Below are 97,422 nucleotides of genomic sequence, written 5' to 3'. Positions count from 1 at the left end.
TCGGCTATGTCGAGATGGGCCCCAAGGACGGCCCGGCGGTGCTGCTGCTGCACGGCTGGCCCTACGACATCCACGCCTTCGTCGAGGTCGCCCCGCGGCTGGCCGCCGCCGGCCATCGGGTGATCGTCCCGCACCTGCGCGGCCACGGGACCACCCGCTTCCGTTCGACCGACACGCCGCGCAACGGCCAGCAGGCCGCCCTGGCCATGGACGGGATCGCCCTGCTCGACGCCCTGGAGATCAAGCAGGCCGTCGTCGCCGGCTTCGACTGGGGCGCGCGGACCGCCGACATCCTGGCCGCCCTCTGGCCCGAGCGGTGCAAGGCGCTGGTCTCGGTCAGCGGCTATCTGATCGGCAGCCAGAAGGCCAACGCCGCCCCGCTGCCGCCCGCGGCGGAACTCCAGTGGTGGTACCAGTTCTACTTCGCCACCGAGCGCGGCCGAGCCGGCTACGCGGCCAACACCGAGGCGTTCAACCGGCTGATCTGGACCCTGGCCTCGCCGAAGTGGACGTTCGACGACGCCGCCTTCGCCCGCACGGCCAAGTCGTTCGTCAATCCCGACCACGTCGACATCGTGATCCACAACTACCGCTGGCGGCTGGGCCTGGCCCAGGGCGAGGCCCAGTTCGACGACCTGGAGGCCAAGCTGGCCGCCGGCCCGCCGATCACCATCCCCGCCATCACGATGGAAGGCGACGCCAACGGCGCCCCGCATCCGCAGCCGGCCGCCTATGCGGGCAAGTTCAAGGGCCCCTACGCCCACCGCCTGATCACGGGCGGGATCGGCCACAACCTGCCGCAGGAGGCGCCCGCCGCCTTCGCCCAGGCCGTGCTCGACGTCGTAAAGCTGTAGGGAGCGGACCGATGAAGTCGCCCTTGCTGATCGTTCTCGCCGGCGGCGCCGCGGTCACCGTCGCCGGTCTCTGCTGGGCCGACGCCTCGGCCTGGGCGTGGACCAGGCCGGCCTCCGAGGCCTCGCCGATCTACGGGGTGCGGATCCCGTCCGGTTACCGCGACTGGACCCTGGTCGCTCCCGCCCAGGAAGCCGCGCCGCTGGACGAACTGCGCGCCACGGTCGGCAACGGCAAGGCGCTGAAGGCCTACCGGACCGGCAAGACGCGCCCGTTCCCCGACGGGACGGTGCTGGTCAAGCTGGCCTGGAAGCATACGGCCTCGCCCGACTTCCCTCCCGCCTCGGTCCCCGGCGCGGCGACCACGGTCCAGGTGATGGTCAAGGACGCCAGGCGCTACGCCTCGACGGGCGGCTGGGGTTTCGGCCGCTTCATCGACGGCAAGCCGGTGGACCAAGTCCAGCACGAGACCTGCTTCTCTTGCCACGCCGCCCGCGTGAAGGACCGCGACTACGTCTTCACCCGCTACGCGCCCTAGGGCGCTCGGGCCTCCCCTCCTCCCCAAGCTCCACGGAGTTTCCAGTGAACAACCCGTTCTTACCGGCCACCCGCCGCGCGGTGGTCGGCGGCCTCGCCGTGGCCGGCGCGGCGGCCCTCGCGCCTGCCTTGGCCAAGGCAACCTCGCCCGCCATCCGACCATTCAAGGTCGCCATCCCCCAGGCCGACATCGTCGCCATGAAGCGCCGCATCGCCGCCACCCGCTGGGCCGACGCAGAGCCGGTGTCCGACGACACCCAGGGCGTGCGCCGCCGGACCCTGGAACCGCTGATGGCCTACTGGGCCGGCGCCTATGACTGGCGCAAGGTCGAGGCCCGGCTGAACGCCCTGCCGATGTTCGTCACCGAGATTGACGGCCTGGACATCCAGTTCATCCACGTCCGCTCGCGCCACGACAACGCCATACCGATGATCCTGACGCACGGCTGGCCGGGCTCGATCCTGGAGTTCCTGAAGGTCATCGATCCGCTGACCAATCCCACCGCCCACGGCGGCGAGGCGAAGGATGCGTTCCACCTGGTGATCCCGTCCATCCCGGGCTTCGGGTTCTCGGCCAAGCCGACCGTCCCCGGCTGGGGCTCGGACCACATCGGTCGAGCCTGGTCGCAGTTGATGCTGCGCCTGGGCTACGAGCGCTACGTCTCGCAGGGCGGCGACTGCGGTTCGGTGATCTCCCAGCGGATGGCGCTGCAGAAGGTGCGGGGCCTGATCGGCATCCACCTGAACATGCCCGCCGTGGTCCCGGCCGAGATCGCCCACATCCTGGCCGCCGGCGACCCCGCGCCCGCCACGCTGTCGGCCAAGGAGCGCGGCGCCTTCGACCAGCTGGAGGCCTTCTATCGCGACAACTCGGCCTACGCCGCGATGATGAACACCCGTCCCCAGACCATCGGCTACTCGCTGGTCGACTCGCCCGTCGGCATGGCCGCCTGGATGTACGAGAAAATCTCGCAGTGGACCTACAGCGGCGGCGATCCGCTGAAGGTGCTGACCCGCGACGAGATCCTCGACGACTTCTCGCTGTACTGGCTGACGGCGACCGGCGCCTCGGCGGCGCGGATCTACTGGGAAGACCACTCCAACAACTTCAACGCCCGCGGCGTCATCGACCTGCCGGTCGCCGTCACCGTCTTCCCCGGCGAAATCTTCCGCGCGCCCAAGACCTGGGCCCAGCGCTGCTACACCGACCTCTTCTACTTCAGCGAGGCCTCCAACGGCGGCCACTTCGCCGCCTGGGAGCAGCCCCGGGTCTTCGCCGAAGAGGTCCGCGCCGCCTTCCGCCCCCTCCGCTGATCCATTTTCCAGAGAACGAGATTCCCATGACCCAGACCCTCTACACCGCCAAGGTCCACGTCGCCGGCGGCCGCGACGGCGCCGCGCGCAGCGACGACGGCCGGCTGGACATCAAGCTGTCGACACCCGGCGGTCCCGGCGCCGGGACCAATCCCGAGCAGCTGCTGGCGGCTGGCTGGTCGGCCTGCTTCCAGGGCGCGATGGCGATCGCCGCTCGCCAGCAGGGCGTGACCCTGGACGGCGTGGCCATCGACGCCGAGATCGACCTGAACACCGATGGGACCGGCTACTTCCTGGCCGCCCGCCTGAACATCTCGACACCGGGCTTGGACGCCGAGGTCGCGCAACGGCTGGTCGAGGCGGCCCACCGGACCTGCCCCTACTCCAAGGCCCTGGAAGGCAACATCGATGTCGCGTTCAACCTCGTCTGACCGGCCGTCCCGCCGGGTCTGGCTGAAGGGCGCGGCGGCGGGGCTGGTCCCGCTGTCGCTGGGCGGCGTGCTGGCCCTGCCGCCGGTGCGCGGCGCCCTGGCCCGCGCGCTCGACAGCGGCCCGGCCCTGAGCGCCCTGAACCTGTCGGGGCCCTGGCTGAACGGTCCGCCCCTCGACGCCGGCGGCCTGGACGGTCGGGTGGTGGTGGTCTGCTTCTGGACCTACTCCTGCATCAACAGCCTGCGGGTCCTGCCCTATCTGCGGGTCTGGCAGCAGCGGTACGGCGCCCGCGGCCTGACGGTGATCGGCGTCCACACGCCCGAGTTCGCCTTCGAGACCGAGCTGCCCAACATCCGCCAGGCGCTGAAGGACCTGGACGTGACCTTCCCCGTCGTCGTCGACAGCGGGCGGCGGATCTGGCGGGCGTTCGGCAACAACGCCTGGCCGGCCTTCTACGTGATCGGCGCCGACGGCCGCCTGCGCGGTCATGTCGACGGCGAGGGTCGCTACGACCAGATCGAGCGCCTGATCCAGAAGCTGCTCTCCCAGGGGCCCAGCCCGGGCGCGCCCGAGGCGCTGTCGGAGGTGGTCGGCGTCGGCCCGCAGGCGGCGCCCGACTTCCGCGACCTGGAATCGGGCGAGACCTATGTCGGCTACGCCCAGGCCGCCGACTTCGTCTATCCCGGCGGCCTGAGGCGCGACGTCGAGCAGCGCTATCACCCGCCGCGCGACCTGCCGCTGAACCGCTGGAGCCTGTCGGGCGTCTGGCAGGCCGGCGAGGAGTTCGCCACCAGCGCCGCGCCCGCCGCCGCGGTCGCCCACCGCTTCCACGCCCGCGACCTGCACATGGTGCTGGCCCCGGCCATGGCCAGCCGGCCCGTCCGCATCCAGGTGCGGCTGGACGGCCAGGCGCCGGGCCAGGACCACGGCTGGGACGTCGGCGCCGACGGCATGGGCCTGGTTGACCGGCCGCGCATGTACCAGCTGGTCCGCCAGGCCCGGCCGGTCGCCGACCGCACCTTCGAGCTCCAGGCCCTCGACCCGGGCCTTCGCGCCTACGTCTTCACCTTCGGCTAGCCGCTGTTTCTTTCAAGACCCGGCGCTCCCAGGGCCATCCTGGCCGCCCCACACATCACCGCATGGAGATCCTCCGATGACCAAGAAGACCCTCGCCCTGGCCCTGGCCTTCAGCCTGACCGGCCTGGCCGCCGCCCAGGCCCAGACCCCGGCCAAGCCGACCGTCGTGCTGGTGCACGGCGCTTTCGCCGACAGCAGCAGCTGGAACGGCGTGGTCGCCGACCTGACCCGCGACGGCTATCACGTGGTGGCCGCCGCCAACCCGCTGCGCGGCGTGGCCAGCGACGCCGCCGCCGTCCGCACGGTGATCAATTCCATCCCCGGCCCGGTCATCCTGGTCGGCCACTCGTACGGCGGCACGGTGATCTCGGCCGCCGCCGACGGCGCTTCCAACGTCAAGGCGCTGGTCTATGTCGCCGCCTTCGCGCCGGAGGTCGGCGAGAGCATCTTCGACCTGACCGGCAAGTTCCCGGGCAGCACCCTGCCCCCCACCCTGGACAAGCCCGTCGACCTGCCCGGCGGCGCGCACGACCTGTATATCCAGCAGGACAAGTTCCCCGCCCAGTTCGCCGCCGACGTGCCGCTGGCGCAGGCCCGGCTGATGGCCGTGGCCCAGCGCCCGCTGACCGACGCGGCCGGGGCCGAGAAGTCCGTCGCCACCGCCTGGAAGACCCTGCCGTCCTGGTGGGTCTATGGCGAAGCCGACCGCAACATCCCGCCCGCCGCCATGAAGTGGATGGCGGAGCGCGCCCACGCCAAGCAGGTGGTCGCCATCCCCGGCGCCTCGCACGTGGTGATGATCTCGCACCCCCACGAGGTCTCCAAGCTGATCGAGACCGCCGCCACGAACTGACCGATCCCGCGCGCCGGGTCGCGCCGGAACCACCGACGTCCTGAAGGAGAAGACATGTCTCAGAGATGGCTCATCACCGGTTCCTCGCGCGGCCTGGGCCGGGCCCTGGCCGAGGCCGCCCTGGCCGCTGGCCTCCGCGTCGTCGCCACCGCCCGCGATCCCCGCGCCCTGGCCGACCTGGTCGACCAGTATGGCGACGCGGTGCGCACGGCCGCGCTCGACGTCACCGACCCGCAAGCCGCGGCACGCGCCGTGGCCCTGGCGGTCGAGGCCTTCGGCGGCCTGGACGTGGTGGTCAACAACGCCGGCTACGGCGACATCGGCTCGGTGGAGGACACCGCGCTGGAGGACTTCCGCAAGCAGATCGACGCCACCTGTTCGGCGCGATCATCGTGACCAAGGCCGCCATCCCCGTGATGCGCGAGCAGCGTTCGGGACACTTCATCCAGCTCTCCTCGGTGGGCGGACGCCTGGGCGCGCCGGGCCGCGCGGCCTATTCGGCCGCCAAGTGGGCGGTCGAGGGCTTCTCCGAGGTGCTGGCCCAGGAGATGGCCCTGGTCGGGGTCAAGGTCACCATCGTCGAGCCGGGCGGCTTCCGCACCGACTTCGCGGGTGCCTCCACGACCTTGAACGCCGGACGTCCGGAGTACGACGCCGTGGTCGGCGCGGCCGCGCGGCGGCAGGCCCAGTACGACGGCCGGCAGCCGGGCGATCCCAAGCGCGCCGCCCAGGTCCTGCTGGTCGTCGCCGCCATGGACGAGCCGCCGCTGCGCCTGCCGCTGGGCAGCGACGCCGTCGCCGCGATCAGCGCCGCCGACCAGCGCCGTCTGGCCGAACTGGAGCGCTGGGGACCGCTCAGCGCCTCGACCGACTTCGACGATCCCGGCCCGGCGTCGTGAAGCGGGCTCCGCGATGGACGGCCTGGACCGAATTGCTCCATGATGCCGCCCGCATGCGCGCGGGATGGGACGACACCTCTGGCAAGGACGGCGAGACGGACCTGGCCGCCCGCTCGCGCGCGCTGAGGGGCGCGCTGACCCGCTATTTCCAGCGCCGCCTGCCGGACGCCAACGAAGTCGACGACCTGGTGCAGGAGGTGTTCCTGCGCATCGTCCGGCGCGGCGACAGCCAGGACCTGGACCGGTTCGAGGGCTATGTCTTCGCGACCGCCGCCAGCGTCCTGAAGGATCGGCTCCGACGCCGCCGCGTGCGCATGAGCTCCGCCCACGTGTCGTTCGAACCCGACCTCCATAGCCAGGCCGACGTCTCGCCCGAACAGACCGTCCTGGCCCGCGAGGCCCTGCGCTCGACCACCCGCGCGATCATGGCCCTGCCCGAGCGGACGCGGACGATCTTCGTCCTGCGCCGCCTGGAAGGCCTGAGCCATCCCGAGATCGCCCGCCGCCTGGGACTGTCGCTGAGCGCGGTCGAAAAGCACGTGCAGCGGGCCGCCAAGCATCTTCTCTCGCTCGGAGAGGAAAACCATGACGCCTAGCCGCCCGACACAGCCTTCAGGAATGACGCCGAAGGACGCCGCCGCCTTCTGGCTGGCGCGGCATGACGCCGATCCGGCCGCCGCCGCCGATCCGGCCTTCCTGGCCTGGCTGGCCGAGTCCGATGACCATGCGGCGGCCTGGGCCCGCGCCCAGGCCCTGTGGGCCCGCGCGACCGACGACCTGCGCGACGATCCCCTGGCCGAGGCCCTGCGCGCCAGCGCCCTGGCCGCCCGCCCCCCCGTATGGCCCAAGGCGCTGGCCGCCGCCTGCGTCGTCGCGGCGGTGCTGCTGGGCGCGGGCGTCGGCTGGCGCTACTGGCCGGGGCGCGGGCCTTCCGGCGCCCAGGTCGCGACCCCGACGCCGGCGACCCAGCTGGCCACCCTGGCGGGGGAACGGCGCGCCGTCGCCCTGGCGGACGGCACCCGGCTGGACATGGACAGCGCCACCCGCGTCGACGTCGCCTTCGACGACAAGGTCCGCCGCCTGCGGGTGGAGAGCGGCCAAGTCTATATCCAGGTGGCGCGCGACACGACGCGCCCCTTCGCGGTCGACGCGCGCGACCAGACCATCGTCGATCGCGGCACCGCGTTCGGCGTGCGGGTCATGCCCGGCATGATGTCTGTGACCCTGGCGCAGGGCAGCGTCGCGGTCGGCGCGCACGGCGGCCCGCCCGAGCACGAGCTGAAGCCGGGCGAGCGCCTGATGCTGCGCGACGGGCGCCCCGCCCAGCTGCAGACGGTGGACGTGAACGCGGTCCTGGCCTGGCGCGACGGCTTCGTCGAGTTCTCCGACACCCCGCTGTCCGACGCGGTCGCCGAGATGAACCGCCACGGCGGTCGCAAGATGGTGATCGCCGATCCCAGCGTCGGGGCGCTGAAGGTCAGCGGCCGGTTCAAGCTGGGCGAGCCCGAGCGGTTCCTGCGCACCGTGTCGATGCTGTTGCCGGTCCGCGCGGTCCGGGTGGGCGAGACGCTGGAGATCCGCCCGGCCCCGTAGTCGTCAGAACCGGCGCGTCAGGCTGATCTCGAAGGCCCGGCCGTCGGCGTCGCCATAAGGGCTGTAGCCCATGGCCGCGGTGAAGGCGAACGGCGGGGTCGCGTCGGCCAGGTTGCGGACGGTCAGCTGGACCTCGGTCTTCTCGCCGACCGACCAGGCCGCGAAGGCGTCCAGATAGACCTGGGACGGGATCCGCCCGCCCTTCAGCCGCGCCAGGTACTGGGTGATGTAGAGGGGCTGGAGGCCGGAATCGGCCACCGCGTAGCTGGCGTAGTACCGGGCGTTGAGGCCCACGGTCAGGGCCTCGCCCGTCCATTGCCCGCCGGCGAAGGCCCGGACACGCAGGGGGCCGTCGCTGTAGCCGGCGGTCTCGGTCCAGGGACCGTCGAGATGCACCTGGCGACGATAGCTGGGCTGCCAGACGCCGCGCAGATAGGCGCTGACCTCGCCGCCCGCGAGCCGGCGGCGGTACTCGCCGCTGACGTCCACCGTCTCGGCGATCGAGCGGCCGACGTTCATCATGGTGGCGTCCAGATAGGTGACGGCGCCGACCGTGTAGCCCTTGGCCCGATCGGCGTCGGTCAGGGGCGCCCGCACCACCCGGGACGGATACAGCGCCTCGTGCGCCAGGATGTAGCCGATGGAGTCGGCGTCGACCTCGGTGATCTCCCGCGTCTTCTCGGTGCGCTGGTAGTCGATCGACAGCCGCGCCCCGTCCAGCCATCGCGGCTTGATCACCACGCCCAGGCTGAAGGTGCGGGCCAGCTCCGGGTCGAGATCGGGCGAACCGGCCTGGACCAGCTGCATCGGCGCGGTCACGGCCAGCGGCTGGCCATCGCGCTTGGGGTCCAGCTTGGGATAGCCGGTCCCGTTCAACGACAGGACCGTCGGCTGGACCTGGTCCGAGCGCGGCGGCAGATGGCCTTCGCTGTAGCTGGCGCGCAGCATGACGCCGTCGGTCACGAAGGTCTTCACGCCCACCATCTTGGCCACGACTAGGTTCTCGATGGCCACCTGGCTCAAGGTGGCGATCCCGCCCGAGTCGAGAGTCAGGTCCGAGCGGGGCGCGGTCATCCGGTAGTCGTCCGCGCGCAGGGCGGCTTGCAGCTCCAGGTCCTTGAAGGGCCCCCAGGCGTCGCTCGTCGTCAGGGGCGCGCGCCATTCGGCGGCGGCCGACCGCGTCGTCAGGCCCAGCCGGTTGCCCTGGACGGTCTTTGGCAGGCCGGTGTTGCGATCGTAGCTGAAGCTTTGACCGCCCGGCGCCCGCTCGCGCGCGGCCTCGGCCGACAGCGTCATGGTCAAGGGACCGCCCGGCAGGCGCCACAGCGGCCCCGAGGCGCGCAGGTTGAGATCCTCCAGCGTGTCGCTGAGCTTCAGCAGCGAGCCGCCCGCCAGTCGATAGGCGCTATAGGTCTCCAGGAACAGGTCCTCGGGGTCGAACGGCGACAGGCTCGGCCCGACCAAGCCCGAACTGACCGCGGTGGACGTTCCGGCATAGACGGTGGCGCCCCGGGCGTCGTTGGCGACCCGCACCTGCGACCGGCTCCAGCCGGCGTCCGCCTCGGCCATCCAGCCGCGCGGCAGACGCGCGATGAGCCCCGCGTCGAGCTTCTGGGTGGCGCTGCGGTTGCGGACGATCCCCTCCCACGGGACGGATCGCGACACATAGACCGACTGCTCGAACGGATTGAGCGGCGAGCTGGCCGACATCGTCAGCACCGTGTCGCCGGCCGGGACCGTCGCGCGGCCACGATTGTCGAGGAACAGGTAGTCGAAGAAACCCTCGAAGATCCCGGCTTCCTGGCGCCCGCTGACCACCAGCGACCGCCGGTAGGTTTCGGTCATCAGGCTCTGCTTCTCGCCGAAGGCGTCGTCGGGAAGGTCCAGGTCGAGCCGGCCCGCGTTGGCGACGGCCTCGGCGGCGGTGAAGCCGGCGGTCGAGAAGGTGGTGAAGGTCGATCCCAGCGCCTGGCCGCCATAGGCCGGCTTCAGGGTGAGCTGGCCGCCGCTGCTGACCACGTTGACGCCCAGTCCCACCGGCACATAGGCCTTGGGCACGCCGCCCTTGATGAAGTCCGCGCCGTTCGAGGTCAGGGCCCGCTCGCCGAACAGCCGCTCGCCCACGTCCAGCCCCTGGTCCCGGCCCAGGGCGATCCGCACCGACAGCCCGCCCCGGCCGTCGCTGGAGGTCCGGCCGATCGCCGCGTCCAGACGGGAGGCCAGCCCCCCGCCGTGTTCGGTGCCTCCCTGGGCCAGCTTCACCTCGGCGCCCTGGTAATCGCGCTTGAGGACGATGTTGACCACGCCCCCGGTCGCCCCAGGGCCGTAGAGGGCGCCGGCCGCGGCGGTCAGCACCTCGATGCGCTCGACGGCGGCCAGCGGGATCCCGTTGACGTCGGCCTGGATGAAACCGGCGCTGGCGCCCACGGCTTCGGGCGCGCTGGGCAGGCGGCGGCCGTCGACCAGCACCAGGGTCTGGCCCCCGCCCAGGCCCAGCAGGTCGATCCGCGACCGGGCCGAGGCGGAATTGGCGGCCGGCGACTGGGTCAGCGCGCCGGCCTGGGCGTCGGCCGGCATGGTCCGGCGGATGAAGCCCTCGACGTCCAGGTCGCCCGCGCGGCGGATCGCCTCCTCCAACGCCACGTCGTAGGGCTGGATGTCGTCGCGGGTGCGGCGGATGCCCGTATTCAGGTTGCGCCGGCCCAGGACCAGGATCTCGGACACCGCCCCGTCGCCGGCGTCCACCGGCGGCCGGGCCGGCGGCGGACCCGCCATCGGCTTGATCACATAGGCGCCGTCGCTGGTCCGCTGGACGCCCAGGCCCGTCGAAGCCAGGGCGGCCGCCAGCGCCTGGTCGACCGTGTATCGGCCCTTCAGCCCGGGCGCGCGGAGCTTGTCGGTCACGGCGCGGTCGAAGGCCAGCTCCGCCGACCCGGCGCGCGCCACCCGCTTCAGCGTGAGGGAAAGCGACTGCGCCGGCATGTCCAGCGCGATGGCGTCGGCGGCATGGCTCGCGCCCGCCTGACCCACCGCCAGGACAAGAGCCAGGACGCCCGCCGTCTGTCGCCGGCGCGACCCAAGACCGGAGTGCTTCAAGAAAGTTTCCGCCCCGGCGTACGGGATTGGACGAAGGCTGCGTTCCTGGTGCCGATCGCGGAGAGCGAACGAATGCGCCAAGCCACCAACGTCACCATCCGCGCCTCGCGCCCGCCAACCGAAGCGCAGGCTTATGCCATGCCCACGCTCGACCGCAAGCTCGGCTCGCGCGCCGTGGCGGCCCGACGCTTCCGGCGCCGTCCGACAGCGGACGATCGCTCGTGAATGGGGCGGCCGGTGCCTTGCGGGCGGACGTCCGCCCCTTCCGTGCCCCGCCAGGGGACCAGGGTCGGGAGCTGGATCAGCTGTGCTTCGACCACTTCGCCGTCGATCCCGCAAAACGTCTGCTCACCCGGGACGGCGCGCCCGTCGAGATCGGCGGTCGCACGTTCGACCTGCTGCTGGCGCTGGTCGAACAACGCGGTCGCGTGGTGCCCAAACGGGAGCTGCTCCAGCGGGTCTGGCCCGACGCGATCGTCGAGGACTCCGCGCTTCGGTTCCACATGGCCAGGCTCCGCCGGATCCTCGACGACGGGCGCGAAGGCGTCCGCCTGATCGCCACCCAGGTGAGCGTCGGCTACGCCTTCGTCGGCGCCGTCGCGCGACGGCGCCCGGCGGCCATGCCCGCCGCCCTCACCGCCCAGCCGGACGCGAGTTTGCCGTCGCGGCTGGACCAGGTGATCGGCCGTGATGACGACCTGGAGGCGCTGATCGAACGGGCCGCCGCCGTCCGGCTCCTGAGCATCGTCGGCCCGGCCGGCGTCGGCAAGACCAGCCTGGCGATCGAGATCGCCCACGCCCTGCAGCCCGATTTCGACGACGGCGTCGGCTTCGTCGACCTGGCGCTGGTCGAGACGGCCGAGGACCTTCCCGCCGTGATCGCCCGGACCCTGGGTTTGGGAACCGACGCTCATCAGTCGACCGAGGCGCTCCTTCGCCGCCTGCGCGGTCGCCAGCAACTGCTGGTCCTCGACAACTGCGAGCACCTGGTCCACGCGGTCGCCGGCTTCGTGGAACAGGTCGCTTCGGCGGCGCCGGGAGTCCATATCCTGGCCACCGGCCGGCAGGCGCTTCGGGCGCGCAACGAGCAAGTCCACCGGCTGGCGCCGTACGACGTCCCGGCCGACCTCGCGACGATCGGGCGCGACGACCTGCTGGACCGTCCCGCCGTCGCGCTGTTCCTGCATCACCTCACGGCCGCCGGAGGCGTACGCGTCGAGGAGCTGGAGCCCCTCAGGACGATCGCCCGGATCTGCATCCGCCTGGACGGCGTCGCCCTGGCGATCGAATTGGCGGCCGTGCGCGCCGCCACGCACGGGGTCGAGGCCACCGCCAGACTGCTCGGCGGCGAGCTCAGCCTGCGGTGGCCCGGACGGCGGACGGCTTCGCCCCGGCAGCGCACGCTGAAGGCGACGCTCGACTGGAGCTACGCCCTGCTCTCGGAGACCGAACGCCGGGTCTTCGAACGGCTCTCCCGGCTGCCCACGCCGTTCTCCCTCGAGACGGCGCTTGGAACCGTCGCCGACGAGGCGCTCGACATCGACAGCGCCGTGGCCGCGCTGGATGGGCTCGCAGAGAAATCCCTGATCCGTCCCCGCGACGGCGAATACCACTGGGCCGAGTTCACTAGAGTCTATGCGCGCGAGCGGCTGAGCATGCGCATAACCATCCAAGAGCGGAGCGCTCAAGGTCCCGCGCTTCGTGTGGCATTGTGAATGGCGACGAGGCGCCACAGACCGCCTATCGACGCCACAGAGGCGGTGAAACCCCTCACCCTCCCACCGCCTGACGGCGGCGGGCCCCTCCCTCTCTCCATGAGAGAGGGTTTCCCAGGAACCCGCCGCCCTTCCCCTACTTCAACGGCAGGAACAGCTCGACCACCACCTCGTGCACGGTCGCGTTCGGGGGGAACGAGAAGTGCCGCTGGCAGTAGATCGGGAAGTCCCGCGCCTCCTCGCCGCTGGCGGGCAGCCAGTCGCGGTAGAGATAGAGCGCGGCCGGCTCCAGGTTGTGGGTGTCGTGGACGACGCGCAGCACCGCGCAGCGTCCGCCGGGGATTTCGCCGGCCTTCATCACCGGGTCGTCTTCGGCGATCGGCCGGTCGGTGCCGATGCACAGGTCCATGCTGTAGTCGGCGGGGTTCTCGGGAATCCTTTCGGACCGGAAGATGTTGTAGGTCGAGCTGGTCTCGGGCGACAGGCCGGCGGCTTTTCGCCAGGCGATGAACCGCTCGATGGTCGTACCGAGCGTCGCCCGGTCGCCGCGATGTTCCAGCACCGCCACCGGGGTCGGGGGCGTCTGGCGGATCATCACGTCGTCGGGGGTGTAGGTGATAGGCATGAGCTTGCTCCTGGCGTTGTCCAAGGGCCCGAAGGCCGCAAGCCACGGCGCCCAGTCGGGCGTTTTCCGGAACGACGAAGGCGATTGGCCGAACCTCTGGCGGAAGGCGCGGGCGAAGGCGTCGGGGGCGTCGTACCCGGCCTCCATCGCGATTTCCGTGACGCTCTGGGCGCCCTTCGAGGCCAGCCGGTGCGACGCGCGTTTCAGGCGCGCCAGCTGGACGTAGCGATGCACGGACAACCCGAAGGTCGCCATGAACTGCCGGTGGAAGTGGAACTTGGAGAAGGCCGCGACGCGGCTCATCGTGTCCAGGTCCAGATCACCGTCCAGATGCTGGTCCACATAGTCCAGCACCCGCTGCATCCGGGCTTTGTAGTTTCGAACCGCCGCCTTCATCGTCACCCTTTTCCGTGGTGGCGCCAGATAGCCGCGCGCCGCCGGATCGTGCTCGACCGATCTTGCGGTTTAACCGGAATGGGACGGACTTTCCCCCTGCCCGTGCGGGCGGGGGCCGATGGACGCGAAATGGCCGCGGAGGGCCGGCGCCGGTCCTAGGGCGCGCGCCCTAGATCCCCTCGCCCACGGTGGGCGCCGCGCCCGGGGCCCGGGCCACGTGGATGCCGCACTCGGTCTTGTCCTGGCCCGCCCAGCGGCCGGCGCGGACGTCGGCGTTGGGATCGTCCACCGGCTTGGTGCACGGCCAGCAGCCGACCGAGGGGAAGCCCTGGGAAACCAGCGGGTGGGTCGGCAGGTCGTGCTCGGCGACATAGGCGTCCAGCTCGGCCTTGCCCCAGTTGGCCAGGGGGTTGAACTTGATCTGGCCCTCGGCCTGCTCGACCACGGCCAGGCGCAGGCGGTCGCCGCCGTGGAAGCGCTTGCGGCCGGTGGTCCAGGCGGCGAACTCGCCCAGGGCGCGGTCCAGCGGCAGCACCTTGCGGATGTGGCAGCAGGCGTCGGTGTCGGTGCGCCAGAGGTCGGACTTGGGATCGGTGACGGCCAGGTCGGCGAAGGCCGGCCGCAGGTCGCGCACGTCGGTCAGGCCCAGGCGGGCGGCCAGCGACTTGCGGTAGTCCAGGGTCTGGCCGAACAGCATGCCGGTGTCGAGGAACAGCACCGGGATGTCCTTGGACACCTGGCTGGCCAAGTGCAGCAGCACCGCCGATTCCGCGCCGAACGAGCTGACCAGGGCCAGCTTGTCGCCGAAGGTCTCGTAGGCCTTGCGCAGGATGGTCAGCGGATGGGCGTCGCGCAGTTCGGCGTCCAGCCGCGCCGCCAGGGTCGGCTGCACGGCGACGGCCGGCTTCACCTCGATCGCGGACTGGTCGTAGGCCATCAGACAGCCCTTTCCTCGAACGCCACCCGCCGGTGATCGGCGGCGCGCTGATAGACGTGACGGAAGCGGTGCGCCGCCTTGGTCCAGGCCTCGGGCGTGGCGCCGTCGGCGGGTTCGAAGGCGTCGAAGCCGCAGCGGACCATGAAGCCGGCCTGCTCCTGCAGCACGTCGCCCACCGCCCTCACCTGGCCGGTGAAGCCCAGGCGCTCGCGCAGCAGGCGGGCCGAGGTGTAGGCGCGGCCGTCGCGGTATTTCGGGAAGGCCAGGGCCACCACCGACAGGCGCGGCAGGTCGTAGGCCAGGGCCTCGACCTCCTGGTCCGGCTCGACCCGCACGCCGACGCGGCGGCTGTTGGACAGCAGGATCTCGCCTTCCGCCTGGAAGCGGGCCAGCGACAGGATCACGTCGCCCTCGGGCAGGGCGTCGTCGTCGCCCACGTGGACGAAGCCGTCCTCGGCCCATTCGGCGCCGAAGTCCTTGCCGCTGGGATCGCCGGTCAGCTTAATCAGCTTGGGCATAGACAGCCTCCTTGAACGGCTCGAGGCCGACGCGGCGATAGGTGTCGAGGAAGCGCTCCTCGCCGGTGCGGATGTGGAGATAGGCTTCGACCAGGGCGTCGATGGCCGGGGCCACCTTGTCGGCCGACAGGCCCGGGCCCAGGATCTTGCCGATGCTGGCGTCCTCGGCGCCCGAACCGCCCAGCGACAGCTGGTAGAATTCCTCGCCCTTCTTGTCGACGCCCAGGATGCCGATGTGGGCCACGTGGTGGTGGCCGCAGGCGTTGATGCAGCCGCTGATCTTGATCTTCAGCTCGCCCACCTTCTCGGCCCGGTCGGGGTCGGCGAACTTACGGGCGATGTCCTGGGCGATCGGGATGGCGCGGGCGTTGGCCAGGGCGCAGTAGTCCAGGCCCGGGCAGGCGATGATGTCGCTGGCCAGGTCGATGTTGGCGGTGGCCAGGCCCGCGGCTTCCAGCGCCGCGTGCACGGCCGGCAGGTCGTCCAGCTTGACGTGCGGCAGCACCAGGTTCTGGGCGTGGGTGACGCGGATGTCGTCCAGGCTGTAGCGCTCGCCCAGGTCGGCGACGACGTCCAGCTGGTCGGCCGTGGCGTCGCCCGGGGTCTGGCCGATGGCCTTCAGCGACACCTCGACGATGGCGTAGCCGGGGACCTTGTGCGGCTTGACGTTGTTGCGCACGAAGCGCTGCAGGGCCGGGCTGGCGGCGCGGGCGGCCTCGAAAGCCTCGGACACGTCCGGCAGGGTCTCGAACCGGGGCTGGGCGAAGGCGGCGCGGATGCGGTCCAGCTCGGCGGCCGGCAGGTCGGCGCGCTCGGCGCTGATCTTGCCCCACTCCTCCTCGACCTGGCGGGTGAACTCCTCGATGCCCAGGGCGGCGACCAGGATCTTGATCCGGGCCTTGTAGATGTTGTCGCGGCGGCCGTGGCGGTTGTAGACGCGCAGGATCGCCTCGACGTAGCTGAGCAGGTGCTCGGCCGGCAGGTACGAGCGGACGGTCTGGGCGATGTAGGGCGTACGCCCCTGGCCGCCGCCGGCCACCACCTCGAAGCCGATCTGGTCGTCGCGGCCCTTGCGCAGGAACAGGCCGATGTCGTGGGTCTTGACCGCCGCGCGGTCGGTCAGGGCGCCGGTGACGGCGATCTTGAACTTGCGCGGCAGGAAGCTGAACTCGGGGTGCAGGGTCGACCACTGGCGCAGGACTTCCGACCACACGCGCGGGTCGTCGATCTCCTCGGCCGTGGCGCCGGCATAGGGGTCGGCGGTGACGTTGCGGATGCAGTTGCCGCTGGTCTGGATGGCGTGCAGGTCGACCTCGGCCATGGCGTCGAGGATGTCGGGCACGTCCTTCAGCTTGATCCAGTGGAACTGCAGGTTCTGGCGCGTGGTGAAGTGGCCGTAGCCCTTGTCGTAGGTGCGGCCGATCCAGGCCAGGCGGCGAACCTGGCGGCTGTTCAGCGAGCCGTACGGGATGGCGATCCGCAGCATGTAGGCGTGCAGCTGCAGGTACAGGCCGTTCATCAGCCGCAGCGGCTTGAACTGGTCCTCGGTCAGCTCGCCGGCCAGGCGGCGGGCCACCTGGTGGCGGAACTCGTTGGAGCGGTCCGTCAGGAACTCGCGGTCGATGGCGTCGTACAGGTACATGCGGCTTACTTCCTGCGGATCAGGTCGACGCGGCCGGTCGAGCGGGCCGCGCCGTCGGCGTGGCGCAGCGCCTCGACCACCTCGCCGCCGACGGCCTGCTTGCCGTGGGTGGGTTCGTTGGTGGGGCCCAGGGCCCGGATGCGTTCGCGGTAGCTGACCGGCGCCCAGCGCCCGTCGGAGGGGGTCAGGTCGATCGAATAGACGTCGATCACCACCGTCGGCTGGGCCTTGCCCGTCGCCACGGCGGTCTCGACCTCGGCGTCCTGGCCCTCGTCGAACAGCTGGGCGTCGCCGAAGCCGTCGACCCAGGCGCCGCCCTTCCAGAACACGACTTCGCCGTCGATCAGGCGATTGGCGGTGATGGCTTTCATGAACGCAGGCTCGCGGACTGGAGAACTTGGAGATCGGCCAGGTCGGGCGTTCCGACCCCAAGGCCTGTTGCGGCCATGGCCATGGCCTCGCCGACCATCAGCAGCGCCGGGCCCTTCAGGCCCTCGGCGGCGACGGCCAGGCCGGCCACGGTGGTCAGGATGCGGCGCTCGTCGGGACGGCTGGCGTTCTCGACGATCAGGGCCGGGGTCGAACCCGCGCGGCCGGCCGCCGTCAGGCGCTCGGCGATCAGGCCGGCGGTCGAGACGCCCATGTAGACGACGACGGTCTGGTTCGGGCGCGCCAGGGCGGTCCAGTCCAGGTCCGGTTCGCCGTGGGCGGCGTGGCCGGTGACGAAGGTCACGGCCTGGGCGGCGCCGCGATGGGTCAGGGGCGCGCCGGCGCCGGCCGAGGCGGCCAGGGCGGCGGTGACGCCGGGCACGACGGTGCAGTCGACGCCGGCGTCGCGGCAGGCCGCCAGCTCCTCGCCGCCGCGGCCGAACAGGAACGGGTCGCCGCCCTTCAGCCGCACGACGGTCAGGCCGTCCAGGGCGAGGGCGACCAGCAGCTGGTTGATGTCGTCCTGCGGCAGGGTGTGGCGGGATTTGCGCTTGGCGACGTTGATCCGCCGCGCCGCCGAGGGCGCCAGGTCGAGGATCTCGTCGGACACCAGGCCGTCGTGCACGACCACGTCGGCGGCCTGCAGGGCCTTCAGGGCCTTGATCGTCAGCAGCTCGGGATCGCCGGGCCCCGCGCCGACCAGGGTCACCCGGCCGGGATCGCGCGCGCGATCCCCGCCGCCGAGGGCGACCAGGCCGGCCTTTGGCCGCGAAGCGGATCGGACCGTGGGCCGAGCCATCAGATTCAGGTCCTCTATAAGCCAGACGCCACTGCCGCCGCCCCGGACCGGCGACTTCGCCAAACCGGTTGCGCCGAAAGCATTGCGGGGCGAACCCTAGGGTCCGCCCCGCCCGCGTTCACCGACGAAAAGGGCCATCTCCGTCAGCGAACGCTTGCAAATTGGTCGCGGGCGGGCCAATTCGCAAACAAGGTCTTCTGCCGGGGCGTTCAGTAAAACTCATGGAAAGACAGTCCGAACGGCGCCGCCTTCCGCCCTTGAACGCCCTGCGTGCGTTCGAGGCGGCTGCGCGTCACCTGAACTTCAGCCGCGCCGCCGACGAGCTGTCGGTGACGCCCGGCGCCGTGAGTCAGCAGATCCAGAACCTCGAGGACTATGTCGGCGCGGCCCTGTTCAAGCGCACGCCCAAGGGCCTGCTGCTGACCGACGCCGCCCAGACCGCCCTGCCCGCCCTGCGCGAGGCCTTCGACCGCCTGGCCGAGGCCGCCAGCCTGCTGACCGCCGCCGTAGACGGCCGCCGCCTGACCCTGACCGCCGCCCCCTCGTTCGCCGCCAAGTGGCTGGTGCCGCGCCTGGGCAAGTTCGAGCAGGCCCAGCCCCAGGTCGACGTCTGGCTGTCGGCCGGCATGGAGGTCGTCGACTTCGCCGCCGGCGAGGTCGACCTGGCCATCCGCTACGGCTCGGGCCGCTATCCGGGTCTGGAGGTCATCCGCCTGCTGAACGAGACCGTCGTCCCCGTGGCGTCGCCTGAACTCCTGGCCACCAACCCCTTGGAATCACCCGAGGATCTGGCCCACCACATCCTGCTGCACGACGGCTCGCCCGACGCCGACGACAGCTGCCCGGACTGGGCCATGTGGCTGGCCGCGCGGGGCATCAAGTCGGTGGACGGGGCCCGCGGCCCGCGCTTCAACCAGTCCAGCCTGGTGATCGAGGCCGCCGCCAACGGACGCGGGATCGCCCTGGCCAAGCAGACCCTGGCCCAGGCCGATCTCGACGCCGGCCGTCTGGTCATCCCGTTCGAGGCCGCCACCGCCGTCGACTTCGCCTATTACGTCGTCCACCCCAAGGCCAAGGGCCGCCTGCCGCAGGTGAAGGCGTTCGTCACGTGGCTGCAGGCCGAGGCGGCGGCCCACGAAGCCGCCCTTCTGACCATGGACAACGGCGCGGGCATCTAGCTTGAGGTTTCGGGTGGCCCCGGCCGCCGGAACCGGCTTAAAGGGGCGCATGATCAAGACGACTCTCACGGTCGACGAGCGCCTCGCTCCCGCCGACTGTTCGACCATGCTCGACGTTCGCAAGGGCGTGGACGCCCTGGACCGGGCCCTGGTCCAGCTCCTGACCGAGCGTCAGGGCTACATGGACGCCGCCGCCCGCATCAAGGCCGACCGCTCCAAGGTGTTCGACCGCGCGCGGATCGAGGACGTGGTGGAGAAGGTCAAGGCCGCCGCCCGCGAGTCCGGCCTGTCGGAAGCCATCGCCGAGCCCGTCTGGCGCACCCTGATCGACCGCTGCATCGCGTATGAGTACGACAGCTGGGACCGGACGAAGGGCTGAGGCCTAGTCGGCGCGCAGCGCGGCGATCGAACGCCGAAGGTTCGCGCGCGCCGGCGCCTCGAAACGCGCCCGTCCCCACGGACTGAAGTACAGCGCCTCGCGCTCGAGGAAGCGCTCGAGGATCGCCGCGCGCCCCTGCCGGAACAGCGCCTCGGGAACCTCGCGATACTCGTGCCGCACGCCGGCCTCGTAAGCGTCGAAGGCCTCGGGCGCGGCCCCCAGGATTGACAGGTCCATGTCCAGGAACACGCCCATGTCGCCGCGCTCGTCGGCCGGCAGGTCGTCGGGTATGGCGTGGCGCTGGGTGGCCTCGATCAGGCGTATCGCCCGGGCCAGGCTGACCTCGGGGACCACCCCGTCCAACATGCGGCGCGCCAGCTCGGCGCTGCGGGTCTCGTTGTCGGCCCGGCGCGGCTCGTAGATCGCGTCGTGCAGCAGGATCGCGCAGCGCACCGCCAGCGGGTCGTCGAGATCGCCCGCCACCTCATCCAGCAGGCCCAGCAGCGCCAGGGGATGGCTCCAGGCGTGATAGCCGCGATCCGGCCCCTCGTGCAGGGACCGGATCTCGGCCAGCAGGTCTTCGGGCAGGGCGAAGGGTTCGGCCATGCGGCGGCTCAGTTCCCGTCGATCAGGTTGCCGATCTGCCCCAGGATCGAGCCCTCGCCGCGGTTGCCGCCGCCGCCCTGGGCCGCTTGCAGCATCCGCCCGGCCAGGCGCGAGAACGGCAGGGACTGGATCCACACCTTCCCCGGACCGCGCAGGCGGGCGAAGAACAGGCCCTCGCCGCCGAACAGCACGCTGCGCACACCGCCGGCCATGACCAGGTCGAAGTCGACGCCCGGCGTGTAGGCGGCCAGGCAGCCCGTATCGACGTGCAGCTCCTCGCCGGCCTTCAGCTCGCGCTCGACAAGGGCCCCGCCCATCTGGACGAAAACCCAGCCGTCGCCGTCCAGCTTCTGCATGATGAAGCCCTCGCCGCCGAACAGGCCGGTCATCACCCGCTTCTGGAAGTGGATGCCGATCGACACGCCGCGCGCGGCGGCCAGGAAGCTGTCCTTCTGGCAGATCAGCGACCCGCCCAGCTGGCCCAGGTTCAGCGGCAGGATGTTGCCCGGGGTCGGCGCCGCGAAGGCGACCCGCGCCTTGCCCGAGCCGGTGTGGGTGAAGACGGTGGTGAACAGGCTCTCGCCGGTGACCAGGCGCTTGCCCGCCCCCAGCAGCTTGCCCATGAAGCCGCCGCCGTTGTCGCCCGAACCGTCGCCGAACACCGTGGTCATCTGGACGCTGGCGTCCTTCCAGACGAACGCCCCGGCCTCGGCCACGGCGCTCTCGCCCGGGTCCAGCTCGATCTCCAGGAACTGCAGCTCCTGACCCTTGATCTCGAAGTCGATGTCGTCGGCGACGGCGGCGCTGCGGTGATGCGACCAGGGACCGTTCGTCATGGCGTTGGGGGCTCCCGTTGAACTCGCCGCACCTTAGGCAAGCTCGCGGGACGACGCCAATTACGCATCGGTAAGCTGGGCCGTGACGCCTTGGAGCAGCTGATTGAGAGTCAGCGGCTCTTCCCCCTACCCCTTCAGCGACCGCAGCGCCCGCTCGTGGGCGTAGGCGGCGATGTCCATCAGGGCGGCGTCGAGGGCGTCGCGCACCTGGTCCAGGCTGGCGGTCCCCGCCTCGGCCTCGGCGCAGACGTCGCCCAGCTGGAAGGCGCCCACGCCGCGCGCCGCGCCCTTGACCGTGTGGACCGCGTCACGCCAGCCGGGATGGCCCGGATCGAGCATCGGCGTCCACAGCGCGGCCTGCTCGCGGAACAGCGCCAAGACCTCGTCGATCACCGTGGAATCGTCCATCGCGAACCCTTCCAGATAGGCGAAATCCACGGCTCCGCTGATATCTCGTCTGGCCAAAAAATAGTCCCTTGCGTTCCAAGATTCTTTGAGTATGTTCCGCGCCTCGCCGCCGAGGCACTTCACTGCTTCGGGCCGAGCGGGCGCATAGCTCAGTTGGTAGAGCAGCTGACTCTTAATCAGCGGGTCGTAGGTTCGAATCCTACTGCGCCCACCATTCTTTCTCCTAAAAATTAGAGAACGCGAAGAGTATCTCCCCTCCCGGGGGCAGGAAACTTTGTTGTTCGGATCGCTGAAGTGACGGCCTCGGGCTCGCCCGCGGGTCTGCTCGGCTAGGCCGCGGCGCGCTGGCGGAACTCGCGCGGCGAGACGCCGTACTGGTCGCGGAAGGCCCGGCTGAAATGGGCCGAGCCGTTGAACCCCCAGCGGAAGCAGATCTCCGAAATCGACAGCCGCGCGTGCTGCGGACTGGCCAGGTCGGTGCGGCAGCGCTCCAGCCGGCGCGTGCGCAAATAGTGGCTGAAGGTCTCGTCGGCGCTGGCGAACAGCTTCTGGACGTAGCGGGGCGAGACGCCCTCCTCGTCGGCCACCCGGCGCAGCGACAGGTCCGGATCGGGCAGCAGGGTCTCGATGGTCTGGCACAGGCGCTGGAGGTGGGCGGTGGGCGCGGCCGCCCCCACGCCCAGCACGTCGGCCGCCGCCCCGCCCTCGGCCAGGCAGATGGCCAGGAACTCGGTGAGGGCCAGCTCGACCGGCCGCAGCTGGTCGACCGTCAGGTCCTCCAGCCCGTCGGCCGTGGCCCGCAGCAGGCCCGACAGGATGTGGGCCACGCCGGTGGCCGCCTGCAGCCGCCCGACGCGGAGGCTGACGGGAGTGATCAGCCGGTGGTCCAGGGCCACCCTGGGGGCGCGGACGAACATCAGCCGGCACCGGGTCTCCAGCCGCAGGGCCGCGGCCTGGCCGGTGGGGCCGTAGGCGATGTCGCCGGGCTCCAGCGCCTCGGCCAGGTCGTCGGTGACGAGGGTCCCCTCGCCGTTCAGCAGCACCGCAAGCCAGACGGCCGCCGGCTGGCCCGACAGGCGTCCGGAGATCGCCTGGGCCCCGGCCTCGACCAGGGCGAACTCGATGCCCAGGGGCGAGGTCAGGCACACCACCGAGGCGCTGGCCGGCTCGGCGTCGGGCAACCCCTCGATCGGCAGGCCCAGCCGGCTCATCGCCTCGCGCCAGGCCTGCGCCCGTTCGGCGCGGGGGTGGCTGTCGGTGCTGAACGACCAGGCCTTCATCGGGGCGCTCCTAACCTTTCATTCGGGGGAAGATGTCGCGCGGGATGCGCACGTGGCAGCCCTGCTTGCCGTCGACCACCTGGGTGACCCCGAAGTCCGAGGCCACGCTCATCAGCGAATAGGCGTCGTTCTTCGACAGGCCGACGTGATCGCTGAGCAGGGTCAGCATGTTCAGCGACGCGTCCTTCATGGCCACGTCCAGGCTTTCGTCGAAGCCGTGGACGATCCACCACTTCGGCGTTTCCAGCAGGGGCCCGGGCGAGACGAAGTCCTTGCGCAGCACGATCTGCATCAGGACGTTCAGCGAGCTTTCGATGGCCGTGCCGGAGATCTCGCCGTCGCCCTGGCTGACGTGCGGATCGCCGATCGAGAACAGCCCGCCCTCGACCTGGACGGGGTAGTACATCGTCGCCCCCGCCCCGATCCGCCAGTTGTCGATGTTGCCGCCGTGGGCGCCGGGCGGGATGGTGCTGACGCGGCCGTCGATGGCCGGCGCCACGCCCGCCGTGCCCAGGTGCGGCCGGGCCGCCACGCGCACGCCGCCCAGGGCCGGCTGGCGGTCGCACTCGGGGCAGTTGGTGATCGTGCCGGGGATCAGGTACTTGCCTTCGAAGTCGTAGGCGTAGAGGGCGCTGGCGGTGTTGGTGTTCTGATCCAGCTCGTAGATCGTCACCCGCTCCTTCTCGCCGAACTCCTTGTAGAGGTAGCCCCAGTTGGCCGCGAGGTTGGAGCCGTAGTTGTTGCGCGGGACCATGCGCAGGTAGCGCACCTCCAGCACGTCGCCGGGCTTGGCGTCCTCGACGAAGATCGGGCCGGTCATGATGTGGACGCCGGGATTGCGGTCGTCCTCGGGGATCTCGGTGAAGATGCGGGTGACCGCCTCGTCCATCATCAGGTCGGGGGCGTCGCCGGCGTGGTGGGTGATGGCCTCGGCGCTGACCAGGTCGCCGGACTTGATGCGCAGGGCCGGCTTGATCGACGGATCGAAATAGCCCCAGTGCACGGTGGCCGGCGTGGCCTTCAGGGTGTGCAGGGCGCCGGGCAGGACGTCCGGGCGGGTCTGGCCGGGTTCGCAGATGAAGGGCATCTCAGGGTCTCTCGGGTTCAGGCCGCCGGCGCGAGCGTGACGGACGTCATGCTCAGCGAGCCGTGCTCGATGTGGTCGGGGGCGAAGACGGCGACGTCGCCGGGCAGGCGCGCGCCCAGCACGTACAGCAGCGGCCAGAAGTGGTCGGGCGTCGGGACCGAGCGGCTGGCGTCGTCGCCGCGCGAGGCGAAGTCCACCACCCGCTGGGGCGCGTCGTCGACGATGGCCTGCTTGATGTAGTCGTTGAACCGCAGCGACCAGTCGTAGGGCGCGCAGTGGCGCTCGCCCCAGTTCATGGCCGGCAGGTTGTGGACGATGTTGCCGGTGCCGACGATCAGCACGCCCTCGTCGCGCAGGGGCGCCAGGCGCCGGGCCAGCTCGAAGTGCCACGCCGGCGGCTTGGAGGCGTCCATGCTGAGCTGCACCACCGGCACGTCGGCCTCGGGATAGGCCTTGCACAGCACCGACCAGGTCCCGTGGTCCAGGCCCCAGGCCTGCTGGTCCAGGGTCACCGGCAGCGGCGCCAGCAGGTCGCGCACCCGCGCCGCCAGCTCGGGCGAGCCGGGCGCGGGGTACTGAACGTCGAACAGCGCCTGCGGGAACGAGGCCCCGAAGTCGTGGATGGTGCGCGGGGCGGCCATGGCGGTGACGCCGACGCCCTTGGTCAGCCAGTGGGCCGAGATGCAGAGGATGGCCTTGGGCTTGCCGAACGCCTCGCCCATCGCCTTCCACGTCTGGGTGGTGTCGTTGGTTTCCAGGGCGATCATCGGGCTGCCGTGACCGAAGAAGGCGACGGGCAGGCGGCTCATGCGGCGACCTCCGCCTTCGGGCCTTTCAGCGCCGCCCAGGCCTTCTGGTAGCGCGGCGTGAGCCAGCGGTTGAACTGCACCTGCGCCCCCTCCTGCCAGGAGTACCGGCCGCGCACCGCGAACCGCGAGCGCAGGCCCACCTGGACCAGTTCGTCGACGTGCATGTCCTGGGCGATGATCTTGCCCGCCGAGGTCATGATCATCTCCAGCCGCTCCTCGAAGCCGTTGACCTCGGTGGCGCCCGGCGCGACCAGCAGGCCGGTGTCCTGCTCCATGGTCTCGGGACCCGTGGGCCGCAGGATCAGGTAGATGACCATGTCGCTGGTCATCACCAGCGACAGGGTCGGCGGGATGTTGGCGAAGGTGGCGCGGTTGCGGTCCTGGTCGGTCAGCTTCGGGAAGACCGGCAGCACGGCCTTCTGGGTCGGGTTGAAGCTGACGTCCGGATGAGTGGTGCCGTTGAAGCGCAGGAAGCCGGCGTCGTCCGCGCCCGCCTCGGGGAAGCTGCAGAGCTCGCTGGGGATGAAGTCGTGCAGCGGGCCGCGATGCAGCTTGTTGGCGTGGTAGCCGTCGTTGTTGTTCTCGAACATCACCTTCCAGTTCCAGGCGAACTGGCCGGTCATCGGCGGGGTCAGGCCCTCGGCGTTGGCGAGGTCGTAGTTAGCCACCGCCGCCTCGACCGCCGTCAGGCGCGGGGCCAGGGGCGGCGCGTCGGCGTCGAAATTGATGAAGATGAAACCCAGCCAGACCTCGACCTTGAAGGTCGGCAGCTTGACGGCCTTCTTGTCGAAGTCGCAGGCCCGCTCCATGGCCGGGGCGTTCACCAGGTCGCCGTTCAGCGAATAGACCCAGTGGTGATAGGGGCAGACGAAGCCCCGGGTGTTGCCCCGGCCCTCGGCCACCAGCATGGCGCGGTGCTGGCACACCGCCGACATCGCCTTGATCTCGTTGGAGCGGTTGCGGGTGACGATGATCGGCTCGCCGATGATCGTGGTGGTGAAGTAGTCGCCGGCCTCCTTCACCCAGTCCACGCGGCCCACGCACAGCCATTCGTGATTGAACAGCGCCTCCTTCTCGAAGTCGTAGAAGGCCGCGTCGGTGTAGCAGGCGGGCGGCAGGGTCTCGGCCGCGTCGACGTCGCGCATCGAGCGCGACAGGCCGTCGAAGAAGGCGTCGTCGAGATTGGGTGCGGGCGAGAGGCCCATGGCGGCTGCGCTCCTTCGCAAGATCGATACGAAGGCTAGGCGGGGCGCGCCCACCGGTCTTGCACCAGCGCGCACGATAAGTTGGCCGTCGCCTGGCCAGCGGGCGGCGTCGCCGGGTTCTCGGGCGGAAATGAGCAAAAGGCGCGCAAGCTTGCGGCGCCGGATGACTTTGCCGGACGCGCACGCAAAGCCGTCGTGCGCGTACCGGCAAGACGTGGCCTTGGACGGGGCCTAGGTTGAGCTCACAAAGCTTCGATGAGGACCGCGCCCGTGGACATGACGCTCGCCGACGACCTGACGATCTCGGAACTGAAGCCCGGCTTCGGCGCCCGCATCCACGACCTGGACCTGTCGACCGCGCCCGACGCCGAGATCGACAAGGTGGTGGCCGCCTTCCATCGCCACGGCGCCGTGGTGATCCCTGGCCAGTCGATGACGCCGGACGACTTGATGCGCTTCATCGGCCGGTTCGGCGAGGCCGAGGACCACACCCAGACCCGCTTCACCCTGCCCGGCTATCCGAAGATCTTCATCCTCAGCAACCGGGTCGTGGACGGCAAGCCGATCGGCGCCCACAACGACGGCGTCGGCTGGCACACCGACTACAGCTACAAGCCCGAGCCGGTGATGCTGACCATGCTCTATGCGGTCGAGGTGCCCGACGAGGGCTCCGACACCCTGCTGGCCGACGGCTGCGCCGCCTGGAACGCCCTCTCGCCCGAGAAGCAGGCCGAGCTGCTGCCGCTGAGCCTGCACCACAGCTACAAGCACTTCATGGCCACCCGCCAGTTCGGCCAGCAGCAGAACCTGTCGCCCGAGCTGGAGGCGGCCAATCCCGACGTCGAGCACCCGCTGATCCGCACCCACCCGGCCGACGGCCGCAAGGCCCTGTGGCCCTCGACCGGCACGGTGACCGAGGTGATCGGCAAGCCCGGCCCCGAGGGCCTGGCCCTGATCGAGGAGCTGGTGGCGTTCATGACCGGCGACGACTTCGTCTACCGCCACAAGTGGTCCAAGGGCGACCTGCTGATGTGGGACAACCGCTGCACCCTGCACACCGGCACGCTGTACGACGACACCAAGTACTTCCGGACCATGCACCGGCTGTGGGTGAAGGGCGACAAGCCGTACTAGTTTCGCCGCACCTTCCGTTGTCATCCCGGAAGCCTCGCAGAGGCTGTCCGGGACCCAGGGGACTGGGCGGATGCGGTGCGGTTCACCTGGGTCCCGGACAGCGCTACGCGCTTCCGGGATGACACCCTTTGATGAGTTGAGAAGTCGATGACCAAGACCTGGCTGATCACCGGCGTGTCCGGCGGACTGGGCCGCGAGATCGCCCTGGCGGCCATCGCGCGCGGCGACACCGTCTTCGGCACGGTGCGCAAGGCCAAGGACGCCGACGCCTTCGAGCTGCTGGGCGGCCATGCCCTGGTGCTGGACGTCACCGACGAGGCGGCGGTCCGTAAGGGCGTCGCCGAGGTGGAGGCCGTCGGTAAGATCGACGTCCTGGTCAACAACGCCGGCTACGGCCTCGTGGGCGCGGTGGAGGAAGCCTCGCTGGACGAACTCCGCGCCCAGTTCGAGACCAACGTCGTCGGCCCGCTGGCGATGCTGAAGGCCGTTCTGCCGGCCATGCGCGCCCGCCGGACCGGGCGGATCATCAACGTCACCTCGGTCTCGGGCCTGGCCGTCTGGGCCGGCACCGGCGTCTACTGCGCCAGCAAGTGGGCGCTGGAGGGCCTGACCCAGACCCTGGCCGCCGAGGTGGCCGAGCTAGGCATCAAGGTCACCAACGTCGCCCCCGGCGGCCTGCGCACCAATTTCGCCGGCGGCTCCAAGACGATCGTGGCCAGCAAGATCGCCGACTACGACGGCCTGGCCCGCGACGCCGAACGGATCATGGCCGACCACGCCGGCCACGAGCCGGGCGACCCGGCCAAGGCCGCCCAGGCGGTCCTGCGCATCGCCGACGAGGAGGCCCCGCCCCTGCACCTGCTGCTGGGCGAGGACGCCCTGAAATACGCCGGCTACGCCGCCGCCGGCCTCCAGGCCGACATCGACGCCTGGAAGGACCTGACCCTTTCCATCGGTTTTGAGGACCGCCCGTGACCAACACCCTGATCTTCGTCGACCTGGCCTCGGAAGACCCGGACGCCGCCGGCAACTTCTATGCGGAGGTCTTCGGCTGGCAGAACGACGCCCGGCCGCAGGGCGAGTACCATCGCATGGTGCCCGGCGGCTTCTTCAAGAAGAGCGACGGGACCGACAGCGAGATCGGCAACCTGCACCTGGGGATCTTCAAGGCCGCCAACGCCCGTCCCCACCCCGAGCCCGCCGGCGTCGAGCCCCGCCACCTGTCGACCGACGGCCGCAAACCCCGCGTCTGGGTGCTGATCGGCGACGACGACAGCGCCGACCGCATCCTGGGCAAGGCCCAGGAGCTGGGCGCGACCCTGCTGTGGCGCGACCATTACTGGGCCGAGTTCAACGGCTACAACCACGCCTTCCGCGACCCGTGGGGCAACGAGATCGTCCTGTGGGGCAAGGCGGGCGCGAACCCGGAGATCCCGGCCGACTTCACCCGCGAGTAGCCGGGAAACGCGCCGCGTCCGCGAACGCGGCGCGCCGTCCGTCAGGCCTCCAGGGCCAGATCCGACGCCGTGCTCACCCGGCCGATGCGCGGGAAGATGCGCTCGACCGCGAAGGCGTGCATCTCGGGCGAGAAGGTGGTCATCGCGTCCTCGACCAGCACCATGGCGTAGCCGTGCTCGTAGCCGGCCCGCGCGGTCGACTCGACGCCCAGATTGGTCGCCACCCCGGCCAGGACCACCGTGGTGATCCCCCGCCGGCGCAGTTCCAGGTCCAGCCCTGTCTGGTGGAAGGCGTTCCACTGGCGCTTTGTCACGCGGATGTCGCCGGGCTGGGCCAGGCCGTCGGCCAGGTCGCCCCAGCCGGCCGGGAAGCCGCCGGGCGGCAGGGCCATCGGCTGGTCGACGGGCGTCTTGACCCGGTCGCCGTCGTCGGCGGCGAAGGCCACATTGACCAACACCACGGGGGCGCCGGCGGCGCGGAAGCGCTCGGCCAGGGCCTTGCCGGCCGCCAGGGCCTGGGGGCCCGTGCGGGGCGCGACGGGCATGGCCAGGATGCCGTTCTGCAGGTCGATCAGCACCAGGGCCGTGGTCTTGGGATCGAGCTTGATCATGGGAAGTCGCCTTTCGGGCAAGCGCCGGCGCGCACGCCGCTAGCCCGCGACGCGTCGGCTCGTTATATGAGGATGAGCTCACCTATGGATATATGAGGATGCCCTCATCTAAGTCAACCGCCGCCCGTGCGCCCCAGCGCAAACGGGGCGAACTGCGCGTGGCCGCCCTGCAGGACGCGGCCCTGGCGGTGTTCGCGGAGAAGGGCTTCGAGGCGGCGACCATGACCCAGATCGCCGCCCGGGCGGGCGCGCCCATCGGATCGCTGTACCAGTTCTTCCCGAACAAGGACGTGCTGGCCGACGCCCTGATCGACCGCTACGCGGGCCAGCTGGGCGAGGCGCTGGACGCGCTGGAGGCCGCCCTACCCGGCCTGTCGACCGCCGCCCTGGCCGACGCCCTGCTGGACCTGTTCCCCAGCCGCCGCCACGAGCGCGACGCGGCCCTGGCCCTGGTCGACAGCCGGCCGGACCGCAACACCCGCTCGGCCGCCCTGCGCGACATGATGCGCGACCGGATCGCCGCCCTCCTGGCCAGGCGCGCGCCGGACAAGCCCGCCCAGGCCGTCCGCGACGTGGCCATCGCCTTCCTGGGCAGCATGAAGATGGTCGCCATGCTCGAGGCCGAACCCGCCCCGGCCCAGGCGATCGCCGAGTTCCGGTCGATGGCGCGGCTCTATCTGGTCGACCGCCTGGGCGCCTAGTCGACCCGCGAGGGGTCGCCGACGAAATCCTTGGCGCAGTACCAGCCGCCCTGGAACGGCAAGGCGACCGGGTCCTCGGGCGCTCCGGCCAGCACCTCGGCCGCCCAGGCCTCGGCATTGTCGCGCGGCGCATAGCCGAGGAAGGCGACGGCCGAATTGTCCCAGAAGTTCCGCGTGTTGGCCGAGACTCCGCAGACCGTGGCATAGCCGAAATCCGGCGCCTCGATCCCGCAGCGCACCAGCTCGACCATGTCGCGCGGGCTGATCCAGACCGCCAGCTGGCGCGGGTCGGACGGCCGCTCGCGATAGGCGCCGATCCGTAAGGCGAGCACCTGCAGGCCGAACTTGTCGGCGTACATCCGGCCCATGGCCTCGCCGAACACCTTGCTGACGCCGTAGTAGCTGTCGGGCCGCGGGACCAGGGTCTGGGGCGTCGGCGCCTCCCGCCGATGGAAGCCGGCCGCGTGGTGCGACGAGGCGAACAGCACCCGCTTCACAGCCGCCCGCCGGGCCGCCTCGAACAGGTTGTGGACGCCGACGATGTTGGCCGGCAGCACCTGCTCCCAGGCGTTCGTCTCGGGCTCGACCGGCACGCCGGCCATGTGGACCACGCAGTCGATCCCGGCCATGGCGGCGGTCAGGGAGGGGATGTCGAGCAGGTCGGCGTGGGCGATTTCCTCGCCGCGCCCAGCCGGGGTCATCGGCGCGATGTCAGCCAGGCGCATCAGGCCGTAGCGGCCGGCCAGACCTTCGCGGATGGCGGAACCGATGCCGCCGGCCGCGCCGAGAAGGAGGATGCGGCGGTCGGCTAAGCTCATCTTGCAGCTCGACAAAGGTTGTCACACCGGAAGCCTCGCAGAGGCTGTCCGGGCCCCAGGGGACTGGGCGAGGCGGTGCGGTTCACCTGGGTCCCGGCTCCACGCTTCGCTTCGACCGGGATGACAACGGTGGTTGGGTTCAAACCGGCTTGTCGCCCGCCACCGTCACCCGGTAGCCCGTGCGCGTGTCGGGGAAATAGTCCCAGATCGCCTGGTGCCAGGTGCAGCGGTTGTCCCAGAAGGCCACCGAGTTCTTCTTCCAGCGGAAGCGCACCTGGAAGTCGGGGTTGCTGGCGTGCTGGTAGAGGAAGTTCAGGATCGCCGTGCTCTCGGCCTTGGACAGGCCCATGATCCGGGTCGTGTAGGACGGATTGACGAACAGGCTCTTCTTGCCGCTCACGGGATGGGTGCGGACGATCGGGTGGACCGAGCAATTGTACTTGCGGTCGATGTCCGGGAAGATCGCCTTGTAGACCGGATTGGCGTCGTGCTCGGCCGAAAGACCTTCCAGATAGGCCTTCATCCGGTCCGACAGCGTTTCGTAGGCCGCGTACATGCTGGCGAAGCAGGTATCGCCGCCGTCGTCGGGCAGGACCTTCATGTAGAGGATGCTGCCCAGGGGCGGTTCCGGATCGCAGGTCAGGTCCGAGTGCCAGTTCTCGCCCGCCACGAACTTGGAGTTGGCGTCGGCATGGATGGCCACGATCTCCGGATGGTCGGCCAGGCCCGGCACGCCCGAATGGATGGCCAGGTCGCCGAACTTGCGGCCCAGGGCCTTGTGGGCGTCGTGGTCCATCTCCTGGTCGCGGAAGAAGATCACCTGGTGCTGGGTCAGGGCCTGGTGGATCTCCTCGAACTGGCGGTTCGAGAGCGGTTTTCCCAGGTCGACGCCGAAGATCTCGGCGCCGATCCGGCGGGTCATCGGCTTCACGTCGAGGACGTCGTAGGTCATGGAACCGCTCCCCTAAGCGTTCAGAAAGCCGCCGCGCACATAGACGAGCGGGGCCTTGGCGTCGTCGACCGCCACGCGCAGGACGCGGCCGACCAGGATCTCGTGATCGCCGCCGTCGTGGGCGGCGTGCAGGTCGCATTCGACCGCCGCGACCGCGCCGGCCAGCAGCGGGTGGCCGCCCACTCCGGCCTCGACGACGGTCAGGGCGAAGCGGTCGTCGGCCCCGCTCTTGGCGAAGCGATAGGCCAGGTCGCCCTGGTCGCTGGCCAGGATGTTGACGCAGAAGCTCCCGGCCTGGCCCAGCGCCGCCAGGGTGCGGCTGTCGCGCTTGAGGCAGACCATGACCAGCGGCGGGTCCATCGACACCGAGCTGAAGGCGCTGACCGTGGTGCCGACCAGGCGCCCTTCGTGACAGACGGTGACCACGGTCACCCCCGCCGCGAAGCTGCCCATCGCCTTGCGGAAGTCGTGCGGCTCCGGGGCCATTTCCTTGAGAGCCGCCGACATCACTCGTTCCCGAACGGATTGTCGGGATAGACCGCCGAGGCCGGGCGCTTGGCGCTCTCGTCCGGGCTGGCCCGGCCGCAGACCGCCAGGGCGGTCAGGGCGTAGACCAGGGCGCTGTCGACCAGATCCTTCGGCGTCGGCCGCCAGCGGCGGAAGCCGGTGGTGATGGCCGGGATGCGCTGCATGTTGAACACGTTGTGGTCGCGCCACATGCTGGAATAGACCGGATTGGCCAGGGCCACGGGATGGCCGAGGCTGAGCTTGGTGGCCTCGTCCACGGCGGCGACCAGCGGGGCCACCTCGCGGGCGTCGGCCTCGAAGCCGTGGCGCACGACCACCGGCTCGATGTCGATCCGGCCCAGGCCGGCTTCGCGCACCATGGCCTCCAGCGAATGCTGGACGTCGGCCACGCGCTGCTTGGGCGTCAGACCTACCTCCAGATAGAGGTTCACCAGTTCGGTCCCCGCCCCGAAGGCGTAGGGGATGCCGCCGCGGATCGAGGCGATCTGCGACTTGGGCTGGGCCACGCCGCCGGGACTGTCGTAGCGGCTCTTCTTCTCGTACTCACCGCTCCAGGCGTGGATCGCCTCGGTCAGCTTGCCGATCTTGTAGATCGGGTTGGGATGCGCGGCCGCCGTCGCCGGATGCTCGAGCAGCGGGGTGAAGACCCCCTCGCCCCACACCTGGAAGCGGAACACCGCATAGCCGCAGCCGACCCAGGTCAGGCCGAAGTCGCAGCCCTCGGCGGCGATGGCGTAGTCAGGGGCGACGCCGCCGTGGTGGAACAGGTAGTGGGCCCCGATGTCCTTGCCCATGTAGGCCACGCCCCGGTGCTCCTCGATCGGCTCGGGGCCGATCTCGCCGGGACAGGCGGTCAGGTACATCTTGCCCGCCAGCTCGTAGCCGGCCTTCTTCAGCGCCTTGGCGGCGATCAGGAAGCAGCTCATCGGGCCGCGATCGTTGGCGATCGGATAGCCATACAGCTTGCCGTCCTCCAGCCAGCACTTCTCCCATTCGGGATTGGCCAGGGTGTCGGGGCTGTACTTGTAGGCGTCCAGGTCCGGGTTCCAGGTCGGCGCCTCGGTGTCGAGGTGGGCGGTGAACAGCAGGTTCTTGCCGACACCCTTGCCGCCGTGCGTGCCGATGATGTTGGGCCGCTCGGGCGTGGCCCCGACCTTGCGCGGCGAGAAGCCCTCGCGCGCCATCCAGTCGTGGACGTAGGTGGCGACCTCCAGCTCCTTGCCCGACGGCGCGGGGATGTTGCCCAGGGTCAGGGCCAGTTCGACGATCTCGGCCTCGTCGATCGCGGCGGCGATCGCGGCGCGGTCCTCGTCGGTGACCTGGTACGGCGCCGAGGCGCCCAGTGGCGGAAATCCGTCGGCCATACTCAGGCAGCCCCTTTCCAAGCGTTCGCGATCGCCGCCGTGTCGGTCAGGATCGCGCTGTTCAACTCCATCACCTTCAGCGACGCCTCGTGGATGTCCGCCTCGTAGGCGGCGCAGGCGTCGGCGGCGACGAACACGTGGTAGTCCAGGTCGAAGGCGTCGCGGACGGTGCTGTCGACGCAGCACTCGGTGGTGACGCCGGCCACCACCAGGGTATCGACGCCCATCCCCGTGAGCCGCATGTCCAGATCCGTGCCCACGAAGCCGCTGTAGCGGGTCTTGTGCACCACCAGCTCGCCCGGCGCCGGCTGGGGCCCGTAGAACTCGGAGCCCACCTGCCCGGCCCGGCACAGGGCCGCGTCGACGTCGGGGTCGCCCCCGCGCCGGCGCATGCGCTCGTTCCAGGCCGCGCTGTCGGTCTCGGGTGTCGTCCACAGGCCCACGAACACCACCGGCACGCCGGCCGCGCGGGCCTCGGCCACCAGGGTCTCGGCGGCCGCCAGGGCGGGCTTCACCACGCTCATATCGACGAAGCCGCCCAGCACCCCGTCCGGCGAGGCGAAGTCGACCTGCATGTCGATCACCAGCACCGCCGTGCGCTTCGGCGCGATCCAGGCCGCCAGGCCGTCAGCGGCCTCGCTCACGAATAGACCGCCCGCAGGCCCGGCAGGATGTCGGCGCCGAACATGGTCAGGCCTTCGACATAGTCCGGGAAGATCAGCATCAGCCCGTCCAGCTGGCAGTAGTCGATATACTCCTGGATCTGCTCGCCGCAGGTCTTGGGCGAGCCGACCACGGTGTGGGTCATGAAGGCGCCCTGCTGCTTGGCCACGGAGTCCAGCTTGTCGGCCGGCACGCCCCAGCTGGCCAGCATGGCCAGGATCGCGCCGATGTCGGCCCCGTCCTTGTAGTGCTCGACCATCGCGGCGGCCTCGGCGTCGGTGTCGCCGTGGACGACCGTGCACATGGCGTAGGTCTTGATGGTCTTGCCCATGGTCTCGGCCACCGCCTTGGCGCGCAGCGAGGCGTCGCGGCGCTCGTCGGGGGTGCGGCCGCCGATGAAGCAGACGTCGGCCTCGCGCACCGAGAACTGGAAGCCGCGGTCGGACATGCCGGCGCAAACGATCTCGGGACGCGGCTTGGCCAGCGGCTTGGGCTTGGACTGGCAGTCCTTCATCGTGAAGAACTTGCCGGCGAAGTCGACGCTGTCCTCGGACCACAGGCGCTTGACGATCGTCGTCCATTCCTCGGTCAGGGCGTAGCGGTCGTCGTGGGACAGGCTGTCGTCCCAGGCCCCCATCTGGTCGAACTCGCCCTTGTAGGCGCCGGCCACGATGTTCAGGCCCGCCCGGCCGCCGCTGATGTGGTCCAGGGTGGCGATCATCTTGGCCGCCACGGCCGGGTTCTGCAGCAGCGGGTGGATGGTGGCCCAGATGCGGACGTTCTTGGTGGCCTCGGCGATGCCGGCCATCATGGTCACCGACTCCAGGGCCGTGCCCCAGTGGTCGGTCTCGCCGCCGAAGCCGCGGAACTTGCCCATGGACATCACGAAGTCCATGCCGACCTCGTCGGCCTTCACCGCCGCGGCCTTGTTCTGCTGGTAGAGGCCGTCGAGGACCGGGGTGGTCTTGGAGATGATCCAGCCGCCGTTGGCGACCGGGAGGAAGACCCCGAAGTCCTTGTGCTTGGATGGGCTGTGGAACATGGCGGCTCCTCCTTACGCGGCGTCTTGAAGCATATCAGGGACCGGTTCGGCGACCGGCTCTATTTGGGTGGCCTTGCGCGGCGGTCGCATGAAGCAGGCGGCCACGAAGATCAGGCCGATTATGACCGCGCACGCCTGGAAGGTCGGGACGAAACTGCCCAGGCGGTCGCGCATCTCGCCGCCGACCACCGGCCCCAGGGCCGAGACCGCGCCCACCAGGCAGACCAGGGAGAAGATCTCCAGGTTGTTCTTCCGGCCATAGTAGTTGAGCAGAAGGATGCTGACCGCCAGCACCGTCAGGCCGAACCCGACGCCGACGCCCACGGCGAACAGCACCAGCAGCGGCCAGGTGGTGGCGTAGGCCAGGGCCAGCAGGCCGACGGCCATCATCCCCTGCGCCCCGGCCAGCAGCCAGCGCGGGTCGATGCGGTCGCCCAGCAGGCCGCCCCCCATCCGGGCCGCCACCTGCATCAGCGACTCGAAGCTGATGGCGGCGATCGCCACGGCCGAGACCACGCCCAGCTCGCTCAGATGGCTCGGCGCCAGGCTGACGGCCGTGACCCCGCCCAGCAGGTGGGCGAAATAGGCGGCCAGGATCACCCAGAACTGCGGGGTGGCGACCGCTTCCTTGACCGTCCAGTCGACGGCGGTGCGATAGACCTTGCTGTCGGCGGGCGCGGCCTGGATGTCCTCGGCAACGGCCTTGTCGGTCTCGACGGCGGCGGCTTCCAGCCACGCGCGGCCGCCGACCAGGGTCGCGCACAGGACGCCGACCACGACCGACGCGACCGCCTGGGCCCACCAGTAGGGCCGCCAGCCGCCATGGGCCGCGGCCATGCCCGTCACCGCCATCCACGGCCCGGCCACGCCGCCCAGCGAACCGATGGTGAAATAGATACCGAACGGCAGGGCGCGCTTTTTGAACAGCATCGACAGCACGTGGGTGCCGGGGATCAGGGCCATCATCTGATAGCCCGCGCCCAGCAGCGCCGTGCCCAGCCAGTAGACCAACAGGCCCGGCGAGGCCGCCAGGCACGCGAAGCCCGCCACCATCACCGCCGAGCCGGCCAGGATGGCGCCGCGCACCCCGATCTTGCGGATCAGGATGGCGGGGAACTTGGAGGATGCGCCGCAAAACGCGCCCAGCAGGGTGAAGCCCAGGAAGCCGTTGAAGAAGCTCCAGCCGTTCTCCTTGATCATCGCCGGCAGCACCACGCCCAGCGACGAGAAGGTCGAGGCGGTGATCAGGAACAGCAGCAGGCTCAGCGCGCCGAGCAGCAGCCAGGATCTCCACGGGATCGTCGACGACATGGGCATGCCTCCGTCAAAGCGATGTCCCGCGCCCCTGTCCGGAGCGCGGGACAGGGGGAACTAGAACTTGCGCGACAGGGTCACGCGCCACTCGCGGCCCTTGCTGGGCAGCGCGCCGAGGTTGGCGTAGCTGTCGGCGTCGGGCGTGAAGTAGAGCTTGTCGAACAGGTTATCGATGTTGGCCGTCACCGTGTACGGCCCGTACTCGTAGTAGGCCGAGGCGTTGGCCACGTAGTAGGCCGGATAGGTCACGGCGTTCTGCACGGTCCCCGAGGTCTTGGTCACGTGGGTGACGCCCAGCGTGCCGCCGACCTTGCCCCAGCTGTAGTCGTCGCTGGTGTAGGCGCCGTACAGGCTGACCACCGACTTGGGGATCAGGGTGTAGTCGTAGTCGCCCGCGCGGCCGGGCAGGCTGTTGAACGCCCAGACCACATAGGTGCCGCCGAAGGCCTGCGAACCGGGCACGCCGGCGGTGTAGGCCGGGATGTACTGGAACGAGGTGTCGGGGCCCTTGACCGTGGTGTGCTGGCTGTTGCCCGAGAAGGTGAAGCTGAAGTTCTCGCTGGCCAGCCAGCGCACTTCCAGCTCCACGCCCTTGGCGCGGGTGCCGGTGGGCGTGCCGGTGATGCCGGTCAGCTGGGTGCGGTTCTGGCGGTAGCCGGCCAGCGAGCCGACCAGGGTGCCCTTCAGCCACTGGAACTTGACCCCGGCCTCGGCCAGGTCGCTGTCGGACAGCCAGGCGCCGCTGGGATCGGCCACCAGGCTGGCGGCCACGTCGCCGGCCTGGCTCATCTCCAGGGCCGAGGCCTTGGCGTAGGTGATGTAGGGCATCACGCCGCCCGGGGCCTTGTAGGTGGCGCTGGCGCTGTAGGTGAACTTGTCCTTGCCCGCCTTCTGCTCGCCCGAGACCTGGTAGCTGAGCACGCCGGTGTCGTGCGAGGTGACGTCGTAGTCGTCCCAGCGGCCGCCCAGCATCAGGTTCAGCTTCTCGGCGATCATGACGTCGGTCATGAAGAACACGCCCTTCTGGCTCCAGTCGGACTTGTTGTCGTTTTCCCAAGCGAGCCCGAGCACGCCGGCGCCGGTCTCGGTGGTGAAGGGGCTGTCGATGATGTCGGTGGCCGTGGCGCCGAAGCTGATGTCGCGGCGGTCCAGGGCGATCACGCCGCTGTTGTAGCTTTCGCGCCGGCGGCCCGAGAAGTCGCGGTACGAGGCGCCGACGAACGACTTGGCCGTGACCGCGCCGTCCGCGAACGTGTTCTCGAAGTTGTAGGTCAGGCGGCCTTCCCAGACCGAGCTGTCGAACCAGGCCGGATAGCCGTAGCTGACGAAGCGCTTGTTCTCCTGGTCGTCGTAGAAGAACTGCGCCTTGATCGTGCTGGTCGGCGACAGGGCCTTGGCCAGGTCGAAGTACAGGGTGTTGGTGTCGGTCTTCGAGAAGTCGGCCGGGCTGATATAGACCGTGCGCGGCGACAGCTTGGTCGTGCCCACGCCGGTGTCAAGGATGTGGGCGGCGTTGGTGTTGTAGAACCCGTAGTACGGGATGTAGAGCGGGTTGAACGCCGGGTCGTAATAGTACGGGTTGGCGCTGTTGCCGCTGATCTCGTTCAGGGTCATGCGGCCGTTGTGGTCGCTGTCGACCAGGGTGGTGTCGCGGCCGGTGGTGTAGGTCCCGTTGTCGATCAGGCTCTGGGTCAGGCGGTTCCAGCCGGGCGTCTGCACGTCGCCGTCCGAGTGGTACTTCATGCCGCCGAAGGCCGTCGACCAGCCGTTGCCCAGGTCGAAGTCGGCCGAGATCTCGCCGGTCTGGCGACGCGGATAGATGCCCTTGTAGAAGCTGTGGCTGTCCTCGACCTCGCCATAGGCGTAGACGCCGCCGGTCACGGGGCCGAGGTTCACGGGCAGGCCCAGCTGGGCCGTGGCGTTCTTCCTGTTGTATGAGCCGAAGGTGGCCGTGACCTCGCCGGTCGGTTCGCTGAGGTAGCCGCCCTCGTTCTTCCCGGACTTCGGGATGAAGTTGAGCATGCCGCCCACCTTGCCCGAGCCGTAGATCGGGGTCGGCGGACCGCGCACGATCTGGATCTGGTCGGCCGCGCCGATGGGCGTGGAGTAGGTGCCGCGGTTCTCGATGCGCTTGAAGCCGCGGAAGTAGTTCTCGGCCAGGGTGCCCCGGATGTTCAGCGCGCCGGGCACGCCGTAGAAGCTGGCGGTGTAGGTGCCGGGCGAGACGGCGGTCAGGCCGTCGATGGTCTCGATCCCGTAGCGCTGCAGGGTGGTGTCGCTGACGAAGCTGGCCGAGCGCGGCGTCTCCAGCAGCGGCTTGTCGATGCCGAACACCGTGTTGTTGGGTCGGGTCTCGATCAGACCCGCCTTGTCCCGCGCCTTGACCACGATCTCGTCCACCGCGGTCGAGGCGTCGGCCGGATCGGCGGCCGGCGTATCGGCGGCGAAGGCGTGACCGGGCGACGCGGCGACGGACAGAGCGAGCAGAACAGCGGCGGAAGAACCCGCCATCAAAAGCCGTTGGTTCGACATGACGTCCTCGTTCGAGGTCGTCGCGCCCATCACCCGCGGTGATTATCCCCAGGACGACGCCTCTTGAGAACCAGCATCACCCAGCCGCCGCCGCCCGGCCGGAACCACCTCTGACATTTTGAACGAAATGTCCCCGGCGCTCGCTTCTTGCTCAGTCCCCGCCCCTTTCCGCACGGCGAAGGTCAAGAAACTTGATCCACCGCGCACAAGGAGCCGCCAAAAGCGTTGCGGCTTGACCGCTCGTCCCGGCCCTTCCGGACCCGGCGGACGTAAGGGCACGATGGCCTGGCGCCGGAATCCGTCGGATGCTCGGGTCAACGGAAGGCGGGAGGCGGCCAGGATGATCACCCTCTATCACTGCGTCGGCGCGCGCTCGTTCCGGGCCCTGTGGGCCCTGGAGGAGCTGGGCCTGCCCTATGACCTGAAGCTGACGCCCTTCCCGCCCCGGTTCCGCGAGCCGGGCTATCTGGAGATCAATCCGCTGGGCACCACGCCCACCCTGATCGACGGCGACGTCCTGATGAGCGAGTCGGCGGCCATCGGCGAATACCTGGCCCGCCGCCATGGCCCCAGCGACCTGACCGTGGCGCCGGACGAGCCCGGCTTCGGCGCCTATCTGAACTTCCTGCACATGGGCGAGGCCACCCTCACCTTCCCGCAGACCATCCACCTGCGCTACGCGGTGTTCGAACCCGAGGAGCGCCGCCTGCCCCAGGCCGCCGCCGACTATGTGCAGTGGTTCCTGTCGCGGCTGAAGGCGGCGGCCAGGCTGCTGGACGACAGCGGCTATGTCGCCGCCCGCCGCTTCACCATGGCCGACATCTCGGTGGCCTACGCCCTGAAGCTGGGCGAGCAGCTGGGCTTCGCCGACGCCTTCCCCGAGACCTTCAAGGCGCATCTGGCGCGGATGAAGGCCCGTCCCGCCTACCAGCGCGCCCTGGCCGCCGAGAGCGCCGGAGAACCCGTGCTGTGAACGCTGAGCGCATTCCCGTCATCGTCGGCGTCGGCGAGGCCCTCGACCGCCCCGGCGACCTCTCCAAGGCCCTGGAGCCCCTGGCCCTGATGGAGGCGGCCCTGCGCGAGGCCGACGCCGACGCGGGCGGCGGCTTCCTGGCCAGGATCGGCTCGCTGGACGTCATCAACCAGCTGAGCTGGCGCTACGCCGACGCGGCGGGCCAACTGTGCGCCCGGCTCGGCATCGCCCCGGCCCGCGCGGTCTACGGCCCGGTCGGCGGCGAAAGCCCGGTGCGCTACCTGCACGAGGCCGCCGTCCGCATCGCCCGGGGCGAGGCCGAGGTCTGCGCCGTGGTCGGGGCCGAGGCGCAGTGGAGCGTCAACAAGGCCCGCTCGGCCGGGGTGGACCTGCCCTGGACGCCCAAGCCGCCGGCCGACGGGCGCGGGCCGCGCATCGAGGTCCATCCGCTGGCCCTGAAGCTGGGCGTGTTCCTGCCGGTCAGCGTCTATCCGTTCTACGAGAACGCCGCCGCCCGCCACTGGGGCCAGACGCCGCGCCAGGCCCTGGCCGAGTCCGGCGCCCTGTGGTCGGCCTATGCGGCGGTGGCGGCGCGCCAGCCCAACGCCTGGATCAAGACGGCCTTCACGCCCGAGCAGATCACTACCCCGCGCCCCGACAACCGCCCGATCGCCTGGCCCTACACCAAGCTGATGGTGGCCAACATGCAGGTGAACCAGGGCGCGGCGGTGATCGTGACCAGCCTGGCCGCCGCCCGGGCGGCCGGGATCGCCGACGAGCGGCTGGTCTTCGTCTGGGGCGGGGCGGCGGCGCGCGAGCCCGGCGACTACCTGCAGCGCGACCACTATCACGGCTCGGTGGCGCAGGACGCCGTGCTGGAGACGGTGAGCGGCATGGCGGGCGGCTTCGACGCCCTGGAGCTCTACAGCTGCTTCCCCTGCGTGCCGAAGATGGCCCGGCGGACCCTGGGCCTCCCGGCGCCATTCGAGGGTGGCGTCACGCCCACCGTGACCGGCGGCCTGACCTTCTTCGGGGCCCCGATGAACGACTACATGACCCACGCGGCGGTCGCCATGACCCGCCGGCTGCGGGAGGGCGGGACCGGCCTGCTGTACGGCCAGGGCGAGTTCGTGACCAAGCATCACGGCCTGGTCCTGGCCGACCGCCCCGCGCCCGAGGGCGGCAGGCCGCTGGAGGAGATCAGCGTCCAGGCCGCCGCCGACGCCCGGCGCGGCGCGGTTCCGGCCTTCGTGGAGGCCGCGACAGGGTCGGCCGTGCTGGAGACCGCCACCGTGCTCTACGACCGCGACGGCGCGCCGACCCACGGCGTGGCCATCGTGCGGACGGGCGACGGGGCGCGGGCCCTGGCGCGGGTTCCGGCCGCCGATACCGACACCCTGGCGGCCCTGACCGATCCCGACGCCTTCGCGATCGGCCGGACGGGAACCCTCACCGCGGGCGACGACGGGGTGGTGGACTGGCGGCTCTGAACCTCTGGAGCCCTCGCGGCGTTCCTCCGGCGAAGGAACCCGTCCATGCCCCGCCGCATCCTGTCCAGCCGCCTGCTTCCCAACGCCCTGCTCCTGGTGCTGACCCTGGGCGGGCTGACGCTGGGCGCCTGCGCCTACGAGCACCCGTCGCCGCCCGGCTACGCCTGGCGCTACATGGAGCCGGGCGACGAGGGGCCCAAGCTGGCCTATGGCCGGCCCGACAGCGACGAGGTGCTGATGATGATGGCCTGCGCGCCCGGCGCCGCCGCCGTGACCCTGACGGCGACCGACCTGAGCGGGAACGAGATCGCCCTGGCCTCCAACGACACGATCACCCGCCTGAAGGCCCGGGTCGTCGCGTCGGAGGTGGTCGGCGGCGTCCTGGAGGCGCGGACCTCGGTCGACGCCGCGGCGCTGAGCGCCTTCCGCCGCACGGGCGACCTGGACCTGCTGATCGCCGACGAACGCCACAGCCTGGACGCCGCCCCGGCCGACCGCCACGACGTGAAGGCGTTCTTCAAGGCGTGCACGGCCTAGGCGCCGGCCGACCCGGTCAGGCGGTCGTGCAGGCCAGGGCCTTCTGTTCGGCCAAGGCCTCGTCGATCTGGCCCTGCCGCAGGTCCAGCTCACGCTTCCGCGCCGCGCCGGGATCGGTCAGCATGACCAGGGCCAGAGGCGGGAACAGCACGGCGGACAGATAGCCGGCGACCTGGTCGGAGGTCCGGCGTCCAGCGATCACGTCCTCGATGACCTTCATCTCGCCGCGCAGGGTGGTGACCCGTGACTGCAGGGCCGCGCAACGCGCCGGCCGCTCTGCCTGGGGCGTGGCGGTCAGGGCAAGGCCGCCGGCGGACGGCAGCGGCGGCGCGGGGCGGGCGCAACCCGCCAGCAGCGCCGCCGTCGCCAGGACCAGGACGGACCTAGTCAAACTTGACCGCGCGGCCTTGTCCGTCGAGGACGCCCCAGCTGGTCAGGCCGATGCCCACGGTGCCGTAGCGCACCAGGACCACGGCGTCGGCGCCCATCTTCTTGGCCTGCTTGCGCAGCTTTTCGTCGACCTGGGCGCGGGTGGGATCGGCATTGAAGATCGTCGTCTTGCGGACGGTGACCTTGATGTCGCCCAGGACCTTGTAGGGCTTGTCGGTGATGTCGTTTTCGCTGACCAGCACGCCGTCGACGATCGTCGATGCGGCGGGCGCGGCGGCGGGGGCGGGTTCGGTCGCCGGGACCGGCGCCGGGGCCGGCGCGGCCGCGGGATCCGGCGTCGCCTGCGGGGCGGCGGCGGGCGCCTCCTGCACCAGTTCCGCGGATTTGGCCGGCTTGACGGTCGTGGTCGACCAGGTGGCGCAGGCCGAAACGGCGAGCGGCAGGAGAACGGTCCAGAATTTGCGAGACAGACGCACGTGGGCTTCCCTTCGATGAAAGAGCACGGCGTGAGCGAGGGATGGCAGGCAGGCGGCCCCCCAGCCACGCCTTGAGCTCAAGCTAGGGTATGGCGAGGAAGGGTGTCAACTGAAGGTTGCCCACATCCCGACGCGCGTAAAATCAGCTGTCCGGGCCGGCGATGGCGCGGAACGATCGGGCGCTAGGCCCGCCGTCCCGCCGCGCTGATGTTGTCCACGCCCAGCGCCGCCAGGCAGCCGCGCAGGATGCCTTCGGCGTCGAGGCCGGCCTGGGCGTACATGGCGTCGGGCTTGTCCTGGTCCTGGAAGACGTCGGGCAGCACCAGGGTGCGGATCTTCAGGCCGCGGTCCAGGGCGCCGTGCTCGGCCAGGGCCTGCAGCACGAAGGCTCCGAAGCCGCCGACAGCCCCCTCCTCCACCGTGATGATCGCCTCGTGCTCGCGCGCCAGGCGCAGCAGCATGTCGACGTCCAGCGGCTTGGCGAAGCGGGCGTCGGCGACCGTGGCGGAGAGACCGCGCGCGGCCAGCAGGTCGGCGGCCTTCAGGCACTCGGCCAGGCGCGTGCCCAGCGACACGATGGCGACGCTGGTCCCCTCGCGGACGATGCGGCCCTTGCCGATCTCCAGGGGGGCGGCCAGGTCGGGGATGGTCAGGCCCAGGCCCTCGCCGCGCGGATAGCGGAAGGCGCTGGGGCGGTCGTCGATGGCCACGGCGGTCGAGACCATGTGGGCCAGTTCGACCTCGTCGGCGGCGGCCATCAGCACCATGCCGGGCAGCGCCCCCATGAAGCCGAGGTCGAAGGTCCCCGCGTGGGTGGGGCCGTCGGCGCCGACCAGGCCGGCGCGGTCCATGGCGAAGCGCACCGGCAGGCGCTGGATGGCCACGTCGTGGACCACCTGGTCGTAGCCGCGCTGCAGGAAGGTCGAATAGATCGCCGCGAACGGCTTCATGCCGTCGGCGGCCAGGCCGGCGGCGAAGGTCACCGCGTGCTGCTCGGCGATGCCGACGTCGAAGGTACGGTCGGGGAAGGCCTTGCCGAACAGGTCCAGCCCCGTGCCCGAGGGCATGGCGGCGGTGATGGCCACGATCTTCGGATCGATCTCGGCGTGCTTGATCAGTTCCTGGGCGAAGACCTTGGTGTAGCTGGGCGGGCCGGCGGCGGCCTTCTGCTGCTGACCGGTGACCACGTCGAACTTGACCACCGCGTGCAGCTTGTCGGCGGCGCCCTCGGCCGGGGCGTAGCCCTTGCCCTTCTGGGTGACGACGTGGACCAGGACCGGCTTCTCGTCGAATTCCTTGGCGTTCTTCAGCACCGAGACCAAGGCGTCCATGTCGTGGCCGTCGATCGGGCCGATGTAGTGGAAGCCCAGTTCCTCGAAGAAGGTGCCGCCGGTGACCATGCCGCGGGCGTATTCCTCGGCCTTGCGGGCCGCGTCGCGGATCGGGGTGGGCAGCTTCTCGACCACCGTCTTGCCCAGCTTGCGCGCCTTGCGATAGGCGCCGCCCGAGACGAGGTTGGCCAGATAGGCGCTCATGCCGCCCACCGGCGGGGCGATCGACATGTCGTTGTCGTTGAGGATGACGATCAGGCGCTTGGTGGTGTCGACCGCCGCGTTCATCGCCTCGTAGGCCATGCCCGCGCTCATCGAGCCGTCGCCGATCACGGCGATGACGTTGTTGTTCTCGCCCTTCGCGTCGCGCGCGGCGCAGAAGCCCAGGGCCGCCGAGATCGAGGTGGCCGCGTGGGCCGCGCCGAACGGGTCGTATTCGCTCTCGGCGCGCTTGGTGAAGCCCGACAGGCCGCCGCCCTGGCGCAGGGTGCGGATGCGGTCGCGGCGGCCGGTCAGGATCTTGTGCGGATAGGCCTGGTGGCCGACGTCCCAGATGACGATGTCCTTGGGCGTCTCGAACACGTGGTGCAGGGCGACGGTCAGCTCGACCACGCCCAGGCCCGCGCCCAGGTGGCCGCCGGTCACCGAGACGGCGTCGATGGTTTCGGCCCGCACCTCGCTCGCCAGCTGCTTCAGTTCGGGCACGCTGAGGCCGCGGGTGTCGGCCGGGGACGAGATGGTGTCGAGGAGAGGGGTCAAAGCAGGCATGTCCGAAGAAAGCGCGGTCAGTTGCGGCGGTCCAGCACGAAATCCACGCTACAGCGCAGATGTTCAGCCCGTTCGCCGAAAATATCGAGATGTGACTTGGTTTGAGCGGCCAAAAGATTGACTCGTTCCTTGGCGGCCTCGAGGCCCAGCAGGGTGACGTAGTTGGCCTTGCCCTTGGCCGCGTCCTTGCCGCCGGCGGCCTTGCCCAGCACCGCTTCGTCGCCCTCGGCGTCCAGGATGTCGTCGACGATCTGGTAGGCCAGGCCCAGGTCCTGGGCGAAACCCATCAGGGCGGCGCGCTCCTCGGCCTTCGCGCGGGCGATGATCAGCGGTATCTCGAAGGCGAAGGCGATCAGGGCCCCGGTCTTCAGGCGCTGCATGCGGGCCACGGCCCCCAGGTCGTCGCGGACGCCCAGCAGGTCGATCATCTGGCCGCCGCACATGCCCTTGGCGCCCGAGGCGATGGCCAGCTTGCGCACCAGTTCCGAGCGGACGTTGCCGTCGTCGTGGGTGTCGGGGTGGGCCATGATCTCGAAGGCGGCGGTCTGCAGGGCGTCGCCGGCCAGGATGGCGGTGGCTTCGTCGTACTGCACGTGCACGGTGGGACGGCCGCGGCGCATGTCGTCGTCGTCCATGGCCGGCAGGTCGTCGTGCACCAGGCTGTAGGCGTGGATGCACTCCAGGGCGCAGGCGGCGCGCAGGACCGGCCGCTCGGGCAGGTCGAACATCTTGCCCGTCTCCAGGGCGAAGAACGGCCGCAGCCGCTTGCCTGGGCCCAGGGCCGCGTAGCGCATGGCCTCGGTCAGGCGGCTCTCCGGACCGTCGGCGCGCGGCAGCAGCTCGTCGAGCGCCACGGTGACGATGTCGGCCGCCTGGACGATGCGCTTTTCGAGGTCGATCAAAACAGCTTACCCCCGTTGGGAACGTCACGGTCCACGTCGACCAGTACGACGCCGCCCTCGGCGTCCGGGAAGCCCAGGCACAGGACCTCGGACTGGATAGGACCGATCTGGCGCGGCGGAAAATTGACCACGGCGGCCACGCGGCGCCCGACCAGCTCGTCCAGGGCGTAGTGCTTGGTCACCTGGGCCGACGATTTCTTGACGCCGATCTTGGGGCCAAAATCGATGGTCAGCTTGTAGGCCGGGGTGCGCGCCTCCGGGAACGGCGTGGCCTCGATGATCGTGCCGATACGGATATCGACCCGTTCGAAGTCCTCGTAGCCGATCTGCGGCGACGCCTGACCCATCAGTTGAACTCGGCCGGCTCGGCGGTCACGGAGCCGTCTTGGCCCAGCACGATCTTCTCGACCTTCAGCCGGGCCGCCTCGAGCTTCTTCTCGCAGTGGGCCTTGAGGGCCGCGCCGTCCTCGTAGATCTCGATCGAGCGCTCGAGCTCGGCCTTGCCGGACTCGAGCTCGCCGACGATCTGCTCGAGGCGCTGCAGGGCCTGCTCGAAGCTCATGCCTTCAAGATCTTGCGGACTGATCATTTCTACTCCGGGGCGAACAGGGGCACCCTAGTGGCGGGTCGCCGCGCGGGCAACGCCGTTGGCGGGGCTTTTGGTGAACGAGGTTCAGGGCCTGGGCGTCCCTGCGGTCCGAAGAGGCGCCTAGGGCCGCTCGAAGCGCTTCACGCACCAGTATTTGAAACCCTGGTCCTGCGTCTTCTTCAGGCCGCGCTTCTGCAGCGCCAGGCCGATCATGGTGTTGAAGAAGCCGTGGGCGACCAGCAGCACCTCCTGGCCGTTCTTGGACAGGTCGATCAGCAGGTCAGCGGCCTGGTCGGCGCGGACCTCGGCCTGGGCCCGGCTTTCCTGGCCGGCGTGGTGATCGAAGAACCACCACCAGAAGCGGGCGAAGAACCCCCAGTTCTTTGGCGACATCTTGATCCAGCGCGGCCAGGGCGGCGGCGGCAGCGGCGCCTCGATGAACAGCGGGTCGGTGGCGAAGGCCTTGCCGTCGGCGACCGCCTGGGCGGTCTCGATCGAGCGGCGGCGCGTCGAGGCGATCATCACCCCGGCCCGCCTGGCCGTGGCCTTCAGCGAATCCGGCGGGGTCTGGCCGGGCAGCAGCCCGCCCTCCTCGTAGCGCGCCCACCAGTCGCCGTAGGCGGGGGCGTTGAAGCGGACCTTGCGCGACAGGGCCGGCTCGCCGTGGCGGGCCAGGGTGATCGCGCCGGGGCGGACGGGCGGAGCGGAAAGGTGGTCGGCGGATTCGTCGGCCATAGATCTTGGAGGTCCCTTCATCGCCACCGGCGACCTGATTTCGGACCTCTCACCCCTCCTGCAACGCTTTGACATGCGCCGCCGCCGAACGGCCGAGCGCTTCTAGGTCGTAACCGCCCTCGAGCGAGGAAACAATACGCCCGCCGCAACGTCGGTTGGCGACCGAGGCGATCGCCCGCGTCGCCCAGGCGAAATCCTCGGCTTCCAGGCTCTGGGCGGCCAGGGGATCGCGGACATGGGCGTCGAAGCCGGCCGAGACCAGGATCAGCTGCGGCGCGAATCCGTCGACCTTGTCCATCAGCCCCTCGAAGCGCTTGCGCCAGAGCTCGCGCGGGGCGTGGGGCGCCACCGTGGCGTTGGCGACGTTGCCGACCCCGGTCTCGGACGGATCGCCGGTGCCCGGATACAGCGGCGACTGGTGGATCGAGGCGAAGAACACCGTCGGATCGTTCTCGAACGCCGCCTGGGTGCCGTTGCCGTGGTGGACGTCGAAATCGACGATCGCCACCCGGCCCAGCCCCGAAGCCTGGGCCACGCGGGCGGCCACCGCGATGTTGGAGAACACGCAGAAGCCCATCGCCGTGTCGGGCTCGGCGTGGTGGCCGGGCGGGCGGACGGCGCAGAAGGCCCGGGTCCCCTGCCCCGTCGCCACGGCGCGGGTCGCGGCGACCACCGCCCCGGCGGCCCGGCGGGCGGCGGCCAGGCTGCCGGTCGACAGCACGGTGTCGGGGTCCAGCGCCCGGCGGCCGCTGCGGGGCGCGGCGGCGACCACGTCGTCGATGAAGCCTTGCGGATGCACGCGGGCCAGGTCGGCGAAGTCGACCAGCGGCGCTTCCAGGCTCTCCAGGTCCAGGCGGCCGTCGTCGTCCAGCGCGTCGATCACCGCCCGCAGGCGCTCGGGCCGCTCGACGTGGTTGTCGCCGGGGCGGTGGTCGAGCATATCCAGGTGCGTATAGAGCGCGACATCCATGCGAGGACCCTACCTCTTGACCACCGCCGCGACCATCCGCCCCCATTCCATAAGAAGGGCCACCATCGACGACGCCGACGTCGTTTCCAGCCTCGGCGCCCGGACTTTCAGCGACACCTTCGCCCACCTGTATCCGACCGAGGACCTGGAGACCTTCCTGGCCTACGCCTACGGCCTGGAGCGGACGAAGCGCGACCTGGCCGATCCCGAGAAGGCCACCTGGCTGCTGGAGCTGGACGACGAGGCGATCGGCTACGCCACGGCCGGCCCGTGCGGCCTGCCCCACGACGACGTGAAGCCCGGCGACGGCGAACTGCACCGCATCTACGTGCTCAAGGCCTTCCAGGGCGGCGGGCGCGGCTCGCTGCTGCTGAAGACCGCGCTGGACTGGCTGGAGAAGGACGGCCCCCGCCCCCTGTGGATCGGCGTCTGGTCCGAGAACTTCGGCGCCCAGAAGCTCTATGAATCCAAGGGCTTCGAGAAGGTCGGGGAATACCACTTCCCGGTCGGCGAGACGCGCGACCTGGAGTTCATCCTGCGGCGGGGCTAGCCAAGCTCGACCTGCGGCTGCAATCTCCCGCAAAGCTCTTGGGGGAGGATACGATGCGACGGTTCCTGACGGGTTGCGGCGCCGCGCTGGCGGCCTTGGCGTTGACGGGCGCGGCCTCCGCCCAGACTCCGGCGCCCGGGACGAGCCCGGACGCGCCGGCCAAGCGCGCCGCGGCCAAGGCCGAGGGCGACGCGATCCTGGCCAAGGCCGGCGCCGCGGCCCTGTTCAACAACCTCAGCGACCAGCCCGACCAGGACGGCGCGGTGATCCTGCAGCACAAGGGCTCGGGCCTCTACTGCCTGTTCAATCCGGGCCGGACCGAAAGCGAGGTCGTGCTGTTCAATCCCAACGGCGACGACGTCGGCTGCCACAGCGTGACCAGCTTCGACAGCCGGACGGTCTACGCCACCCGCACGACCCTGACCCTGGACCAGGAGATCGCGGCGGCGGTCATGGCCCTGAAGGCCAAGTATCCGAAGGCCAAGCCCTACAAGGCGACCGTCAATCCGATGATCGCCAAGATCCTGGCCTCGGACAAGATTCCGGCCAGCCGCACGGAGCGTTTCCTGGTCGGGGGGAACTACGAAAGCGTGTCGGTCACGGTGATCGACGGCTGGGCGATCAAGTACCGCCTCAGCGGCGACGCTGGCATGGCCAAGTTCCTGGCCGACGCCGGCGACGGCATCGGCTGGCTGTTCTACGTCCTCAAGGCCGACACCTATCACCACCCGCCGGCGCCTGCGGCTGGACAGCCCGCCTCCTGACCGCCATCCTGGGCTCGAACAACCGTTCGAAAGTCCGCCCCAAGGTCCGTGGCATGTTCCTGCGCTTCTTCTCCGAGCTCCGCGCCGCCAAGATCCCGGTGTCCCTGCGCGAGTACCTCCAGCTGATGGAGGCGCTGGACAAGGACGTCATCGACCGGCGGATCGAGGACTTCTACTTCCTGTCGCGCGCCAGCCTGGTGAAGGACGAGAAGAACCTCGACAAGTTCGACCGGGTGTTCGGCCACGTGTTCAAGGGGCTGGAGACCGTCGAGGACGGCATCACGGCCGACATCCCGGCCGAGTGGCTCAAGGCCCTGACCGAGAAGTTCCTGACCGACGAGGAGAAGGCGCAGATCGAGGCCATGGGCGGCTTCGAGAAGCTGATGGAGACCCTGCAGGAGCGCCTGAAGGAGCAGAAGGAGCGCCACGAGGGCGGCAACAAGTGGATCGGCTCGGGCGGCACCTCGCCGTTCGGCAACAACGGCTACAATCCCGAAGGCGTGCGCATCGGCCAGGACAAGAGCCGCCACGGCCGCGCCGTGAAGGTCTGGGACAAGCGCGAGTACAAGAACCTCGACGACTCGGTCGAGCTGGGCACACGCAACATCAAGGTCGCCCTGCGGCGCCTGCGCAAGTTCGCCCGCCAGGGGGCGCTGGACGAGCTGGACCTGAACGGCACGATCCGCGGCACGGCCGAGAAGGGCTATCTGGACATCCAGATGCGTCCCGAGCGGCGCAACACCATCAAGGTGCTGCTGTTCTTCGACATCGGCGGCTCGATGGACGGCCACATCAAGCTCTGCGAGGAGCTGTTCAGCGCCGCCAAGACCGAGTTCAAGCACCTGGAGTTCTTCTACTTCCACAACTGCCTGTACGAGGCCGTGTGGAAGGACAACCGCCGCCGCCAGGTCGAGAAGATCCCGACCTGGGACGTGCTCCACAAGTTCCCGCACGACTACAAGGTGATCTTCGTGGGCGACGCGACCATGAGCCCCTACGAGATCACCTATCCGGGCGGCAGCGTCGAGCACTGGAACGAGGAGCCGGGCGCCATCTGGATGAGCCGGGTCACCGACATCTACCAGAGCGCCGTCTGGCTGAACCCCACGCCCGAGCGGCACTGGGACTACACCCAGTCGATCGGCGTGATGAAGCAGCTGATGAACGACCGGATGTTCCCCCTGACCCTGGAAGGCCTGGACAAGGCCATGCGGGAACTGGTGCGGGGCTGACCGGCCGGTGACATGCGCTCGCGCGTGTCCCCATCGGCACCCACGGAGCCAGGACTTGTGGGGACACGCCCGAGGGTATGTCCCCGGCCCCTAAGGCGCCTCGCTGGTCATCACGGTCATCGACTTGCCGGTCTCCTCGGGCAGCACGGGGTCCTGGGTGACCAGGATCGTCGCGCCCTGCACCAGGATCGCGCGGACGTCGGCCTCGAAGGCGGCGGGCATCACCGCCTGGGCCATGACCTTGGCGTCCAGCAGCTTGCCGTCCTCGCCCGCATGGCCGGGCACGCCGACATAGATCCAGCGGTCCTCGCCGTCCGGGGCCTTGCCGGCATAGGTCAGGACGTGGGTCTGGAAGTCGGTCACCGGCAGGGTCACGCGGGCGCGGCCGATCTCCTTGCCGTTGCGCAGCACGATGGCCCGACCGTCGGTGCGCGAGGCGATGATGGTCAGCGGCCCGGTCGGCGAGACCTCGGGCGTCCAGCGGAAGTCCTCGTCCGGCGCCAGGGGCCTATGGTCGGGCGCGTCCGGCTTGGGGCCCAGCACCCCCGCGGCCTCGGTCATGGTCGCCCCCTGCCCCGCCGTCCCGGCCACGATCACCGTGCCGCCCATCGGGGTGACGGCGAACAGCGCCTTGGCGAAGCCCATCGGCAGGTGCACGCAGCCGTGGCTCTCGGGATAGCCCGGCAGGCCGCCGGCGTGCAGCGCCACCCCGTCCCACGTCAGCCGCTGCTGATAGGGCATGGGCGCGCTGTTGTACTTGTTGGACCGGTGGTCGGCGTCCTTCTGCAGGATCGTGAACACCCCCGTCGGGGTCTCGTAGCCGTCCTTGCCGCTCGACACGGTGGAGACGCCGATGCGCACGCCGTTGCGGTAGACCGTGGCCAGCTGGCGCGACAGGTCGACATAGACGGTCACCGGCCCCTTGGGCGCGATCTGCGGGGCCCAGACCCACTGTCCGGGCTGGAGGGCATCGGCCCGGTGGGCCAGATCGACGGCCGAGGTGGCCTTGGCGCCCTGGGCGAGTGCGGCGGCGGGAAGGAAGAGGGCCAGGGCGGCGACGAGGGCCATGCCTCGAACCGAACGGGCGGGACGCGACGGGATCATCAAGCCTCTCGGAGCGACGTCGAACATGAGCCTCGGGGAAGATCGCCGAGACCGCAATTCCAAACGTCGCGAGCGGCGCGATCCGCTCAACCGGCGCTCAGCGCCGCGCCTTGGCTAGTGGGCCGGGCGCGGCTCGAACGACCGCTTCTCCGGGACCTTCAGGCACTCGGCGTCCGGCTTCTGGCCGTGCTGGGGCTTGGGCTCGGGATGCGGCAGGTGGCCGCCGCCGAGGGGAGCTTGCTGCTGGAAGGGCTTCATCATGGCCTTATCCTCCCGATTTTTCGTGTCGTTTTCATCACGCCGCCGCTTCGAGCGCGTCCAGCAGCCGCACCTCGACCTTGACGCCGAGGTGCGCCTCGCCCGGATCATCCAGGATGGTGCCCGAGATCGGCTTGGCCTCGTTCGGCGTGCGGGTATGGGCGACCAGGATCAGGTCCGGCGATTCCGCCAGGCCGTTGGTCGGATCGAACTCGGTCCAGCCCAGGCCCGGCAGGAAGACCTCGCACCAGGCGTGGGTGGCGCCGGCGCCGCGCAGGGCCGAGGCCGGGCCGCTGTAGATGTAGCCCGTGGCAAACACCGCCGCGTAACCCAGCCGCCGCAGGGCCTCGACCATCAGCCAGGCGAAGTCGCGGCAGGTGCCCTCCCCCGAGGCGATGGTCTGGGCCGGGGTCTGGGTGCCGGCCTCGGGCCGGGCCTTGTAGACGAAGCTGTCGTGGATGGTGGCGTTCATCCGCAGCAGGAAGTCGATCGCCGGTTCGTCGGGACGCTCCATCTGCTGGCGCAGCCAGCGCAGCAGCACCCGGTCGTCGTCGTCGGTGGCGGGGGTGATGAACGGGTTCAGCACCGCTCGGTCCTCGCGCGAATAGACGATCGGCGAGATGGTGTGCGGGTCGTCGATCTGCAGGCTGATCAGGGGCGCGGGATAGCGATCGATGACCAGGCGGCTGGTGATGGTGAAGCTGTCGGCCTCGCCCTGCGGCGTGAACCAGCAGACGCAATTGCCCGCCGCGTCATAGGTCCAGCGGGTCTGGCCGGGAAGAGACGTCTGGAGCGAGGCTTCGACGATCCGGATGGCGTGGCTGTCGCGCGGTCGGATCAGCAGCCGATGCGCCCCGAAGCCGACCGGCCGGGCGTAGCTGTACCGGGTCTCATGAAGGATGCTGAGCCGCGCCATAGGCTCTGCATAACCCCGCCGGCCCTGCTTCGTTCCGTCACAGGCGGGTGATCGGCATGGACGGAACAAAATAAGAACAATAGGTTGGATGGATGGCCATCCTCGATCTGAAACACAAGCTCGCCATCCTCTCCGACGCCGCCAAGTACGACGCCTCGTGCGCCTCCTCGGGCGCGGAGAAGCGCGACTCCCTGGGCGGCAAGGGGGTCGGCTCGACCGAGGGCATGGGCATCTGCCATGCCTACGCGCCGGACGGCCGTTGCATCAGCCTGCTGAAGATCCTGCTGACCAACTTCTGCATCTACGACTGCGCCTATTGCGTGAACCGCGTGTCGTCCAACGTCCAGCGGGCCCGGTTCAGCGTGAGGGAGGTCGTCGACCTGACGCTGAACTTCTACAAGCGCAACTATATCGAAGGCCTGTTCCTGTCGTCGGGCGTGATCCGCACCGGCGACTACACGATGGAGGAGATGGTCCGGGTGGCCCGGAGCCTGCGGCTGGACCACGACTTCCGCGGCTACATCCATCTGAAGCTGATCCCCGAGGCCTCGCCTGAACTGGCCGCCGAGGCCGGGCTCTACGCCGACCGGGTGTCGATCAATGTCGAACTGCCGGCCGACGAGAGCCTGGCGGTGCTGGCGCCGGAGAAGGACGCGGCAGGGATCAAGAGGGCCATGGGCCGGATGCGCCTGCGGATCGAGGACCACGCCGAGCCGGCGCGGAAGACCGGCCGCCGCAAGTTCGCCACCGGCCAGTCGACCCAGTTGATCGTGGGCGCCGACGCGGCCAAGGACGGCGACATCCTGGCCCGCAGCGCGGCGCTGTACGGCTCCTACCAGCTCAAGCGGGTCTACTACTCGGCCTTCAGCCCCATTCCCGACGGCAGCGCCCGCCTGCCCTTGAGCCGCCCGCCCCTGGTGCGCGAACATCGCCTCTACCAGGCCGACTGGCTGATGCGGTTCTACGGCTTCGGCCAGGGCGAGATCGTCGCGCCGGGCCAGGACCTGGACCTGGCCGTCGATCCCAAGACCGCCTGGGCCCTGCGCCATCGGGGCGATTTCCCCGTCGACGTCAACACCGCCGACCGCGAGACCTTGCTGCGCACGCCGGGACTGGGCGCGCGGGGCGTCGACCGCATCCTGCAGGCCCGGACCCAGACCCGCCTGACCCTGGACGACGTCAAGCGCGTCTGCGGTTCGGTCAAGCGCGCCAAGCCGTTCATCGTCACCGCCGACTGGACGCCGGGCGCGGCCGTCGACAGCGACGACCTGCGCGCCTCGCTGGTCGCGCCGCAGCAGCTGAGCCTGTTCTGATGCGGGTGGCGCGACTGGAGTCCGAGATCGACTTCAACGGCTGGCGCCTCGCCGCCCGGGCGCTGCGGGCGGAGGGCGTGGCGCCGGAGGCGGTGGTCTGGACGGTGCAGCGGGAGCTGTTCGGAGAGGACCTCTTCCCTCCCCCTTGTGGGGGGGGGGGATCAGCGAAGCTGGTGGGTGGGGTCTCGCCGTCGCAAGACTCATCAAACCCCACCCGACCCCTTCGGGGCCACCCTCCCCACGAGGGGGAGGGAAAGAGTTTTAGTGTCCCCAAGGCCTTCGTCGACCTGGCCGAGACCGTGATCCTGCATCGCTCGCCCGAGCGTCTCGCCCTGCTGTACCGCATCCTCCACCGCCTCGAACGCCAGCCCCGCCTGCTCGACAACCCCGCCGACGCCGACGTCGCCAAGGCGCGCGACATGGCCAAGGGCGTGGGCCGGGCGATCCACAAGATGCACGCCTTCGTCCGCTTCCGCCTGGTGGAGGACGTGACACCGGAAACTTACGTGGCCTGGTTCGAGCCGGCCCACCGCGTCACCGAAGCCGCCGCCCCGTTCTTCGCGCGGCGGTTCGCCAACATGAACTGGTCGATCCTGACGCCCGACGCCTGCGTCCACTGGGACGGAAGCCTCCTGACGATGTCGCCCGGCGCCGATCCCGCCGACGCGCCCTCGCAGGACGCCCAGGAGGAGATGTGGCGCACCTACTACGCCTCGATCTTCAATCCGGCCCGGCTAAACCCGGCGATGATGAAACAGGAGATGCCCAAGCGCTATTGGCGGAACCTGCCCGAGGCGGCGCTCATTCCGGAGTTGATCGAGAAAGCCCAGAGCCGGACCGAAACCATGGTCGCCGCCCAGCCCACCAAGCCGTCGGACCGCGTCCTCAAGGCCGCGCTGAAGCACGCCCGTGACGGGTCGTTCGGCGAGAGCAACCTGGTCAATCTCGAGGAGGTGGCGGCCGGGATCCAGGTCTGCCGCCGCTGCGACCTCTGGCGCGACGCCACCCAGGGGGTGCCGGGGCTAGGTCCGGCCAAAGCGGCGCTCATGATTGTCGGCGAGCAGCCCGGCGACCAGGAGGACCTGCGGGGCGTGCCCTTCGTCGGCCCGGCCGGTCAGCTCCTGGACCGCGCGATGGCCGAGGCCGGCGTGGATCGCGGCCGGGTGTTCGTCACCAACGCGGTCAAGCACTTCAAGCACGAGCCGCGCGGCAAGCGCCGCCTGCACAAGACCCCGGACCGGGGCGAGGTCCAGGCCTGCCGCTGGTGGCTGGACGCCGAGCGGCGGCTGGTGCGGCCCAAGGTGATCCTGGCCCTGGGCGCGACGGCGGTGCAGGCGGTGTTCGGCAAGGCCCTGCCCATCGGCAAGACACGGGGCCAGCGCCAGGTCCTGGACGGCGACGCCCAGGGTCTCGTCAGCTGGCACCCGTCCTTCATGCTGCGGATACCGGACCCGGAGGCGAAGGACCGCGCCTATGCGGAGCTGGTCGCGGACCTGCGCCTGGCATGGAAGCTGGCGGGCTAAGCCGGGGGACATGCACTTGTGCGTGTCCCCGGCCGTTAGCCGCCCCTCGCCAGCTTCGCCCGACGCCCTGCCCGCGCCTTGCGCTTCTTCAGCCAGATCACCACCCCGGTCACGCTGAGCGCCGCCACCACGACGCCGGTCAGCGAGATCAGGATGCGCCCGGGAATCCCCAGGATCCGGCCCGAGTGCAGCGGGAACTGGGCCTGGACGAAGATGTCGGCCGCCGTCCCCTTCCAGGGTTGGGAGTCGCCCAGCAAGGCTCCGGTCCTGCCGTCGTAATAGAGGTAGGGCGGTCCCACCCCGGCCGCGCCGTGGTCGCCGCCCGGCTCGTGGAAGGCCACCCCGTAGATGCCGTATTCGGGCGAATAGAAGGCCCCGCCGGCCGGGGCTTCCCAGCCCCGCTTGGTCGCCTCGGCCCGCGCGCCGGCCAGCACCTGGGCGTAGGTGCGGGTGGCGACGATCGGCGAGTGGTGGTCGGCCGGCGTGCGCAGGTCGAAGGGGCTGGGCGTCACCTTCGAGACCTTCGACATCACCGGATAGAACACCTCGGTGTAGAGGTTCAGCGAGAAGGCCGTGAAGGCCACGGTGAACAGCACGCCCCACAGCCACAGGCCGAAGGCCCGGTGGATGTCGAAATTGATCCGGTAGGCGCTGGCCGAGGTCTTGATCACCCAGGCCGGCTTCCAGCGCGCCCAGAAGCCGCGCCCTGGCCTGGCCGCGCTCTTCTGGCGCGGCGGCAGGGTCAGGTAGAAGCCGACGAAGCAGTCCAGCGTCCACAGGATCGCCACCCCGCCCAGCAGCCAGATCCCCCAGCGGTCGATCCCCCACATCTCGGGAATGTGCAGGCTGTAGTGCAGCACGTAGAGGAACGAGACGAAGGTCTCGCTGGTGATCGGCCAGACCGCGCCCCACTCGCGCCGCCCCTGTTCGGCGCCGGTCGCCGGGTCGATGAACACCTGGTTGTAGTGCGGCTCGAACAGCTTGCCGGTGGCGGGATCGCGTTTGGGCTCGACCCCGAAGGCCAGCGTGCCGCCGGGCTCGGGCGCCAGGGGCAGGTAGGTCACCTGCACGCGCGGGTCGCGGGCCTCGATCTGGCGCGCCAGGTCCAGCGGCGCCAGGGGCGGGCCGTCCTTGCCCCCTCCCTTGCTGGATTGGGCGAACATCAGGTGCGGATTGAGCACGTCGTCCAGCTCGTGGTCCCACGAGATGACCGCGCCGGTCACGCCCGAGACGAACAGGAACCCGGCGATGAACAGCCCGACCCAGCGATGGAGGAACGTCAGGGCCGGCCGCAGCCCCGGCGGCGCGAACCGCATCGCGCCCGACCGCGCGGGCGCGGCCCCGGCGTCGGGCGCGGCGGAGGCCAGGTCCTGGGTTCGCGCGTCCATGCCCGCCCCTAGAACCTGTAGGCCAGGCGCACATAGGCCGCGCGCGGCGCGGCGTAGAACGACTGGTTCCACAGCAGGCTGGTCAGGTAGGTCTTGTCGAACACGTTGTTGACGTTGACCGAGGCGCGGACCTTGTCGGTCAGGTCGACCGCGGCGCTCAGGTCGACGACCGTGTAGGCCTTCTGGACGATCTCCACACTGGTGTCGCTGGCCGCCACGTAGTCGACCATCGAGACGTCGTCCTGCCAGCGCAGCTGGGCGCCCAGGGTCAGGTTGCGGACCTCCGGGAAGCTGTAGGTGGTGGCCAGCTTCAAGGTCTTGCGCGGCAGGAAGGTGCGGGTCGCCGCGCCGGCGTCGTCCTTGATCGACAGCTGGGTCCAGCCGCCGCTGATCGTCCATTGTTCGGTGAGCGCGCCGGCGATCTCCAGCTCGTAGCCCTTCGCGGTCGTGTCGACGCCGCTGTAGTAGTCGCCGTGGCCGTCCGCCTCGTTGTCGTCGTTCTCGCCGTCGTTGAACGTACCGGCGTACGAGGCCAGCCCGGCCTGCTTGGAGCGGAACACCGCGGCGGCGGCGTAGAGCTTGCCGCCGAACCATTCGCTCTTGAGCCCGCCCTCGTAGCTCGACCCCTTGGCCGGATCGAGCTTGTGGTTGGTGATGTCGACTTCCGACTGCGGATTGAAGATGTCGGTGTAGCTGCCGTACAGCGAGACGTTGGCCGTGAGGTCGAAGACCAGGCCCGCATAGGGGCTGACCTTCGAGGCCGAGCGCGCCTGGTCGGTTCCGTAGGAATCGCCGGACGACTTCAGGTCGATGGCGTTGAAGCCGACCACGCCCTTCAGGCGATCGCTGAAGTTCAGGTGCGCCGCGCCATAGAAGCGGTTCAGGCGGTCCCGGGTGTCGGCGGCCAGATAGGCGCCGGGATAGGTCGGTTCGGTCGGCTGCTGGCCGCCCCAGTCCTGCAGTGCGGGATAGTCGACATAGGTGTCGGAGAAGTCCTCCCACTCCACGCCGTGCTGCTTGGCGGTGCTGGCGCCGAACACCAGGTCGTGTTGGCGGCCGAACAGCTCGACGGGGCCGGTGACCTCGATTTGCCAGAGGTCCTGCTTGTAGGTGGAGGGATAGCGGCCGGCCATGCCCTGCACGCCCAGGCCGGTGACCGGATCGGGGTTGCCGAAGGCGTAGAGCAGCTTGGCGTTCTCCTCGAAGGTCTTATGGCTGTAGGTCCCCTTGGCGGTCCAGCCCGCGCCGATCTGGTAGGTCAACTCGGCGAAGGCGTTCTCGTCCTTGGTGTCCCAATAGGTCCAGTCCGCCGAGGTGCTGGCCGAGCGCGGATAGTCGATCCGCGTGCCGTCCGAATATTCCAGCGGCAGGGCGCCCCAGAGCACGCCGCTGGACAGGTTGTCCTGACGCGAATAGCCGACCGTGGCGTTGAGCTTCGGCGTCACGTCCCACGACAGCACGCCGTAATAGACGTTCCGGTTGACCTTGTTGTAGTCGAGGTAGCTGTCCTTATCCTCGTTGGCGTAGACGAGGCGGCCGGTGACCGTGCCCGAGGCGTTGAGCGGACCCGAGGCGTCGGCCTCCAGCCGCATGTCGTTCCACGAACCGTACGAGGCCGAGGCCTGGGCCTGAAAATCCTGGGTGGGCCGCTTGCGCACGTAGTTGACCGTCGCCGACGGATTGCCCGTCCCGGTCAGCATGCCGTTGGCGCCGCGCACCACCTCGACCCGGTCGAAGATGGCGGTGTCCAGGTCGCCGAACTGGATGCCCCAGATCATCGGCAGGCCCACGCCGTCGACCTGGAAGTTGGTGATGTCGAAGCCGCGCGAGTTGTAATAGGTGCGGTCGGTCTCGACCCGCTCGACGTTCACGCCCACCACGTTGGCCAGCAGGCGGTTGACGTCGTTGAGGGCGAAGGTCTCGATCTGCTGGCGGCCGATCACGGTCACCGACTGCGGCGTCTCGCGCAGGCTCAAGTCCAGGCCCGCCACCGCCGAGGTGCGGGCGCGCGCCCCGGTCACCACCACCCCGTCCACCTGGTTCTCGGCCGCATTGGCGTCGACGGCGGCGGGCGCGTCCTCGGCATGGGCGACGGTCGCCGTCGATACGGTCGCGACGGCGGCGCCGGCCAGCAGGAAGGCGCGCAGGGAGGAGATCATGGGTGGGGCTCGTTTGCGATCAAGAATGAGTCGCAAATGCAATAAGGGGTAGCGCCCTCCCCTGTCAAACCGAGCGCGGCCTGGCCCCTCAATTGTCGGATAAACGGCAGCGGTGTGGCGCGACCACCACGGGCAAACGCCCAAGAAAAAGGCCGCGCCCTTTGCGGAACGCGGCCGATCTCGATGGCGTGGACCTGTTGCTAGGCCGAGAAGCCCGCCTCGGCGAAGTTCAGCATCCGCCCCAGCAGCGCCTCGACGTCGGCCTCGCTGGTCGTGCCTTCCGACAGGACGTTCAGGCGGTCGAACTCGGCGAAGCGGTTGTTGTGCAGCATGCCCAGGGTGAAGTGCAGCCGCCAGTAGATCTCCTCGGCCGGCAGGTCCGGACGGGCCTTGAGCAGGGCGTCGGAGAAGCGGCGCAGGTGGGTGACGTCGGTCTGCAGCACCTTGCGGATCTCGTCGGTGCCCTCGCTGCGGGCCCGGATCAGGAACTGCAGCGAGATGCGGCGCTCGTGGTCGGGGGCCAGCCACTTCAGCGGCGGGGTCAGCAGGGCGGCCAGGATCTCGCGCACGGGCGGATTGCCCGCGTGGCGATCGATCGCCTCGTGCAGCTTCTTGGCCCGCTCGCGGTTCAGCTCCACCGTGCGCCGGCGGAAGATTTCGTACAGCAGGGCGTCCTTGGAGCCGAAGTGATAGTTCACCGAGGCCAGGTTGACGCCCGCCGCGGCGGTGATGTCGCGCACCGAGACGTTCTGGAAGCCGTGCAGCGCGAACAGACGTTCGGCGGCGACGAACACCAGGTTCTTGGTGACGGCTTCGTTGTCGACGCCCTCGACGTCGGTTTCAGGCGCGGTGGTGACGGTCGCGCCGTCGCTCTTCGGACTCACTACGGTATCCCCTTTACCTGCGGGGAAGTCTTACGGCCGTTCGAAATTGGCGCAAGCGTCAAGATGGAACGCGGACGGAGGAATTCTGAAAGCGGCGCCAGCGAGGCGCCCCCATGGCGCTGGGCGCCGCCGTTTCGGCGGCCACGGCGCATCGCCCCGTTTGTCGCCCTCCTCGATTCCACGTATCAAACCTGGGTTCGAAGGGGACGGGACACCCATCGGGGAGTAGTCGAGTTTGGCGCGTGATCTGTCGAGCGACGCCCAGCCCCACGGACGGGGCGTGCGTCTGAGCCTCGTCGTGGGCTTCCTGCTGCTGGTCTGCGCCGCGGTCGCGGCCATGGTCGTCGCCATCAGCGGGGCGGCGGCCGAGCGCTGGGCGTCGCACTCCGTGGAGGTGCGCCGGGTCCAGACGGTGACCTTCAGCGCCTTGCAGGACGCCGAGACCGCCCAGCGCGGCTACCTGCTGACCCACGATCCCGCCTACCTGCAGCCCTACAACCAGACCCACGACCGGCTTCCGGCCCTGAAGGCCCAACTGCGCGCCCTGGTGGCCGACAATCCGGCGCAGCGCCGGCGCGTCGCCGACCTGATCCAGGCCATCGACACCAAGATGGCCGAGCTAGACCTCACCGTGGCCATGGCCCGCGACGGCCGCGCCGACGCCGCCATCGCCCGTCTCAAGACCAATCTGGGCAAGGCCCAGATGGACCGCGTCCGCGCGCTCAGCCAGGACTTCGAGACCTACGAGGCGAACCTGCTGGTCCAGCGCCAGGCGGCCGTCGCCGACCAGCGGTCGCTGCTGATCGGGGTGATCGTCCTGGCCCTGGTCGCCGCCGCGGTGCTGGCCTATGCGGTCACCCGCGAGACCCGCGACCACGCCCGCGAACTGAGCGGCCACAACCTAGCCCTCAAGACCGAGATCGCCCAGCGCGAACGAGCCGAGGCCCAGCTGCGCCAGGCCCAGAAGATGGAGGCGCTGGGTCAGCTGACCGGCGGCGTCGCCCACGACTTCAACAACATGCTGGCGATCATCGTCGGCAATCTGGACATGCTGATCCGCCGGTTGTCGGGGCAGGAGAAGCTGCTGAGCCTGGCCGAGAACGCCCTGTCGGGCGCCAACCGCGCGGCCGCCCTGACCAAGGGCCTGCTGGCCTTCTCGCGCCAGCAGCCGCTGGATCCCAAGCCCACCGACGTCAACAAGTGCGTGGCCGACATGTCGGAACTGCTGCGCCGGGCCCTGGGCGAGCACATCGCCGTCGAGACCGTGCTGGCCGGCGGCCTGTGGCGCGCCTTCGTCGATCCGCCGCAGCTGGAAAGCGCCATCCTGAACCTGGCGGTCAACGCCCGCGACGCCATGAGCGAGGCCAACCTCGGCGGCGGCCGCCTGACGATCGAGACCTCGAACGCCTTCCTCGACAAGGCCTATGCCGACGCCCACGACGAAGTCGAGGCCGGCCAGTTCGTGCTGGTGGCGATCACCGACACCGGCGGCGGCATGACGCCTGAGGTGATGGAGCGCGCCTTCGACCCGTTCTTCACCACCAAGCGCCTGGGCGAAGGCACCGGCCTGGGCCTGTCCCAGGTGCACGGCTTCCTCAAGCAGTCGCGCGGCCACATCAAGCTCTACAGCGAGCTAGGCGTGGGCACGACGGTCAAGCTGTACCTGCCGCGCGACACCCAGGGCCTGCCGCTTGACGAGCCGGTGGTCCCCGCCCCGGTCGTGGCCCGCGGCGAGGCCTTCACCGTGCTGGTCGCCGAGGACGATCCGGGCGTGCGCAGCTTCACCGTCAGCGCCGCCCGCGAGCTGGGCTACAAGGTCATCGAGGCCGACGGTGCGGCGGTGGCGCTGGAGCGCCTGGCCCAGCGTCCGGAGATCAACCTGCTGCTGACCGACGTGGTCATGCCCGGCTCCAACGGCCGCCAGCTGGTGGAGGCCACCCTGGCCCTGCGGCCGGACCTGAAGGTGGTCTACATGACCGGCTACACCCGCAACGCCATCGTCCACAACGGCACGCTGGACGCGGGCACCCGCCTGCTGACCAAGCCGTTCACGCTGGAGCAACTGGACCGGGAACTGCGCGACGCCCTCTCCGGGCAGTAGGCCTATTGCAGGCGGAAGCCGGCCTTGCCCGTCTCGCGGTTCTTGAAATAGGCGGCCTGGGGGCCGTTCGCGCCGGGCTGTTCCAGGACCCGCTGGTCGCGGCGAATCTGGTCGATCTGGCCGCGCAGCAGGGCGGCCGTTTCGAAGTCCTCGGCGGCGACGGCCTGGGCCATCTCCTCCTCCAGTTCCGACAGATGGGTTTCCTGGGTCATCGCGGGCTCCCGGCGTGTGCACGGAAGATAACGCGCGAAATGTCGGATCGGTCGGCCATCCCACTTTGGATCGGGCGACTTGAGATCGCGCCCCGGCAGGCGTAAGCCGCCCGTCGTGTCGACCGATCCGCTTTCCCCTTCCCCGGACAACTCGGTTCTCGGAACCCGGCTGATCTCGCTGGCCGTGGCCAGCGCCCTGCTGATGGAGTTCATCGACTCCACCGCCCTGTCGACCGCCCTGCCCACCCTGGCCCGGGCCTTCAGCGTCGATCCCATCCACCTGAAGCTGGCCCTGACCTCCTACATCCTGGCCCTGGCGGTGTTCACCCCGGCCAGCGGCTGGGCGGCGGAACGGTTCGGCGCCCGGCGGGTGTTCATGACGGCCATGGTCGTGTTCCTGGCCGGCTCGGCCCTGTGCGGCCTGTCGCGGAACCTGGAGGCGCTGGTGGCCTCGCGCATCCTGCAGGGGATCGGCGGGGCGATGATGACGCCGGTGGCGCGGCTGATCGTCGTGGGCTCCACGCCCAAGGACAAGCTGATCCGGGCCATGGGCTGGTTCACCATGCCCGCCCTGATCGGTCCGCTGATCGGCCCGCCCCTGGCCGGCCTGGTCCTGGCCGTCGCCGACTGGCCGTGGATCTTCTACCTGAACCTGCCGATCGGCCTGCTGGGCATGACGGCGGTGATGCGCTTCGTCCCCAAGAGCCAGCCCCAGGAGATGGGCCGGTTCGACACCCTGGGCTTCCTGCTGTCGGCCGTGGCGATCAGCGGCCTGGTCGTGGTGGCCGAGACGGCGGGCCTGTCGCTGCTGCCGCCGTGGGGCCAGGCGACCGTGCTGTCGATCGCCCTGGCGTCCGGCTGGCTCTATCTGCGCAAGTCCAAGATCACGCCCCGGCCGATCCTGGACCTGGGCCTGCTCAAGTACCGCACCTATCGCGCCAGCCTGCTGGGCGGGTCGTTCGTGCGGCTGGGCATCGGGGCCAGCCCCTTCCTGCTGCCGCTGCTGCTGCAGGTGGCCCTGGGCTGGAGCCCGCTGAAGGCCAGCGCCGTGACCCTGGGCACCGGGGTCGGCACCCTGATCGCCCGGCCCTTCGCGGCGGCGGGGCTGAAGCGCTTCGGCTTCCGCACCTCGCTGGCGGTGTTCGTGGTGGCCACGGCGATCCTGACGGCCATGCCGGGCTTCTTCACGCCGGCCACGCCCATGGTCGTGATGACCGCCACCCTGTTCCTGGCCGGCTTCGCGCGGTCCAACCAGTTCATCGCCGCCAACACCATCGCCTACGCCGACGTGCCCCAGCCCCGGGTGGCCGCCGCCTCGACCCTGGCGGCTGTGACCCAGCAGGTCGGCCTGGCCCTGGGGGTCAGCTTCGGCGGCCTGATGCTGCACCTGGCGCGCGGCCACGGCGCCCACCTGACGCCGGACCGCTTCACCTGGCCGTTCGTGGCCATCGGCCTGGTGACCCTGGCGGCCCTGCCGGTCTACCTGCGGCTGGACCGCGACGCGGGGGCGGAGATTTCGGGAAGGGTGCGCGTAGACGCCCTCTCCCAGAGGGAGAGGGAGGGACCCGCCGCCTAGCGGTGGGAGGGTGAGGGGTTAGGAACGGCTGACGGCGTGCCGGCAGGGCGCTCGTGAGAAATCGGTGAGGGTGTAACCCCTCACCCTCCCACGCTCTTCGAGCGCGGGCCCTGCCCTCTCCCTCTGGGAGAGGGTTTCTTATTTCGCCGCCGCGATGCGCGCGCGAGCGATCTCGTCGGCGACCAGGTTGGCCGGGCGCTTGTCGACCAGCGAGTGGTCCAGCACCTCGCCCAGGGTCTGGGCCAGGCGGTCCAGCTTGGCGGCCACCCACGCGGGATCGAAGGCCGTCCCAGCCTCCAGGGCGCGGATCTCGCCGGCCACGTTGATGATGCCGCCGCCGTTGATCACGTAGTCGGGGGCGTAGAGGATGCCGCGGTCATAGACCGCCTGGCCGATCGTCTTGTCGGCCAGCTGGTTGTTGGCCCCGCCGGCGATCACCTTGACCTTCAGGCGCGGCAGGGTGGTGGCCGAGATCGCGCCGCCCAGGGCGCACGGGGCGAAGACGTCGGCGTCGACGTCGAAGATGGCGTCGGTCGAGACGATCCTGGCGCCGGTCTTGGCCGCCACCTCGTCCAGGGCCTTCTGGTTGACGTCGGCGATGATCAGCCGGGCGCCGGCGGCGTGCAGCTTCTCGGCCAGATAGGCGCCGACATGGCCGACGCCCTGGATGGCGACGGTGACGCCGTTCAGGTCGCGGTTCAGGGCCCGCTGGACGCACAGGCGCACGCCCCGGAACACGCCTTCGGCGGTGACCGGCGACGGGTCGCCCGAAGCGGCCGCATGGCCTTCCAGACCGGCGACGTATTGGGTGGTGCGGCGGGTGGCGACCAGGTCGGCGGGCGAGACGCCGACGTCCTCGGCGGTCCAGTACTTGCCGGCCAGGCTGTCGACGGCGCGGCCGAAGGCCTCGAACAGCTCCGGCGTCTTCTGGCTGCGGGCGTCGCCGATGATCACGGCCTTGCCGCCGCCGAACTCGAGGTCGGCCATGGCGTTCTTGTACGACATGCCTTTCGACAGCCGCAGGGCGTCGGTCACGGCGGCGTCGGCGCTGGAATAGTCCCACATGCGGCAACCACCGGCGGCCGGGCCGCGCGCGGTGGAATGGAGGGCGATGATCGACTTCAGGCCGGTTTTTTCGTCAAAGAACGCGTGTACGCCTTCGTGTCCCTCGAAATCCGGGGAATCGAACAAAGTCATGCCGTGAGTCCTGCCCTAGGTCAGAAAGTTTGCGCGCGGGTGTACGCTGGCCAGGTGGTGTGAACAAGCCCTTGGCCACATGGCTTATCGCCACATCCTCCAACATCCGCTCATCCCGGCGAACGCCGGGACCCAGATGGAATGGCGGTGTGGCTGACGCCAAGAGCGCCGAGCCCTTCCAATCCGCCACCCGGCTTTAGGATCTGGGTCCCGGCATTCGCCGGGATGAGCGGAGCTTTATTGCTTGGAAAGCTGACTGCGCACCACGTTCGGCGCGGTCGGCGCGCCCGGGATCGGCGGGGCGCCGGACGGCAGGTCGGCCAGCGGGTCCTTCAGGAACGCCGCCGCGTCGGTCCACACCACCTGGGCCTGCTTGTCGACCAGCAGCAGGTGCCAGCCGTCGGCGTAGAAGGCCGAGCGGTCGTCGGGCTTGAGCCGCCGGGCCGCCTCCATGGTCGGCTCCTTGGGGATGATGTGGTCGTTGGCCCCGTAGAAATAGGCCACCGGCACCTGGACCTTGCCCAGCGAGGCCCAGGCCTTCTCCATCAGCCCGACCAGGCCGTAGAGCGTGTCGGACCGCGCGCCCCAGATCATCAACGGATCGCGGCCCATGCGCCGCAGCTCCTCGATGTTGTCGGTCGGCTGGACGTTCCTGACCAGCCACTCGGGCGGCTTGACCACCCAGCTGCGCGTGGTGTGGGCGGTGATCCAAAGGCTGGTCTTGTAGGGCAGAGGCTGGTTCGACCAGCCCCAGACGGCCGGGGCGAACAGCAGGAGGCGGTCGACGGCCGGCGGCCGCTCGGACGCCATGGCGACGATGGCCAGGGCCCCGCCCATGCTCTCGCCGGCCAGGGCCACCTTGGCCTCGGGATGGGCCTCGCGGACCAGGGCGACGGCGGTGCGGATGTCCTCGACCACCAGCTCCGGCGGCGCCCAGACCCCCCGGTCGGGCGAGCGGCCGAAGCCCCGGATGTCGAGGGCGTAGGTGGCGATCCCCTGCCGGGCCCAGAACGGCCCCGCCAGGTGGAAGGCGTTGGAATAGTCGTTCATGCCGTGCAGGGCGACGATCACCTGGGTGATGGGCGTCCCTTCGGGCGGCAGCCACTTCGTCAGGCCCAGTTTCTTGCCGTCGAAGCTGAACAGGCCGTCGTCGTCCAGGCGCGGACCGCGATAGCCCAGCTGCCCCGGTCCCGGACGCTGGGTCACCGGGGTGCAGGCGGCCAGGCCGGCCGTGCAGGCGGCCCCGAGGAGGAGAATCCGACGGTTCATGACGCCAGGATGCCCGCCACTCGGCGGCGAAGATAGGGCGCGACCTCGGCGTCGAACCACGGGTTGCGCTTGAGCCAGGCGGTGTTGCGCCAGGACGGGTGCGGCAGCGGCAGGACCCCTTGGTCGATGTAGTCGCGCCAGGCGGCGACGGTGTCGGTCATGCTTCCCTTCATCCTGGAGTCCAACGCCCAGGCTTGGGCATGGCTCCCGACCAGCAGGGTCAGCTCGACGTTCGGCAGGGCCGCCAGCAGCGGCTTGCGCCACAGGGCGGCGCAGCGGGCCGGCGGCGGATAGTCGCCGCCCTTGGGATTGCTGCCCGGGAAGCAGAAAGCCATGGCCGCCACCCCGATCTCCTCGCGGCCGTAGAAGGTCTCGCGATCGACGCCCATCCAATCGCGCAGGCGCTTTCCCGACGGATCGTTGAACGGCAGGCCGGTCTCGTGCACCAGCCGCCCCGGCGCCTGGCCGCAGATCAGCAGGCGCGTGCCCTCCCCCACCCGCACCACCGGTCGGGGCGTGTGCGGCAGGTACGGCGCGCAGGCGCGGCAGGCGGCGATGTCGGCGAGGATGGCGTCCAGCGGCATGCCGCTGACTTAGGCCCTGCGCCCCGGATGGCAAGCGGGGCGCGGCGTCGCGGATCGGGAAATCGCAGGAGGCCGGCTAGAGGCGATCCCCGATTGTCCGGTCTCGGGCGGACACCCCATCAATGGCCTTCCACACGGAGGAAACCGTCATGCCGCAGACGCTCGCCGCCTGGATCGTCGTCGCCCTGGCCATCGCCGTCACCCTGGCCGCGCCCATCGCCCAGGCCTGCACCCGCGTGGTCTATCTGGGCCCGAACGACAACATCATCACCGCCCGGTCGATGGACTGGAAGGTGGACGTCCAGACCAACCTCTGGATCTTCCCGCGCGGCATGGCCCGCGACGGCCAGGCCGGCTCCAACTCGATCAAGTGGACCTCGAAATACGGCAGCGTGATCGCCACCGGCTACGAGATCTCGACCACCGACGGCGTCAACGAGAAGGGCCTGATGGCCAACGTGCTGTGGCTGGTGGAGTCGCAGTACCCGCCGTTCGGCAAGGACAGCAAGCCGGGCCTGACCATCGCCGCCTGGGCCCAGTACGTGCTGGACAACTACGCCACCGTCGCCGAGGCCGTGGCGGCGCTGGAGAAGGAGCCCTTCACCATCGTCACCGACGCCGTGCCCGGCGAGCAGCGCCTGGCCACCCTGCACCTGTCGATGTCGGACGCCACCGGCGACAGCGCCATCGTCGAATATGTCGGCGGCAAGCAGGTGATCCACCACGGCCGGCAGTACCAGGTGATGACCAACTCGCCGACCTTCGACCAGCAGCTGGCCCTGGTCGCCTACTGGAAGCAGATCGGCGGCACGGTGATGCTGCCCGGCACGAACCGGGCCTCTGACCGCTTCGCCCGCGCCGCGTTCTACGTCGACGCCATTCCCAAGGACGAGGACCCCAACCGCGCCCTGGCCAGCGTGTTCAGCGTGATCCGAAACGCCTCGGTGCCCTACGGGATCACCACCCCCGACGAGCCGAACATCTCATCGACCCGCTGGCGCACTGTGTTCGACCACAAGCGCAAGCTCTACTTCTTCGAGTCCGCCCTGACGCCCAACACCTTCTGGGTGGACCTCAAGAAGATCGACTTCTCGGAGAAGGCGCCGGTGAAGCGGCTCGACCTGGGCAAGGACCAGGACCACACCTATTCGGGCGACGCGACCGCCGACTTCAAGCCGGCGACGCCGTTCAAGTTCCTGGGCCTGTCCGGCTCCTAGGCCACCGCGCCCAGCAGGCGCTTTTCCTTGGCGACCCGCTCGGCGAACGAGGGCCGGGCCAGGATCGCCTCGACATAGGCCTTGGTCCGGGGCCAGGCCGACAGGTCGAAGCTGAGATGATCGAGATTGGCGAACGGGCTGGCCACGGCGAGGTCCGCCAGGGTGATCCGATCCTCCAGCAGGAAGCCGCCGGCGTCGGGCACGATGCGTTCCAGATAGTCGAGCAGCGGCGGGATCGTCTCGCGCTCGGCCTTGACGCAGGCGCCCTCGTCGCCGGTCACGCCCATGAACTTGGGGCCCACGATGCGGTTGAAGAACAGCGGCCCGGCGGCGGCGACCACGATGGTGTCGGCGAATTCCTCGAACCAGATCGCCCGGGCGCGGTTGCGCGGGTCGGTCGGGATCAGGTTCGGCTCGGGATGCAGGGCTTCCAGATAGGTGATGATCGCCGAGGAGTCGGAGATCTGGAAATCGCCGTCCTTGAAGCCCGGGATCTTCTTGAACGGGCTGCAGGCCAGGAACTCGGCGTCGGGTTCGCCGGGCCGCGGGACCTTGTTCTCCAGCGTCAGCCCCTTCTCGGCCCCGAAGGCCAGGGTCTTGCGCACATAGGGCGACAGAGACGAGCCGTAGACGATCATGGTGGACCCTCCCTTATGAGTTCAACTCATAGGTCCACCGATCGCGTTTTGAATCAAGACTTAGGTGCGATCAGTCCTCGCCGCCCTCGTCCGCGACCTTCTCGAAGCTGGTCGGGTCGCCGTCCTGGCGCAGGCGCAGGCGGTAAACGCCGCGGAAGGTCTCGGGGTCGGCGGGCTTGTTGTGGCGCAGGATGACGATCTGGCCCTGGCGCGCCAGCTCGATGGCGTCGGTGCGGATATGGCCCAGCAGGCGCTGCCAGCGCTCGGGCTGGATCGCCTTGGCCACCGACATCGGATCGATGGACTTGCCCGGCGCCACGGCGGCCAGCTGCGAAAGGATGGTGTCTTGGATCGGGGTGGTCATGGTTTTCGCTCGAGCACGGACCAGACGCCGTTGTGACGCGTGAACATGGTCGTGGAGATGATTTCGGGGTCGCCGGCGATTTGATCGACGAACATCGCGACGCGTTCCAGCCGCTCCTTATCCCCCCCGTCGACCAGCAGCAAGAGATTGCGCTGCGAGAAGACCGCGACGGGGTCGCCGGTCATGGTCACGCCGTGGACCGCCCAGGTGTCGGGCTGGTCGACGAAGTTCAGGGCCAGGCTGCTCTGGTTGGTGATGGTCCAGACCCCGGGCTCCAGGGTGTCGATCTCCATGCGCCCCATCTTGGCGCGGGTGTTGGCGTCGGCCCGCGCCCAGGCCGCCGCCACGTCGGGGAACAGCGGCGTGACCTTGTCGGCGGGGGGCATGGTGAAGGTCTCCTCCCCGTCGACGGCGATGATCTCGATGAAGTCCCCCGCGAACGGCCGCGTCAGCATCTTGACCGTCTCGGCGCCGGGCGCGGTCACGTAGTCCTTGGGCCGGATCAGCACGACCAGGCTTTCCGGGGTGACCGCGGCCTGATCGCTGTCGCCCAGCGCCGACCGCGCCATCTGGCCGACGATGGTCTCCAGCAGCTCGGGCTTGTTCAGATAGCGCTGATAGGCGTTGCCGATGAACAGCGAGACCCCGTCGTCGGGCTTGGATCCCGGCGGCACGACGCGCAGGGCGTCGTCGCCCACCATTTCGATCTTGGCCTTCGGCGACAACCGGTGGATGGCGTCGCGCAGCTCCAGCCGGAACTCGAACGGCGACATCACGCCGGCCCAGGCCGGGCCCGCCAGCATCACCGCGGCGATCCCCGCCGCGATCCACGCCATCCGCTTTCCGACCGTCATGAGCCCCTCCCCGCCGAGTCGCCCGGACTGTGCACGGCGCGACCGGGGGCCGTCACGCCGATTGTTGCTGACACCCTATGGCATGGGCCGACTTGCGCGCCTGGCCGCCGGGCCTTAGGTCCTCAAAGACAACCCAAGGAAAAACGGGGCAAGGGACGGATGGACGGCGGCAACGAGATCTGGGACGGACCCAAGCTGGTGACGGACGGCGAGTGGGCCGGCTGGCGCACCTGGGCCGGCATGGACGCCTTCGAGGACCAGACCGGGCCGTTCTACTTCAAGGAGGAGAACGGCGTCGTCCGCAGCGCCTTCCGCGCCGAGGCCCGCCACATGAACGGCGGCGGCTTCATGCACGGCGGCTGCATGATGACCTTCGCCGACTATTCGCTGTTCTCGATCTCGTGGGCGCACCTGAAGGACGTCCGCGCCGTGACCGTCAGCCTGAACGGCGAGTTCCTGGGCCCGGCCAAGGCCGGCGACCTGGTGGAATCGACCGGCGAGGTCACCAAGGCCGGCGGCTCGCTGCTGTTCGTGCGCGGCCTGATCTCGACCGGCGGCGCGCCAATGCTGAACTTCTCGGGCGTGATCAAGAAGATCCGGCCGCGCTGACCCCCTCCGGCCCTTCGGGCCACCTCCCCCGGAGGGGGAGGATCAGACCCCCGCCTTCGCGGCCGGCCGGGCCATCATGCCGTCCAGCCAACGCTTGACGTTGGCCAGCTCCGGGTCGGGTCGGAACCGGGCCATGCGGGCGAAGTCGAGGCCGGTGGCGGCCAGGATGTCGGCCATGGTCACGCGCTCGCAGGCGATGAATTCGCTTTCGGCCAGGTGGCGGTCCAGCATCTTCAGCCCCCGCTCCGCGATGGTGCGATTGCCGGCCGCGATCTCGGGGACCTGGGTCTCGATGGCCGCCAGGGCCGGATGGGTGTGCCGGACCAGCATCATCAACGGCGTGGCCACCATCATCTCGGCCCGGCGCGACCACATCTCGATCACCGCCGCCTCGCAGGCGTCCTCGCCGAACAGGTTGGGCTGCGGATAGCGGCTTTCCAGGAAGCGGCAGATGGCCACCGACTCGGTGATCGTCTGGCCGTTGTCCATCTCCAGCGCCGGAACGTTGGGCAGGCCGGCCTTGGCCAGGTATTCGGGGGTGCGGTGCTGGCCGCCGAAGATGTCGACGTCGACGATCTCGATGTCGTCGATGCCCTTCTCGGCCATGAACCACCGCACGCGGCGGGGATTGGGAGCACGGCGGCTGTCGTAGAGCTTCAACGAAAAATCCTCCCGGCTTTTGACCGGGAGGATGCTTCGGTTCCGTGAGGGAAGGAAACCCCCTCAGTCCCTTCGGGACACCTCCCCGGGGGGGGGGGGGGGGGAGGATCTAGAGGCCGAACCAGCCGCGCGGCATCAGGCCGATCAGCGAGCCCGTCAGGCAGGTGGCCAGGAAGCCGGCCATCATCGCCTTCCAGACCAGGCCCAGCACCTCCTGCCGGCGCGTGGGCACCAGCACCGAGAAGCCGGCGACGTTCATGCCCACCGAGCCGATGTTGGCGAAGCCGCACAGGGCGTAGGTCATGATCATCCGGGTGCGCGGGTCCAGCATCTCCGGGCCCACCTTGGCCAGCTGGATGAAGGCGGTGAACTCGGTCAGGATCAGCTTGACGCCCAGCAGGCCGCCGGCCGCGCCGGCCTCCTTCCACGGGATGCCCATGGCCCAGGCCAGGGGCGCGAAGATCACGCCCAGGATGCGGGCGATGCTCAGGTGCTCGCCGCCCACCATCGGCAGGGCCAGCAGGATCTTGTCGACCATGGTGGCCAGGGCGATGAAGACGATCAGGGTGGCGCCGACGTTCAGGGCGATCTGCAGACCGTCGGTGGTGCCCTTCATGACCGCGTCGATCGAGCTGCCGTAGGTCTTGTCCTCCTCGGCCAGGTCCAGGTCGTCGGACTTCTCGCTGGGGTCGCCGGGCACCATGATCCGGGCCAGCAGGACCCCGGCCGGGGCCGAGATCAGCGAGGCGGCCAGCACGTGGGCGGCGGCGTTGGGCAGGACGTCGTGCAGGATGGTGGCGTAGGCGACCATGGTCGAGCCGCTGACGCAGGCCATGCCGACCGCGATCAGCATGAACAGCTCCGAACGGGTCAGGCGCTCCAGATAGGCGCGGATGAAGATCGGCCCCTCGATCTGGCCCATGAAGATGGTGGCGGCGGTGGCCAGGGCCGGCGGGCCGCGCAGGCCCAGGGTCTTCTGGAACAGGAAGCCCAGCCCCTTGGCCAGCCACTTCAGGATGCCCCAGTGCCACAGCAGGGCCGACAGGGCGCAGACCACCAGGATCACCGGCATGACGCGGAAGGCGAACAGGAAGCCGGCCCCCGGATTGGTCTCGGTATAGGGCGGCGTGGTGCCCGACAGGTAGCCGAACACGAAGTTGGTCCCGGCTTGAGTCGACGAGGCCAGGCCCTCGACCGCGCCGTTCACGCCCTGCAGGGCGTCGCGCGTGGCCGGCAGGCGGAACAGCACGAAGACCAGGACCAGCTGGATGGCGATCGCGCAGACGGCCAGAACCAGCGGAAAGCGCTTGCGGTTCTCGGAGACGAGCCAGCAAAGGCCGAGGATCAGCGCCACGCCCGCCAGGGCCTGGACGTTCTCGGGAAGGAAGATCAAGACGAAGGATCCTAGATGAGCGACGCGCCCCCGCGACGCGGCCAAGGGCCCAAATGACTATGAATGGGGTGCGGCGCGCAAGCGGTATGCGCGCGAAACCGCGAGGGCCGGGCGAACTGCCCGACCCTCGCGCGCCCCGGGAACAGGCCGCCGTCAGGCCGCGACGTCGACCGAGGACGAGGTCGAGCTGGTGGACGTCGTCGTGCTGGTGAGGTTGGCGGTCAGCTGGGCCAGGAGCTTCTGCATCAGGTCCGAGGCGTCGCTGGAGACGTCCGAACCCAGCTGATCGACCGACGCGCTCAGGGTCTGGGCCAGTTCGGCCGCCGAGACCACGCCGTCGCCGTTCAGGTCGGCCGGGTCGGTCGAGTCGGACGTCGACGAGCCGCTCTCGTCGGTCCCGCCGGAGGGCGGCGGTCCAGGCGGCGGTCCGCCGGCCCCGTGCGGTCCGCCGTGCTGCGGCTTCATCGCCTGGAACTCGCTGGCCGACAGCTTGCCGTCGCCGTCGCTGTCGCCGCTGGAGATCATGTTCGACGCCATGTCCGTGGCGCTGGGCGCGTCGGACGGCAGGTCCTCGGGGGCGTGGGCCGCCATGGCCGTGGCCAGCTCGTCGCTGGTCACCGAGCCGTCGCCGTCCGCGTCGGCGTCGGCGAACATCGCGGCGGCGCGGTCGCTCTGGTCGGTCTGCTGGGTCGACAGCAGCGAGGCCAATGTATCGGCCCCGAAACCTTGGCCCGACGAGGACCAGCCCTGCATCGGCGGCGGCGGACCGTTCTTGCCGCCGGTCTGCAGGTTTTGCCCGATCGACGACAGCGCCTCGCTGGACGTGGAGTCGGTCTGGGTCGCGGTCGTCGCCCTGGCCTGCATCAACTGCTGCAGAAGCGATGAGGACCCGACACTGGATATGGTCATCTGTCTCTCCTTTGACGAAGGAGCGCCGGTCCCTGCGCCGGGCGCCCGCGCCGAAGGCTCGACGCGGTCGGCGAGGTGCGAAAAACGTGCCCCATTTCAAGTTGTTACGGGAACGCTACAATGGCCCGGCCATCGATACGGCGGGAGGGGATCGGCGCGCTTCGCCAGGCGGCGCGCGCCGGCGTCCGCGCCGCCGAAACGCGCAAGGCGCCGCTTCCATGGCCCGCCCGACACGCCTTAACCCGATTTAACTTGGCCGCTTGAAGTTCACCGGTCATTGCTGCAACCCTAGATGTGGGGAGCGTTTCAAGCATGTCGTTGGCCTTGGCCACACTGTTGTACGAGTGGCGTAGATACATGGCGGCGGTCGTCGCCCTGGCCTTCTCGGGCCTGCTCGTGCTGGCGCAGGTCGGCATCTTCGTCGGCATCGGCAAAGGCTTCACCGCCCAGATCGATCGGGCCCGCGCGGACATCATGGTCCTGGGCCCGGGCGCCAAGGCGCTGTTCAACGGCGGCCCGTCCGGCCTGCCGCGCCGGATGATTCCGCTGGTCTACACCCACCCCGAAGTGGTTCAGGTGGCCCCGCTGGACGGGTCCGGCGGACGCTTCCAGAACATCCTGTCGCCCGAGCAGCAGGCCAAGGCCGAGGCCCGCGCCAAGAAGGGCGGAAAGGGCGGCGGCGGGGGCGGACGCAAGAGCGAGTTCGTCAACGTCACCGTCATCGACGCCATCCCCGGCTACGTCACCGTGCCCACCGACTACACGCCGGGCATGGTCGAGGCCCTGCGCCAGCCCTACGCGGTGGCGGTGGACCGCACCGCCCTGCCCCGCCTGGGCGTCAAGAAGGGCGACAAGGCGCTGTACAACGGCAAGACCATCACCATCGGCGTGGTCACCGACGGCTATCCCAACATCATCCAGCCCACCCTGGTGATGTCGCGCGACACCCTGAGGATGCTGGGCGAGGCCGACACCGGCCAGCGCGTCGGCCCGTTGATGGTGCAGATCCGCGACCCGGCCCGCGCCGAGATCGTCGCGGCACAGCTGAACAAGAAGGGCGACGGCAAATTTCGCGCCTGGACCCGTCAGGAACTAGCCGACGCCAATTCCGGCGCGATGTTCGAGGACCAGATCATCGGCATCATCCTGGGCTTCTCGGCGTTCCTGGGCCTGTTCATCGGGGTGGTGATCACCTGGCAGACCCTGCGCCAGGCGATCATGGCCAACATCAAGGAGTTCGCCAGCCTGCGCGCCCTGGGCGTGTCGATGGGCGACCTGCGCAACATCGTCATGGAGCTGAGCTTCTGGGTCGGGGTGGTCGGGGTCCTGGCCTCGGGCCTGCTGACCTGGCTGGTCTGGCTGATCGCCACGGCCAACGGCGTGCCGATGGCCTTCCCGCCCGCCCTGGTGGCGCTGGTCTCGGTCTTCCTGATCGTCATCGCCATGCTGTCCGGCTTCCTGTCGCTGGGCATCCTCAAGAACAGCCAGCCCGCGGACCTTTTGCGATGAACGGCGATCACAGCCACAAGCGCGGCGAAAGCGCCCTGATGGCCAAGGGTCTGGTCAAGCGCTTCAAGACCGGCCGCACCTTCATCGAGGTGCTCAAGGGCGTGGACTTCGACGCCAAGCACGGCGACGTGACCATGGTCATGGGCCCGTCGGGCTCGGGCAAGTCGACCCTGGTGGCGGCCCTGTCGGGCCTGCTGCGTCCCGAGGAGGGCAAGGTCCAGGCGATGGACACGCCCGACCTGTGGAAGCTGTCGGCCGGCAAGATCGACAAGTTCCGTCTCGACCACTGCGGCTTCATCTTCCAGGGCTTCAACCTGTTCCCGGCCCTGACCGCCAAGCAGCAGGTGATGACGGCCCTGAAGTACCAGGGCGTCGGCCCGGGCGAGGCCGGCCGGCGCGCCCAGGCGGTGCTGGAGTCGGTGGGCCTGGGCCCGCGCGTCAACCAGCGCCCGTCCGAGCTGTCGGGCGGCGAGAAGCAGCGCGTGGCCATCGCCCGCGCCCTGGCCAAGAACCCGAACCTGATCTTCGCCGACGAACCGACCTCGGCCCTGGACGGCAAGAGCGGCGAGGTGGTCATCCGCCTGCTGCGCCAAGCCGCCACCGAGCGCGGCGCGGCGGTGATCTGCGTGACCCACGACCCGCGGCTGGAAGCCTATGCCGACCGCGTCATCCACATCGAAGACGGCCGCATCCTGGACGACGTGCGTAGAACGCCCGACGCCAATCCGCCGCCGCTCAGCCACTGATCTCTGGGGAATCTCTCAATGCCCGCGTTCCTGCGCCGTCCCGCCTTCTGGATCGTCATCGCCCTCATCGTGCTGGGCGGCGGCGGGTTCTTCTTCATGAAGGGCCAGGCGGCCGAGAAGAAGAAGAAGCTCGAGGCCGCCGCCGTGGCGGAGGAGCCCTCCCCCTACGCGGCCATCGCCAACGGCAAGGCCGACGTCGAGGGCGGCATCATCCAGGTGGCCGCGCGCCGCCAGGGCATCGTGCGCGAGGTCTATGTGCAGGAAGGCCAGGACGTGGTCGCCGGCCAGCCCCTGGCCAAGCAGGAGGACGACGACGCCCGCCTGGCCGCCGACACCGCCTCGGCCAGCCTCGCCTCGGCCCGCGCCCAGATCGCGGTCTACCAGGTGCAGCTGCGCACCGGCCAGCGCGAGTACAAGCGCCTGCAGAACCTGTCGGCCTCCAACTTCGTGGCCGGCCAGCGCCTGGACGCCGCCCAGGACCAGATCTCGTCGGCCAACGCCAACATCCAGGCCCAGCAGGCCGCGATCCAGGTCGCGACCGCCCAGCTGGCCCAGGCCCGCTACAACCAGGAACTGACGGTGATCCGCGCCCCGGCCAACGGCCGCATCGCCCGTCGCTACGCCAATCCGGGCTCGGGCGCCTCGACCCTGAACGTCACCCCGATGTTCGACCTCGAGCCCCAGACCGCCCGCATCGTCCGCGCCGAGATCGTCGAGGCCGACATCCCCAACGTCACGATCGGCCAGGAGGTCGAGATCCAGCCGGAAGCCGACCCGACCAAGACCTATGTCGGCAAGGTGCTGCGCCGCGCCGCCGTGTTCGGGGCCCGCAAGCTGGCCTCGGACGACCCCAGCCAGCGCAGCGACGAGCGCGTCGTCGAGGTGGTGGTCAGCGCCGACGGCGCCCCGGTCCTGGTGGGCCAGCGCGTGCTGGTCAAGTTCATGAAGCCCGGCCAGAAGGCCGGCGTGAAGCGCGACCAGCCCAAGCCGCCGGTGGCCGGGGGCGAGAAGAAGAAGAAGGCTTAGTCGGGGTCCTCTTCCCCCTCCGGGGGAGGAGCGCCGCAGGCGCGGAGGGGGCAAGTGTTCGCCCGCTCTGCACCTAGCCCTTGCCCCCTCCGGTCGCTGCGCGACCTCCTCCCCCGGAGGGGGAAGAGGCTCCATCTTGACGCCCCCTCTCCCGCGCCGCACAAACGCGCCAAACCAAACACGCGTTTGAGGGAGATACGAGCATGGCGGACGATATCCGGTTCGACGGTCAGGTGGCGATCGTCACGGGGGCCGGCGGCGGCCTGGGCCGGCAGCATGCGCTGGAGCTGGCGCGGCGCGGGGCCAAGGTGGTGGTCAACGACCTGGGCGGCAGCGTCGACGGCTCGGGCGGTTCGTCCGAAGCGGCCAAGGCGGTCGTGGCCGAGATCGAGGCCCTGGGCGGCCAGGCCATCGCCCACGGCGCCTCGGTGACCGACGACGCCGGCGTCGCCGACCTGGTCAAGACCACGATGGACAAGTGGGGCCGGATCGACATCCTGATCGCCAACGCCGGCATCCTGCGCGACAAGACCCTGACCAAGATGGAGCTGGCCGACTTCGAGCTGGTCCTGCAGGTCCACGTCTTCGGCACGTTCAAGCCGATCAAGGCGGTCTGGGACATCATGAAGGCCCAGAACTACGGCCGCATCGTCGTCACCACCTCGTCCTCGGGCATGTACGGCAACTTCGGCCAGTCCAACTACGGCGCGGCCAAGATGGCGGTGCTGGGCCTGATGAACACGCTGAAGCTCGAAGGCGCCAAGAACAACGTCAAGATCAACGCCATCAGCCCGGTGGCCGCCACCCGCATGACCGAGGGCCTGATGCCGCCGGAAGTGCTGGAGAAGCTGAAGCCGGAATACGTGACCCCCGGCGTGGTCTACCTGGTCTCGGAAGACGCCCCGACCGGCGCGATCCTGACCGCCGGCGCCGGGGCCTTCGCCCTGTCGCGCATCTACGAGACCGAGGGCGTCTATCTGGGCGAAGGCGGCCTGTCGGCCGAGGAAGTCCGCGACAACTGGGACAAGATCACCGCCGAGCCCGGCCAGAAGGCCTATTTCAACGGCGGCGAACAGGGCGCGAAGTTCTTCCGCAAGCTGGCCGGCGGCTAAGTCGTTCACCCCGACGATTCTGAATTGCAGCGCGGATTGGGCCGACGTAGACTTCCCTTACGTCAGCTCAACCGCGCTGTTTTTAGGCAACGAGAAGCACTTCTGACGTAACGGCGAAATATAGACATCGAATACCGATCTTGGTTATTTGACATCAGGTACAAAATTCACCGCTTTGCGAATAAAAAGCAACGTTTTTTGACTTAATGCGTTAGAGCGACGGCAACCGGCGCCATCAAGGGCGCCGGAGCTTCCTCCCCAGAAGGTCGTCTCTCATGTCTATTTCGCGTACCTCCCTCGCCGCCGGCGTGGCGCTGGCCGTCCTGGCGGCCGCTTCGCAGGCCTCGGCCGCGGCGTTCTATCTGCAAGAGCAATCCGTCCGCGGCGCCGGCCGCGCCTATTCGGGCGAAGTGGCCGACCGCGGCGCCGCCAGCCTGTGGTGGAACCCCGCCTCGATCGCCGGCCTCGACAAGAACGAGATCTACGGCGGCCTGCACCTCGTCCAGGTCGACTCCCAGGTCAACGACCGCGGCTCGACCCTGACCCGTCCGATCCCCCCGGCCGGCCTGACCACCCCGGTCGGCGGCGACCGCATCGCCGGCGGTCCGATCAACAACGGCATCGTGCCGAACTTCGCGGGCGCCTTCCGCGTCAACGACAAGCTGGCCCTGGGCCTGTCGGTCGCCGCGCCCTACAACTTCACCACCGACTACAACAGCAACAGCTGGACCCGGTACGACGCCCTGAAGTCGAACCTGACGACCATCGACGTCAACGGCGTGGTGGCCTACCGCGTCAACGACATGCTCGACCTGGGCGTGGGCGTTTCGGCCCAGTACACCGACGCCGAGCTCAGCTCGGCCCTGCCGAACCTGTCGCCCCTGCTGCCCGACGGCTCGTCCTCGCTGAAGGGCGAAGGCAACTGGGACTACGGCTGGAACGTGGGCGCCCAGTTCCACGCCACGCCGACCCTGACGATCGGCGCGTCGTACCGCTCGAAGATCAAGCACGACCTGGACGGCAAGGTCGTCGTCTCGGGCCTGCTCGGCCCGCTGGCCCCCAACAACGTCAGCACCGACGGCGTCGCCAACATCACCACCCCGTGGATGGCCAACCTGGGCGCCCGCTGGCAGGTCAACGACAAGACCACGCTGAACGCCTCGGTCTCGCGCATCGGCTGGGGCGAGTTCGACCAGATCGTCATCCAGTACGCCGGCCGCACCCAGATCAGCGAGCAGAACTACAAGGACACCACGACCTACGCCGTCGGCGTGGACTACGTGGTCAACGACAAGCTGACCCTGCGCGGCGGCGTGCAGTTCGACCCGACCCCGACGCCGGACATTGGCCGCACCGCCCGCGTGCCGGACGGCGACCGCATGCTGTACGCGATCGGCTCGACCTGGAAGGCCACCGACAGCATCTCGTGGGACGCGGCCGTGTCGTACATCAACTTCGACGACACGACGATCAACCGCACCGAGACGATCTACGCCGGCACCGCGGCGGCGACGGCCCTGAACCTCAAGGGCGACGTCGGCGGCTCGGCGGTGGTCCTGTCGACGGGCGTCCGCTGGAGCTTCTAGGCTTCGACGTGAGCTGAACGGAACGAGGCCGTCCGGGGAAACCCGGGCGGCCTTTTTCTTTCAAACCAACTTCCGCTCATCCCGGCGAATGCCGGGACCCAGATGGGATGGCTTTGGGGCTGACGCCAGGAACACTGAGCCCCTCCAACCCTCCGACCCCGTTATGGGATCTGGGTCCCGGCATTCGCCGGGATGAGCGGATTATTGGATGCTGGTCCAGAGAGCCGTCGCCGCCCCCGCGAACGCCTTGGCCGCCGCGCTGTCCGGCGTGCGCAGCACCACGGGCGTCCCCGCGTCGCTCGCCTCGCGGACGGCGATCTCGATCGGCACCTGGGCCAGGACCGGCACGCCCAGGGTCTTGGCTTCCGCCACGCCGCCGCCGGCTCCGAAGATCGGGATCGGGGCGCCGGTGGCCGGGTCGGCGAAGAAGGCCATGTTCTCGATCAGGCCTAGGATCGGGGTGGCGGTCTTGCCGAACATCGCCGCGGCGCGCCGGGCGTCGATCAGGGCGATCTCCTGCGGGGTGGTGACCAGCACCGCCCCGTCGATCCGCAGCTTCTGGACCAGGGTCAGCTGGATGTCGCCGGTGCCGGGCGGCAGGTCGACCACGAGCACGTCCAGCGGCGCGGCCTCGCTGCCCCAGGCCACGTCGTGGATCATCTGGCGCACGGCCGACGAGGCCATCGGGCCGCGCCAGATCATCGCCTTGCCCTCGTCGACCAGGAAGCCGATCGACATCAGCCTGATCCCGTGGGCCTCCAGCGGCTGCAGCTTGCCGTCCTCGAAGCTGGGCTCGCCGTCGACGCCCATCATGCGCGGGGCTGAGGGGCCGTAGACGTCGGCGTCCAGCAGGCCCACCCGCAGGCCCTGGGCGGCGAAGGCGCAGGCCAGGTTGGTGGCGACGGTGGACTTGCCCACCCCGCCCTTGCCCGAGGCCACGGCGATCACGTGCTTCACATGGGCCGGCTTCTCGGCTTCCGGCGGCGGGACCAGCTTGGCCTGGCCGTCTTCCGAGACCTTGGCGCCCTTGCGCACGCGGGTCGCGCCCTCGGCCGCCTGGGCGGTCAGGACCACCTGGGCGACGTCGATCCCCGGCAGGGCCGCCAGGGCCTTCTCGGCCGCCTCGCGGACCGGGGCGTAGGTCGCCGCCTGCGACGCCGGGACCTCCAGCATGAAGCCCGCGCGTCCGCTCCGCACGACCAGCCCCTGCACGAGACCGGCCGCGACCAGGCCTTCGCCGGAGACCGGATCGACGACCCGGTCCAGCGCCGCGCGGGCGTCATCGAGGGTGGCGGGGGAAACTGGGGTCACGGGATTGTCTTGCCTTGTTCTGCAGGGGCTTTCATATCCGCGTGCGGGGGTCGTTTTACAACCCCGCCATTTGGCCCACCATTGGCCCGCCATTCGCCGCGACGGGAAGACCAGACCGCCCATGCCCTGGAACGACAACGCCGGCCCCGGACCCTGGGGCGCCCCGCCGCCGAACGACGGCAAGAAGGACGCTGATCGCAACAGAGGCGAGGAGCCGCGCGGCGGGGGCCCCAGGGCTCCCGGCGAGCCGCCGCCGCCCGTCGACTTCAACGCCCTGATCGAGCGCCTGTCCGACCGGATGCGCCAGACGTTCGGCGGTCCCAGCCGCGGCCGGGCCATCCTCGCCTCGGCCGCCGGCCTGGCGGTGCTGTGGGGGATCTCGGGCTGCTACGTGGTCCAGCCCAAGGAGCAGGCGGTGGTCACCACCTTCGGCGCCTACAGCCGCACCGCCCAGCCGGGCCTGCGCTACCACCTGCCCTGGCCGGTCGAGCACGCCGAGCTGGTGCCCTTCACCTCGATCCAGACCCTGGACATCGGCGGCACGGTCAGCCAGCCGGTATCGGACGAGCGCCTGATGCTAACCGGCGACGAGAACATCGTCGACCTGAGCTTCACCGTGCAATGGAAGGTCTCGGACGCGCCCAAATACGCGTTCAACGTCCGCGAGCCCGACACCGTGATCAAGGACGTCGCCGAGAGCGCCATGCGCGAGGTGATCGGCCGCACCGCCCTCACCCCGATCCTGACCACCGGCCGCGGCCAGGTGCAGGACCAGACCGAGGCGCTGATGCAGCGCATCCTCGACCGCTACGACGTCGGGGTCTCGATCCAGAGCGTCAACATCCAGGCCGCCACCACGCCGGGCCCGGTGCTGGAAGCCTATCGCGACGTGCAGCGCGCCGCCCAGAACGCCGAATCCGCCGCCAACAACGCCCGGGGCGAAGCCGCCCAGATCAAGCAGGCGGCGCTGGGTTATCGCGAACAGGTCGTGCGCGAGGCCGCCGGCGACGCCGACCGTTTCAACCAGGTCTACGCCCAGTACAAGCTGGCCCCCGCCGTCACCCGCGAGCGCCTCTATATCGAGACCATGCAGCGGGTGCTGGAGCGGTCCAACAAGGTCATCATCGACAACAAGGGCGCGACCGCCCCGGTGATCCTGCCGCCCGACGCGTTCCGCCCCAGGAACTCCGTCGCCGCCAGCACCGCCGCCGCCGAGGGGACCGTCCGATGAACCGCCTCAACCCGCCCGTCCTGGCCACCGGCGTCGGCGCCCTGTTCCTGCTGATCCTGGCCAACTTCACCCTGTTCAAGGTGGACCAGCGCCAGCAGGCCCTGATCGTCCGCCTGGGCGATCCGGTCCGCACCGTGCGCGAGCCCGGCCTCCACGTGAAAAGCCCGTTCGACACCGTCATCCGGTTCGACAAGCGCAACATCGAGATGAAGAACGCCCAGCCGGAGGAAGTCACCGCCGCCGACCAGGAGCGCCTGGTGGTCGACGCCTTCGTCCGCTACCGCATCACCGACCCGCGCCAGTTCTACCGCGCCCTGGGCCAGGAAACGGTCGCCGCCGACCGCCTGGACCGCATCGTCAACGCCGCCCTGCGCGAGGAAATCGGCCGTTCGACCTCGGAAGAGGTGATCGCCGGCAAGCGCGCCCAGGTGATGGCCGCCATCCGCGCCCGCGTCGCCCGCCAGGTGGCCGCCTCGAACCTGGGCGTCCAGATCATCGACGTGCGGATCAAGCGCGCAGACCTGCCGCCCACCAACGAACAGGCGGTGTTCGAGCGCATGCAGACGGCCCGCAAGCAGGAGGCCGCCGAGCTTCGGGCCATCGGCGAGCAGAAGCGCCGCGAGATCGTCGCCACCGCCTACGAGGAAGCCGAGAAGATCCGCGGCGACGCGGACGCCCAGCGCGCCCAGCTGTTCGCCGAGAGCTTCGGCCGCGATCCGGGCTTCGCCGCCTTCTACCGGTCGATGCAGGCGTACGAGAAGTCGCTGGGCCAGGGCGACACCACCCTGGTGCTCTCGCCCGACAGCGCGTTCTTCAAGTACTTCGAGAAGGGCCCGGCGGGCTGATCAGCGCCGCTCGATCACCTGGCGGCTCATCGGCGCCAGCTTGGCCAGCAGCTTGTTCTGGGCGGCGAAGGGCACGCCTTCCTTGTCCATCGCCTTCTGCAGGTTCTCGACCAGGATGTTGAAGTCGCGCGGCGTGATCCCCTGGTACTGGTGGGTGGCGCTCATGTCCTTGCCGGTATAGTCGCAGCCGCCGTCCGAGGCCGGGCCGGCCAGGATGTAGCAGAACTGCTCCGATAGGGTCCGCTTCAGCCGCACGACGTCAGCCGTGGCGAAGATGTCCTTGATGCGCGGGTCGGCGATGTTGCGGTCGACGAGATCGCTGGTGATCCGCGCGATCCCTTCCTTGCCGTGGAAGGCCTCCAGCACGGCCTTGTCCCTCATCGGCGTGGCGCCGGCGTTGGCGTTGGACTGGACGTAGGGCTCGACCGGCTGCTCGCCGGGCGGAACGGGCTGCTGGGCGAAGGCGACGCCCGCGAAGGTCAGGGAAAGGGCCGTGGCGGCCAGGATGAGGCGCATGCTCGTGTCTTTCCCTAGAAGCCGGCCTGCAGCGAGACGTAGAGCCCCCGCTGGTTCCTGAAGGTGGCGATGTCGCCCAGGTCTGCATAGGCCGCCGTCACCGACAGGGTCTTGCTGAAGGCGTAGGCCACGAAGACGTCGGCCCAGTCGTCCTCCTTGGCGAAGCCCAGGTTGTCGGGCTTGGTCCGATACTCGGCCCCGACCAGCAGGCGCTTGGAGACCAGCCAGCCGGCCGAGCCCTCGAACTGCGCGCCGTAGCGGTCGTGCTTGTCGCCGCCGAAACCCAGCAGGCCGGTCTGGTTGGCCTTGGTCAGGCGCACTGCGCCGCTGACGACCAGGCTCCGGTCCAGCAGCACCTTGGTCGCCGCCGCGTAGTAGTCGATCCCGGTGTCGTCCTGGGCGCCGACGGCGCGGACGATGGCCGGCTGGTCGTTCTGCTTGAACTGGGCGCCCACCGCCACCTGGGGCAGCCAGGTGTCCTGGTCGTAGACCGCGTCGCCGATCAGCCGGACCTTCACGCCCGCGACGGTCTGCTTGAAGGTGAAGCCCTGCCCCAGCCCCAGCTTGGCGCCGGTGGCCCCGGTGTCGAAGTCCTGGCGGGCCAGCGACAGCTCCACCCGGTCGAACAGGCCCAGGGTCACCCCCGCCGAACGCAGCTCGTAGTCGGGCACGTTCACATAGGTGGCGTGGACCGAGCCGCCGACGCCGCGCGAGGTCTCGTTGCCGCCGATCAGGGCCCAGGTCGCCACGCCGCCGCCCCCGCCGCCCTCGAGGGCGCTGACGCCGCCGGTCAGCAGCAGCTTGCCGCCCGGCTCGGCCTCGGCCGCCTGAACAGCGCCGCTCCCGAACGCCAGCGTCGCCGCGACCGCCGCCATAACCCAAAGTCTCGACCGCATGACGTCCCCAACCGATTACGTCCAACACCATGCCGGGTAAGACCTTACCGATCCTTGAGCCCTGCCAATTTGTCGCAGGTCTTGGTCGAAGAACACCGCTCGACGCCCGTTAACTGGGACTTCACGGCGCCAAGGCTAAGCAGGCGTCATGAAGATCGCCTCGATACTCTTCGCGGTAGCAATGTTGGCGGGTTCGGCGCAGGCCGCGGACCTGACGGTCGCCGTGCGCGGACCCGACGGCAAGCCCATCCCGGACGCGGTGATCACCGTCTATCCCAACGGCCAGCCGACCAAGGGCCCGATCAAGTTCGACTGGCCCTATCGCGTCGCCCAGCAGAACATCCAGTTCACCCCGTTCGTGCTGATCGTGCCGGCGGGGGCCGAGGTGTCGTTCCCCAATCTCGATAAGGTCCGCCACCACGTCTATTCGTTCTCGGCCGGCAACAAGTTCGAACTGAAGCTGTACGGCCACGAGGAGAGCCGCACGGTCCGGCTGCCCGCGGTCGGGATCGCGGCGATCGGCTGCAACATCCACGACCAGATGGTCGGCTTCATCAAGGTGGTCGACACCGCCTATGCGGCCAAGAGCGACGCCAACGGCGTGGCCGTGATCCACGGCCTGCCGGACGGTCCGGTCGTCGCCAAGGTCTGGCACCCCTATCTGCGCGCGCCCAAGAACGAGAAGACCCTGGCCGTCACCGCCGTTCGCGGCGCGGCGCGCGAGACCGCGACGATCGAACTCCGCCCCGGCGGTCGCTGACCCCGATGTTCAGGCGCCTCCAGACCAAGCTGACCGTCCTCTACGCGGGACTGTTCGCCCTGGCCCTGAGCCTGGTCGCCGTGAGCGTCTACCTGACCATCGCCAACAACGCCCAGCAGCAGGTCCGCCGGGAGCTGACCGCGACCGGCACGGTGTTCGACAGCGTCTGGGCCCTGCGCACCCAGCGGCTGCGCGACGGCGCCGACCTGCTGGCGCGCGACTTCGGCTTCCGGGCCGCCGTGGCCACCCGCGACGCGCCGACCGTGGAGTCGGCGGTGACCAACCTGCGCCAGCGCATGGGCCTGGACCTGGCCTTCCTGGTGGGCGTCGACGGCGACGTGGTCGGCGTCGATCCGGCCAAGGTCGACATCGACAAGCTGTGGAGCGCGCTGGACCACGAGGAGCGGGCCCAGGGCGTGTTCATCGTCGACGGCGCGCCCTACCAGCTGATCTCCGCACCCGTGATGTCGCCGAACCTGACCGGCTGGATCGTGTTCGGCGCGCGCCTCGACGACCGCGAGATGACCGCCCTGGAACGGCTGTCGGCCATCCGCCTGGACGCCCAGGTGTTCGACCGCCGCGGCGAGACCTGGGTGACCACCGACAAGACCGCCGACACCGGCGCCCTGGGCGCGGTCGTGGCCACGGCCATGCGCCAAGCGACCGCCGAACCCGCCCGCCTGCGCACCGCCACGGGCGACAGCCTGGTGCTGGTCAAGCGGCTGATGACGCTGGACGGCCAGACCCCGGCCGCCCTGGTCCTGCGCTATCCGATGGCCCTGGCCTTGGCGCCCTATCAGCCGCTGATGGCCGCCGTGATCATCGCCGGCCTGATCGGCGCGGCCCTGGTCGTGGCCGCCAGCTGGGCGCTGTCGCGCGACATCGCCCGGCCGATCACCGCCCTCGAGGCCGCCGCCCGCCGCCTGCGGCACGGCGAGGCCGCCCACGTGGACGTCCGCTCCAGCGACGAGATCGGCCGCCTGTCCGACAGCTTCAACCTGATGGCCGCCGAGATCCGCGAGCGCGAGGTCCGGATCACCGAACTGGCCCTGCGCGACGCCGAGACCGGCCTGCCCAACCACCTGGCCATGGAGCGCGAGATCGAGGCGCGCATGGCCCGCCTGGCGCCCGGCCAGCAGGTGGTGGTCGCCGCCCTGGGGCTGGACCGCTTCACCGTGCTGCGCAGCGCCATCGGCTACGCCCTGTTCACCCAGCTGGTCCGCGAGATCGGGGCGCGGATCCAGGTGCTGGACCCCGAGGCCGTGGTCGGCCGCCTGACGACTTCGACCCTCTGCGTGATCTCCCGCCTGACAGCGCTGACCGACGAGGTCGTGCCTGTGGTCGAGCGGGCGCTGGTCGACCTGGCCGCGCCCGTGCGGCTGGGCAACGAACTGGTCGACGTCCACATGTCCAACGGCCTGGCGGCGGCCGAGGCCGGCGGCCTGGACGCGCCGCGCCTGATCGAGCAGGCGATGATCGCCCTGGACCAAGCTCGCGCCTGCGGCCGCAAGGTCGCGATCTTCGACCCGGTGGCCTATGGCGACCCGGCCGGCAACCTGTCGCTGATGAGCGAGATGCTGCAGGGCGTGGCGACCGGCGCCCTGTTCCTGCATCACCAGCCCAAGCTGGACCTGCGCACCGGCGCGATCACGGGCGTGGAGGCCCTGGTGCGCTGGAACCACCCCGCCCGCGGCCTCCTGCGGCCCGACCTGTTCGTCGGCATGGCCGAGGAGACCGGCCACATCCGCGCCCTGACCGACTGCGTGATCGACCGGGCCATCCTGGACCAGCGCGCCCTGCGCGACCTGGGCCACGACCTGACGATCTCGATCAACATCTCTGGCCGCCTGATCGACGACGCCGAGTTCGCCGACCGCGCCATCGAGAAGATCGCGGCGTCGGGGGCGCGGTTCTGTTTCGAGATCACCGAGACCGCCGTGATCGGCAATCCGGACGTCGCCCTGGGCGTGCTGGCCAAGCTGAACGCCGCCGGTATCCCGGTGTCGATCGACGACTATGGCTCGGGCCTGTCGTCCCTGGCCTATCTGAAGCAGATCAACGCCGACGAGCTGAAGATCGACAAGGCCTTCGTGCTGTCGCTGGAGAACGACGCCAAGGACGCCCTGCTGGTCAAGTCCACGATCGACCTGGCCCACAGCCTGGGCCTGAAGGTCACCGCCGAGGGCGTGGAGAGCCGCGAGGCCCTGGCCATGCTGCAGATGATGGGCTGCGACCTGGCCCAGGGCTACCACATCGCCAAGCCGATGGCGTTGGAGGCCCTGGTGGCGTTCCTGGGCGAACAACGGCTCGCCGAGACCTCCGCCCCGGCGAAAGCCCGCCGCAGGGCGCGCTAGGCCGCCGCCTTCAGCAGGTCCATCACCACGTGCAGGCTGTCGGCGACGTGGACGCACTTCTCGTGCATCTCGTCGTTGGGATCGAGGATGTCGGGCACCATCACCGTCATCATGCCCGCCGCGTGGGCCGCGCGGACGCCGGGGTGGGAGTCCTCCAGCGCCAGGCAAAGGGTCGGATGGACGTTCAGCCGGCGGGCCGCTTCCAGATAGGGATCGGGATGCGGCTTGTGGCGGGTGACGTCGGCATGGGCGACCACCGCGTGGAAGCGCTTGAACAGGTCGAAGCGGCCCAGATAGCGCTCGGCCGCCTGGCGGCTGTTGGAGGTGGCGATGGCGCGCGGCAGGCCCAGGGCGTCCAGGTAGTCGAGGATCTCCATCACCCCGGTCTTCAGCCGCACCTCGGCCTCGAGGATCATCTCGACGTCGGCCCAGGTGCGCTTGAAATAGTCCTCGACCGGAAAGGCCTGGCCATAGAGGTCGCGCAGCATCCCCGCGCATTCTGGATTGGTCTTGCCCACCATCGAGCGGTAGGTCGCGGCCGTGAAGTCGACGCCGAACGCCCGTCCCGCCTCGATCATCGCCGCCTGGTAGACGGTCTCGGTGTCCAGCAGCAGGCCGTCCATGTCGAAGACGACCGCCTGGACGCCGCGGGGGAAGCTCACGATACGAACTCCGCCTGGGTGTAGCCCTGGAAGTAGAGCAAGGCGGTGAGGTCGGCGTGGTCGACCTTCGCATGCGCCTGGGCCGCGACGATCGGCTTGGCGCGGTAGGCCACGCCCAGGCCCGCCACCTCGATCATCGCCAGGTCGTTGGCGCCGTCACCGACGGCCAGTGCGTCGGCCGGGGTCAGGCCCAGGGCGGCCGTCTCTTCCCGCAGGGCGGCCAGCTTGGCCTCCTTGCCCAGGATCGGGTCGCCCACCGTTCCGGTCAGCTTGCCGTCGGCCTCGATCAGGGTGTTGGCGCGGTTCAGATGGAAGCCGGCGGCCTGGGCCACCCGCGAGGTGAAGAAGGTGAAACCGCCCGAGACCAGGGCGCAGCGGGCGCCGTTCTCGGCCATGGTCCGCACCAGGGTGCGGGCGCCGGGGTTCAGCTTCACGCGATCGTCGTAGCAGGCCTGCAGGGCGTCGACCGACAGGCCCGTCAGCATGCCGACGCGCTCGCGCAGGGCGCCCTCGAAGGCCAGCTCGCCGCGCATGGCGCGCTCGGTGATCTCCGAGACCTTGTCCTTCACGCCGGCGAAGTCGGCCAGCTCGTCCAGGCACTCGACGTTGATGATGGTGGAGTCCATGTCGGCGATCAGCAGGCGCTTCCGGCGGTTCGCGACCGGCTGGACGGCGAAGTCGACCGGACGGTCGCCGACGGCGGCCCTCACCGCCTGGTGCGTCTCGACCGGCGGGCCATCGGCCAGCAGGTCCAGCGCGCCGTCGCCCAGCAGGGCTTCCGACGAGACCGTCAGGACGGCGCGCACGGCGGCGGCGGCCTCCGCCAGGGCGGCAGGGTCGGGCGAGACGAGGGTGATCGCGAGCATGAGGGGCGGCTATTGGAGGAAGCCGCCCGCGTCAACCCGGCAGTGCGCGATTGGGACCCGGCGGGGCCCTATTCGTTCATCAGCGACAGGCAGTTTGTGAAGAGCAGCATGCCGCGCTCCTCGTTGGCGTCGTCGCCCTTCTTGGTCACCGGCGCGTCGATCATCATGCTGGCCATGCTGGCCACGCCGCGGCGATAGACGTCCGCCGGCTTCTCGCCCCGGGCCGCGCCATCGGCGATCGCGGCGTTGAGGATGGTCTCGCCGCTGACGCCCATCATCTTGAGCAGCGGCCCGACGGCCTTGCCGCCCTCGCCTTCCGACAGCTTGGCCAGGATGGCCGGATTGCTGCGGATGACCTCGTCCGCGCCGACGAACAGCACGGCGCAGCCGAACTTCTGGTCGGCCTTGGACTGGGCCGCGATCGGCGACGGCGCGACGGGTTTGGTGGCGGCCGGCGTCGTGGACGACACCAGGGCGGCGGTGAAGATCAAGTCTAGCATGGTATGGATCGCATCCCCCGGATATGCAGGCGCCAGATACAGTAGAGTGTCGCCGAGACGAGACGTTGGACTCAGGATTTGGCCGCCAACAGCATCACCCTTATCGGAGGCCCCACGGCCAGCGGCAAGTCGGCTTTCGCGCTGAACCTGGCGCGCGAGAGCGGCGGCGAGATCGTCAACGCCGATTCCATGCAGATCTACGCCGGTTTGCCGGTGCTGACGGCCGGTCCCTCGCCGGATGAACTGGCCCAGGCGCCGCACCACCTGTTCGGCGTGGCCGACGCGGCCGACGGCTGGTCGGTGGGACGCTGGCTGGCGGCGGCGACGCAGGCCCTGGCCGACATCGCCGCGCGCGGCCGGCCCGCCGTCGTGGTGGGCGGCACCGGCCTCTATTTCCGCGCCCTGACCCACGGCCTGGCCGACGTGCCGCCGGTGCCCGAGACCCAGCGCGAGATCTCGGCCCTTCTGTACGCGGCCCAGGGCGAGCCGGAGTTCCGCGACATCCTGGCCGAGCTGGATCCCGAGGCCGAGAAGCGCATCGAGATCGGCGACCGCCAGCGCCTGGTCCGCGCCCACGCCGTGGCCGTGGCCACGGGCAAGCCGCTGACCGCCTGGCAGACCGACACCAAGCCGGCCCTCGCCGAAGGGACCTGGCGCGGTGTCGTCCTCGATCCGCCCCGCGCCGAGCTCTACGACCGCTGCGACGCCCGTCTGGGCCTGATGGTGCAGAACGGCGCCCTCGACGAGGTGCGGGCCATGGAGGCGCGCGGCCTGGACCCGTCCCTCCCTGCCCTCAAGGCCGTCGGCTATCGCGAACTGGCGGCGCACCTGCGCGGCGAGACCACGCTGGACGAGGCGCTGGACGCCGCCCGCCAGGAGACGCGACGCTACGCCAAGCGTCAGATGACCTGGTTCAGGAACCAGACCCCGGATTGGGAACGAGTCGTTCCCTGGACGACGAAAGCATAGCCATGACCGAACTTTCCCGCCTCGCCGCCGCCGTCGGCGCCCGCCTGGTCGAACGCGGCGAGACCGTCGCCGTGGCCGAGTCCTCGACCGGCGGCCTGATCTCGGCCGCCCTGCTGGCCGTGCCGGGGGCGTCGAAATTCTATGTCGGCGGCGCGGTGGTCTATACGGCGCGGGCCCGCCTCACCCTGCTCGACATCCCGCAGAAGGCCATGGACGGCCTGCGCTCGGCCAGCGAACCCTACGCCGTCCTGCTGGCCCGGGTGGCCGGCAAGAACCTCAAGGCGACGTGGGGCCTGTCGGAAACCGGGGCCGCCGGACCGGACGGAAACCGTTACGGCGACGCCGCCGGCCACAGCTGCACCGCCGTGGTCGGCCCCGGCGTCGAGGTCAGTCTTACCGTCGAGACGGGCCAGGACGACCGCGAGGCCAACATGCGGCGCTTCGCCGAGCATGCTCTTGCCCTGCTGCTGAAGTCCTTGGGCTGAATCTCGCCTGGAAGAACGGCGTTGCGCCAGCGCAACGGGTCGTTTCTTGCGTCAAACCGCGCCTTGACGCTCTCCAGTGAGCATGGCATTCCCCAATCATCCATTTGGAGCAACACTCGTGCGCAACACCATGATCGTACTTATGGAGCGGCCGTTCACGGCGTGACCTCGAAGTCACGTTGATAGATCGGTCGCGCGCACAAAGGTCCTTCGGGGCCTTTTTTCTTTTCCGGCCTACCCCAAAGCCCAGCTTCCCCGCCCGCCTCCCAATCCAGGGATTCCGCCATGACCGCCCACCAGACCATCGAGAGCAAAGCTCCCGCCCAGACCATCAGCGATCGCGCCATGACCGGCGCCGAGATCGTGGTCCGCGGCCTCGTGGACCAGGGCGTCGAGGTCCTGTTCGGCTATCCGGGCGGCGCGGTCCTGCCGATCTACGACGCGCTGTTCCACGAACCGCGCCTGCAGCACATCCTGGTCCGCCATGAGCAGGGCGCGACCCACGCCGCCGAGGGCTACGCGCGCAGCTCGGGCAAGCCGGGCGTCGTCCTGGTCACCTCGGGCCCGGGCGCGACCAACGCCATCACCGGCATCATGGACGCCCTGATGGACTCGATCCCGATGGTCGTCATCACCGGCCAGGTCCCCACCCACCTGATCGGCACCGACGCCTTCCAGGAAGCCGACACGGTCGGCATGACCCGCTCGTGCACCAAGCACAACTACCTGGTCAAAGACGTCCGCGACCTGCCGCAGATCATCCACGAGGCCTTCAAGATCGCCACCACCGGCCGCCCGGGCCCGGTGCTGATCGACATCCCCAAGGACGTCCAGTTCGCCAAGGGCGAATATTACGGCCCCACGGAAGTCGCCTCGACCCACGCCTACAATCCGCGCGTCAAGGGCGACCAGACCCGCATCGCCGAGGCGGCAAAGCTGATCGCCGGCGCCCGTCGGCCGATCTTCTACACCGGCGGCGGCGTCATCAACGCCGGCCCGAAGGCCTCGGCCGCCCTGCGCGAATTCGCGGCGATGACGGGCGCGCCGGTCACTTCGACCCTGATGGGCCTGGGCGCCTTCCCGGCCGCCGACCCGGCGTGGCTGGGCATGCTGGGCATGCACGGCACGTTCGAGGCCAACAACGCCATGCACGACTGCGACGTGATGGTCTGCGTCGGCGCGCGCTTCGACGACCGGGTCACCGGGCGCCTGGACGCCTTCTCGCCGGGCTCCAAGAAGATCCACATCGACATCGACGCCTCGTCGATCAACAAGAACGTCCGCGTCGACCTGCCGATCGTCGGTGACGCGGGCAGCATCCTCGAGGACCTGATCGCCGCCTGGAAGGCCGGCGGCCACCAGCCCAACAAGGCCGCCCTGACCGAATGGTGGGCCCAGATCGACCAGTGGCGCGCCCGCCAGTGCCTGGCCTATCGCCCGTCCGACAAGGTCATCAAGCCGCAGTACGCCATCGAGCGCCTGTACGAGCTGAGCAAGGGCCGCGACACCTACATCACCACCGAGGTCGGCCAGCACCAGATGTGGGCCGCGCAGTTCTTCCGCTTCGAGGAGCCGAACCGCTGGATGACCTCCGGCGGCCTGGGCACCATGGGCTACGGCCTGCCCGCCGCCCTGGGCGTGCAGCTGGCCCACCCGGGCAGCCTGGTCGTCGACATCGCCGGCGAAGCCTCGATCCAGATGTGCATCCAGGAGCTGTCGACGGCGATCCAGTTCGACCTGCCGGTCAAGATCTTCATCCTGAACAACGAATGGATGGGCATGGTCCGCCAGTGGCAGCAGCTGCTGCACGGCGAGCGCTACAGCCACTCCTATTCCGACAGCCTGCCCGACTTCGTGAAGCTGGCCGAGGCCTACGGCGCCGTCGGCATCCGCTGCGACGACCCGGCCGAGCTGGACGGCAAGATCCTGGAGATGATCAACAGCGACAAGGTCGTGGTCTTCGACTGCCGCGTCGAGAAGCACGAGAACTGCCTGCCGATGATCCCCTCGGGCAAGGCCCACAACGAGATGATCATGGGCGACGTCGAGGACATCGGGAATGTCATCGGCGCGGCGGGCGCCGGGCTCGTCTGACACGCGGGCTCTGCTATAGCTTGCGGCGGCATTCGTGGGGGACGCCATGTCGCTGCAACTCTTTCTAGCCGTCGCGCCGGTGGCCTTCGCCGTGGTGGCCGGTCTGTTCAGCCTCTTCCAGTGGCTGCTGGCGGCGCGGGAGCGTTCGGATGAACGGGACGACGAACTGCTGGCCTGGGGAGCCAAGGTGATGGACGCCATGGCCGAACTGGAAACCCTGTGCGCCAACCCCGCCTCGCTGTGGCCGGGCGTCGAGTTCGATCGCGAGCGCCTGGCCATCGCCGCGCGCCTGTCCAGCCTGGTCGACCAGGGCCGGATGTTCTTCCCCAACGTCCAGTCCAAGGGCCAGCAGCGGGGCGACAAGCCCGAGGCCTATCGCGGTTCGCGGGTGGTGATCCTGGATCAGGTGATCGTCGGCTATGATGTCGCCCACCTGATCCCCCAGGCCGGCCCGGAACGGAAGGGGCGGCTGCAGCAGCCCCTGCGCGACGCCCGCCGCGAGTTCGTATCCCTGCTACAGAAGGAGGTCGGCTCCAGCCGGCGCTCTTCCGCCGCCGTCCGCCAGACACGCCCCGCCATCAAGATCCGCTTGGAAGACCTGTCATGACCGACCTTCAACCCGCCTCCGCCTACGACATGGCCCCGAACGAACAGGTCGAGCAGACCGCCACCTTCGCCCTCCTGGTGGACAACGAACCGGGCGTGCTGCACCGCGTGGTCGGCCTGTTCGCCGCGCGCGGCTACAACATCGAAAGCCTCACGGTGGCCGAGACCGACCGCAAGGCCCACACCAGCCGCATCACCGTGGTGACCCGCGGCACCCGCCAGGTGCTGGACCAGATCGAGGCCCAGCTGAACAAGGTGGTCAACGTCCGCCGCGTGCACGACGTGACGCGCGACCCGAACGGCGTCGAGCGTGAGCTGGCCCTGGTCAAGGTGCGCGGTTCGGGCGCCGACCGCGTCGAGGCCCTGCGCATCGCCGAGATCTTCCGCGCCAAGCCGGTGGACACCACCCTGGAGAGCTTCGTGTTCGAGATTTCGGGCGTGCCGTCGAAGATCGACAAGTTCCTGGACCTGATGCGGCCGCTGGGCCTGGTGGAACTGTCGCGCACCGGCGTGCTTTCCATCGAACGGGGTGTTGAAGGGATGTAGCCATGACGGGCGCGATGCTTTTGGCCGGCCTCCTGACGGGGCTCGCCCTCGCCGGCCAGCAGCCCGCGCCCCAGACGCCTCCGACCACGCCGCCCGATCCCGCCGTCTGGTGGTCGCCGGAAATCTCCAAGCCGCCGCCCGAGCAGGACCCCTTCCAGGGCCGCCGCCTCCGCAAGGGCGAGCAGTTGGTCCCGATCGACAACGGGGTCGATCCCCTGCTGTACCGCCTCTGGGGCCTGCAGCCCCTGCAGAGCCAGCTGATCAAGCCCGGCGAGCTGGTGCTGGAGGTCTGGGCCCGGCCGGCCACCGGCGTACGCCAGGCGGTGGTGCGGGTAACGGTCCGCCGCGACGGTCGCGCCTTCGTCCAGGCCCGCGCCGGCCTGGGCTGCTGTACGCCGGAGATCGGCCGCCGGGTCGACATCGACGCCGAACTGGCCACCCAGCAGATTCCGTCCCTCAAGGCCCTGGTCGGCGCGCCGATGTGGGCCCAGCCCCGCTCGGTGATCGTCGACTACGGCGGCGGGGCCGTGGAGCCGGTGTGCCTGGAGGGCGTGTCGTGGGACGTCACCCTGCTGGTCCCCGGCCAGGCCCGCCACCTGCGCCGGGCCTGCGACGACGCCGAGGTGGGCTCGATCGCCCCGGCGCTGACGGCGGCGCTGTCGGCGGCGTCGGGCCGCGACGCCCGGTTCGACGCGATGTTCGCCCGCGGCGGCGACTTCTCGCGCCAGCAACAGGCCTACGACTCGCTGATCGCCTCGGGCGGGCGGCTCAAGGCGGGAACCGGCAGCCGCGCCCAGCCGGCCGCCGTGCCCGTGGCGCCGGACGACACGCCGGACGCGCCGCCCCCGACCTCGCCCTAGCGAGCAAGACGCGGGTCCACGCCTGGAAATTGCAATTTCTGGATAACGCCGTTATCAAACTTGACCATAACTCCGGAGGGGATCCATGGCCAAGACCGTCGTCCTGAAATCCATGCTGGCCGCCGCCGGCCTCGCCGCCGCCCTGGGCGCGACCGCCGCCCAGGCCCAGGCCGTGCCGAACACGCCCCAGATCCAGTTCGTCCCCTCCGCGGAGGTCCCCTCGATCCCGCCCGGGCTGCAGACCGCCTGCATCAACGCGCCGGTCGACGGCGCGCCGACCAGCAAGACCTGCCCGGTCGTCTACTACGGCTCGACCAGGACCTGGATCTTCAGCTACGGCGACAACCGCACCTCGTTCGCCGTGGTCACCTTCGACTCCACCGGCAAGGTCCTGCGGAACGTCGAGGTCCGTGGCGCGCGCTACATCTTCGACGTGTTCAGCGACGACCAGGGCCAGAAGCTGACCCTGGTGGGCCAGTCCAAGAACTCGGTCGTCATCAACTGGTCCGACCTGCCGCACTAGGCCGAAGCGCCCACCGCGCCGACTGGGCGCGCCTCAGCCGACCTTCAGCAGGTTGAAGCGGTAGAGCAGCGCGCCCAGCACCGCCCCGATCGCCGGGGCCACGAAGAACAGCCACAGCTGCGCCAGGGCCTGGCCGCCGACGAAGACGGCCGGGCCGAAGCTGCGGGCGGGATTGACCGAGACGCCGGTCACCTGGATGCCGACGATGTGGATCACCGCCAGGGCGATGCCGATGCCCATCCCGGCGAACCCCGGGGCCGAGTCCGTGCCGGTCGAGCCCAGGATGACGATCACGAACAGGGCGGTCATCACCACCTCGAAGACGAAGGCCGCCTCGACGCCGAACCCGCCGCCGTAGCCGGGGCCCCAGCCGTTCTGGCCCAGGCCGTTGGCCGTGCTTCCGGCGATGAACAGCAGCACCGCCGCGCCGGCTGTGGCGCCGACGAACTGGGCCGCCCAGTAGAGCACCATCTGCTTGGCGCTCATCCGCCCGGCCACGAAGGCCGCCAGGCTGACCGCCGGATTGACGTGGCAGCCCGACACCGGACCGATCCCGTAGGCCATGGCCACGATCGCGAAGCCGAAAGCCAGGGCTATGCCCAACTGCCCGACATGGTCGCCGCCCAGGACCGCCGCGCCGCAGCCGAACAGCACAAGGGCGAACGTGCCGATCAACTCGGCCACGAACTTGGACATCTGACCCTCTCCTCTCCCAGCTCGCTCCGAAGGCGAGCGGGGCGAGCTTGTCCCTCTTCGGCCGGGCCAGAAATGGGGGAAAACCTCCAGGAGGGGCGACGTCGCGCCCTAGGTGTCGAGCAGGATCTCGGGCCGGGCGCGCAGGCGGGCCACGTCGCGCAGGGGCGGCGCGCCGAACAGGCGGGCGTATTCGCGGCTGAACTGCGAGGGGCTGTCGTAGCCCACCGCGTGGCCGGCCGAGCCGGCGTCCATCCGCTGGGCCAGGATCAGCTTGCGCGCCTCCTGCAGGCGGATCTGCTTCTGGTACTGCAGCGGGCTGAGGGCGGTCACGGCCTTGAAATGACGGTGCAGGGCCGAGGGGCTCATGCGCGCCTCGGCCGCCAGTTCGTCGATGCTGAAGGGCTGGTTGAAGTGCTGTGTGATCCAGCCGATCGCCCGCTTGACCTGGCGCATGCGACCGTCGGCCCGGGCGATCTGGGCCAGGCGCGGCCCCTGGTCGCCCAGCAGCATGCGGTACAGGATCTCGCGCTCGAGCAGCGGGGCCAGGACGGCGGCGTCGCGCGGGTTCTCGGCGAGGCGGACCATCCGCATCACCGCGTCCAGCAGGGGCGGATTGACCTCGCTGACGGCCATGGCCTGGATCAGCGGCCCGGCGTCCTGGGCCAGGGCCGGTTCGCCGCCCAGCTGCAGCAGCATGTCGCCGATGACCGCCGGGTCCAGGGTCATGCGGAACGACAGGTAGGGCTCGTCCGGCGAGGCCTCGATCACCTGGCCGATCACCGGCAGGTCGACCGAGGCGACCAGGTAGTTCAGCGGGTCGTAGACCAGCACCGATCCGCCGCTCAGCACCTGCTTGCGGCCCTGGGCCACCACGCAGACCGCGGCGCCGAACACGCCGTGCTTGGGCTCGGTGGGCTGGCTGGAGCGGTGCAGCGAGGCCTTCTCGCACACGGTGTGGTCGCCGTCATGAGGCGCGTATCGTTCAATCAGCGCGGCGAGTTCGCCTTGCTCGACCATCGACATTTCCTTTTGCTGATGGACGTTGCCATACGCTCGGGGGATCACCCCGTCACGCCTGCCAAAGGTGATGTGCAGGATCGTGCAATCAAGGGGCAGCATCGGTCTATCGCGAACGGCGATCCATGAGTCATTGTGGGGACGTCCCGCATCGCCGCCGTCGCCGCCCCTTCCCGAAGCGCCCGCTTCGGGACCGAGCGACGCAGCGGCCGTCCGCCCCCGAGGATATCATGACACGCTACTCGCCCCGCCG

99 protein-coding genes, 1 tRNA gene and 2 pseudogenes are annotated in these 97,422 nt (G+C 69.9%); 47 read left to right on the top strand and 55 right to left on the bottom strand.

Annotated elements, in window-relative coordinates:
* The 9 genes and pseudogenes from BR39_RS0121005 to BR39_RS0120965 form a co-directional block, all read left to right on the top strand.
* Window positions 1–854 (top strand): alpha/beta fold hydrolase (locus tag BR39_RS0121005; RefSeq protein ID WP_029915844.1); only part of this gene is annotated, 854 nt, incomplete at its 5' end.
* Window positions 855–865: 11 nt separating this feature from the next.
* Window positions 866–1,390, top strand: a complete 525-nt coding sequence (locus BR39_RS0121000) for a cytochrome P460 family protein (protein WP_029915842.1) — start codon at window positions 866–868, stop codon at window positions 1,388–1,390.
* A 44-nt stretch (window positions 1,391–1,434) separates the two neighbouring features.
* Window positions 1,435–2,703 (top strand): epoxide hydrolase family protein, encoded by a 1,269-nt coding sequence (locus tag BR39_RS0120995; protein WP_029915840.1) that lies wholly within the window; start codon window positions 1,435–1,437, stop codon window positions 2,701–2,703.
* Between the two features lie 26 nt (window positions 2,704–2,729).
* A complete protein-coding gene (locus BR39_RS0120990; protein WP_029915838.1) occupies window positions 2,730–3,134 on the top strand; it encodes an organic hydroperoxide resistance protein in 405 nt (134 codons plus the stop codon).
* A complete protein-coding gene (locus tag BR39_RS0120985) occupies window positions 3,112–4,212 on the top strand; it encodes a redoxin domain-containing protein (protein ID WP_029915836.1) in 1,101 nt (366 codons plus the stop codon). Before BR39_RS0120990 ends, BR39_RS0120985 begins: the two co-directional genes overlap by 23 nt.
* Before the next feature lie 76 nt (window positions 4,213–4,288).
* Entirely contained in the window at window positions 4,289–5,065 is a 777-nt protein-coding gene (locus tag BR39_RS0120980; RefSeq protein ID WP_029915834.1) for an alpha/beta fold hydrolase, read from the top strand.
* Window positions 5,066–5,119: 54 nt separating this feature from the next.
* Window positions 5,120–5,964, top strand: a pseudogene (locus BR39_RS27485) (oxidoreductase).
* Between the two features lie 53 nt (window positions 5,965–6,017).
* Window positions 6,018–6,560 (top strand): RNA polymerase sigma factor, encoded by a 543-nt coding sequence (locus tag BR39_RS0120970; protein WP_051695987.1) that lies wholly within the window; start codon window positions 6,018–6,020, stop codon window positions 6,558–6,560.
* A gap of 22 nt (window positions 6,561–6,582) precedes the next feature.
* Window positions 6,583–7,557 carry a FecR family protein gene (locus BR39_RS0120965; protein ID WP_029915830.1) on the top strand — a complete coding sequence of 325 codons (975 nt, stop codon included), beginning with the start codon at window positions 6,583–6,585 and terminating at the stop codon, window positions 7,555–7,557.
* A gap of 3 nt (window positions 7,558–7,560) precedes the next feature.
* Here the strand turns inward: BR39_RS0120965 and BR39_RS25475 are convergent, their stop codons facing one another.
* Window positions 7,561–10,653 carry a TonB-dependent receptor gene (locus BR39_RS25475; protein ID WP_156035853.1) on the bottom strand — a complete coding sequence of 1,031 codons (3,093 nt, stop codon included), beginning with the start codon at window positions 10,651–10,653 and terminating at the stop codon, window positions 7,561–7,563.
* A gap of 72 nt (window positions 10,654–10,725) precedes the next feature.
* Here BR39_RS25475 and BR39_RS26820 point away from each other — a divergent pair, with 72 nt between their 5' ends.
* Window positions 10,726–10,878, top strand: a complete 153-nt coding sequence (locus tag BR39_RS26820) for a hypothetical protein (RefSeq protein WP_197026739.1) — start codon at window positions 10,726–10,728, stop codon at window positions 10,876–10,878.
* Window positions 10,879–10,895: 17 nt separating this feature from the next.
* Window positions 10,896–12,368 (top strand): winged helix-turn-helix domain-containing protein, encoded by a 1,473-nt coding sequence (locus tag BR39_RS0120950; RefSeq protein WP_051695985.1) that lies wholly within the window; start codon window positions 10,896–10,898, stop codon window positions 12,366–12,368.
* A gap of 136 nt (window positions 12,369–12,504) precedes the next feature.
* Here the strand turns inward: BR39_RS0120950 and BR39_RS0120945 are convergent, their stop codons facing one another.
* The 6 genes and pseudogenes from BR39_RS0120945 to cobA form a co-directional block, all read right to left on the bottom strand.
* Complete coding sequence (locus tag BR39_RS0120945; RefSeq protein ID WP_029915828.1) at window positions 12,505–13,389, bottom strand: GyrI-like domain-containing protein; 885 nt, start codon at window positions 13,387–13,389, stop codon at window positions 12,505–12,507.
* A gap of 169 nt (window positions 13,390–13,558) precedes the next feature.
* On the bottom strand, window positions 13,559–14,326 hold the full coding sequence (locus BR39_RS0120940; protein WP_029915826.1) for a phosphoadenylyl-sulfate reductase: 768 nt from the start codon (window positions 14,324–14,326) through the stop codon (window positions 13,559–13,561).
* The gene (locus BR39_RS0120935; protein WP_029915824.1) at window positions 14,326–14,844 is read right to left on the bottom strand and encodes a DUF934 domain-containing protein; all 519 of its coding nucleotides are present in this window, start codon (window positions 14,842–14,844) and stop codon (window positions 14,326–14,328) included. Before BR39_RS0120935 ends, BR39_RS0120940 begins: the two co-directional genes overlap by 1 nt.
* Window positions 14,828–16,486 (bottom strand): nitrite/sulfite reductase, encoded by a 1,659-nt coding sequence (locus tag BR39_RS0120930; protein ID WP_029915822.1) that lies wholly within the window; start codon window positions 16,484–16,486, stop codon window positions 14,828–14,830. The genes BR39_RS0120935 and BR39_RS0120930 overlap by 17 nt, the downstream gene beginning before the upstream one ends.
* Window positions 16,487–16,491: 5 nt before the next feature.
* Window positions 16,492–16,857 (bottom strand): DUF2849 domain-containing protein, encoded by a 366-nt coding sequence (locus BR39_RS0120925; RefSeq protein ID WP_029915820.1) that lies wholly within the window; start codon window positions 16,855–16,857, stop codon window positions 16,492–16,494.
* Between the two features lie 71 nt (window positions 16,858–16,928).
* Window positions 16,929–17,714 (bottom strand): annotated as a pseudogene (cobA, locus tag BR39_RS0120920) (uroporphyrinogen-III C-methyltransferase); the annotation flags it as partial.
* A gap of 221 nt (window positions 17,715–17,935) precedes the next feature.
* Here cobA and gcvA point away from each other — a divergent pair.
* Both gcvA and BR39_RS0120910 read left to right on the top strand, forming a co-directional pair.
* Window positions 17,936–18,892: a transcriptional regulator GcvA gene (gcvA, locus tag BR39_RS0120915; RefSeq protein ID WP_029915817.1), complete on the top strand. Its 957-nt coding sequence runs from the start codon at window positions 17,936–17,938 to the stop codon at window positions 18,890–18,892.
* 49 nt (window positions 18,893–18,941) lie between these two features.
* Entirely contained in the window at window positions 18,942–19,271 is a 330-nt protein-coding gene (locus BR39_RS0120910; RefSeq protein ID WP_029915815.1) for a chorismate mutase, read from the top strand.
* A 3-nt stretch (window positions 19,272–19,274) separates the two neighbouring features.
* On the opposite strand, the gene BR39_RS0120905 is transcribed toward BR39_RS0120910, so the two are convergent.
* The 3 genes from BR39_RS0120905 to BR39_RS0120895 form a co-directional block, all read right to left on the bottom strand.
* Entirely contained in the window at window positions 19,275–19,877 is a 603-nt protein-coding gene (locus BR39_RS0120905; protein WP_029915813.1) for a hypothetical protein, read from the bottom strand.
* Window positions 19,878–19,885: 8 nt separating this feature from the next.
* The gene (locus BR39_RS0120900) at window positions 19,886–20,713 is read right to left on the bottom strand and encodes a TIGR00266 family protein (RefSeq protein WP_029915811.1); all 828 of its coding nucleotides are present in this window, start codon (window positions 20,711–20,713) and stop codon (window positions 19,886–19,888) included.
* Window positions 20,714–20,839: 126 nt separating this feature from the next.
* Entirely contained in the window at window positions 20,840–21,178 is a 339-nt protein-coding gene (locus BR39_RS0120895) for an Hpt domain-containing protein (RefSeq protein WP_029915809.1), read from the bottom strand.
* Between the two features lie 81 nt (window positions 21,179–21,259).
* On the opposite strand from BR39_RS0120895, the gene BR39_RS0120890 reads away from it, so the two are divergent.
* Window positions 21,260–21,335: transfer RNA gene (locus BR39_RS0120890), tRNA-Lys, on the top strand.
* Window positions 21,336–21,450: 115 nt separating this feature from the next.
* Here the strand turns inward: BR39_RS0120890 and BR39_RS0120885 are convergent.
* From BR39_RS0120885 to BR39_RS0120870, 4 genes are read right to left on the bottom strand one after another with little or no spacing between them, the layout of a single operon-like run.
* A complete protein-coding gene (locus BR39_RS0120885; protein WP_029915806.1) occupies window positions 21,451–22,401 on the bottom strand; it encodes a helix-turn-helix domain-containing protein in 951 nt (316 codons plus the stop codon).
* Between the two features lie 10 nt (window positions 22,402–22,411).
* Entirely contained in the window at window positions 22,412–23,488 is a 1,077-nt protein-coding gene (locus BR39_RS0120880) for an acetamidase/formamidase family protein (protein WP_029915804.1), read from the bottom strand.
* 17 nt (window positions 23,489–23,505) lie between these two features.
* Window positions 23,506–24,297, bottom strand: coding sequence for a 4,5-DOPA dioxygenase extradiol (gene ygiD, locus BR39_RS0120875; protein ID WP_029915801.1), 792 nt, complete (start codon window positions 24,295–24,297; stop codon window positions 23,506–23,508).
* Entirely contained in the window at window positions 24,294–25,502 is a 1,209-nt protein-coding gene (locus tag BR39_RS0120870) for an aromatic ring-hydroxylating dioxygenase subunit alpha (RefSeq protein ID WP_029915799.1), read from the bottom strand. Before BR39_RS0120870 ends, ygiD begins: the two co-directional genes overlap by 4 nt.
* A gap of 276 nt (window positions 25,503–25,778) precedes the next feature.
* Between BR39_RS0120870 and BR39_RS0120865 the strand changes: the two genes are divergently transcribed.
* The 3 genes from BR39_RS0120865 to BR39_RS0120855 all read left to right on the top strand — a co-directional run bounded on the left by BR39_RS0120865 (window position 25,779) and on the right by BR39_RS0120855 (window position 28,093).
* Window positions 25,779–26,636, top strand: coding sequence for a TauD/TfdA family dioxygenase (locus BR39_RS0120865; protein ID WP_029915798.1), 858 nt, complete (start codon window positions 25,779–25,781; stop codon window positions 26,634–26,636).
* 147 nt (window positions 26,637–26,783) lie between these two features.
* Window positions 26,784–27,611 (top strand): oxidoreductase, encoded by an 828-nt coding sequence (locus BR39_RS0120860; RefSeq protein WP_029915796.1) that lies wholly within the window; start codon window positions 26,784–26,786, stop codon window positions 27,609–27,611.
* Window positions 27,608–28,093 (top strand): VOC family protein, encoded by a 486-nt coding sequence (locus tag BR39_RS0120855; RefSeq protein ID WP_029915794.1) that lies wholly within the window; start codon window positions 27,608–27,610, stop codon window positions 28,091–28,093. The genes BR39_RS0120860 and BR39_RS0120855 overlap by 4 nt, the downstream gene beginning before the upstream one ends.
* Before the next feature lie 41 nt (window positions 28,094–28,134).
* Here BR39_RS0120855 and BR39_RS0120850 read toward each other — a convergent pair whose 3' ends face one another.
* Window positions 28,135–28,704 carry a hydrolase gene (locus BR39_RS0120850; RefSeq protein ID WP_029915792.1) on the bottom strand — a complete coding sequence of 190 codons (570 nt, stop codon included), beginning with the start codon at window positions 28,702–28,704 and terminating at the stop codon, window positions 28,135–28,137.
* A gap of 98 nt (window positions 28,705–28,802) precedes the next feature.
* On the opposite strand from BR39_RS0120850, the gene BR39_RS0120845 reads away from it, so the two are divergent.
* A complete protein-coding gene (locus tag BR39_RS0120845) occupies window positions 28,803–29,405 on the top strand; it encodes a TetR/AcrR family transcriptional regulator (protein WP_029915790.1) in 603 nt (200 codons plus the stop codon).
* Here the strand turns inward: BR39_RS0120845 and BR39_RS0120840 are convergent.
* The 8 genes from BR39_RS0120840 to BR39_RS0120805 all read right to left on the bottom strand — a co-directional run bounded on the left by BR39_RS0120840 (window position 29,402) and on the right by BR39_RS0120805 (window position 38,618).
* Complete coding sequence (locus BR39_RS0120840) at window positions 29,402–30,223, bottom strand: NAD(P)-dependent oxidoreductase (protein WP_029915788.1); 822 nt, start codon at window positions 30,221–30,223, stop codon at window positions 29,402–29,404. The genes BR39_RS0120845 and BR39_RS0120840 overlap by 4 nt on opposite strands.
* 139 nt (window positions 30,224–30,362) lie before the next feature.
* Window positions 30,363–31,175, bottom strand: coding sequence for a TauD/TfdA family dioxygenase (locus BR39_RS0120835; RefSeq protein ID WP_029915787.1), 813 nt, complete (start codon window positions 31,173–31,175; stop codon window positions 30,363–30,365).
* A gap of 12 nt (window positions 31,176–31,187) precedes the next feature.
* Entirely contained in the window at window positions 31,188–31,682 is a 495-nt protein-coding gene (locus tag BR39_RS0120830; protein ID WP_029915785.1) for a flavin reductase family protein, read from the bottom strand.
* Window positions 31,682–33,067: a peptidase M20 gene (locus BR39_RS0120825; RefSeq protein ID WP_029915784.1), complete on the bottom strand. Its 1,386-nt coding sequence runs from the start codon at window positions 33,065–33,067 to the stop codon at window positions 31,682–31,684. Before BR39_RS0120825 ends, BR39_RS0120830 begins: the two co-directional genes overlap by 1 nt.
* 2 nt (window positions 33,068–33,069) lie before the next feature.
* Window positions 33,070–33,711, bottom strand: a complete 642-nt coding sequence (locus BR39_RS0120820) for a cysteine hydrolase family protein (protein WP_029915782.1) — start codon at window positions 33,709–33,711, stop codon at window positions 33,070–33,072.
* A complete protein-coding gene (locus tag BR39_RS0120815; protein ID WP_029915780.1) occupies window positions 33,708–34,772 on the bottom strand; it encodes an LLM class flavin-dependent oxidoreductase in 1,065 nt (354 codons plus the stop codon). The genes BR39_RS0120820 and BR39_RS0120815 overlap by 4 nt, the downstream gene beginning before the upstream one ends.
* 12 nt (window positions 34,773–34,784) lie before the next feature.
* Window positions 34,785–36,083 carry a CynX/NimT family MFS transporter gene (locus tag BR39_RS0120810; protein ID WP_035018774.1) on the bottom strand — a complete coding sequence of 433 codons (1,299 nt, stop codon included), beginning with the start codon at window positions 36,081–36,083 and terminating at the stop codon, window positions 34,785–34,787.
* Between the two features lie 60 nt (window positions 36,084–36,143).
* On the bottom strand, window positions 36,144–38,618 hold the full coding sequence (locus tag BR39_RS0120805) for a TonB-dependent siderophore receptor (protein WP_029915776.1): 2,475 nt from the start codon (window positions 38,616–38,618) through the stop codon (window positions 36,144–36,146).
* 340 nt (window positions 38,619–38,958) lie between these two features.
* On the opposite strand from BR39_RS0120805, the gene BR39_RS0120800 reads away from it, so the two are divergent.
* Genes BR39_RS0120800 through BR39_RS0120790 form a run of 3 tightly spaced genes read left to right on the top strand, consistent with a single transcriptional unit; the run spans window position 38,959 to window position 41,618 of the window.
* Entirely contained in the window at window positions 38,959–39,591 is a 633-nt protein-coding gene (locus tag BR39_RS0120800; protein ID WP_029915774.1) for a glutathione S-transferase family protein, read from the top strand.
* A complete protein-coding gene (locus BR39_RS0120795; protein ID WP_029915772.1) occupies window positions 39,588–41,081 on the top strand; it encodes an acetyl-CoA acetyltransferase in 1,494 nt (497 codons plus the stop codon). Before BR39_RS0120800 ends, BR39_RS0120795 begins: the two co-directional genes overlap by 4 nt.
* Before the next feature lie 45 nt (window positions 41,082–41,126).
* Window positions 41,127–41,618, top strand: a complete 492-nt coding sequence (locus tag BR39_RS0120790; RefSeq protein WP_029915770.1) for a hypothetical protein — start codon at window positions 41,127–41,129, stop codon at window positions 41,616–41,618.
* Between the two features lie 16 nt (window positions 41,619–41,634).
* Here BR39_RS0120790 and BR39_RS0120785 read toward each other — a convergent pair whose 3' ends face one another.
* The 8 genes from BR39_RS0120785 to BR39_RS0120750 form a co-directional block, all read right to left on the bottom strand.
* Window positions 41,635–42,009, bottom strand: a complete 375-nt coding sequence (locus BR39_RS0120785) for a hypothetical protein (protein WP_029915769.1) — start codon at window positions 42,007–42,009, stop codon at window positions 41,635–41,637.
* Window positions 42,002–42,484 (bottom strand): hypothetical protein, encoded by a 483-nt coding sequence (locus tag BR39_RS26615; RefSeq protein ID WP_051695978.1) that lies wholly within the window; start codon window positions 42,482–42,484, stop codon window positions 42,002–42,004. Before BR39_RS26615 ends, BR39_RS0120785 begins: the two co-directional genes overlap by 8 nt.
* Window positions 42,485–42,666: 182 nt before the next feature.
* Window positions 42,667–44,583: a 1-deoxy-D-xylulose-5-phosphate synthase gene (gene dxs / locus BR39_RS0120775; protein WP_029915766.1), complete on the bottom strand. Its 1,917-nt coding sequence runs from the start codon at window positions 44,581–44,583 to the stop codon at window positions 42,667–42,669.
* Between the two features lie 17 nt (window positions 44,584–44,600).
* Window positions 44,601–45,485, bottom strand: coding sequence for a polyprenyl synthetase family protein (locus BR39_RS0120770; protein ID WP_029915764.1), 885 nt, complete (start codon window positions 45,483–45,485; stop codon window positions 44,601–44,603).
* A complete protein-coding gene (locus BR39_RS0120765) occupies window positions 45,482–45,832 on the bottom strand; it encodes a tRNA-binding protein (protein WP_029915762.1) in 351 nt (116 codons plus the stop codon). The genes BR39_RS0120770 and BR39_RS0120765 overlap by 4 nt, the downstream gene beginning before the upstream one ends.
* Window positions 45,832–46,074, bottom strand: coding sequence for an exodeoxyribonuclease VII small subunit (locus BR39_RS0120760; protein ID WP_029915760.1), 243 nt, complete (start codon window positions 46,072–46,074; stop codon window positions 45,832–45,834). The genes BR39_RS0120765 and BR39_RS0120760 overlap by 1 nt, the downstream gene beginning before the upstream one ends.
* A 120-nt stretch (window positions 46,075–46,194) precedes the next feature.
* Window positions 46,195–46,809, bottom strand: a complete 615-nt coding sequence (locus BR39_RS0120755) for a histidine phosphatase family protein (RefSeq protein ID WP_197026738.1) — start codon at window positions 46,807–46,809, stop codon at window positions 46,195–46,197.
* Window positions 46,810–46,858: 49 nt separating this feature from the next.
* Window positions 46,859–47,779, bottom strand: a complete 921-nt coding sequence (locus BR39_RS0120750; RefSeq protein ID WP_029915756.1) for a histone deacetylase family protein — start codon at window positions 47,777–47,779, stop codon at window positions 46,859–46,861.
* Between BR39_RS0120750 and BR39_RS0120745 the strand changes: the two genes are divergently transcribed.
* From BR39_RS0120745 to BR39_RS0120735, 3 genes are read left to right on the top strand one after another with little or no spacing between them, the layout of a single operon-like run.
* The gene (locus BR39_RS0120745) at window positions 47,778–48,329 is read left to right on the top strand and encodes a GNAT family N-acetyltransferase (protein ID WP_051695976.1); all 552 of its coding nucleotides are present in this window, start codon (window positions 47,778–47,780) and stop codon (window positions 48,327–48,329) included. The genes BR39_RS0120750 and BR39_RS0120745 overlap by 2 nt on opposite strands.
* Before the next feature lie 53 nt (window positions 48,330–48,382).
* On the top strand, window positions 48,383–49,093 hold the full coding sequence (locus BR39_RS0120740; RefSeq protein WP_029915752.1) for a hypothetical protein: 711 nt from the start codon (window positions 48,383–48,385) through the stop codon (window positions 49,091–49,093).
* A 53-nt stretch (window positions 49,094–49,146) separates the two neighbouring features.
* Window positions 49,147–50,325, top strand: a complete 1,179-nt coding sequence (locus tag BR39_RS0120735; protein ID WP_029915751.1) for a VWA domain-containing protein — start codon at window positions 49,147–49,149, stop codon at window positions 50,323–50,325.
* A gap of 90 nt (window positions 50,326–50,415) precedes the next feature.
* Here BR39_RS0120735 and BR39_RS0120730 read toward each other — a convergent pair whose 3' ends face one another.
* The 3 genes from BR39_RS0120730 to BR39_RS0120720 all read right to left on the bottom strand — a co-directional run bounded on the left by BR39_RS0120730 (window position 50,416) and on the right by BR39_RS0120720 (window position 52,603).
* The gene (locus BR39_RS0120730) at window positions 50,416–51,393 is read right to left on the bottom strand and encodes a L,D-transpeptidase family protein (RefSeq protein WP_156035852.1); all 978 of its coding nucleotides are present in this window, start codon (window positions 51,391–51,393) and stop codon (window positions 50,416–50,418) included.
* 150 nt (window positions 51,394–51,543) lie between these two features.
* Window positions 51,544–51,690 carry a hypothetical protein gene (locus BR39_RS26815; RefSeq protein ID WP_197026737.1) on the bottom strand — a complete coding sequence of 49 codons (147 nt, stop codon included), beginning with the start codon at window positions 51,688–51,690 and terminating at the stop codon, window positions 51,544–51,546.
* A 34-nt stretch (window positions 51,691–51,724) separates the two neighbouring features.
* Entirely contained in the window at window positions 51,725–52,603 is an 879-nt protein-coding gene (locus tag BR39_RS0120720) for a transglutaminase family protein (protein WP_029915746.1), read from the bottom strand.
* A gap of 92 nt (window positions 52,604–52,695) precedes the next feature.
* Here BR39_RS0120720 and BR39_RS0120715 point away from each other — a divergent pair, with 92 nt between their 5' ends.
* Both BR39_RS0120715 and BR39_RS0120710 read left to right on the top strand, forming a co-directional pair.
* Entirely contained in the window at window positions 52,696–53,916 is a 1,221-nt protein-coding gene (locus BR39_RS0120715; protein ID WP_029915744.1) for a putative DNA modification/repair radical SAM protein, read from the top strand.
* On the top strand, window positions 53,916–55,439 hold the full coding sequence (locus BR39_RS0120710) for a UdgX family uracil-DNA binding protein (protein WP_029915742.1): 1,524 nt from the start codon (window positions 53,916–53,918) through the stop codon (window positions 55,437–55,439). Before BR39_RS0120715 ends, BR39_RS0120710 begins: the two co-directional genes overlap by 1 nt.
* A gap of 35 nt (window positions 55,440–55,474) precedes the next feature.
* Here BR39_RS0120710 and BR39_RS0120705 read toward each other — a convergent pair whose 3' ends face one another.
* The 3 genes from BR39_RS0120705 to BR39_RS0120695 form a co-directional block, all read right to left on the bottom strand.
* Window positions 55,475–56,827, bottom strand: a complete 1,353-nt coding sequence (locus BR39_RS0120705; protein ID WP_081916936.1) for a PepSY domain-containing protein — start codon at window positions 56,825–56,827, stop codon at window positions 55,475–55,477.
* Window positions 56,828–56,835: 8 nt separating this feature from the next.
* Window positions 56,836–58,986, bottom strand: a complete 2,151-nt coding sequence (locus BR39_RS0120700) for a TonB-dependent siderophore receptor (protein WP_029915738.1) — start codon at window positions 58,984–58,986, stop codon at window positions 56,836–56,838.
* A gap of 200 nt (window positions 58,987–59,186) precedes the next feature.
* Window positions 59,187–59,870 (bottom strand): TetR/AcrR family transcriptional regulator, encoded by a 684-nt coding sequence (locus BR39_RS0120695; protein ID WP_029915737.1) that lies wholly within the window; start codon window positions 59,868–59,870, stop codon window positions 59,187–59,189.
* 280 nt (window positions 59,871–60,150) lie between these two features.
* On the opposite strand from BR39_RS0120695, the gene BR39_RS0120690 reads away from it, so the two are divergent.
* A complete protein-coding gene (locus BR39_RS0120690; protein ID WP_029915735.1) occupies window positions 60,151–61,971 on the top strand; it encodes a CHASE3 domain-containing protein in 1,821 nt (606 codons plus the stop codon).
* Between the two features lie 2 nt (window positions 61,972–61,973).
* Here the strand turns inward: BR39_RS0120690 and BR39_RS0120685 are convergent, their stop codons facing one another.
* Complete coding sequence (locus BR39_RS0120685; RefSeq protein WP_029915732.1) at window positions 61,974–62,183, bottom strand: UvrB/UvrC motif-containing protein; 210 nt, start codon at window positions 62,181–62,183, stop codon at window positions 61,974–61,976.
* A 115-nt stretch (window positions 62,184–62,298) separates the two neighbouring features.
* Here BR39_RS0120685 and BR39_RS0120680 point away from each other — a divergent pair, with 115 nt between their 5' ends.
* Window positions 62,299–63,759, top strand: a complete 1,461-nt coding sequence (locus tag BR39_RS0120680) for an MFS transporter (protein WP_029915730.1) — start codon at window positions 62,299–62,301, stop codon at window positions 63,757–63,759.
* 138 nt (window positions 63,760–63,897) lie between these two features.
* Here BR39_RS0120680 and BR39_RS0120675 read toward each other — a convergent pair whose 3' ends face one another.
* The 3 genes from BR39_RS0120675 to BR39_RS0120665 all read right to left on the bottom strand — a co-directional run bounded on the left by BR39_RS0120675 (window position 63,898) and on the right by BR39_RS0120665 (window position 66,809).
* Window positions 63,898–64,956: a Glu/Leu/Phe/Val dehydrogenase gene (locus tag BR39_RS0120675; RefSeq protein ID WP_029915728.1), complete on the bottom strand. Its 1,059-nt coding sequence runs from the start codon at window positions 64,954–64,956 to the stop codon at window positions 63,898–63,900.
* 237 nt (window positions 64,957–65,193) lie between these two features.
* The gene (locus tag BR39_RS0120670) at window positions 65,194–66,225 is read right to left on the bottom strand and encodes an alpha/beta hydrolase (RefSeq protein WP_029915726.1); all 1,032 of its coding nucleotides are present in this window, start codon (window positions 66,223–66,225) and stop codon (window positions 65,194–65,196) included.
* On the bottom strand, window positions 66,222–66,809 hold the full coding sequence (locus BR39_RS0120665) for a uracil-DNA glycosylase family protein (RefSeq protein ID WP_029915725.1): 588 nt from the start codon (window positions 66,807–66,809) through the stop codon (window positions 66,222–66,224). The genes BR39_RS0120670 and BR39_RS0120665 overlap by 4 nt, the downstream gene beginning before the upstream one ends.
* 149 nt (window positions 66,810–66,958) lie before the next feature.
* Between BR39_RS0120665 and BR39_RS0120660 the strand changes: the two genes are divergently transcribed.
* On the top strand, window positions 66,959–68,026 hold the full coding sequence (locus tag BR39_RS0120660; RefSeq protein WP_029915724.1) for a linear amide C-N hydrolase: 1,068 nt from the start codon (window positions 66,959–66,961) through the stop codon (window positions 68,024–68,026).
* Here the strand turns inward: BR39_RS0120660 and BR39_RS0120655 are convergent.
* From BR39_RS0120655 to BR39_RS0120645, 3 genes are all read right to left on the bottom strand, one after another.
* Window positions 68,023–68,664, bottom strand: coding sequence for a glutathione S-transferase family protein (locus BR39_RS0120655; RefSeq protein WP_029915723.1), 642 nt, complete (start codon window positions 68,662–68,664; stop codon window positions 68,023–68,025). The genes BR39_RS0120660 and BR39_RS0120655 overlap by 4 nt on opposite strands.
* A gap of 70 nt (window positions 68,665–68,734) precedes the next feature.
* Window positions 68,735–69,028, bottom strand: a complete 294-nt coding sequence (locus tag BR39_RS25470) for a DUF3253 domain-containing protein (protein WP_035018769.1) — start codon at window positions 69,026–69,028, stop codon at window positions 68,735–68,737.
* Window positions 69,025–69,882 (bottom strand): hypothetical protein, encoded by an 858-nt coding sequence (locus tag BR39_RS0120645; protein WP_029915721.1) that lies wholly within the window; start codon window positions 69,880–69,882, stop codon window positions 69,025–69,027. The genes BR39_RS25470 and BR39_RS0120645 overlap by 4 nt, the downstream gene beginning before the upstream one ends.
* 159 nt (window positions 69,883–70,041) lie before the next feature.
* On the opposite strand from BR39_RS0120645, the gene BR39_RS0120640 reads away from it, so the two are divergent.
* Entirely contained in the window at window positions 70,042–70,491 is a 450-nt protein-coding gene (locus BR39_RS0120640) for a PaaI family thioesterase (protein ID WP_029915720.1), read from the top strand.
* Window positions 70,492–70,533: 42 nt separating this feature from the next.
* Here the strand turns inward: BR39_RS0120640 and BR39_RS0120635 are convergent, their stop codons facing one another.
* The 3 genes from BR39_RS0120635 to BR39_RS0120625 form a co-directional block, all read right to left on the bottom strand.
* Window positions 70,534–71,151 (bottom strand): glutathione S-transferase family protein, encoded by a 618-nt coding sequence (locus BR39_RS0120635; protein ID WP_029915718.1) that lies wholly within the window; start codon window positions 71,149–71,151, stop codon window positions 70,534–70,536.
* Window positions 71,152–71,260: 109 nt separating this feature from the next.
* Window positions 71,261–72,541, bottom strand: coding sequence for a NupC/NupG family nucleoside CNT transporter (locus tag BR39_RS0120630; protein ID WP_029915717.1), 1,281 nt, complete (start codon window positions 72,539–72,541; stop codon window positions 71,261–71,263).
* 156 nt (window positions 72,542–72,697) lie between these two features.
* Complete coding sequence (locus BR39_RS0120625) at window positions 72,698–73,453, bottom strand: calcium-binding protein (RefSeq protein ID WP_231499526.1); 756 nt, start codon at window positions 73,451–73,453, stop codon at window positions 72,698–72,700.
* Between the two features lie 312 nt (window positions 73,454–73,765).
* Between BR39_RS0120625 and BR39_RS0120620 the strand changes: the two genes are divergently transcribed.
* The 5 genes from BR39_RS0120620 to BR39_RS0120600 all read left to right on the top strand — a co-directional run bounded on the left by BR39_RS0120620 (window position 73,766) and on the right by BR39_RS0120600 (window position 79,432).
* On the top strand, window positions 73,766–74,962 hold the full coding sequence (locus BR39_RS0120620; protein ID WP_029915715.1) for an ABC transporter permease: 1,197 nt from the start codon (window positions 73,766–73,768) through the stop codon (window positions 74,960–74,962).
* Window positions 74,959–75,708 carry an ABC transporter ATP-binding protein gene (locus BR39_RS0120615; RefSeq protein ID WP_029915714.1) on the top strand — a complete coding sequence of 250 codons (750 nt, stop codon included), beginning with the start codon at window positions 74,959–74,961 and terminating at the stop codon, window positions 75,706–75,708. Before BR39_RS0120620 ends, BR39_RS0120615 begins: the two co-directional genes overlap by 4 nt.
* A gap of 18 nt (window positions 75,709–75,726) precedes the next feature.
* Complete coding sequence (locus BR39_RS0120610; RefSeq protein WP_029915713.1) at window positions 75,727–76,734, top strand: HlyD family secretion protein; 1,008 nt, start codon at window positions 75,727–75,729, stop codon at window positions 76,732–76,734.
* Between the two features lie 203 nt (window positions 76,735–76,937).
* A complete protein-coding gene (locus BR39_RS0120605; RefSeq protein ID WP_029915712.1) occupies window positions 76,938–77,846 on the top strand; it encodes an SDR family NAD(P)-dependent oxidoreductase in 909 nt (302 codons plus the stop codon).
* A gap of 275 nt (window positions 77,847–78,121) precedes the next feature.
* A complete protein-coding gene (locus BR39_RS0120600; protein ID WP_029915709.1) occupies window positions 78,122–79,432 on the top strand; it encodes an outer membrane protein transport protein in 1,311 nt (436 codons plus the stop codon).
* A gap of 201 nt (window positions 79,433–79,633) precedes the next feature.
* Here BR39_RS0120600 and BR39_RS0120595 read toward each other — a convergent pair whose 3' ends face one another.
* Window positions 79,634–80,743 (bottom strand): Mrp/NBP35 family ATP-binding protein, encoded by a 1,110-nt coding sequence (locus tag BR39_RS0120595; RefSeq protein ID WP_029915708.1) that lies wholly within the window; start codon window positions 80,741–80,743, stop codon window positions 79,634–79,636.
* 121 nt (window positions 80,744–80,864) lie between these two features.
* On the opposite strand from BR39_RS0120595, the gene hflK reads away from it, so the two are divergent.
* Together hflK and hflC are read left to right on the top strand one after the other, a co-directional pair.
* Complete coding sequence (gene hflK, locus BR39_RS0120590; RefSeq protein WP_029915706.1) at window positions 80,865–81,974, top strand: FtsH protease activity modulator HflK; 1,110 nt, start codon at window positions 80,865–80,867, stop codon at window positions 81,972–81,974.
* Window positions 81,971–82,819, top strand: coding sequence for a protease modulator HflC (hflC, locus tag BR39_RS0120585; protein ID WP_029915704.1), 849 nt, complete (start codon window positions 81,971–81,973; stop codon window positions 82,817–82,819). Before hflK ends, hflC begins: the two co-directional genes overlap by 4 nt.
* Here the strand turns inward: hflC and BR39_RS0120580 are convergent, their stop codons facing one another.
* On the bottom strand, window positions 82,820–83,335 hold the full coding sequence (locus BR39_RS0120580; protein ID WP_029915702.1) for a group 1 truncated hemoglobin: 516 nt from the start codon (window positions 83,333–83,335) through the stop codon (window positions 82,820–82,822).
* Window positions 83,336–83,349: 14 nt separating this feature from the next.
* On the bottom strand, window positions 83,350–84,231 hold the full coding sequence (locus BR39_RS0120575) for a DUF3034 family protein (protein WP_156035851.1): 882 nt from the start codon (window positions 84,229–84,231) through the stop codon (window positions 83,350–83,352).
* Between the two features lie 148 nt (window positions 84,232–84,379).
* Here BR39_RS0120575 and BR39_RS0120570 point away from each other — a divergent pair, with 148 nt between their 5' ends.
* Both BR39_RS0120570 and BR39_RS0120565 read left to right on the top strand, forming a co-directional pair.
* The gene (locus tag BR39_RS0120570) at window positions 84,380–84,991 is read left to right on the top strand and encodes a hypothetical protein (RefSeq protein ID WP_029915697.1); all 612 of its coding nucleotides are present in this window, start codon (window positions 84,380–84,382) and stop codon (window positions 84,989–84,991) included.
* A gap of 5 nt (window positions 84,992–84,996) precedes the next feature.
* Window positions 84,997–87,345, top strand: a complete 2,349-nt coding sequence (locus tag BR39_RS0120565) for a bifunctional diguanylate cyclase/phosphodiesterase (protein WP_035018767.1) — start codon at window positions 84,997–84,999, stop codon at window positions 87,343–87,345.
* Here BR39_RS0120565 and BR39_RS0120560 read toward each other — a convergent pair.
* The 3 genes from BR39_RS0120560 to BR39_RS0120550 all read right to left on the bottom strand — a co-directional run bounded on the left by BR39_RS0120560 (window position 87,342) and on the right by BR39_RS0120550 (window position 89,373).
* Complete coding sequence (locus BR39_RS0120560) at window positions 87,342–88,007, bottom strand: HAD family phosphatase (RefSeq protein ID WP_029915693.1); 666 nt, start codon at window positions 88,005–88,007, stop codon at window positions 87,342–87,344. The genes BR39_RS0120565 and BR39_RS0120560 overlap by 4 nt on opposite strands.
* Entirely contained in the window at window positions 88,004–88,873 is an 870-nt protein-coding gene (gene serB / locus BR39_RS0120555; RefSeq protein ID WP_029915690.1) for a phosphoserine phosphatase SerB, read from the bottom strand. The genes BR39_RS0120560 and serB overlap by 4 nt, the downstream gene beginning before the upstream one ends.
* Window positions 88,874–88,941: 68 nt before the next feature.
* Window positions 88,942–89,373, bottom strand: coding sequence for a hypothetical protein (locus BR39_RS0120550; RefSeq protein WP_156035850.1), 432 nt, complete (start codon window positions 89,371–89,373; stop codon window positions 88,942–88,944).
* Between the two features lie 78 nt (window positions 89,374–89,451).
* Here BR39_RS0120550 and miaA point away from each other — a divergent pair, with 78 nt between their 5' ends.
* From miaA to BR39_RS0120515, 8 genes are all read left to right on the top strand, one after another.
* Window positions 89,452–90,342, top strand: a complete 891-nt coding sequence (gene miaA, locus BR39_RS0120545; protein WP_029915686.1) for a tRNA (adenosine(37)-N6)-dimethylallyltransferase MiaA — start codon at window positions 89,452–89,454, stop codon at window positions 90,340–90,342.
* A gap of 2 nt (window positions 90,343–90,344) precedes the next feature.
* Window positions 90,345–90,827, top strand: a complete 483-nt coding sequence (locus BR39_RS0120540) for a CinA family protein (protein ID WP_029915683.1) — start codon at window positions 90,345–90,347, stop codon at window positions 90,825–90,827.
* A gap of 118 nt (window positions 90,828–90,945) precedes the next feature.
* On the top strand, window positions 90,946–90,993 hold the full coding sequence (locus BR39_RS27480; protein ID WP_369744215.1) for a hypothetical protein: 48 nt from the start codon (window positions 90,946–90,948) through the stop codon (window positions 90,991–90,993).
* Window positions 90,994–91,112: 119 nt separating this feature from the next.
* Window positions 91,113–92,921 (top strand): acetolactate synthase 3 large subunit, encoded by a 1,809-nt coding sequence (locus BR39_RS0120535; RefSeq protein WP_029915681.1) that lies wholly within the window; start codon window positions 91,113–91,115, stop codon window positions 92,919–92,921.
* A 46-nt stretch (window positions 92,922–92,967) separates the two neighbouring features.
* Window positions 92,968–93,528, top strand: a complete 561-nt coding sequence (locus BR39_RS0120530) for a hypothetical protein (RefSeq protein ID WP_029915679.1) — start codon at window positions 92,968–92,970, stop codon at window positions 93,526–93,528.
* Window positions 93,525–94,073: an acetolactate synthase small subunit gene (gene ilvN / locus BR39_RS0120525; protein ID WP_029915677.1), complete on the top strand. Its 549-nt coding sequence runs from the start codon at window positions 93,525–93,527 to the stop codon at window positions 94,071–94,073. The genes BR39_RS0120530 and ilvN overlap by 4 nt, the downstream gene beginning before the upstream one ends.
* Window positions 94,074–94,075: 2 nt before the next feature.
* The gene (locus BR39_RS0120520; protein ID WP_029915674.1) at window positions 94,076–94,933 is read left to right on the top strand and encodes a hypothetical protein; all 858 of its coding nucleotides are present in this window, start codon (window positions 94,076–94,078) and stop codon (window positions 94,931–94,933) included.
* An 85-nt stretch (window positions 94,934–95,018) separates the two neighbouring features.
* Window positions 95,019–95,456, top strand: coding sequence for a hypothetical protein (locus BR39_RS0120515; RefSeq protein WP_029915673.1), 438 nt, complete (start codon window positions 95,019–95,021; stop codon window positions 95,454–95,456).
* 33 nt (window positions 95,457–95,489) lie between these two features.
* On the opposite strand, the gene BR39_RS0120510 is transcribed toward BR39_RS0120515, so the two are convergent.
* Both BR39_RS0120510 and BR39_RS0120505 read right to left on the bottom strand, forming a co-directional pair.
* Window positions 95,490–96,152 carry an aquaporin gene (locus BR39_RS0120510; protein ID WP_029915671.1) on the bottom strand — a complete coding sequence of 221 codons (663 nt, stop codon included), beginning with the start codon at window positions 96,150–96,152 and terminating at the stop codon, window positions 95,490–95,492.
* Between the two features lie 108 nt (window positions 96,153–96,260).
* Window positions 96,261–97,169 (bottom strand): AraC family transcriptional regulator, encoded by a 909-nt coding sequence (locus tag BR39_RS0120505; protein WP_029915669.1) that lies wholly within the window; start codon window positions 97,167–97,169, stop codon window positions 96,261–96,263.
* Window positions 97,170–97,422: the final 253 nt, after the last annotated feature.

The organism is Caulobacter sp. UNC358MFTsu5.1, from assembly GCF_000712075.1.
GTDB lineage: Bacteria > Pseudomonadota > Alphaproteobacteria > Caulobacterales > Caulobacteraceae > Caulobacter.
The sequence above is the reverse complement of the archived record's forward strand: the minus strand, read 5'-3'. Positions and strand labels throughout refer to the sequence as shown.

Coding starts and splice junctions, on each gene's coding strand:
- BR39_RS0120660 (WP_029915724.1), top strand. CDS start 66,959: ATGCCGCAGACGCTCGCCGCCTGGATCGTCGTCGCCCTGGCCATCGCC.
- BR39_RS0120970 (WP_051695987.1), top strand. CDS start 6,018: ATGCGCGCGGGATGGGACGACACCTCTGGCAAGGACGGCGAGACGGAC.
- BR39_RS0120925 (WP_029915820.1), bottom strand. CDS start 16,857: ATGAAAGCCATCACCGCCAATCGCCTGATCGACGGCGAAGTCGTGTTC.
- BR39_RS0120675 (WP_029915728.1), bottom strand. CDS start 64,956: ATGACTTTGTTCGATTCCCCGGATTTCGAGGGACACGAAGGCGTACAC.
- BR39_RS25470 (WP_035018769.1), bottom strand. CDS start 69,028: ATGACCACCCCGATCCAAGACACCATCCTTTCGCAGCTGGCCGCCGTG.
- BR39_RS0120715 (WP_029915744.1), top strand. CDS start 52,696: ATGGCCATCCTCGATCTGAAACACAAGCTCGCCATCCTCTCCGACGCC.
- BR39_RS0120705 (WP_081916936.1), bottom strand. CDS start 56,827: ATGGACGCGCGAACCCAGGACCTGGCCTCCGCCGCGCCCGACGCCGGG.
- BR39_RS0120805 (WP_029915776.1), bottom strand. CDS start 38,618: ATGTCGAACCAACGGCTTTTGATGGCGGGTTCTTCCGCCGCTGTTCTG.
- BR39_RS0120905 (WP_029915813.1), bottom strand. CDS start 19,877: ATGGCCGAACCCTTCGCCCTGCCCGAAGACCTGCTGGCCGAGATCCGG.
- BR39_RS0120750 (WP_029915756.1), bottom strand. CDS start 47,779: ATGGATGTCGCGCTCTATACGCACCTGGATATGCTCGACCACCGCCCC.
- serB (WP_029915690.1), bottom strand. CDS start 88,873: ATGCTCGCGATCACCCTCGTCTCGCCCGACCCTGCCGCCCTGGCGGAG.
- BR39_RS0120615 (WP_029915714.1), top strand. CDS start 74,959: ATGAACGGCGATCACAGCCACAAGCGCGGCGAAAGCGCCCTGATGGCC.
- BR39_RS0120865 (WP_029915798.1), top strand. CDS start 25,779: ATGACGCTCGCCGACGACCTGACGATCTCGGAACTGAAGCCCGGCTTC.
- BR39_RS0120565 (WP_035018767.1), top strand. CDS start 84,997: ATGTTCAGGCGCCTCCAGACCAAGCTGACCGTCCTCTACGCGGGACTG.
- BR39_RS0120940 (WP_029915826.1), bottom strand. CDS start 14,326: ATGGCCTACGACCAGTCCGCGATCGAGGTGAAGCCGGCCGTCGCCGTG.
- BR39_RS0120790 (WP_029915770.1), top strand. CDS start 41,127: ATGCCCCGCCGCATCCTGTCCAGCCGCCTGCTTCCCAACGCCCTGCTC.
- BR39_RS0120575 (WP_156035851.1), bottom strand. CDS start 84,231: ATGCGGTCGAGACTTTGGGTTATGGCGGCGGTCGCGGCGACGCTGGCG.
- BR39_RS0120740 (WP_029915752.1), top strand. CDS start 48,383: ATGCGACGGTTCCTGACGGGTTGCGGCGCCGCGCTGGCGGCCTTGGCG.
- BR39_RS0120665 (WP_029915725.1), bottom strand. CDS start 66,809: ATGCCGCTGGACGCCATCCTCGCCGACATCGCCGCCTGCCGCGCCTGC.
- BR39_RS0120640 (WP_029915720.1), top strand. CDS start 70,042: ATGGACGGCGGCAACGAGATCTGGGACGGACCCAAGCTGGTGACGGAC.
- BR39_RS0120980 (WP_029915834.1), top strand. CDS start 4,289: ATGACCAAGAAGACCCTCGCCCTGGCCCTGGCCTTCAGCCTGACCGGC.
- BR39_RS0120530 (WP_029915679.1), top strand. CDS start 92,968: ATGTCGCTGCAACTCTTTCTAGCCGTCGCGCCGGTGGCCTTCGCCGTG.
- BR39_RS26820 (WP_197026739.1), top strand. CDS start 10,726: ATGCGCCAAGCCACCAACGTCACCATCCGCGCCTCGCGCCCGCCAACC.
- BR39_RS0120700 (WP_029915738.1), bottom strand. CDS start 58,986: ATGATCTCCTCCCTGCGCGCCTTCCTGCTGGCCGGCGCCGCCGTCGCG.
- ygiD (WP_029915801.1), bottom strand. CDS start 24,297: ATGAGCCGCCTGCCCGTCGCCTTCTTCGGTCACGGCAGCCCGATGATC.
- BR39_RS0120910 (WP_029915815.1), top strand. CDS start 18,942: ATGATCAAGACGACTCTCACGGTCGACGAGCGCCTCGCTCCCGCCGAC.
- BR39_RS0120860 (WP_029915796.1), top strand. CDS start 26,784: ATGACCAAGACCTGGCTGATCACCGGCGTGTCCGGCGGACTGGGCCGC.
- BR39_RS0120990 (WP_029915838.1), top strand. CDS start 2,730: ATGACCCAGACCCTCTACACCGCCAAGGTCCACGTCGCCGGCGGCCGC.
- ilvN (WP_029915677.1), top strand. CDS start 93,525: ATGACCGACCTTCAACCCGCCTCCGCCTACGACATGGCCCCGAACGAA.
- BR39_RS0120810 (WP_035018774.1), bottom strand. CDS start 36,083: ATGTCGTCGACGATCCCGTGGAGATCCTGGCTGCTGCTCGGCGCGCTG.
- BR39_RS0120835 (WP_029915787.1), bottom strand. CDS start 31,175: ATGACCTACGACGTCCTCGACGTGAAGCCGATGACCCGCCGGATCGGC.
- BR39_RS0120620 (WP_029915715.1), top strand. CDS start 73,766: ATGTCGTTGGCCTTGGCCACACTGTTGTACGAGTGGCGTAGATACATG.
- hflK (WP_029915706.1), top strand. CDS start 80,865: ATGCCCTGGAACGACAACGCCGGCCCCGGACCCTGGGGCGCCCCGCCG.
- BR39_RS0120965 (WP_029915830.1), top strand. CDS start 6,583: ATGACGCCGAAGGACGCCGCCGCCTTCTGGCTGGCGCGGCATGACGCC.
- dxs (WP_029915766.1), bottom strand. CDS start 44,583: ATGCCTGCTTTGACCCCTCTCCTCGACACCATCTCGTCCCCGGCCGAC.
- BR39_RS0120945 (WP_029915828.1), bottom strand. CDS start 13,389: ATGAAGGCGGCGGTTCGAAACTACAAAGCCCGGATGCAGCGGGTGCTG.
- BR39_RS0120610 (WP_029915713.1), top strand. CDS start 75,727: ATGCCCGCGTTCCTGCGCCGTCCCGCCTTCTGGATCGTCATCGCCCTC.
- BR39_RS0120505 (WP_029915669.1), bottom strand. CDS start 97,169: ATGGTCGAGCAAGGCGAACTCGCCGCGCTGATTGAACGATACGCGCCT.
- BR39_RS0120730 (WP_156035852.1), bottom strand. CDS start 51,393: ATGGCCCTCGTCGCCGCCCTGGCCCTCTTCCTTCCCGCCGCCGCACTC.
- gcvA (WP_029915817.1), top strand. CDS start 17,936: ATGGAAAGACAGTCCGAACGGCGCCGCCTTCCGCCCTTGAACGCCCTG.
- BR39_RS0120605 (WP_029915712.1), top strand. CDS start 76,938: ATGGCGGACGATATCCGGTTCGACGGTCAGGTGGCGATCGTCACGGGG.
- BR39_RS0120935 (WP_029915824.1), bottom strand. CDS start 14,844: ATGCCCAAGCTGATTAAGCTGACCGGCGATCCCAGCGGCAAGGACTTC.
- BR39_RS0120510 (WP_029915671.1), bottom strand. CDS start 96,152: ATGTCCAAGTTCGTGGCCGAGTTGATCGGCACGTTCGCCCTTGTGCTG.
- BR39_RS0120540 (WP_029915683.1), top strand. CDS start 90,345: ATGACCGAACTTTCCCGCCTCGCCGCCGCCGTCGGCGCCCGCCTGGTC.
- BR39_RS0120870 (WP_029915799.1), bottom strand. CDS start 25,502: ATGGGCCTCTCGCCCGCACCCAATCTCGACGACGCCTTCTTCGACGGC.
- BR39_RS0120520 (WP_029915674.1), top strand. CDS start 94,076: ATGACGGGCGCGATGCTTTTGGCCGGCCTCCTGACGGGGCTCGCCCTC.
- BR39_RS0120845 (WP_029915790.1), top strand. CDS start 28,803: ATGCCCTCATCTAAGTCAACCGCCGCCCGTGCGCCCCAGCGCAAACGG.
- BR39_RS0120815 (WP_029915780.1), bottom strand. CDS start 34,772: ATGTTCCACAGCCCATCCAAGCACAAGGACTTCGGGGTCTTCCTCCCG.
- BR39_RS0120985 (WP_029915836.1), top strand. CDS start 3,112: ATGTCGCGTTCAACCTCGTCTGACCGGCCGTCCCGCCGGGTCTGGCTG.
- BR39_RS0120515 (WP_029915673.1), top strand. CDS start 95,019: ATGGCCAAGACCGTCGTCCTGAAATCCATGCTGGCCGCCGCCGGCCTC.
- BR39_RS0120720 (WP_029915746.1), bottom strand. CDS start 52,603: ATGGCGCGGCTCAGCATCCTTCATGAGACCCGGTACAGCTACGCCCGG.
- BR39_RS0120825 (WP_029915784.1), bottom strand. CDS start 33,067: ATGGCCGACGGATTTCCGCCACTGGGCGCCTCGGCGCCGTACCAGGTC.
- BR39_RS0120900 (WP_029915811.1), bottom strand. CDS start 20,713: ATGACGAACGGTCCCTGGTCGCATCACCGCAGCGCCGCCGTCGCCGAC.
- BR39_RS0120655 (WP_029915723.1), bottom strand. CDS start 68,664: ATGATCGTCTACGGCTCGTCTCTGTCGCCCTATGTGCGCAAGACCCTG.
- BR39_RS0120710 (WP_029915742.1), top strand. CDS start 53,916: ATGCGGGTGGCGCGACTGGAGTCCGAGATCGACTTCAACGGCTGGCGC.
- BR39_RS0120570 (WP_029915697.1), top strand. CDS start 84,380: ATGAAGATCGCCTCGATACTCTTCGCGGTAGCAATGTTGGCGGGTTCG.
- BR39_RS0120885 (WP_029915806.1), bottom strand. CDS start 22,401: ATGAAGGCCTGGTCGTTCAGCACCGACAGCCACCCCCGCGCCGAACGG.
- hflC (WP_029915704.1), top strand. CDS start 81,971: ATGAACCGCCTCAACCCGCCCGTCCTGGCCACCGGCGTCGGCGCCCTG.
- BR39_RS0120600 (WP_029915709.1), top strand. CDS start 78,122: ATGTCTATTTCGCGTACCTCCCTCGCCGCCGGCGTGGCGCTGGCCGTC.
- BR39_RS0120670 (WP_029915726.1), bottom strand. CDS start 66,225: ATGAACCGTCGGATTCTCCTCCTCGGGGCCGCCTGCACGGCCGGCCTG.
- BR39_RS0120850 (WP_029915792.1), bottom strand. CDS start 28,704: ATGATCAAGCTCGATCCCAAGACCACGGCCCTGGTGCTGATCGACCTG.
- BR39_RS0120840 (WP_029915788.1), bottom strand. CDS start 30,223: ATGAGCTTAGCCGACCGCCGCATCCTCCTTCTCGGCGCGGCCGGCGGC.
- BR39_RS0120550 (WP_156035850.1), bottom strand. CDS start 89,373: ATGCTAGACTTGATCTTCACCGCCGCCCTGGTGTCGTCCACGACGCCG.
- BR39_RS0120645 (WP_029915721.1), bottom strand. CDS start 69,882: ATGACGGTCGGAAAGCGGATGGCGTGGATCGCGGCGGGGATCGCCGCG.
- BR39_RS0120625 (WP_231499526.1), bottom strand. CDS start 73,453: ATGACCATATCCAGTGTCGGGTCCTCATCGCTTCTGCAGCAGTTGATG.
- BR39_RS0120535 (WP_029915681.1), top strand. CDS start 91,113: ATGACCGCCCACCAGACCATCGAGAGCAAAGCTCCCGCCCAGACCATC.
- BR39_RS0120760 (WP_029915760.1), bottom strand. CDS start 46,074: ATGATCAGTCCGCAAGATCTTGAAGGCATGAGCTTCGAGCAGGCCCTG.
- BR39_RS26815 (WP_197026737.1), bottom strand. CDS start 51,690: ATGATGAAGCCCTTCCAGCAGCAAGCTCCCCTCGGCGGCGGCCACCTG.
- BR39_RS0120580 (WP_029915702.1), bottom strand. CDS start 83,335: ATGCGCCTCATCCTGGCCGCCACGGCCCTTTCCCTGACCTTCGCGGGC.
- BR39_RS0120745 (WP_051695976.1), top strand. CDS start 47,778: ATGCGAGGACCCTACCTCTTGACCACCGCCGCGACCATCCGCCCCCAT.
- BR39_RS0121000 (WP_029915842.1), top strand. CDS start 866: ATGAAGTCGCCCTTGCTGATCGTTCTCGCCGGCGGCGCCGCGGTCACC.
- BR39_RS0120880 (WP_029915804.1), bottom strand. CDS start 23,488: ATGCCCTTCATCTGCGAACCCGGCCAGACCCGCCCGGACGTCCTGCCC.
- BR39_RS0120830 (WP_029915785.1), bottom strand. CDS start 31,682: ATGTCGGCGGCTCTCAAGGAAATGGCCCCGGAGCCGCACGACTTCCGC.
- BR39_RS0120800 (WP_029915774.1), top strand. CDS start 38,959: ATGATCACCCTCTATCACTGCGTCGGCGCGCGCTCGTTCCGGGCCCTG.
- BR39_RS0120755 (WP_197026738.1), bottom strand. CDS start 46,809: ATGGCCGACGAATCCGCCGACCACCTTTCCGCTCCGCCCGTCCGCCCC.
- BR39_RS0120930 (WP_029915822.1), bottom strand. CDS start 16,486: ATGTACCTGTACGACGCCATCGACCGCGAGTTCCTGACGGACCGCTCC.
- BR39_RS0120735 (WP_029915751.1), top strand. CDS start 49,147: ATGTTCCTGCGCTTCTTCTCCGAGCTCCGCGCCGCCAAGATCCCGGTG.
- BR39_RS0120765 (WP_029915762.1), bottom strand. CDS start 45,832: ATGGGTCAGGCGTCGCCGCAGATCGGCTACGAGGACTTCGAACGGGTC.
- BR39_RS0120685 (WP_029915732.1), bottom strand. CDS start 62,183: ATGACCCAGGAAACCCATCTGTCGGAACTGGAGGAGGAGATGGCCCAG.